Genomic DNA, 114,017 nt, shown 5'->3' with positions numbered 1-114,017 from the left:
GACCATTGCAGGCGCGGAATTCGGATAGGTCTTGCGGTAGTTCTCGTTGCAAGTCACCAGCTTGTCTTCATTGTCATAGAGAGCGAAGGCTTCAGAGATGGTCTCGATGGCGTCTTCCAGGGTCTGCAGCGAGTTTTCGACCATTGCCTCAAGCTTGCGCCGATAGGTGATGTCCCGTCCCATGAGCATGTAGCCGACATGCCTTGACGTTGCATCGAACAGCGGGGTGGTGATGGTTTCGACGTGGAAGATCCGGCCCTGCTTGTTCTTGAACTGCATCACGAATTTCTGCCCATCCCGGTTATGGGCGGCTTCTTCGTGGATCTTGCCAGCTGCGGCGAAGTCTTCGGGGTTTGCATAAAGCGGTTCCCCGGTCTTGCCGATCAACTCGGACAAGGAATAGCCGAACAACTGTTCCGCGGCGCGATTGACGAACAGAATCCGTCTGTCCGGGCGTAAGATGATCACGCATTCGAACATTGCCCCGAAAGTCTTTTCGAGATCCAGGTGAATTCCGCTAATGAGGTTGTCGGTCGACATGCACAGGTTCCGTAAGGACATTGATGGGAGTTTTACGGAAAATGCTAAAGAAAGATATACTGGCAAATGGTTGCTGCCCGAAACGTTAGCTTATCACGGCGTGCAATTCCAATAGATTAGCTCTCTATAGGTCCGAATTTTCTTTCTTATGATACTGTCAATTATAGCGATGCTTGAAATCGCCTTGTTTGCAATGGCTATGCTCCCCGTACAAAATTCGTGTAATTGAAACAGAGTGATTTTTCGCGCCAAAGTGTCAGATGGGAGATGATCTTTTCATGAGCAAGCCGGAGATTTTGATGCCGAAGGCCATGCGGGACGTGGTCCTACGCGGGTTGGAAGACCGGTTCACGGTGCATAAGCCCTATGAGTCCGCCGATCCGCAGGCTGCCATGAACGCGATTGCCGGCAGCGTCCGGGGGCTGGCTGTCAGCGGTCTGAAGGTGGACGGGGCCTTTCTCGACCAGTTTCCCAACCTGGAAATCGTCTCCAGTTTCGGTGTCGGCTACGACAATGTGGATGCGGCGGCCTGTGCCGCTCGCGGCATCATGGTTTCCAACACGCCGGATGTCCTGACTGATGAAGTGGCCGACACGGCGATTGGTCTGCTGATCATGACCGTGCGTGAACTGCCTGCTGCGGAGCGCTGGCTGCGCGAGGGAAAATGGGCGGGCCAGGGCGCCTATCCGCTGACCAGGGCGACCTTGAAGGGGCGGACGCTCGGCATTGTCGGGCTGGGCCGGATCGGCAAGGCCATTGCTGCACGGGCGGAGGCCTTCGGTCTCACGGTTCATTACCATGGCCGCAACAAGCAGCAGGATGTCGCCTATCCCTATCACGCCACCCTGAAAGGCATGGCGGAAGCGGTGGACACGCTCATGCTTGTGGCGCCCGGCGGGGAAGAAACCCGCCATCTGGTCAATGCCGGGATCCTGGCGGCGCTTGGGCCGCAGGGAGTGCTGATCAACATCGGCCGGGGAACGGTCGTGGACGAAGCCGCGCTGATTGACGCTCTTTCCAAGGGCATAATTCATGGCGCGGGTCTCGACGTCTTCGAGAATGAGCCGAATGTGCCGGCTGCCCTGATCGCTCTGCCGAACGCCGTTCTGCTGCCGCATGTGGGCTCCGCGTCCGTTGCGACGCGCGATGCCATGGGTCAGCTCGTGGCCGACAATCTGGTCAGCTGGTTTGAAACCGGCAAGGCCGTCACGCCCGTCGCCGAGACGGCAGGGATCACCCGCCGCTCGTAGGACTTGCCTTTGACGGACTTGCGGCCGGAGCTGGCTGCAAGTCCGGATTTGGAAAATAGCCAGGTCCGATGGTCAGGGGCTTGTCCGGCATGACCCTTGGTGCGATGCCAGTCTTCAGTGCCTTTTCGTGCCGCTCCAGCTCCGCACCGGTCACCGCATCCACCACCTTCAGCCGCGCCATGTAAGAGCGCTCGGGTTCTACCCCTGTCAGGGGCGGCGTCTCAAAAACATAGTTGCGATGGCCCGGAACATAATCCTGGTTCAGCTCCAGCATGCCGTCCGGCGTCTCCAGTTCGGCAACCAGATGCGTTCCGGCCGGAAGGTCCCGGCGCACACCGACCGTGATGCCGGAACGGATGTCAGCAATCCGGTAATTGTAGATGAAGCCGCCGCCGGTAATCTCCGCGTAGCTCGAGGCATTGAGAACGGACGTGTTGTAGGCAAGCACGACACCGATGATAACGAGGCAGTAAAGAGCAGCCGATCCGGCCGCAAACAGGACCCAGCGGGGAACAGAACCGGCCATGCCACTTTCCTCCTGATGCAGGGGTTCATCCTGTCAGGAGGTGCAGGCTCCGGCAAGTCTCTCGTCCTGCCGGAGCCCTTGCAAAGTGCGGTTCAGCCCTGCCTGCGGGTGCTCAGGAATTCGCCCATGCGCGTCAGTGCCCGCTGGATGTTTTCCGTCGAATTGGCATAGCTGAGGCGGATGTAGCCTTCGCCCAGAATGCCAAAGTCCGGACCGCCGATGGTCGCAACGCCGGTTTCCTCCAGCAGAGCCGAGGCGAGGGCCTTTGCCTTCCAGCCTGTGTCCTTGATGTTGGGGAATGCATAAAAGGCGCCGAGGGGCGTGCGGCAGGTAACACCGGGCAGGGCATTCAGACCATCGACAACGACTTTCCGACGCCGGTCGAACTCTGCCACCATGTCGCGGACAGCATCCTGCGGTCCGGTGAGGGCGGCAAGTCCAGCGTACTGGGCTGGCGCATTGACACAGGACCAGCAGTTGACGGCCAGCTTGCGGGCCTTGTCGATCAGGGCGTCCGGCCAGACGGAATAGCCCATGCGCCAGCCGGTCATGGCATAGGTCTTGGACCAGCCATCCAGCAGGATCAGCCGGTCGCGGATGGATTCGAACCCGAGCAGCGAGACGTGTTCCATGCCGTCATAGGTCATCTGGGCGTAGATTTCGTCCGACATGATCGCCACATCGGGGAAGGCCTCGAGGCCCTTCACCAGCTTCTCGATCTCTGCCTTCGGTGTCACGCCGCCGGTCGGGTTAGCCGGTGAGTTCAGGATCAGAAGACGGGTCTTGCTGGTGATCAGCGACAGGGTTTCGTCTGCGGAGAACGCAAATCCGTTCTCTTCGCGGATGGGAACAGGAACCGGTGTTGCCCCGGTGAATTCGATCATCGAGCGATAGATCGGGAAGCCGGGATCCGGGTAGAGGATTTCTGCGCCCGGTTCGCCGAACATCAGGATCGCCATGAACATCGTGACCTTGCCGCCCGGCACGATCAGCACATTGTCCGGATTGGGCGAATGGCCGGTGCGCTTGGCAAGATCCGCGCAGACCGCTTCGCGCAGGGGCAGAATGCCGGTGGCAGGCGTATAGCCGTGATGACCGTCCCGAAGCGCCTTGATAGCGGCTTCTACGATGTGCGGCGGCGTCTGGAAATCCGGCTGGCCGATGCCGAGATTGATGATGTCCCGGCCTTCCGCCGCAAGCTTCGTCGCGCGGGCAAGAACGGCAAAGGCGTTTTCCTCGCCGATCCGGTCAAAGCCGGCAATGGTCTGCAGTGCCATGTTTCCTCCAAAGGCTGACTGTCCCTCATCCGTACCCTTCGCAGAGCGGGTCTGAAAAGGTCTCTTGGCGGCAAAGGTGTTCGTGCGGGCTGGTTCAGCCTGGTCAGGCCGGATGCTTGCCGACAAATAATTGCGCTTTCAGACAAATACGTATTGGGCACTCCCCGGCACGGAAAAGACCGCCTATATTCGCGGGTGACTCGTGCCGGGCCCTGCCTGGCCAAACCAATTTTCTTCAAGGGACTGATCCATGTCTGACACCCAGACCTCCGCCACCAACCAGATCCCGGTTACCGTCCTGACGGGCTATCTTGGCTCGGGCAAGACCACGCTGCTGAACCGCATTCTGAGCGAGAACCACGGTCAGCGTTACGCGGTCATCGTCAACGAGTTCGGCGAAATCGGCATCGACAATGATCTCCTGGTCGAGTCCGACGAGGAAATCTTTGAAATGAACAACGGCTGCATCTGCTGCACCGTGCGTGGTGACCTGATCCGCACGGTTCAGAACCTGATGAAGCGCAAGGGCGCCTTTGACGCCATCATTGTTGAGACCACCGGCGTTGCCGATCCGGCTCCGGTTGCCCAGACCTTCTTCATGGATGACGACGTGCGCGCGGCCTCCAAGCTGGATGCGGTTGTTGCCGTGGTCGATGCGCGGCATGTGCTGCAGCGTCTGGAAGACACGGAAGAGGCTGAAGACCAGATCGCCTTTGCCGACGTCATCCTGCTCAACAAGACCGATCTTGTGACCAAGGAAGAGCTGGACACTGTTCAGGCTCGTATCCGTTCGATCAATCCTTATGCTATCCTGCACCGGACCGAACGCTGCGCCATCGATCTGAAGTCGGTTCTGGACCGCGGCGCCTTCGATCTCGACCGTATCCTGTCGCTTGATCCGCATTTCCTGCAGCATGGCCATCACGAGCACGAATGTGGCCCGGATTGCGATCATGATCACGATCACCACCATCATCATGGCCACGATCACGGTCATGGGCATGATCACGGGCACCATCATGATCACGACCATGGCCATGAATGCGGCCCGGACTGCGATCACGACCATCACCATCACGATGAAAACCCGCATTCGGTGAAGAGCATTTCCCTGAAGGCAGGCGATCTGGATCCGGAACTGTTCTTCCCCTGGATCAATCAGGTCACCCAGGTTCAGGGCCCGAACATCCTGCGCATGAAGGGCATCATCGCCCTCAAGGATGATCCGCAGCGCTATGTCATTCAGGGTGTCCACATGATCGTCGAAGGCGACCACCAGCGGGACTGGGGTGCAGATGAGCCGCGCGAAAGCCGCCTCGTGTTCATCGGCCGCGATCTGAACTGGGATGTGCTGCGTTCCAGCTTCAACGCTTGTGAAGTCCAGTAAGGGGCCGGGCACAGTGACAACTCTCGCACCCGTCGAGGTGGATGGCTTCGTCGTCCGCGCTGGTTTCATTGATGATCAGGCCTACTTTGCCACCGGTGAAGGGGCTGTTGTCCTGGTTGGGTCCGGTCAGCAGGAAGTCCGTCCGCACAAGGGCGGCCTTTTGGCTGCCGAGGAGACGCCGGACCGCAAGGCTCTGCTGACATCCGGCGACGACGGCCGGATCCTCCGCCTAGCTTCGGATGGCTCTTTCGAACTCCTGGCCGAGCGGCCGCGCAAGTGGATCGACATGATCGCCTGCGGCCCCTCGGGCGCCATTGCATTTGCCTCTGGCCGCACCGCCTGGGTGCGTCTGGCGGATGGCAAGGAGAACGAGTTCAATCATGAGCGTGCGGTTGGCGGCATCGCCTTTGCACCCAAGGGTATGAAGCTGGCGGTCGGCCGGTATGATGGCGCCACCATCTGGTGGGCCAATGCGACCGGTAAGCCGCAGGAGCTGCCCTGGAAGGGCGCCCATCTGGGCGTGACCTTCTCGCCCGATGGCAAGTATCTCGTCTCCAGCATGCAGGAGAACGCCATGCATGGCTGGCGCCTGTCCGACATGCAGGACATGCGCATGACCGGCTATCCGACCAAGGTGAAATCCTGGAGCTGGTCCGTGAAGGGCCGGTATCTGGCGACGTCCGGAGCGACGGCTGCGATCGTCTGGCCATTCTTCGGCAAGACCGGGCCGATGGGGCAGACGCCGCTGCAGCTGGGCACCCGGGGCGACAGTCTCGTCACGGCGGTTGCCTGTCATCCCAAGGAAGACGTGGCAGCTGTTGGCTATGCGGATGGCATGGTGCTGATGTGCCGCTTCGAGGACAATGCGGAAGTGCTGCTGCGCCGTCCCGGCAAGGGAGCCGTCAGTTCCCTTTCTTGGGACAATGCGGGCATCCGGCTTGCCTTCGGCACTGAGGAAGGCGAGGCGGGGATCGTGTCGCTGATGTAAGCGGAGGCAGGAGGGAGGAGGCCATGCTGCGGATCATCATGCTCGCCGTCATGCTTGTGACGGGCGGCGCGGCGTCTCAGCTTCCTGAATTCGCCCAGCAATACCGTCAGCGCCTTGGTGGTACCATCGACGCGCTGGCGGAAGTCATGTCCGACTTCAGGACGGATGCAGAGCGTTTCGGGCTCTCTGCCGACGAAGCCCTTCAGCGCATGCGGGGTGGGGAAGATCTCTTCATCCGGCAGCGCGGCGAGACGCTTTCCAAGACCCAGGAGCGGCTTGAAAGATTGCGCCGCCAGCAATTGGCAATGGCCGCAGCCGGTCCCTTTGCCCGCGTCGTCATCTTTGCAGAGAATGTCGATCCCACGCTTGCGGAGGCAACGGCTGCGGATTTCGAACCGGCAGTTCCCGTCACCACCGAAGGTCTCGCCAGTGCTGGTTTTGGCGCTCTGGCAGGCCTCGGTCTGATGCGGCTGCTCAAGGCCGCCAGCCGTCCCTTCAGGCGCATTCGCCTGCGCCGGTCCCAAACGAGAAGCTAACGGAGCCCACATGGATACCATCACATCCTCCGGCGGCATGGTTGTCGCCCCTCACATGGCTGCAGCGCAGGCTGGGGCGGATATTCTGGCGGAGGGCGGTTCCGCCATCGAGGCCATGGTTGCGGCAGCTGCCACCATCGCGGTGGTCTATCCGCATATGAACGCCATCGGCGGGGACGGCTTCTGGCTGATTGCGGAACCGGGCAAGGACCCGAAAGCCCTCATGGCCTGCGGCGGGGCAGGGTCCGGGGCTCCCATCGAGGCTTACAACAGGGCAGGACATGGAACTGTGCCCACCCGCGGTCCGCTGGCGGCTTTGACCGTCGCCGGAACCATCGGCGGCTGGGACAAGGCGCTTGAGGGCGCCCGGTCGATCGGCGCAGGCCGGATGCCCCTGCGCGAGCTTCTGTCCGCTGCCATCCGTCATGCCAAGGAGGGCAGCCCGGTTACCCGCAGCCAGGCGGCACTGACCCTGGAAAAATTCGCGGAGCTGAAGGATCAGCCCGGTTTCGCGCAGGTCTTCCTGATGGATGGCAAGGCTCCTGAGGAGGGAGCCATGCTGCGACAGGAGCGGCTGGCCGACACACTGGACCATCTGGCGTATACCGGTCTCGACGATTTCTATCGCGGTGATGTGGGCGCTGCCATCGCCGAAGATCTGGAACGGATCGGGTCACCGGTCACCAAGACCGATCTGGAGTGCTACGAAGCGCAATACCGGCAGCCGCTGAAGACGCAGCTCTCCTGCGGCACCATTTTTAACACGCCCTTGCCGACGCAGGGGCTCGCCTCTCTGATTATTCTGGGCCTTTACGACCGGCTGACCGTCAATGGCCGGGAAGGCTATGATCTTGTGCATGGGCTGGTGGAAGCGACCAAGCGGGCCTTTATCGTCCGGGACCGGATCGTGACCGACCCGATGCACGCGCCGGAGCCTGTGAGTTCCTTCCTGCTGCCGGAGTGGCTGGATGCGGAAGCCCACCGCATTGACATGAAGCGGGCCTTGCCCTGGCCTCATGTGGCCAAAGACGGTGACACGATCTGGATGGGAGCTGTCGACCGCAAGGGTGTGTCGGTCTCCTTCATCCAGTCGGTCTATTGGGAATTCGGTTCCGGCTGTGTCCTGCCACGCACGGGCATCACCTGGCAGAACCGGGGCGCGAGCTTTTCGCTGCATCCCGAGCATCTCAATGCGCTGGCGCCGGGAAGACTGCCCTTCCATACGCTCAACCCGGCGATGGCGCGGCTGTCGGATGGCCGGACCGTCACCTATGGCACCATGGGCGGCGAAGGTCAGCCGCAGACGCAGGCTGCAATCTTCGCCCGGCATGTCCTGAACCGGATGCCGGTCGGCGAGGCGATCGATGCGCCGCGCTGGCTGCTCGGCCGCACCTGGGGAGACGCGGCAACGGCTCTGCGGCTGGAAAGCCGGTTCGATCCGGACCTCGTCCGTGCCCTGGAGCGGGCCGGGCATGAAGTGGTGCAGATCAGCGAAGGCTACTCCGACACCATGGGTCATGCCGGGATGATCGTCCGCAATCCCTTCGGGGGGCTCGAAGGCGCGCATGATCCGCGTGCGGACGGCGGTGCTGCTGTCGCCTGAACCATGCCGCCCGGCTGAGGACTTGCTTTCCGGGCGGTTTCGGCTTCAATTTGCCTTTCTTTTCAATCCGCGAGCCAAAGGCCTATTGTACCCATGGACGCCATCACCCGCATGCGCTGCTTTATCCAGGTCGTCGATAGCAAGGGCTTTTCCGCTGCCGCGCGGGAAATGGGACGCTCCAAGGCGCTGGTGTCGAAATATATCGGCGAGCTTGAAGACGAGCTTGGCGCAAGGCTGCTGAACCGCACCACCCGGCAGGTCTCGCTGACCGAGGTGGGCGAGGCCTATTACAAGGAAGCTGCCGAGATCCTCCAGCGGATCGATGACCTTCAGGCCTCTGTACAGTCCTCTCATCATGCGATCCGTGGCCGCTTACGGGTGTCCGCGCCGCGCTCCATGGGCGATGGCTGGCTGAACCGGGCGATGATGGAGTTCTTAGTCGACAATCCGGATGTGGTGCTGGATCTGCGTCTGGAAGACAGGTTTGTCGATGTGGTCGATGAAGGCTTCGACGTTGCAATCCGGGTGACGGATCTGGAGGATTCCAGCCTGATCGCCCGCAAGATCGCGCCGTTCCGAACGGTGGTCTGCGCAACCCCTCAGGTGATCGAGAAATATGGCGTTCCGGAAACCCCGGCAGATCTCCAGTCCCGTCCCTGCATCATCGACACGAATTATCGCTTCAAGCAGAACTGGGGTTTCACGGAAAACGGTCAACGCATCACGGTGACGGTCCGCGGACCGGTCGAGGTCAACAGCGCATCGGCGGGGCGCGATGCGGCGCTCTGCAATCTGGGCTTCCTACGCACGCCCTTGATCTTCGTGTCGGAGGATATCCGGAACGGCACATTCGTTCCGATGCTTGAAGGCTATGAACCGGACAACCGGGGGATCTATGCGGTCTACCCGCACCGCCGGCATCTGACCGGCAAGGTGCGGGCGTTCGTAGACCATCTGGTCGCCTGGTTCGCGGAGCGCAAGCGAACCGGAGAAAACTGCCCCGGCTGAGCGCACCCCGCTGATTTTGCCCGTTCTTACCTCTTGCCGAGCCGCTCTTCCGCCATCCGGTCGGCGATCCGTTCCGGTGTGTCGTTTTCCGCATCGGCCCGCTTGAAGATCTCCGTCAGAGTATCTGCGATTGCCAGTGTCTTGGTGCGGACCTTGTCTTCACCTGCGCCCGGGGTTGCCAGGGCAATCGAGATCACGCCGCCAGCGTTGATGGCATAGTCCGGCGCATAGAGGATGCCACGGTCGCGCAAGAGCGTGCCGTCTAGCGGTGTCTGAAGCTGGTTGTTTGCAGCGCCAGCGACGATCTTCGCGGACAATTGCGGGATGGTCCGGCTGTTCAGGATGCCGCCGAGGGCGCAGGGCGCAAAAATGTCCGCCTCGATCCGGTGCGCTTCGCTCGGTTCAACAGCCTGGCAGTCAAATTCGTCCAGAGCCCTGAGCACAGCCGGGGCATGAATGTCCGAGACAATCAGCTTGGCTCCTGCCTCATGCAGCATCTGGCACAGGGCATAACCGACATGGCCGAGGCCGAGCACGGAGACAGTCTTGCCCGAAAGGTCCGGCGAGCCATGGACGTGGGCGGCAGCGGCCTTCAGGCCTGCGAAGACCCCGAGGGCCGTATAGGGCGAGGGATCGCCAAGTCCGGTTGCCATTGTGCCGCGCACATGACGGGTGTGGCGGGCAACGGCCTCCATGTCGTCAGGGGAGACGCCGACGTCTTCGGCCGTGATATAGGTCCCGGACAGACGTTCGACGTGGCGCCCGAAAGCCTCCATCATCTCAGCCGTCTTGTCCTTGCGGGGATCCGCGATGATCACCGCCTTGCCGCCGCCGAGATCCAGGCCGGCGAGAGCGTTTTTGTAGGACATGCCGCGGGACAGGCGCAGGGCGTCAGTCAGGGCCGCGTCAGCTGTCTCGTAGGGCCATACCCGGCAGCCGCCAAGTGCCGGCCCGCAGGTGGTGTCGTGCACGGCGATGATAGCCTTGAGCCCGGTGGCCTTGTCGCGGACAAAGACCACGTCTTCGTGGTCTGCAAATTCGGTATGGTCAAATACCGTGGACGGAGAAATGGTCTTGGATACAGCGTTCATGATCGCCTCGGCGGGTTGATCTTCGTGCCGATAAATATGCGCTTTCTTACGGAAATATTGTGTCTGATTTTCCTGTTATTAGCTGCATCGATACCAGTTTGATCCTCTTTGGATGAAAAGAAGGAAATTCTGTTTCGATGGATTTTTCGCACTGCGAAGCAGATCGGCCTTGATCCCGCCCGCTTCGAAAGGCAAACACAGGCAACGGCCCTCTGACGGGAATGCATGATCTTGCGAAGCCACCTGATTTCCGCCCTTATCCGCCTGCTGGTTCTGAGTATCGCGGTCCTCGGACCTGTGCGCATGGCCCAGTCACATCCGCATGTCTTTGTCGAGGCAACCAGTCATCTCGTCTTTGATGATAAGGGCTATGCGGTCGCCGTTGAGCATGTGTTCCGGTTCGACGATGCCTTTACGGCCTTCGCCATTCAGGGCTTCGACACCAACAATGACGGGGTCTATGACCGGAACGAGCTTTCGGAACTGGCCAAGGTCAATATCGAGAGCATGGGCGAGTTCGGCTATTTCACCTTTGGCGACAACGCCCGGGTGGAGCTGGATTTCAATGCTCCGCTGGAGGACTACTGGCTCGAAGTTGCCGATGTGCTGGTCGCCGACTACTGGGCGATGAAGCCTGAAGACATTCAGGCGATGAAGGACGACGAGATCCGTAACGGCACCAAGATGCCGGAGACGTTCCAGCTTCTCGAGCTGCATTTTACGCTGCCCTTGAAAAGTCCGACCGATGCGACCCGCCCGATCACCCTGGATGTCTATGATCCGACCTACTATGTCGACTTCAGATTCAGCAAGCGGGCAGACGCGGTCGGTATGCGCAATGCCCCGCCGTCCTGCACGTTTGAACGGCGCGATCCGCCCCCCATGGATGATGCAGCCGCCTTCGCACTTGCCCAGATCGGGGCGGACCAGCGGGATATTCCGCCGGAGTTGCAGGATGCGGCGGCCAGCCAGATCAATCAGCTGATTGTCACCTGCGCGAATGCGCCGGAAATGGTGCTTGCCGATGGCAGCAAGTCTGCATCCGGCACCCGCGATCCGGCCCCGATGAGCCCGGATGCAGCCAAGGCCGAGGGGCAGGCCGCCATCGATGCAGCGCTCAACACGTCCGCGCAACAGCCGGGGGATGCTGCCCGGAACACCGAAGAACAGACAGCCTCTGAACAGCCTGCTGCCGGGGCATCCCAGTCCCGCCGTGGTCTGGCAGACCGCTGGTTCGGCACCATTGCCAGCTTCCAGGCCGAGTTCTACCAGAAGCTCATTTCCGCGATGCGGGCTTTCCGCACCAATCCGAATGCGGGCTGGCTGCTGGTCGGTATCTCGTTCCTCTATGGCATCTTCCATGCGGCGGGCCCTGGCCACGGCAAGGCGGTCATCTCGTCCTATCTTCTTGCCAACAACGAAACCCTGAAGAAGGGCATTCTGCTGTCCTTCCTGTCAGCCTTCGCCCAGGCGGTAACAGCGGTGTTGCTGATCGGTGTTGCTGCCATTTCATTGAAGCTGACCTCCATCGCGATCCAGGACACGGCCCGCTGGTTTGAGATCGGGTCCTACGCGCTGGTGATGCTTCTGGGCATGGTCCTGCTCTGGCAGAAGCTGTTCCGCCCGGCCATCATGGGCGGTCACGACCATGGACATGATCATGGGCACAGCCATGCTCCTCATGATCACGGCCACCACGATCACCATCATGGTCATTCCCACTGCCACGGGAGCCATTCTCACCACGATCATTATGCTCATGAAGACCATGTTGTCGGGGCTGACGGCGTTTGTGAAAGCTGCGGGCACTCCCATGCACCGACACCGGACATGCTGAAGGAGCCTTTGTCTCTCGGCCGCATGGTCTCGATCATTCTGGCCGTTGGACTGCGTCCCTGCTCGGGAGCTCTGATTGTACTGGTCTTCGCCTTGTCTCAGAACATGATCTGGGCCGGTGTTGCCTCCACGTTTGCGATGGCGGTCGGAACCGGCATTACCGTCTCCGTGCTGGCGTCGCTGGCCGTTGGCGCTAGGGATCTTGCCACACGCCTGTTCGGCAAGGAGTCTGTCATGGCGGCACGGATCCAGAGGACTTTGGGCATTCTCGGTGCCTTTATCGTCTTCTTCCTCGGCCTGACCCTTCTGGTGGCAACGGCGGGATGGGGTTGATCTGTCTTTTCCGGATGCCTGAATGAAAGATGCCCCCGCGCCGTCAGGCGCGGGGGCATCTTTTTGTGCCGTTCCGGCTGATTACTTCTGCGCTGCCCGATAGGCGCGTGCCGCATCGCCAAAGGCCTTGAACAGCTTGGCGGATGGCGTGTCGCTGCCAACCCAGTATTCAGGATGCCACTGGGTGGCCAGAACATAGCCGCAAGCGCCCTTCACGCTGACTGCCTCGATCGTGCCGTCTTCCGCAGAGGCGTCGACTTCCACGCCGTCGCCGAGTTCGCCCAGAGCCTGGCGGTGCAGGGAATTGACCTTGAACTCCGGCTGATTGATCACCGCTTCAAGCTGGCTGCCCGGTTTGACGGTGACCGGATGGGAGATCTTGAACCGTTCGTCCTGTTCTTCGGTGACTGGTGCGCGGTGATCGTCGCGTCCCTCAATCTCCTGAATTTCGGAGAGCAGGGTGCCGCCCATGGCGACATTCAGTTCCTGCATGCCGCGGCAAATGGCGAAAACGGGGATGCCCCGTTCGATCGCGCGGCGGAGCAGGGGCAGGGAGGTGGCGTCGCGTTCCGGATCGTAAGGGCCATTGGCCTCGGTCGCTTCGCCGCCATAAAGTTCAGGATTGACGTTGCTGCGGGATCCGGTGGCCAGAACGCCGTCCACCCGGTCGAGTACAGCATCGAGATCAATGTCCGCGCCGAAGGAGGGAAGAATGACCGGCAGGGCATCTGCGCCGCTGATCACGGCCTTCAGATAGGTGGAGGGGGCGGCATGCCAGTTGTAGCCGTCTACCGGTTTGACATCGGATGTCACGAGGATCAGGGGCTTGGTCATTTGAGGAGTGATATCCGGGTTTTGAGGCTGGCCGGTCCGGCCGCGCTTGGAGGTCTCAGAGGAAGCAGTCTACACGAGCAGGCCCAGATCCTGAGCGATCTTGTAGAGCTGGGCGGCATTTCTGCTACCCACCTTTTCTCTCAGGTTCAGGCGGTGCGTCTCCACTGTTCGCACACTGATCCCCAGAGATTTGGCGATTTCCTTGTTCGGTTGCCCCTTGGCGATGCCGAGGAGCACTTCGCGCTCCCGGTCTGTCAGCCCATAGGGATCTTCTTTCTGGCCCTGTGGCTTGGATCCGATCAGCGTTGGCCCCACCGCAGAGGAGAAATAATAGCCGCCATTGGCGACGGAGGTAATGGCGGTGATCATCTCGCTTGCGGAAATGTCCTTCAGGATATAGCCGCGTGCGCCGGCCTGCATGACGCCCCGCACATATTCCGGATTGTCATAAATGGAGAGCACCAGGATGCCGGTGGCCGGAAAGCGGCGCTGGATCTCGCGGGCCGCATCCAGACCGTTCATGACCGGCATGGAGACATCCATCAGCACCACGTCGGGCTTCAGCGCCTCGACTTTCTCGACGGCTTCTCGGCCATTGGTGGCTTCTCCGACGACCTGCAGCGTCGTGGTCTTTTCAAGACGGGCGCGGATCCCGTCGCGTACCAGCTCGTGATCGTCGGCAAGAAGAACCCGGATCTTGTCCAGGAGGCGGGTGGCTGAAGGAGATATTTGGCCGGTCATCAGGCTGCCTGGTTGGAGTGGGGCGTGTATTGTTTTTCCAGGGGCATGGTAACCTCGATGCGCGTGCCGCCCTTCGTCATGTTGGACAATTGCAGATAGCCGTTATGGCTTTCCATCCGCTCCCGCATGTTGGGTATGCCGAGGCCCGCGCCTGTTGCCAGCGGCACGGGCAGTCCCCGGCCGTTGTCCTCGATTGTGAGCGTCAGCGTGGTGAGGCCAACGGCCAGGCGGATATCGACCTGATCGGCGGCGGAATGCCGGGCGACATTGGTCATGGCTTCCTGCACAACCCGGTAAAGCGCCGTTTTGGCTCCGTCTGACAGGCGGGAGTGGCTGCGGTCGGCACTGACATTCACCTTGATGCCGGATTGCATCTCGAATTCCTTGCCCAGGCTGACGAGTGCTGCGGCAAGCCCGATGTCGTCCAGAATGCTGGGACGCAGGTCGCGCGAAATGCGGCGCACTTCCGCCAGGGTGCCGTCGAGGATCGTCAGGCACTTGTCTGCCTGAGGCTTTAGAACCGGATGATCCGCAGCTTCGGTCTGGATCATCTCGAGGCCATAGCGGATGGAGACCAGAAGCTGGGAAATGCTGTCATGGAGTTCTGTCGACACGCGTTTGCGCTCCTGCTCCTGAATGTCGACGATACGCTTAGTCAGCTCCTTCAGCTTGCCGTCGGCAAATCGTTGCTCTGAAAACCGTACGCCGATGATCAGGGTGCCCGCGATCATGATCGCCACCAGCGTAATGGCAAAGATAGCGATCACCGTCTGCCGGATAGAGCGCTCGAAGTCCTTGTTCATGCTGGATATTTCGCCGGCTATGTCGTCGGTGTAGAGGCCGGTTCCCATCATCCAGCCCCACTTGTCGAGGAGGATTGCATAGGCCAGTTTTTCCTCCACCTGACCGGCGCTGGGCTTGTGCCAGACATAGCGGTGAAAGCCGCCGCCCTTCTTGGCCTCGCGGATCAGGTTCCGGATTACGTAGTCCCCATTGGGGTCCTGCAGATCCCACCAATTGTTACCCACGAGATAATCGAGCTTGGGGTGGACGATGTTCGTGCCGTCGAGGCTGTAGACGAAGAAATAGCCGTCAACGTCGAAGGTCATGTCGTTGAGGATGCGCTTGACGGCCGCCTGGGCAGCGTCCCGGCCTCCGGGTTCCTTCTCGTAGATCTCCTGGATGGAGGTCAGCGCGAGGCTGATGTAATTGCGGATTTCCGTCCTTTTGGCTTCCAGAACCCGCTGCTCGACGGATTTGGTCTCCGCTTCGATCAACTGCTGTGCCTGGTAGTAGCTTGCGACCCCGATCAGCAACGAAACCGTCACCAGCGGCAGCAGGGTTATCAGCATGAGTTTGGTTTTGAAGGTCACGGAATCGGAAGATCCATCTCGCCAATTACACTTTTTCCGGCCGAGTTCCGCTACGGCTTCAGTATTACTACGCAAACAATGCGCAGAACCACGAATAGCGTAACGCTCCCCCGTTCTCCTAGACATACAGTTAGATCGGTGCAACTGTAAGCACTGATTGAATTTGACATCCGGTATGGGAGGAGAAAGTACATGGATCGTCGTTCATTTATTAAGAAAGCTGGGCTTGGTGCAGGTGGTGCCGTAGCGGCAACCACTTTGGCTGCTCCGGCTATCGCGCAGTCCACTACGGAAATGGTTATCGTCTCGACCTGGCCGCGCGACATGCCGGGTCTGGGCACCTCCGCGCAGCGTCTGGCTGCCCGCATCGGTGAACTCACCGAAGGCCGGATCAACGTTCAGTATTTCGCAGCTGGCGAACGCGTCGGCGCATTCGACTCCTTCGACGAAGTCGCTTCCGGTAACGCTCAGGCCTATATCGGCGCTGACTACTACTGGAAGGGCAAGCACCCGGCTTGGGCCTATTTCACGGCTGTTCCGTTCGGTCTGACCTATGCGGAAATCGATGCCTGGATCAAGTACGGCGGCGGTCAGGAGCTGTGGGACGAGCTGGCTGGCGAATATGGCCTGCAGAACTTCGCAGCCGGCAACACCGGCGTGCAGATGGGCGGCTGGTTCAACAAGGAAATCGAAACCGCTGACGACCTCAAGGGTCTGAAGATGCGTATTCCGGGCCTCGGCGGCGACGTCATGGCAAAGCTGGGTGCATCTCCGGTGTCCCTGCCGGGCGGCCAGATCTATGAAAACCTTGTCTCCGGCGCAGTCGACGCGACCGAGTGGGTTGGCCCGTGGAACGACTATTTCATGAAGTTCTACGAAGCGGCGAAGTACTACTACTATCCGGGCATGCATGAGCCGGGCTCTCAGCTGGCTCTGGGCTGCAACAAGTCCTGGCTGTCCTCGCTGTCCAAGACCGATCAGCAGATCATCAAGGCAGCCTGCATGGAAGAAAACGCCATGCAGATGGCGGAAACCAACAACAACAACGGTGTCTACCTCGAAAAGCTCATCAACGAGCACGGCGTCGTCCTGAAGAAGTTCTCGGACGAAGTCTATGACGCCTTCGGTGAAGCTGCAGAAGCGGTCTTCGAGGAAACCATCCAGCACTCCGACCTGGCTGCCCGTACCCACGAGAGCTTCGTCAAGGCCCGTACGGAAATCGGCCGCTGGATGCTTCTGGCCGACACCGGCTACACGCAGCAGCGTAACCGCGTTCTGGGCATCACTGTCTAAGGCGCGGATGCCTCGTCTTGAAAATGGGGGCGGAAGAAATTCCGTCCCCTACCTTGTCGTATCCAATCTTTCAAAGGACAACCTGCGATGACGTCCGCTCACGGCGTTCCGGCCGGAATGTCCGCCCATGTCAGCAGCCAGACGGGTTCGGTCAAGAATCCGGCACCGGTGCGCATGCTCGGTTGGGCGATTCTGGCGGTGATGGCAGCCTTTCTGCTCAACAATTATCTCAATTACTGGCAAGACCTTCCGGGCATTGCGCCGATCTTCGGCGGAAAGGCAAATAGCGCCATGTCGGCAGTCTGGTCATGGGGTCAGCTCGGGCTTTACGGCCTGATGGTGGTGCTGGCCTGTGTCTATGTCAGCAAGACAGGTTCGGTCACGCTCCGGCAGGATTCCCGGCGGATCAGTGATCTGAATGCCTATCTGATCCGAGCCGCCTTCTGGGCGGTGCTGATTGTCGGTGTGGTCGACACGGTGATTTCCTTCCTTCGTGTGGAAGGGTTGCTGGAAGCCGTGGTCGGCACGGACATGACCGCAGAACTCGGCCGCTCCCAGTTCCGGGGGGCCTATGTGCACATGCCGCTGATCGCGCTGTCCTTCGTGATCGCCGCCTTCACCCGCACCCTTGGCTTCACCTGGCTGGCGCTGCTGGTCGTGGTGTCCGAGTTGCTGATCGTGATCGGCCGCTTCATCTTTTCCTATGAACAGGCCTTCATGGCTGACCTGGTGCGCTTCTGGTATGCCGGGCTGTTCCTGTTTGCCAGTGCCTATACGCTGCTGGAAGAAGGTCACGTTCGCGTGGACATCCTCTATGCCAGCCTCAGCCGCCGCACCAAGGGTTATGTGAACGCCATCGGAAGCCTGTTCCTGGGCGTTGCCCTGTGCTGGGTGGTTCTGATCATCGGCATGGGCAGCAAGCAGAGCATCATCAACAGCCCGATCCTCTCCTATGAGACGACCCAGGCTGGTTTCGGCCTCTATGTCAAATACCTGATGGCTGGTTACCTCGGTGTCTTCGCGGTCACCATGATGGTTCAGTTCGTCAGCTATTTCATGGATGCGGTTGCAGACATCCGGGGCGAACCCGGAGGACGCGACCATGATTCCCATGCCGTCCAATAAGCCGTCAGAGACCGAATGATATGGAACTTCTCTTTCTAATCCTACTCATCGTGCTGATGGCGACTGCGCTGGGGTCCGGGTTTCCCGTGGCCTTCGCGCTGCCGGGTTCCGCCATCATCACCATCGGCATTGCTTCGCTTGCCGGATACCTGTTCACGGGCAGCGTGGATGCGTATTTCTCCATCGGCGGGCCCAGCCAGTGGCTCAGCGCGGGGGTCACGAACTTCCGCGGCATCTACTGGGAGGCGGAGCGAGATACACTGATCGCCATTCCGCTTTTCGTGTTCATGGGCATCATGCTGCAGCGGTCCAAGATCGCTGAAGATCTGCTGGTGACGATGGCGCGTCTGTTCGGTCCGGTTCCGGGCGGTCTCGGCATTTCGGTGGTCTTCGTGGGCGCGCTGCTTGCAGCCACCACCGGCATCGTCGGCGCAACCGTGGTGGCCATGGGCCTCATTTCCCTGCCGGCCATGCTGCGTAACAAATACTCGGTGCCGCTGGCGACCGGGACGATTGCCGCCTCCGGCACGCTGGGGCAGATCATTCCGCCGTCCATCGTTCTGATCATTCTGGCCGACCAGCTCGCCAGTGCGGTCGATCAGGCCGGCACAATCCGCCAGACGCTCTACAAGCAGGCGACTGGTGAAGTCACCATGCCGTCCGACTTCGCTGTCGTGTCGACAAGTGCCGGGGAAATGTTCCTGGGTGCGTTCCTGCCGGGCCTCGTGCTCGTCGGGCTCTATATGCTCTTCATTCTCGGCTTCGCGCTGATCAATCCCAAGGCGGCTCCGGCCGTTCACAACGACACCGGTTTTGACCGGAAGTTTCTTGGCCAGGTCTTCGTGACGCTGGTTCCGCCGCTGGCGCTGATCTTCCTCGTTCTGGGCTCGATCGTTGCCGGTATTGCAACGGTGAACCAGGCAGGTGCCATCGGTGCCATCGGCGCGATGGTCATGGCGGGTTACCGGCTTGGCGGAGAGGGAACGAAGGCGCGCTACACCCCTGCGATCCTCACGATCATCGCCCTTCTCGCCATCGCTCTCGTCGTCAGCTTCATCGGTGCCATCAACATCAAGCGTGTTCAGACCTCGGAAGAAGTTCTGGGCCTCGTGATCGCGCTGATTGCGGTGTCGCTGCTGCTGATTGCCGTGTTCTGGAGCGGCTGGCGTACGCTCAAGTTTGAAGACACGCTCCGGGGCGTGATGCTGGAAACGGCAAAGACCTCGTCGCTCGTCTTCATCATCCTGATTGGTGCGGCCATGCTGACCGCTTCCTTCCGCGCCTTTGGCGGGGAAGAGCTGGTGAAGCACTTCCTGCAAGGTCTGCCGGGCGGGTTCTGGGTTCAGTTCCTGATCGTGATGCTGGTGATCTTCATCCTCGGCTTCTTCCTTGATTTCATCGAAATCGCGGTGGTCGTGGTGCCGATCGTGGCGCCGATCCTGCTCGCTGATCCGGGTGCCAATGTCACGGCTGTCTGGCTTGGGGTGATGATCGGTCTGAATATCCAGACCTCGTTCCTGACCCCGCCCTTCGGCTTCGCCCTGTTCTATCTGCGCGGCGTGGCTCCGGCTGCGGTCAAGACCATCGACATGTACAAGGGTGTCGTGGCCTTCATCAGCCTGCAGCTTCTGGCCCTGTTCATTGCCGGGATCTATCCGCAGCTGGTGAACTATCTGCCGAACCGGTCCAGCCTCCTTTCGGAGAATGCACCGCCGCCAATGAACCCGCGTCTGCAATACTGCATGGAGAACTCGGTTGCCGAGGACTTCAGCGAGAACGGCCAGGGCATCCTGTCCGCGATCAAGACCGCAGAAGGGCTCGACATTTCCTATCTTCCGAAGGATCTGCAAAAGGATCTGACGAAGAGCTTCGAAACCGCAGGTCAGGTCATCCCTCAGATGAGCGAAATTTCTGCGGCCGAGAAGGCGGTAATGGACGCTGCGGATGGATATCGTCCTCTGCACCGGGAGGTCCGGGCGATCGAGCGCGACGCCTTGCGTATCGAGACCCGCATCAAGGAACTGCAGGTCGTTGTCAGCCGCGCCGGTCCGACGGGCATCTACTCGGAAGCCCAGGGCGAACGAGCAAAGGCCCGGATCGAGACCCTGCAGAAACAGCATGACGATCTGATGGCTCAAATTCCCGGTACCTGGAAGGAAGCGAACAAGCAGTTCTCGACCATCCAGAAAGCCGAGAACAAGGCACGCCTGACCTATCGCCGGTCGGCAGACTCGGCCTATCAGCCGCTTGCCGAAGCCATTGCGGTTCTGAAGGGTGCCGACAAGCTGGCAGCTTTCGAGCCGGTGCTGGAAGGTCTGAAGTCCGAGATTGCGACCCTGGAACATACGGCTGCTGTTGACCGGCTTGCGGAAATCCGGACGCAGATCGGCGAGATCGAAGGCACGGATGACATCCGCAAGGGTGTCGGCGATGCCCGCTCTCTGCTGCGCAAGAAGGCCGACGACATTGCCGGTGCCCAGGCGCTGATCGATCAGTCGATCGAAGCGTTGAAGGCGGATCTGGTCTGGCGGAAGAAGGGCGAGACAGAGCTTCTGCCGAAGCTCGAAGCCTATGACGCTACAATCCGCAACAACATCGGTCTGCGTCAGCAGGCAGCTCTCCCGCGCGACATTGCGCTGAGTGTTGCAAGCTGTCTGTCCGGCCACAGGGATGTGTCGCTCAACTTCTGAGCGGAGCGCCAGACACAAAAAATCGACGGGAGGGCGGGAAACCACTCTCCCGTTTTGCATTCAGGAATGAGGGGTCAGCTCCAGTCGACCGAGGCGGTCAGCATGTAGCCGGAGCCATAGATGGTCCGGATCAGGCTTGGAACACCCGGTGCGCTGAGTTTCTTGCGGATGCGGGAAATGCGCACGTCGATCGAGCGGTCCATGCTTTCATCCCGGCCGCCGTGTTCCAGCAGATAGTCCCGCGTCAGCACCCGCCGCGGCGCGCGTAGCAATGCATCCAGAAGCGTGGCCTCTCCGGTGGAAAGATAAGTTTCTTCTCCATCGGGCGAGGTGAGGCTATGGGACGACGGACGGTAGCTCCAGCCTTCGAACCGGGCACAGGCCGTGTCGGTTTTCTCAGGGAGCGTCTCGCCGGCACGGCGCAGGATTGACCGGATCCGGGCAACGACTTCGCGTGGGTCGAAGGGTTTGACCACATAATCATCGGCGCCAAGTTCGAGCCCCATCACCCGGTCGGAAGAATGATTGCGGGCGGACAGGACGATGATCGGCACGGAGGATTGCTTACGGATCTCGTTGATGAGGGTCATGCCCTCCATATCCGGCAGGCCAAGATCGACCAGAACCGCATCCGGCACCCCTTGCGTAAGTGCATCCAGAAGGTCCCGCGCTCTGGAAAACGGCCTGGCCTTGATGGCGAAGGGGCGCATGGCCTCGCTCAGCAGGGCACAGATATCCGGTTCGTCGTCCACCACATAAACCAGATGGTCGCGCGAAATTGTCTTGTCCTGATGGCTGTCCGGTCGGTTCATGCGCTCAATAAATGTCTGAGTGTCTGGGCAAGGGCTTGCGGGCGGATGGGCTTTGACAGAACGGGGAAACCCACCGATTCATCATCCTCCGGTGGCATGCCCCAATCTGCATATCCCGTCATCAGCGCGATGGCGATATCGGGGCGGCTAGCTTTCACGGAGCGGGCGAGGGTGAGGCCATTGATCTGACCGGGCATAACGATGTCACTCAGCATGCAGCGGATATCCGGGAGGGAGCCTGCAAGGTCTTTCGCATCCTCCGCGCTTTCCGCCATAAGCACCGTGTAGCCAATATCGCGAAGCTGCTCGGCAAGAACCGTTGCCACATCCGCATTGTCCTCGACGAGCAGCACGAGTTCGCCTGAGCCATGCGGCTCTGGGTCCATTGACCCGGACGGGTCCTGCAACTCGACCGCGCCGGAAAGGTCAATGGCCGGGAGATAGAGATCGAACCGGGTGCCCTGGCCCGGAGTGGAGGCGACGGATGCAGCTCCTCCGGACTGGGTCACGAAGCCGTAGACCATGGAAAGGCCCAATCCGCTGCCGGTGCCGAAGGTCTTGGTGGTGAAGAAGGGTTCGAAGACCCGAAGCCGTGTTGCCTCGTCCATTCCGGTGCCGGTGTCGCTGACTGACAGGCGGGCATAGGCGCCGGTGGAAAGGCCAAGGTCATCTGCTGCTCTGCCTGCAAGTTCGCAAAGCTCAAGCCGGATCTCCAGGTCACCGCCATCCGGCAGCGCATCTCTCGCGTTGAAGGCAAGGTTGATGAGGGCCGTCTCCAGCTGTGTGGGGTCGATGCGGGCGGCGAGACCTGATGGTCCCGGATCAACCGAAAGCCTGATGGTTGGGGGCAGAGATCCCCGCAGCAGGGTTTCGGCGTTCTGGATCAGTCCCTTGAGGCGGACCGTTTGCGGGTCGATCAGCTTGCCCCGGCTGAAGGCGAGAAGATGCTGGGTCAGATCCGAGCCGCGCTGGGTTGCCTGAAGCATGGGAGCGATCCGGGCTTTCAGTTCTTCCTGAGGAATGTCTCCTGTTGCCCGGCTGAGACTCAGAAGGTTGCCCATCAGGATCGTCAGCAGATTGTTGAAGTCATGGGCAAGGCCGCCGGTCAGCTTGCCGACGGCGTCCATGCGCTGGGATTGCATGAGCGCAGCTTCACTGCGCTTCTGCTCGGTCGCATCCAGCGACAGAACGAACACACCCAGCGTACGGCCGTCCTGGGTCATGTCGGGGATGAGCGTCGAGCGCATGCAGATCGCGGTGCCATCCGGCCGCACCCGGTCATATTCGTAGGAGACGGCATTGCCTTCGAAGGCACGGCTGACATGGGGGCCGATCTCCGCAAACAGCTGTTCTCCGACAACTTCGGGTGCCGGCTTGTTCACAATGGACGCGACAGACTGGCCGAACCATTCCGCATAGCGCCGGTTGGCGAAACGGAACACCGGGCCGGGCGCCATATAGGCAATCAATGCGGGGATGTTGTCGGTCACGAGCCGAAGCCAGTCTTCACTCTGGCGCAGGGCCCGGGTGCGTTCCTCAACGGTCTTTTCCAGTTTCAACTGGCGCTGGCGGTCTTCGGTGACATCGGAATAAGTCGTGACAAAGCCGCCCTGCGGCAGCGGCGTACCCGAGACGGCGATGATCTGGCCATTCGGCCGGATGCGCTCGAAATAATGCGGCTCAAAAAGGCGCGCCCGTTCGACGCGGCGGCTGATCTTGCCCTCAATGTCCCCGGGACCGTACTCGCCGCGCTCTGCATTCACCCTGAGGAACGCCTCCAGATGGGTGCCGCGCCGGGCCAGGTGCTGCGGAAAGTCCAGCATTTCCCAAAGGCCCCGGTTCCAGGCAACAAGGTGCAAGTCCTTGTCGAAGACCGAGAAGCCTTGGTTGACGTGATCCAGCGCAGCCTGAAGCAGGTCGATCTGGGATTGTTCGGGTGATGTGTCCTCCATGTCAGGAGCTTATACCAACCTGAAGAAATAGGGACCTATTTGACCGCGTTTTCGGATTGTCCGGCAAGAAGCGTTTCGCAGGGCGATGCGGTGCATCTTCCAAGGAACGCGACGTAGCCCGGGCGGTTCGAAAACGCGGCCTCCGGTGGCCACTTCCGGCTCCCCGGACGTCGTTACGCTGCTTGCCCGATGCCGGGCATCGGGCGGTGCACCGCGCCTAGCCGGGAACCCGGCTGAGGCCATCAAATAGGTCGGTATTTCTTGAGGTTGGTATTAGGACGGCGTCCGCCTCTTGGCCAGATCCGTCAACTCCTATCCTTTGGTCGAATTTCTGGCCGCGACACAATTCGTAACAATTCAAACATACTGGTGAAACTGCCCAGGCTTAGCGTTTCACCAGTCCCGGGAAAACTTCTCTGGCCGCCAGTTTCAAGAAAAGCCTTGAATGCTTTGGTGGAAGGGGAGTTTCATGAGGACATAAAATTCGACCCCGGAAAACGGGGCGAGCCTAACAGGGATGGAACGCGCTATGGCAAGGCTGCCCGGCGCCGCTGCGAGCGGCGAGGACACCTTTCCGAAGATATTGCTGCGCAACGCGCAGCTCTTCGGAAACCGGACTGCGGTCCGGCAAAAGGACTTTGGCATCTGGCAAAGCTGGACCTGGTCCGAAGTCCGCGATGAAATCAGGGCCCTGTCCCTGGGGTTGAAGGACCTTGGGCTCGAGGAGGGCGACAAGGTCGCCATCGTCGGTTCGAACCGGCCCCGGCTCTACTGGTCCATGGTCGCTGTTCAGGCGATTGGCGGCATCCCTGTTCCCGTCTATGCAGACTCTGTTGCAGAGGAAATGGCCTATGTCCTCGGCCATGCGGAAGTCCGCTTTGCAGTGGTCGAAGATCAGGAGCAGGTCGACAAGCTGCAGTCGATGGGCGAGCAGGTTCCAAGCCTGACAGATATTCTCTACGACGAACCCCGCGGCCTGCGGGACTATGATCACAGCCATCTTCACCCCTTTGAAGCCGTACAAGAGCGGGGGAGCCGGATCCTTTCGAGCCGTCCTGAAGCGTCTGCGGAATGGGAAGCCGGCTTTGCCAAGGGGCAGGGCACAGATATTGCTGTGATGCTCTATACTTCGGGCACCACCGGACGTCCGAAGGGCGTCATGCTGTCCTTTGACAATCTGGTCATTTCCGCCCGCAACGCCAATGTCTTCGACAAGCTGGACGAGACAGAAGAAACGCTGGCTTATCTGCCGCTTGCCTGGATCGGTGACCACGTCTTCTCGCTCGCCCAGGCCTATCTGGCCGGCTATTGCGTGAACTGTCCGGAAAGCATGGACACGGTCGATGTGGACCGTCTGGAAATTGCGCCGACCTACTTCTTTGCCCCGCCACGCGTGTTTGAAAACATGCTCACCGCCATCATGGTCAAGATGGAGGATGCAGGCCGGACCAAGAAGAAGATGTTCGACTTCTTCATGGACGTTGCCCGCCGGGCCGGTGAGAAGATCCTCAACGGCGAAAGCGTACCGGCAAAGGATCGTCTGCTTTACGCACTCGGCGAATTCTTCGTCTATGGGCCGCTCAAGAACCGCATGGGTCTGACCCGTCTCAAGGTTGGCTATACGGCGGGCGAGGCGATCGGTCCCGAGATCTTCCGATTCTACCGGGCACTCGGTCTGAACCTGAAGCAGCTCTATGGCCAGACGGAAGCAAGCGTCTACATCACGCTTCAGCCGGATGGGGAGATCTATGGCGATACGGTCGGCAAGCCAGCTCCGGACGTCGAACTGAAGATCGCCGACAATGGGGAAGTGCTGTACCGTTCTCCGGGCACCTTCGTTCGCTACTACAAGAACGATGAAGCCACCCGCACGACCAAGACCGAAGACGGTTGGGTGTTCACCGGTGATGCCGGGTTCATTGCCGACAACGGCCATCTCAAGATCATCGACCGGGCAAAGGACGTCGGCAAGTTGACCGATGGGTCGCTGTTTGCACCGAAATATATCGAGAACAAGCTCAAGTTCTTCCCGAACATCAAGGAAGCCGTGGCTTTCGGTCATGAGCGGGACAAGGTGGGCGTGTTCATCAACATCGATCTGACCGCTGTCGGGTCCTGGGCCGAACGTAACAACGTCAACTATGCCAGCTATCAGGAACTGGCCGCCCATCCGGAGGTCTACCGGATGATCGAGAGCAATGTGGATGAGGTGAACCGGGATCTTGCCAGCGAGCCGATGATGGCCGGGGCGCAAGTTCAGCGGTTCCTGATCCTTCACAAGGAGCTCGACGCGGATGACGGCGAGCTGACCCGGACCCAGAAGGTCCGCCGCTCGTTCATTGCCGAGCGTTATGCGCCCTTGATCGAAGCCCTTTATGACGGGTCTTCCTCCAAACATGTGCGCACTGAAGTGACCTTCGAGGATGGCCGTGTCGGCGCCATCGAGGCGACGGTCGAAATCCGGAGCATGGCGGCACATGCCCCGACCGGCTCCACGCAGGAGGCTGCCGAATGAACGCTATCGTCAGTAATCTTGCGCAGCCGGTGGGGCAGCCGAAAACCGCAGAGCGGGATCTGCTCCTGCGGGTCGATAACGTCTCCCTGTCTTTCGGTGGTGTGAAGGCCATCACCAATATTTCCTTCGACATCCAGAAGGGAGAAATCCGGGCAATCATCGGTCCGAACGGCGCAGGCAAGACCTCGATGCTGAACGTGATCAATGGCTTCTATCATCCGCAGGAAGGCACCATCACCTGGCGCGGTGAAGTCCGCCGCAAGATGAAGCCCTATGAGGCGGCAAGCCAGGGCATCGCCCGCACGTTCCAGAACGTGGCTTTGTTCAAGGGCATGACCACACTGGACAACATCATGTCCGGCCGGTCGCTCAAGATGCATAGGAACTTCCTGTGGCAGATGGCCTGGTTCGGGCCTGCCCGGCAGGAAGAGATCGAGCATCGCCGCAAGGTCGAGGACATCATCGACTTTCTGGAAATTCAGGCGATCCGCAAGACCCCAGTCGGCAAGTTGCCTTACGGCCTGCAGAAGCGGGTGGAACTGGGCCGGGCGCTGGCCATGGAGCCGGAACTTCTGCTGCTCGACGAGCCGATGGCAGGCATGAACCTTGAAGAAAAAGAGGACATGAGCCGCTTCATTGTCGATGTCAATCAGGAGTTCGGCACCACGATCGCCCTGATCGAGCATGACATGGGCGTTGTGATGGATCTGTCCGACCGGGTGGTCGTGCTGGATTACGGCAAGAAGATCGCCGATGGTCCGCCGGAGGAAGTGCAGGCAAGCCAGGCGGTGATCGACGCCTATCTCGGCGTGAGCCACTGACGGGGGGAATGCAGATGCTCTACGATATTTTCATCGGACCCTTTGTCCAGATGGTCGAAATGCCGGACTTCTTCCTCCAGGTTCTGTGGGAAGGCTTTGTTGCCGGAATTCTTTATGCGCTGATCGCCCTTGGCTTCGTCCTGATCTTCAAGGCGTCAGGTGTCTTCAACTTCGCTCAGGGCATCATGGTGGTGTTCGCGGGCCTGACGCTGGTCGGGTTCTACGAGAGCGGCGTGCCGGCGCTTCTGGCTCTGCTCCTGACCATCGGCGTCATGGGGGCTCTGGCCTATGGTATCGAGCGGTTCGTCATGCGGCCGCTGGTCAACCAGCCGGACATCATCCTGCTCATGGCCACCATCGGCCTGACCTATTTTCTCATCGGCCTTGGCGAGTTTGTCTTCGGCGGGGAACCCAAGCGGATGATCGCAGAAGAACTTGGTCTGCCGACCGGTTCTACCGCCATCGAAATGGGCGAGCGTGGCCTTGTCATCCTGCAGCATATCGACATTGCCGCAGCTGTGATCGCGATCCTGATGGTGACGGCGCTGGGCATCTTTTTCAACAAGACCCGGATCGGCCGCGCCCTTCGCGCGGTGGCCGATGACCATCAGGCAGCTCTGTCCGTGGGCATTTCGCTCAACCAGATCTGGGCCATCGTGTGGTTCGCCGCAGGGCTTGTCGCGCTGGCGACCGGTATCATGTGGGGCGCGCGGTCCGATGTGTCCTTCGCGCTCGAAATCGTCGCCTTCAAGGCACTGCCTGTGCTCATTCTCGGCGGTTTCACCTCCATCCCCGGCGCCATCATCGGCGGCCTGATCATCGGCTTCGGCGAGAAGATCGGCGAGATCTACTGGGGCGGACTTGTCGGCGGCGGCATCGAGTCGTGGCTTGCCTATATCATCGCGCTGATCTTCCTGCTGTTCCGTCCGCAGGGTCTGTTCGGCGAGCGCATCATCGAGCGGGTGTAAGCACATGTTTTATCGCGAAGCCGGCCAATTCAAGACGAGCTATGAAGCCGATCAGGCGCTGTTTCCGATCCGTCAGGACCGGATTGGCCTCGCCGTCATCCTGCTCATCGCCTTTGTGGGCATTCCGCTGACGGCAAATGATTTTGTCCTGACGTCGATCATGATCCCGTTCCTGGTGTTCTCCCTGTCTGCAATTGGCCTGAACATCCTGACCGGTTTCGCCGGTCAGCTGTCTCTGGGGACAGGGGCCTTCATGGGCGTCGGGGCCTATGCGGCCTACAAGCTGACGAGCCTATTCCCGGATGTGAATGTCATCGTCATGGTACTGTGCTCCGGGTTCTTCTCTGCCGCCATCGGCGCGGTGTTCGGCTTGCCGAGCCTGCGGATCAAGGGTCTCTATCTGGCGGTCACCACGCTGGCGGCCCAGTTCTTCCTGGAATGGTGCTTCATCCGCATTCCGTGGCTCTACAACTACAACGCCTCCGGGGCGATCGAGATCCCGAGCCGCGACATGTTCGGCATTCTGGTCACCGGTCCGGAAGCAACGCCACTGACCCGCTATTTCATCGTTCTCGCTATCACCTCTGTCATCGCGCTGCTCATGGCCAATGTGCTGCGCGGCCGGATCGGGCGGTCCTGGATGATGATCCGCGACATGGACATCGCCGCCGAGCTGATGGGCATCCGCCCGCTGCAGACAAAGCTCCTGGCTTTCGCGGTCTCGTCCTTCATCTGCGGCGTGGCCGGAGCAATGATGGTGTTCTTCTGGCTTAGCGCGGCCGAGCCGTCGTCCTATTCGATCAAGCTGTCGTTCCAGATCCTGTTCATGGTGATCCTTGGCGGCCTCGGCAGTCTGTCGGGTGCCTTCATGGGCGCAGCCTTCATCTGGATCCTGCCGGTGGTGCTGAAGTTCGTGCCCGGAATGCTGGGTTTCGATATCGAGGCGGCGACCGTCGAGCACCTGACCTTCATGATCGTCGGGGCTCTGATCATCTTCTTCCTGATCGTCGAGCCGCATGGCTTTGCCCGGCTCTGGCAGATCGGAAAGCAAAAGCTTCGGGTGTGGCCGTTCCCCTATTGAACGGCAACGCTCACGACACGCCATCCGGACAACGGGCCCGTCCGGGGAGGAATGGCGCAACACTGGGTCCGGTGGCTTGGGGCAGAGCTTCAGCCGCAAGGGAGGAATTGGATGACGAACTTGAAGCATCTCGTGCTCGGCACCGCCGCAGCGCTCATCATGGGGGCATCCGGCACCTTCAGCCAGGCCATGGCCGAAGACACCAATTACGTGCCGCTTCTGACCTACCGGACAGGCGCCTATGCCGGCTCGGGCATTCACATTGCAAATGGCATGCATGACTATCTCGCCATGCTCAACGAGCGTGACGGCGGCATTGGCGGCGTCAAGATCGCCATCGAGGAATGCGAGACCGGCTATGACGCGCAGAAGGGCGTCGAGTGCTACGAGTCCACCAAGGGCAAGAACGCACTGGTCTACAACCCCTATTCGACCGGCATCACCCTGCAGCTGATCCCGAAGGCTTCGGTCGACAAGATTCCCATGCTGTCCATGGGCTATGGCCTGTCCGCAGCAGCAGTCGGCAACACCTTCCCCTGGATCTTCAATGTGCCGGATACCTATTGGGACGGTGCGTCTGTCGCCATCAAGTATATCGCCGAACAGGAAGGCGGGCTTGAGAAGCTGAAGGGCAAGAAGATCGGCTACATCTTCCTGGATGCAGGGTATGGCCGTGAGCCGATCCCGCTTCTGGAGCAGCTGTCCACGAAATATGGTTTCGAACTCGTCCAGTACCCGGTTCCGGGCAAGGAAATGCAGAACCAGTCGTCGCAGTGGCTGAACATCCGCCGCGACCGTCCGGACTACATGGTCATGTGGGGCTGGGGCGCGATGACGCCGACGGCCGTGAAGGAAGCGGTCAAGACCCGGTTCCCGATGGACAAGCTGATTGGCGTGTGGTGGTCCGCAGGCGATGAAGACGCTGCGGCCGGCGGCGAAGCTGCCAAGGGCTACAAGGCGATGAATTTCTCCGGCGTCGGCTCGGACTTTGCCGCTCTCGGTGACATCAAGAAGCTGGTGATCGACGCGGGCAAGTCCCAGACCGATCCGAGCAGCTTTGCCTCCACGCTTTACAACCGTGGTGTCCTGAACTCGGTGATCATTGCCGAAGCCATCCGCAATGCACAGGAAAAGACCGGCAAGAAGGTTCTGACCGGCGAAGACATGCGGATCGGTCTGGAATCCCTGGATCTGACGGCTGATCGTCTCGCGGAAATCGGCCTGGCCGACTTCGCGCACCCGATGAAGGTGACCTGCGAGGATCACGCAGGCGGCAATCCGGTCTTCATCCAGGAGTGGGACGGCAAGCAGTGGCAGAAGGCCAGTGACTGGATCGAGCCGATGACCGATGTGGTCCGTCCTCTGCTTGAAGCTGCGGCCAAGGAATATGCGGAAAAGAATGCGCCCTGGCCGGCGCGCACGGAAGCCTGCCCGAACTGACCGGGCGGCCTGACGCAACAGGTTCTTCCGCTTTGCCTCTCAAGGCAGAGCGGAAGAACGGACACTCGCAAGCCGGAGCGCACAGACCATGCAGACCCAGGAAATGACCAGGACCAAGGCCCCTGCCGGAGCAGGCGATGCGATCCTCTCGGTCAACAATATCGAAGTCATCTACGATCACGTGATCCTGGTGCTCAAGGGCGTTTCGCTGACCATTCCACGCGGCGGCATCGTTGCGCTGCTGGGGGCGAACGGAGCTGGAAAGACCACCACGCTGAAAGCCATCTCCAACCTGCTCGGGGCTGAGCGCGGCGAGGTGACCAAGGGCAAGATTGTATTCAAGGGTGACGAAGTTCAGGCCCTGTCGCCGAATGATCTGGTCCGCAAGGGCTGCATTCAGGTGATGGAAGGCCGTCATTGCTTCGGCCACCTGTCCATCGAGGAAAACCTTCTGACCGGCGCTTATACCCGCAAGGACGGGGCTGCCGCGATCAAGGCGGATCTGGAGATGGTCTATAATTATTTCCCGCGGCTCCGGGAGCGGCGGCAGAGCCAGGCGGGCTATACCTCGGGCGGCGAACAGCAGATGTGTGCGATTGGCCGCGCCCTTATGAGCCGGCCGGAAATGATCCTCCTGGACGAACCCTCCATGGGGCTGGCCCCGCAGCTGGTCGAGGAAATCTTTGAAATCGTGAAGCAGCTCAACGAGCGGGAAGGGGTGTCCTTCCTGCTGGCGGAGCAGAACACGAACGTTGCGCTGCGCTATGCCACATACGGCTACATTCTCGAGGCCGGCCGCATCGTTCTGGATGGGGACGCAAAGGCCCTGCGCGACAACGAGGACGTCAAGGAATTCTACCTGGGTGTCGGCGGCGAAGGGCGGAAGTCCTTCCGCAATGTCAAACATTACAAGCGAAGAAAGCGTTGGCTCGCCTGACGGGCAGACCGGAGAAGGACCATGAGCACAGACATGTTTGAGGCGCGCGACCGGAGCGATCCGGCGCAGCGCGAGGCGGATCTCTTTGCCAAATTGCCGGCGGCGATTGCCCATGCGCAAGAGACCGCTCCCGGTTGGGCCAGCCATCTGGCGGGTGTGGACGCTGCGTCCATTACCAGCCGTGAAAAGCTTGCTGCCCTGCCGGTTCTGCGCAAGTCCGATCTGATGCGCCTGCAACAGGAGAACCCGCCGTTCGGTGGGTTCCTTTCCGGTGGCCTGTCCGGTGCCGAGCGCGTCTTCATGTCCCCCGGCCCCATTTTCGAACCGCAGCCTGCAGGCACTGACCCCTGGAATTGTGCCCGCGCGCTGCATGCGGCCGGGTTCCGGCCGGGGGATCTCGTCTTCAATGCCTTTGCCTATCATCTGACGCCGGGCGGGTTCATCATGGACAGCGGTGGCCGGGCGCTGGGTTGCACGGTCTTACCGGCAGGTGTGGGCAATACCGATCTTCAGCTGGAGGCCATCGAAACCCTGAAGCCGGTGGCCTTTACCGGCACGCCGGATCATTTGAAGATCCTGCTCGACAAGGCGCAGGAACTGGGCCGCGATGCTTCCTCCTTCAAGCGGGCATTGGTGTCGGGTGGCGCGTTGTTCCCGTCCTTGCGCAAGGAATATGCGGACAGGGGCGTTGACGTTTCCCAGTGCTATGCGACGGCGGAACTGGGCGTGATTGCCTATGAAAGCCCGGCGCGGGAGGGGATGATCGTCAACGAGGACTATATCGTCGAGATCGTTCGCCCGGGAACCGGAGAGCCGGTCGCGGACGGCGAGGTGGGAGAGCTGGTCGTCACCACCTTCAACCGGACCTATCCGATGATCCGCTTCGGGACCGGCGATCTCTCGGCCGTTCTGCCGGGGCATTCCTCCTGCGGCCGGACCAACCGGCGGATTGGCGGCTGGATGGGCCGCGCGGATCAGCGCACCAAGATCAAGGGCATGTTCGTGGACCCCGCCCAGATTGGTGAACTTGTGAAGATCCATGACGAGGTTCTGAAGGCGCGGCTCACGGTCACCCGCAAGGGTGAAAGCGATGCCATGTCCCTTTCCGTGGAAGTGGCAGGTGGCACATCGTCTCTGCTCGATGCTGTCGGTGCGACCTTGAAGGCTGTCACCGGGCTCAAAGGGGCTGTGCAATTTGCCGATCCCGGATCCCTGCCGAACGATGGCAAGGTGATCAGTGATGAGCGGAATTATGGCTGATATTTGCGATTGGCTGCGACATTCCGCGCATTGGCTTTAAATCGTGGCAGGCTTGATCTAAAAGCTGAGCAACAGCGTAAGGATAAGCCGCACCTCGTTAGTGCGGCTTGTCGTTTCAGCCTTATTGCGCAGCCACGGACATCCTATGATTGATTACGCAGCAACCACCGTCTCCCCTGAGCAGGAACGCGAGTTCCAGAAGCTGGCTTTGCCAGACGGCCATCCCCAGGTGAAATCCGGCAAGGTGGGTGTTCTCCTCGTCAATCTGGGCACGCCAGATGGCACGTCCTTCTGGCCCATGCGCCGTTATCTGCGTGAATTCCTCTCCGACAAGCGCGTGATCGAGTGGTCCCGCCTGTTCTGGTATCCGATCCTCTACGGCATCGTGCTCAACACCCGGCCGAAGAAATCCGGCAAGGCCTATGAGGAGATCTGGAACAAGGAGCTGAATGAATCACCACTGCGCACCATCACCCGCAGCCAGTCTGACAAACTGGCAGAACGTATGGGAAATGGTGGTGGACGCCTGCAAATCGATTGGGCGATGCGTTATGGCAATCCGTCGATCCGCTCCCGGCTGGAAGCGCTGAAGAACGATGGCTGCGACCGCATTCTCGTCTTCCCGCTCTATCCGCAATATTCGGCTGCGACGACAGCGACCGTGAATGACGAGATCTGCCGCGCCATGCTTGAAATGCGCTGGCAGCCCGCAATCCGCACGGTTCCGCCCTATCACGATGACCTGGTCTATGTGACCGCGCTGGCCAAGTCGGTGGAGCGCCATCTTGCTGCTCTCGACTTCGAGCCCGAACTGGTGCTTGCGTCCTATCACGGCATTCCGCAGTCCTATTTCAAGAAGGGCGATCCCTATCATTGCCACTGCATGAAGACGACGCGTCTGATGAGGGACGTGCTGGGCTGGAGCAAGGAAAAGCTGCGCGTGACTTTCCAGTCCCGTTTTGGTCCGGAAGAGTGGCTCCAGCCCTATACGGACAAGACGGTGGAGCAACTGGCCAAGGATGGCGTGAAGCGGATCGCGGTGATGAATCCTGGCTTCGTGGCTGACTGTCTTGAGACCCTAGAGGAGATCGCTGGCGAAGCGGGCGAAATCTTCGAGGAGAATGGCGGCGAGCATTTCACCCACATCCCCTGCCTCAACGACAGCGATCTGGGAATGGACGTCATCGAGCATGTTGTCCGCCGGGAACTGGGCGGCTGGATCTGATCCGGCAGGCGTTCCTTCCCTAGCGTCTTCAAATCCCAGGCTGAATCTGGTGCCATCTTCCCGTATAAGGAAGGTGGCACTGTGCTTTCAGGGCTGTGTCATGGACTTGCCATCGCGCAGACAGTAGGAAGTGTCCTTGGTTTTTGTGCGCCGCCTTTTGGCGCAACGGAGGATTTTCCATGCCAGAAGAGTTTTTTGGGTTCGATATCGTTTTGATTGTCCTCGCATTCCTGGCGATTCTCGTCATTTTTGCGGGCGTGAAGACTGTCCCTCAGGGGTACAATTTCACGATCGAGCGCTTCGGGCGCTACCGGAAGACCCTTTCGCCTGGTCTGAACTTCATCATCCCGTTCATCGACCGTATCGGTCACAAGCTGAACATGATGGAGCAGGTTCTGGATGTTCCTTCCCAGGAAGTGATTACCCAGGACAACGCCACCGTCATGGTGGACGGCATCACCTTCTATCAGGTGCTGGACGCGGCCCGTGCTGCCTATGAAGTGCTCGGCCTGCAGAACGCGATCCTCAATCTGACCATGACCAACATCCGTTCGGTGATGGGCTCCATGGCGCTCGATGAACTGCTGTCTAATCGCGACGAGATCAACACGCGGCTTCTGCATGTTGTGGATGCGGCTGCCGAGCCGTGGGGCGTGAAGGTCACCCGTATCGAGATCAAGGACATCAATCCGCCGAAGGACCTGGTGGATTCCATGGCCCGCCAGATGAAGGCAGAGCGTGACAAGCGCGCCTCCATTCTGGAAGCTGAAGGCAAGCGCCAGTCGGAAATCCTCAAGGCAGAGGGCCAGAAGCAGGCGCTCATTCTGGAAGCGGAAGGCCGCAAGGAATCTGCGTTCCGGGATGCGGAAGCCCGTGAACGTGCGGCCGAGGCGGAAGCCAAGGCGACCCAGCTTGTCAGCGAAGCCATCGCGGGCGGCAATGTTCAGGCCATCAACTATTTCGTTGCGACCAAATACGTCGAAGCCTTCAAGGAACTGGCGAATTCGCGCAATCAGAAGACCCTGATCCTGCCGATGGAAGCCAGTTCCCTGCTGGGCTCGCTGTCCGGTATCGGTGAGATCGCCAAGGAAGCCTTCGGCAATTCCGCGTCTGAAAGCGGATCTGTGACCTCACAGCGCTCCGGCCGGGTGCCGAGCACGGGCCGGCCGGAGAATGATGCATGACGCTGCTGACCAAGGTTCTTGCGGAACTTGGACCGTGGAACTGGTGGATTGCGGGTCTCCTGCTACTCGGCCTGGAGATCCTTGCACCGGGATCCGTGTTCCTGTGGTTTGGTGTGTCGGCCATTCTGGTCGGCACGCTTGCCCTGTTTGTCGGCCTCAGCTGGCAAACGGCAGTGATCATCTTTCTGGTGCTATCCTTCGTCACCCTGTTCGTAGGACGCCGGCTGATGGCCAGGCTTTCTTCCGAGCGGGGCGATCCGGGGCTGAACAAGCGCGGCAGCCGCTACGTGGGACGCACTTTCGTCCTTGCGGACCCGATCGAACAGGGGACGGGCCGTCTTTCGATCGATGACACGGTCTGGCGGATTTCCGGCCCTGATCTTCCTGCCGGATCCCGTGTGCGGGTGGACGCCGTTGATGGTGTCAGACTGGCGGTATCCGCAGCCTGATCGGCTGCGGATCCTTGGCCTCTCAGCGAAGTACCGGCACGGAAAAAGAAATCAGAGCTTGTGCCCTGGCGGAACCGGCGGGGCTTCTGCCTTCAGCAGGATGCCGATGCGCCGGTTGGCGGCGAGATACGGATCGTTCGGGAACATGGGTTCCGTGTCCGACTTGCCGACGACAGCTGCAAACTGATCGTCCGGAACGCCATATTCGTTCAGGATCTGACGGGCGATGTTGGCTCGCTCGGAAGAGAGATCCCAGCCGGTGTAGCTCGGGTCGGTCGTCTGCTGCCCGGCCGTCGTATGGCCGGTGATCTCGATCCTGTTCGGCATGCGGGAAAGGATCGGCGCCATTTTGGCCAGAAGCCGGCGTGTGGTCTCGTAAGGATATTTCGACCCCTCACGGAACATGGACCTGCCATCCTGATCGACGAGCAGAATGTTGAGGCCTTCTTCCGTTTCTTCGAGAATGATGTTGGTCGAAATCTCGGTGATTTCCGGCATCTCCTGCCAAGCCTGACGCAGGGAGGCGGCTGCGGTCGCAAACTGGCGCGGTTTCTCGATATCCGCTTCCATTGTGTCGTAAGTGTTTGCTTCCGCGCCCTGCTTGGTGCGCTGGTCGTGTCGCTCGGCGGCAAAGTCGGAATCCAGTTCCTGGTTCACCTGCGACACATTCTTCATGTATTCGCGGACCGGAATGCCTTCGATCTCGATAATGCCGTTGCGCTTGGAGGTTTCCTTCACGCCGAAGGCCTCGCGCATGGAGCCCGCAACGACCTGAAGCTTCTGCTTGTCCTGAATGGAAAAGGAGATGATCAGAACGAAGAAACACACGAGCAGGGACATGAGGTCGGCGAATGTCACCAGCCATTCCGGGGCGCCGCCGCCACCTTGGGGTTTCTTTCTTGCCACGACCTAGTCCTCCGTTTTCGTACCGGCGTCAGGCCGCTTCTTGCATGCTGGCGCGGATCTTTTCCGGCAGATAGGCAATCAGCATTTCCTTGATCAGGGCAGGGCTCTTGGATTCGCGGATCTGCAGCACGCCGTCGATGATCAGGGTCTGGTTGATCTCTTCCACTTCGAACTTGGCGTCCAGCTTGTCCACCAGGGGCAGACAGACCACGTTGGAGATGAGTGCGCCGTAGAGGGTCGTCAGCAGCGCGACGGCCATGGACGGACCGATGGCGGACGGGTCATCCATGTTCGCAAGCATCTGCACCAGACCGACCAGCGTCCCGATCATGCCGAAGGCAGGGGCGGAATCACCAAGCGCCTTCATGACACGCTTGCCTTCAGACAGGCGGGTCAGCTGCAGGTCACGCTCGCGTTCCATGGATTCGCGGATGAAGTCGAGCTCATAGCCGTCCGCGATATACTGAACGCCCTTTGCAAGGGTCGGATCGGAGACGTCGACATTTTCCAGACCCAGCGGGCCGGACTTGCGGACGATTTCGCCAAGGTGGGTGATTTCGTTGATCAGGTCACGGGGGCTCGGGCCCTTGCCGGCGAGGGCAACCTTGAAGCCCGTGCCGAAAGCGCTGCCCACGTCGGCAAGCTGAAAGCGGATCAGGGTTGCCATGATCCCGCCGCCAAACACGATCAGGATCGAAGGAATGTCGACGAACTGGCCGAAGCTGCCGCCCATGAAAATGGCGGCGGTGACAATACCGAGAGCCCCGACAATACCGACAATAGTCGCCAGATCCATAACGCACACCAAACTTCAGGGCTCGAGACCCGTTGTGACTTTGGCGCCATATTAGGAGCGGCAAGGCTAATCAATTCCTAACCGCGGCCGGCTGAGTTTCATGATTGTCTTACAAGTTGTCGTGAGCCCTGCGAAAATTAGCAGGAGCGGGCTGCCTCAAGCAGCCCCGATCCGCAGCAGATCGTGAAGATGGACGATGCCGACGGGCTGTCCATTCTCGACCACGAAGACCGATGTGATGCCCGAACTGTTGACCAGTTCCAGGATCGCGCCGGACAGCATGCCCGGTTCGATGGTCTTGGGCTTGCGGGTCATGATCTCTTCCGCAGGCTTGTCGAGGAAGTTGGTCGTGATGTGACGGCGCAAGTCACCATCGGTCACGATGCCGGTCAGGTGCCCATTTTCATCCGTGATGCCGAGGGTGCCGAACCCTTTCTGGGTCATAAGCACGATGGCGTCGCGCATGAGCGTGCCGACCGGTGCCAGCGGCACGGTCTCACCGCGATGCATGATGTCGCGGGCGGTTTTCAGGCTTGCGCCCAGGCTGCCACCTGGATGGAAAATGCGGAAGTCCTGTGCGGTGAAGCCGCGGCCTTCCAGCAGCGCGATCGCCAGGCTGTCACCAATGGCCATCTGCAGTAGGGCGGAGGTCGTCGGAGCAAGGCCATGCGGGCAGGCTTCGGTTACGTCCGGCATATGAAGGACGATATCTGCAGCCGAGCCCAGAGCACTGTTCTCCCGCGACGTGATGGCGATCAGCGGAACCTTGAAGCGGCGGGTATAGGCCACGATGCTGGCAAGTTCGCGTGTCTCGCCGGACCAGGACAGGGCAATCACCGCATCATTGCGGGTGATCATGCCGAGATCGCCGTGGCTGGCTTCGGCGGCATGAACGAAGAAGGCTGGTGTGCCGGTCGAGGCGAGGGTTGCAGCCAGCTTGGTGCCGATGTGTCCGCTCTTGCCGATGCCCGAGACGATGACCCGGCCGGGCAGGGAGGCGATCAGCTCTGCCGCAGCCTTGAAAGGTCCGGAAAGTCCGTTGCTCAGCGCGGCGTTCAAGGCGCGCAGGCCCTCGATCTCGGTTTCCAGGGTCCGCAGGGCAGAGGCCAGATACTGGGGATCCGGACGGCTCTGAAGGCCTTCGGCTTGATCGGCTTTGGTGAGTGGCATTCTCGTGTCCTGTCGTTCTTCTTTGCCCAGCCAGTCCGTGTCTACGCCAGCGGTGAAGGGGCTGCAAGAGAGGATCCTGAGCCATCGGCGGGCTGGCGGCATTCAATCGATTAAGCAGTTCTTCCGCTGCGACGCATTCTGCGACTTGGAAACAAACAATTAACCATGTCGGGGCAGTGTGGTGACCATCATGCCGGGAATCTGGAATCGCCATCTTGACGTTTAACCGCGCCATCCTTTTGGGCCTTAGCCTTGTTGTTTCTTCTCTTTCGGGAGCGGAAGCGCAGACGGCTGGCCAGGGCCTGCGTGGAACTTCGGATGTGCAGGGCAGTTCGGATCTGACGAATGAGCCCGCCTCGGCTCAGGATGCTGCGGCTCCGACGTCACCTGCCTATACCAATGTTCATGCCTTGCGGCTGTCCGGAAACAGTGCGGCCGTGGAGACAGGATCGACAGGACTTGGCGCAACAGGGCGGACTGTGCCGGTGCGCCCCTTTGCCGACCGGGTCGAAGCGGTGCGGCGGCTGCAGCCAACTGGCATTTCCCGCGCGGATGATGGGGTTTTTGCTGGCGACACGACCTTCGATCAGGCCGAAGGCTTCCGGGTCGGGACTTTCACGATCCTGCCGGAGCTGACAGTGACAGGCGGCGCGACCGACAACGCTTCCGGAACGGTGGGCGGCAAATCTGCCGGCTTCTACCGCTTTGCGCCCTCTGTGTCCGCGCGCTCGAACTGGTCGCGCCATCAGCTCGATCTGAGTCTGCGCGGCAGTTACTCGGGCTATCCGGACGATGCAACGGATGCGGACAAGAGCCTCAACACCTCCGCTGCCCTGAGGGTGGATGTCTCCGAAGGCACCACCTTGAACGGTCAGGTTGGCTATAATCTGTCACAGGAAGATTCCGGGACTGCAGAAACGGCTTCCGGTTCGGACAATGTTCATCAGTACAATGCGTCCCTGAGCGGCACTCGTGACGCTGGTATCCTGTCGGTAACCCTGCGCGGTGCATTGGATCGCAGCACCTACGACAGCACCTCCGGATCAGTGTCCCAGGATGGCCGGAACAATACGGTTTATTCGGCGAGCCTGCGGCTCGATGGCAATACCGGCGCGGTTCTGGCGCCCTTTGCGGAAAGCTCGTTGCTTTTGCGCCGCTACGACACAACCTGTTCGGATGCGCTCTGCGAAAAGCGGGATGCCAATGGATATCAGCTTCGCGGCGGTGTGACAGTGGATGCAGGACCGAAACTGCGCGGTGAAATCGGCGCGGGCTGGCGTCTGGAGCGTCTTGACGACAACCGTCTCAAGGATCTGGCCGGCCTTATTGCCGATGGGTCCATTGTCTGGTCGCCGACCCGCCTGACCACTGTTACCGCGGGTCTCGGCACGCAGTTCGCCTCGACCGACATCGATGGGGCCTCCGGGTCGATCATCTATTCGGGAGATCTCCGGATCGCGCACAGCTTCTCCGACAGGATCGCTGGCGAGCTGGGGGCAGGCTACAGCTACCGCACCTACGAAGGCGTTTCGATCGACGAGACGACCATTACAGGCAGGGCATCAGCCACCTACGCCCTGACCCGCAATGTCGCGCTTCTGACGACCTACAGCTACCGGTCCTTCGACAGTTCCACGCCTGGAGCTGACTATGACGAGAACCGGATCGAGGCCGGAATTCGCATCCGGCACTGAGACAAACGCGGCAGGCGGACAATCCGCAGCAAGGCCGTGAGAAAAAGCCCATACGTCCTGCCATGGTTTTGCCTGGCAGAAGAGTTAGAGTACGAGAGACGAGAGGTTTTGCCCAAATGAGCAGCTTCGGACACGCCCCAAAATCGCACCGCGGCCCCCGGAATGGCGCGCAGCGCGCCTCTGCGGTCAAGCGCATGACCGTGCGCTGGCTGGCAGGCCCGGTTGCCGCGGCAAGCCTCGTCCTTTCTGCCGGACAGGCACTGGCAGATCCCGGCTTCGACCGTTTCGTCAACGGGTTCTGGCCCACCGCAAAAGCGGCAGGCATCTCCTCTTCGACCTACAAGCATGTCTTCCGGAACATGGAACCGGATCCTGACACGCTGAAATTCATGGACCGGCAGTCCGAGTTCGTGAAGCCGGTCTGGGACTACCTGGACAGCGCCGTTTCCGAATCCCGCATCACCCGCGGCAAGGAAATGATGAAGCAGTATTCCCGCGAACTGGCCGTCATCGAGGAGCGCTATGGCGTGGACCGGGAAGCGGTTCTGGCCATCTGGGGCATGGAAACCAACTACGGCAGCTTCATGGGCAAGCACAACGTGATCCGTGCGCTGGCCACGCTTGTCTATGCCGCGCCGCGCCGCACCGATTTCTGGCGCAGTGAACTGATCAAGGCGCTAGGCATCGTTCAGGCAGGTCATGTCCGCTTCGAGGATATGGAAGGCTCCTGGGCGGGCGCCATGGGCCACACCCAGTTCATGCCGTCCAGCTGGCAGGCCTATGCTGCCGACTATGATGGCGATGGCCGCCGGGATATCTGGACCTCCGTGCCCGATGCGCTGGCCTCGACAGCCCGTTATCTGAAAGAACATGGCTGGCAGACCGGCAAGACCTGGGGCTATGAGGTACGCTTGCCGCAGGGCTTCAATTTCAATCTGGCTGACGAGAAGACGACGCTTTCTCTGAGGGATTGGGACCATCAGGGCGTCAAGCGGGTCAATGGCAGGTCGTTCCCGCGCCCCGAAGACGATGCGATCCTGGTCATGCCGGCGGGCGCCAAGGGCCCAGCCTTCCTGATGCTGCGCAATTTCTTTGTGATCAAGCGCTACAACAACGCCACGGCCTATGCCCTCGGCGTCGGGCATCTGGCGGATAGAATCAACGGCGGCAGCGAGCTGGCAGGCGATTGGGCACGGGAATATCTGCCCTTGAACCGGGATGAAACCGCCGAACTGCAGCACGAGCTGAACCAACGTGGCTATCACGTGGGAACGGCAGACGGGATCATCGGCCCGGCCACCCGTGCGGCGATCAGAGCCTATCAGAAATCCCGCGGCATCATTCCGGATGGCTATGCGTCGGTTGTTTTGCTGGCCCGGATCAAGATGGACGGCTAGAATTGCCGTCAGACAGATCTGACGGAACGGATGGCCCGTGCTGACATTCTTGCGGAAATTGGTGACGCCGGTACTTCGGCATGCCCCGTCCCGGGGCAAGTTCTGGATTGTGCCAGGCGTGGTTTCCGGTGCGCTGTGCCTGGGCCTTTGGGGCTTTGCAGGCTCAGTTGTTCCGGAAGCTGCTGCGCAAAGCAGCGGCGGGGCGGTCATCCGGCCGGCTCCGGGCAACTCCACCGGCTTCCGTCCGCTTTTCCGCCTGTTCGGCTTCGGGGAAGAAAAGCGCCCCGCCAGAACCCGGACACGGCCACCGCAAACTGCCTCCCGGCCGAGAGCTGCCAATGTCGCGCCCGCGTTTCAGGCGAAACCAAAAGATCCTGATGCGGGTGTGATCCTGGTCGCCGGTGACGAAATGGCCAAGGGCGTTGCCGAAGGCCTCCGCTTCACCCTTGCGGACAAGTCCATGGTCCGCGTGGACACACTGATCCATGACAAGACCGGTTTGGCTGGCCCTGATGCTCCTGACTGGGAAGCCGAGATCATCGGCCGGGTCCAGGGCGAAGACGTCAAGGCAGTGGTTCTGATGATGGGCCGCAGTGATCTGGCTGTACCGTTCGCAGGTGAGCCACCGGTCGAATTTGCGACTTCCGAATGGGAGGCGGCTTATTCCGCCAAGGTCTCCGGGATCGTCTCCTCCATCCGTCAGGAGCGCAAGCAGCTTGTCTGGGTCGGTTTGCCGCCGACCGGCAGTCCGCTGACTAACACGGATTTCATCCTCCTGAACAGCCTGTTCCAAGGGGGAGCAGAACAGAACCGCGGCAAGTACGTGGATGTGTGGGACATTTTTCTCACCGAGACCGGCGAGTATGATTCCTTCGGTCCCGATGTGGACGGCAAGCGTGCACGGCTGCGCGATGCGGACAAGGTCGGGTTCACCTGGGATGGATACAGGAAGGTCGCTTTCTTCGTCGAGCGCGAACTCTCGCGCTTGCTTGGCGGTTACGGCGGCATGGCCTTCGAAGGGGTCGAGGATGACCCGAATTTCATCGTATTGACCGGCCGCACGACCGCGCCGGAAGATGAGCTTCTGGGTGGCGGCGAGGGCAGTGGGCCTGCAGCCTACGAAGGCGTTGCTGTTGATACCGCGCGCCGGTTCTTCATTGACGGCGAAACCCGCAAGGGGCCGGCCGGGCGGGCGGACAGCAATGTCTGGACGGCACCGGACGGAACCTGAGGCTACCTAATCCGGTTTTAACTCCCGCAAATAAAAAGGGCTCCGGTGCGAAACACCGGAGCCCTTTCTCGTTTCTGGCCTTTTGATCAGCGCGGCAGGTTGCTCGAGCCCATCAGGAATTCATCGACCGAACGGGCAGCCTGGCGGCCTTCACGGATTGCCCAGACGACAAGGGACTGGCCCTTGCGAACGTCGCCAGCGGCAAAGACGTTCGGCAGGCTGGTCTTGTAGTCTTCGGTGTTGGCCTTGACGTTGGTCCGGCCATCGAGCTCCAGTTTGTCGCCAGCCGCCGCGATGAACGTGTCCAGACGCGGGCCGGAGAAGCCGATGGCAGCCATCACCAGATCTGCGCGGAGAATGAACTCGGTGCCTTCGATCGGGCGGCGCTTTTCGTCCACGCGGGCGCACTTCACGCCGGTCACATGGCCATCTTCGCCAACCAGAGCCAGGGTTGCAGCCGAGAATTCGCGCTCGGCGCCTTCTGCCTGCGAGGAAGAGGTGCGGAACTTCGTCGGCCAATAGGGCCAGATGCTCAGCTTGTCTTCCTTCAGTGGCGGGATCGGGCGGATGTCGAGCTGCGTCACCGACAGAGCGCCCTGACGGAACGCGGTGCCGACGCAGTCAGACGCCGTGTCGCCGCCGCCGATGACGACGACGTGCTTGCCGGCTGCCCAGATCGGGCCGACCAGGCTGTCCGGGCCGATTTCCGGCTCACCGCCAACGCGGCGGTTCTGCTGGACCAGATAGTCCATCGCCCAATGGCAACCTTCCAGCTCCATGCCGCCGACACCCGGGTCACGCGGACGCTCGGAGCCTGCGCACAGGATCACGGCATCATGACGCTCGGACAGTTCCTCGAGGCTGACGGTCACGCCGACGTTGACGCCATAGTGGAACGTCACGCCTTCGGCTTCCATCTGTGCCACGCGGCGGTCGATGTACTTCTTTTCCATCTTGAAGTCGGGGATGCCATAGCGCAGCAGGCCGCCTGCCTTCGGCTCACGCTCATAAACGTGAACCGTGTGGCCGGCGCGTGCCAGCTGCTGTGCTGCGGCCATGCCAGCAGGGCCGGAACCGACGATGGCGACAGCCTTGCCGGTCTTGGTGGCGGAGGGTTCCGGAACAATCCAGCCCTCGTTCCAGCCCTTGTCGGCAATGGCCTGCTCGACAGTCTTGATGTTGACCGGCACGTCTTCCAGGTTCAGCGTGCAGGCTTCCTCGCACGGGGCGGGGCAGACGCGGCCGGTGAATTCCGGGAAGTTGTTGGTCGAATGCAGGTTGCGCAGGGCCAGGTCCCAGTCACCCTGGTAGACCAGGTCATTCCAGTCCGGGATCTGGTTGTTGACCGGGCAGCCGGTCGGGCCATGGCAGAAGGGAATGCCGCAGTCCATGCAGCGGGCTGCCTGGCGCTCGACTTCTGTTTCTGCCAGCGGCAGCGTGAATTCCCTGAAGTGGCGGATACGATCAGAGGCAGGCTGATACTTCTGTTCCTGCCGGTCGATCTCCAAAAATCCGGTTACCTTTCCCAAGGCGACCTCCCTCACAAATCTCGTTTCATGGTTCCGGCTGCGACCGGGCGCAAATGGCGCCCGAGAGCCGTGCGGTGTTTCCAGAGCCAGGCTTATTCGGCAGCGGCCATGCCGAGGCGCTTCTCTTCCATCTCACGAAGAGCACGGCGGTATTCGACCGGCATGATCTTCACGAATTTCGGACGATAGGTTGCCCAGTCGTCGAGAATGGCCTGTGCCCGGGTCGATCCGGTGTACTGGACATGCTTGGTCAGAAGCTGACGCAGGCGCTCGTCGTCATGGCGGGTCATGTCACCCGTCACGTCCACGCGGCCCTTGTGCTCAATGTCGCCACCATGGTGATGCAGCTTTTCGAGCAGGTCGTCTTCTTCCTCAACCGGTTCCAGTTCCACCATTGCGAGGTTGCAACGGGTGCCGAAGGTACCTTCCATGTCGAGCACATAGGCGATGCCGCCGGACATGCCTGCCGCGAAGTTGCGGCCGGTCTGACCGATGACGACGACCACGCCGCCCGTCATGTATTCGCAGCCATGGTCGCCCACGCCTTCGACAACTGCAAGGGCGCCGGAGTTACGCACCGCGAAACGCTCGCCTGCAACACCGCGCAGGTAGCACTCGCCGGTGGTTGCCCCATAAAGCACCGTGTTGCCGGCGATGATGGAGTCTTCCGGCACGATCCGGGTGTTTTCCGGCGGACGGACGATGATACGGCCACCCGAAAGGCCCTTGCCGACATAGTCGTTGGCATCGCCGGAGAGTTCCAGCGTGACGCCCTTTGCGAGGAAGGCGCCGAAGGCCTGACCTGCGGTCCCTTTCAGCTGGATTTTCAGCGTGTTGTCCGGCATGCCCTTGGCGCCGTAACGCTTGGCCACTTCACCCGACAGCATGGCACCTGCAGACCGGTCGACCGAGCAAATGGTCTCGTCGACAATCGTCGTCTCCTTGGAGTCCAGCGCCGGCTTGGAGGCTGCGATCAGGCGGCGGTCCAGAATGTCGGCAATCGGATGGTCCTGACGCTCGGTCCAGCGGATCTGTTCCGGCTTGGCTTCCGGCTGGAAGAAGATGCGGCTGAAGTCGAGCCCCTGTGCCTTCCAGTGGTTGAGCGCCTGTTCCTTGTCGAGAATGTCGGAGCGGCCGATCATGTCGTCCAGCTTCTCGAAGCCGAGGGCAGCCATCAGTTCGCGCACTTCTTCTGCAACGAAGAAGAAGTAGTTGATGACGTGCTCAGGCGTGCCCTTGAAGCGCTTGCGCAGCACCGGATCCTGGGTCGCGATACCGACCGGGCAGGTGTTCAGGTGGCACTTGCGCATCATCAGACAGCCGGCTGCGATCAGCGGAGCTGTCGCGAAACCGAATTCGTCCGCGCCCAGGAGTGCGCCGACCACCACGTCGCGGCCGGTCCGCAGACCGCCGTCAACCTGAAGGGCAACGCGGGAGCGCAGGCCGTTGAGCACCAGGGTCTGCTGGGTTTCGGCAAGGCCGATTTCCCAGGGTGAGCCGGCATGCTTGATCGAGGTCAGCGGGGAGGCCCCGGTGCCGCCGTCATAGCCAGACACGGTAATGTGGTCTGCGCGTGCCTTGGCAACGCCAGCTGCAACCGTACCGACGCCGACTTCCGACACAAGCTTGACCGAGATGTCCGCTTCCGGATTGACGTTTTTCAGATCGTAGATGAGCTGAGCCAGATCTTCGATCGAGTAGATGTCATGGTGCGGCGGCGGGGAGATGAGGCCCACGCCCGGAGTGGAGTGACGCACCTTGGCGATGACCGCGTCCACCTTGTGACCCGGAAGCTGGCCGCCTTCACCGGGCTTTGCGCCCTGAGCGACCTTGATCTGGATCATGTCGGAGTTGACGAGATATTCGGTGGTCACACCGAAGCGGCCGGACGCCACCTGCTTGATGGCAGAGCGCTGCGGGTTGGCAGATCCGTCCGGCAGCGGGTTGAAGCGCTCCGGCTCCTCGCCACCTTCACCGGTGTTGGACTTGCCGCCAATGGCGTTCATGGCGATCGCCAGCGTGGAGTGAGCCTCGCGGGAGATGGAGCCAAAGGACATGGCGCCGGTCACGAAGCGCTTCACGATGTTCTCTGCCGATTCAACCTTGGCAAGGTCCACCGGGGTGCGGCCGATTTCATCGGCGCCCTTGATGCGGAACATGCCGCGGATCGCAAAGCGTCCGGTTTCCTCGTTCACGATCTTCGAGAATTCGCGGTACTTTTCCGGCAGCTTGGAGCGGACTGCATGCTGCAGCACAGCGATGGAGTCCGGCGTCCACATGTGGCTCTCGCCGCGGATACGGTATGCGTATTCACCACCGACCTGCAGCGAGCGGCGCAGGATGGCGACATCCTGGAACGCTTCCGCATGGCGGATGACCGTTTCTTCCGCAACTTCGTTCAGGCCGATGCCTTCGATCGAGGTTGCCGTGCCGAAGAAGTACTTTTCGACAAGCGCGCTGGACAGGCCGACGGCGTCGAAAATCTGCGCACCGCAATAGGACTGGTAGGTCGAGATGCCCATCTTGGACATGACCTTGAGGATGCCCTTGTCGATGGACTTGATATAGCGGCGGACCACTTCGCTGGCATCGACTTCCTCGGGGAAGTCCAGCTCTGCATGCATGGACAGCAGCGTTTCGAAGGCCAGGTACGGGTTGATGGCTTCTGCGCCATAACCGGCCAGAACGCAGAAGTGATGAACTTCGCGGGCTTCACCGGTTTCGACCACCAGACCCACGGAAGTGCGCAGGCCCTTGCGGATCAGGTGATGGTGCACGGCTGCGGTCGCCAGCAGGGCCGGGATCGCGATCCGCGACCGGCTGATCAGGCGGTCGGACAGGATGATGATGTTGTAGCCATTGACCACGGCCTTCTCGGCGCGCTGGCACAGTTCTTCGAGGGCGTCTTCCATCCCTTCCGCGCCACGCTGGGCGGAATAGGTGATGTCGAGGGTCTTGGCGGAGAACTGGTTGTCACCGATGTCGCCAATGGCGCGGATCTTCTCCAGGTCCTCGTTGGTCAGGATCGGCTGACGCACTTCGAGGCGCTTGGAGGTCGACAGGCCTTTGAGATCGAACAGGTTCGGGCGCGGGCCGATGAAGGACACCAGGCTCATGACCAGTTCTTCGCGGATCGGATCGATCGGCGGGTTGGTCACCTGTGCGAAGTTCTGCTTGAAATAGGTGTAAAGCAGCTTGGACTTGTCTGACAGGGCCGAAATCGGCGTGTCCGTGCCCATGGAGCCAATGGCTTCCTGCCCGACGGTTGCCATCGGCAGCATGAGAAGCTTGATGTCTTCCTGGGTGTAGCCAAAGGCCTGCTGGCGGTCGAGCAGGCTTTCACCGGCAACCGGTGCCCGTTCGCGCACGCCCGGCATGTCTTCCAGAACGATCTGGGAGCGGTGCAGCCAGTCCTTGTAGGGGTTCGCAGTGGACAGTTCGCGCTTGATTTCCTCATCGGAAATGATGCGGCCCTGTTCCAGGTCGATAAGCAGCATCTTGCCCGGCTGCAGGCGCCACTTGCGCACGATCCGCTCTTCGGGAACCGGCAGAACGCCAACTTCCGAGGACATGATGACGAAGTCTTCGTCGGTCACGATGTAGCGGGCCGGACGCAGGCCGTTGCGGTCCAGCGTCGCGCCGATCTGGCGGCCATCGGTGAAGGCAACGGCTGCCGGTCCGTCCCACGGTTCCATGATTGCGGCATGGTATTCGTAGAAGGAGCGGCGATTGTCGTCCATCAGCGGGTTGCCGGCCCAGGCTTCCGGGATCAGCATCATCGCGGCATGGGCCAGCGAATAGCCGCCCATCACCAGGAATTCGAGCGCGTTGTCGAAGCAGGCGGTGTCGGACTGGCCTTCGTAGGAGATCGGCCACAGCTTGGTGATGTCATCGCCGAACAGCGGCGAGGAGACCGACGCCTGACGGGCTGCCATCCAGTTGACGTTGCCGCGCAGCGTGTTGATTTCGCCGTTGTGGGCAACCATGCGGTACGGATGCGACAGGTCCCAGGACGGGAAGGTGTTGGTCGAGAAGCGCTGGTGCACGAGAGCAAGCGCAGAGGTGAACCGCTCGTCCTGCAGGTCCTTATAATAGGCGCCCAGCTGGAACGCGAGGAACATGCCCTTGTAGACGATGGTGCGGCTCGACATGGAGACCGGATAGAAGCCGCTTTTGACGGCATTGGTTTCCGCACGCACTGCGTTGGAGACAACCTTGCGCAGCACGAACAGGCGGCGTTCGAAGGTGGTCTGGTCTTCGCAGTTGTTGCAGGCAATGAAGACCTGGCGGGAAACCGGTTCCGTGGCAGCGATATCCGGTGCCTTGGACAGGGACGAGTTGTCGACCGGAACGTCGCGCCAGCCGATGACGGACTGACCCTGCTCGGCAATGACGCGTTCCACGATGGCTTCGCACTTGGCGCGCAGGTCAGCGTCCTGCGGCATGAACAGGAAACCAACGCCATACTTGCCCGGCTCCGGCAGGGTGATGCCCTGTGCCGACAGTTCGGTCTTGAAGAAGTCGTGCGGGATCTGCACCAGCATGCCGGCGCCGTCGCCCATCAGCGGGTCAGCGCCAACTGCGCCGCGGTGGGTCAGGTTCTCAAGGACCTGCAGGCCGTCAGCGACGACGCGGTGCGACTTGATACCCTTCATGTGGGCGACAAAGCCCACGCCACAGGCATCGTGTTCGCGCGCAGGATTGTAGAGCCCTTTCGCGGCAGCCAGCTCCAGACGGTCGGTCAGGGTGGTTTTGGTCGCGGTTTTATCCGCGCCCGTTGCCCCTGCCTCGATGACTGTGCTGGTTGTCAGCTCTTCCTTGATCATTTGCGCCCTCACGATAACTCGGTCCAAGCCGTGGTCCAAAGCGCCGGATCCCGTTCGTGTCGCATCCTGTCCGGACACAACCCGTGCGACGACCCCGGCATTCAGCCCCGGCTCTGTCGAAATACTTAACGGTTCCCCATTGTATAGGCGATCCGTTACGTTGCCGCATCGGCTTTCAGCCTGCGCGGTAGGATCCGGATGTGATCCGTTTCCTGTCTTCAGCCTCGGCTCCACCTCCTCTTGGCGGTCTCCGGCCGGCTTGTTGGCAACCTGCGTCCGTCCTGCTCTGGCACGGAAGTTTGGCACACGATAAATGGGACAGTGATCCTGTCCTATTCCAAGCGGCGCGAACATGCCAGATTTCTAACCGCCCGGCAAGTGCGTTATTTGCAGGGTGAGTTATAATTGTTTCGTCTTGCAAGCGCCAATCGATCAGAAAGAATAAGTTTCCAGCTCAAACGAGAAAGAAAATTACTTCAAACGATTTGAGTGCGAGATTCCGCTCGCGGAACTGTCACGTCCGTTTGATTTCCCATTGATCCGGCTGGCAATCATATTTTTCCCGAAGCGGGCCGAAACGGGAATATGCCTTCCCCGGTTTTACTGGCCTGCGGAGTGAGGAGACGACCTTATGAAGACCAGAAGCATGACCGCCGCGATTGTTGCCGGAGCTGTTGCATCCGCCGTAACAAGCCTCTCTGTCGCGACCCCTGCAAACGCTCAGGCCAAGGAGAAATGCTATGGCGTTTCGTTGAAGGGCAAGAACGACTGCAAGGCCGGTGCGGGCACAACCTGTGCCGGGACCTCGACGGTTGACTATCAGGGCAATGCCTGGACCCTGGTGCCCGCCGGAACCTGTGTGACCATGGAACTGCCTGATGGCCGCAAGGGATCGCTGACGGAACTCGACCGCGATCTGCCCAAGGCCTGATTGAAGGGCTGAATCATTCCCTTGTACCTGACGCGGGTGACGTTCATCCGGTCAGGTGCATTGATGAGGAATATTGTTCCTGCCCTGAGGAGGCGGCGATGAGTTTCAGTTCATCCATGCAGCGGCGCCGGCCGTCCGGGATTGGGGCACGAACGGGCGTGGGCCTGAAAGGCGAGCACGTGGCGGAGATCCTGGAGACCCGCCCGGACATCGGCTTTTTCGAGGTTCATGCCGAAAACTACATGGGTGCGGGGGGCGTCCCCCATCGCCAGCTGGAAGCGATCCGGTGTGAGTATCCGGTGTCCCTTCATGGGGTGGGCCTCTCCATCGGTGCGATCGGGGTTCTCGACGAAGCGCATCTTGCCCGGCTGAAGTCCCTGAATGAGCGCTACGAACCCGGCTTGTTTTCCGAACATCTCGCCTGGTCGACCCATGACACCACCTATTTCAATGACCTGCTGCCGGTTCCTTATGATGAGGAAACGCTGGCGCGGGTGTGCGATCACATTGACCGGGTTCAGGACGTAATAGGAAGGCGGATGCTTCTGGAGAACCCCTCGACCTACGTTGCCTTCTGGCAAAGCACGATGAGTGAAACGGATTTTCTGAAGGAGATCGTGCGCCGGACGGGCTGCGGTCTGTTGCTGGATGTGAATAACGTCCATGTTTCCTGCACCAATCAGCAGGTGTCTGCACGGGACTATCTGGCCGCATTTCCGGTCGAGGCTGTCGGTGAAATTCATCTGGGCGGTCACGCACCGGATCTGGATGATGAGGGCAGGCCCTTGCTGATTGATGCCCATGACAGGTCGGTTGATGATGCGGTCTGGTTGCTCTTTGAAGAGGCCTTATTGCTTTGCGGTCCGCAGCCGACCCTGATCGAATGGGATAATGACGTGCCTGCCTGGCCGGTGTTGCTGAGCGAGGCAGAGGCAGCAGACCAGATTGTGCAGCGGGCAGAATTGCGCGGGGAGCAGCGCCGTGCGGTTTGATCCCCCTGGTTCCGCTGTGGCCGCGCTTGAGGCTTTCGCACCAGCCTTGCTTGAGGGTGAGAGGGATCTTCCGGACGGGATCATAGGGCCGGATGGCAAACCGTCTCCCCGGCGCTTCAATGTCTACCGCAATAATGTGGTGGTCAGTCTGGTTGAGGCGGTGATGGACAGCTATCCGGCGGTGCTGAAGTTGTTGGGGGAGGACTATTTCAAGGCTGTGGCGCGGTTGTTCGTCATCAACAATCCCCCGAAGTCTCCTGTTCTCATCTGGTATGGCGCGGCGTTCGCGGAGTTCCTTGAAAGCTTTCCGCCCCTGGCAGCCTATGGCTATCTGCCTGATGTGGCCCGTCTGGAATGGGCCTGGCTGGAGGCCTATCACGCGGCAGATGCAGCGCCCTTGCAGCCCCAGACCCTCGCTTCTGTACCGGGTGATCTTCTCGCAGGCCTTAAGATTGCCCCACATCCGTCCTGCCGGTGGCTCCAGTCTCCCTGGCCGGTCGTCTCGCTTCTTGCTGTGAACCGGTTCGAGAGTGGGGAGGTGGTGGACCTGGCTGAGGCGCAGGAAGTTCTGGTGACCCGGCCGGATCTTGATGTTGAAGTCCGGCTGATGCGGCCGGGCTGTGCCTGCCTGCTGGAGGCGTTGTCTGCCGGCTGTTCCCTTTCTGAGGCGGGCGAACGGGCTGCGCAAAGCGTTCAGGAAGATGTGTTTCAGTTTGACATGTGCCTGTCGGACTTGCTGGCCGCGGGTGCTCTGGCAGCGTTCGATCCTGAGGAGGCCGCGGCTGGGTTTTTAAGTGGGGGAAGTAATGGGATTCCTGATTGATCTGATCGTGCGCCTGCATGGCGCCGTTTTCGGCTTTGCCGACCGCATGACGCGGGGCTGGTTTCTGGAGCTTGCGGCTCGGTTTGTCTTTGCCAGCGTGCTGCTGGTCTATTTCTTCAATTCTGCGCTGACCAAGGTCGGTCCCGGACTTTTCGGCTTTCTGCGGCCCAGCGACGGCGCCTACGCCCAGATCCTGCCGACCCTGATGGAGCAGCTGAGCTATGACACCAGCAGGATCGCATTCTTTCCCTATGGCCTTATCGTGCTCCTGGGCACATGGGCAGAGTTTGTCCTGCCCGTGCTTGTCGTGCTTGGCCTTTTCACTAGGGTCGCGAGCTTTGGCATGATTGGTTTCATCATCGTCATGACTTTCGTGGACATCACCGGCCATGGCGTTGATGCTGAGACGATCGGGCGGATGTTCGACGGCAATCCCAGCAGTCTGATTGCGGATCAGCGGCTGATGTGGATCATGATCCTGCTTGTTCCCGCCCTGAAGGGGGCGGGCAAGATCTCGCTGGATGCGATGCTGGTGCGTTCGCGGACCACCCGCGAGCGCTACACCTGATCTTCGACCGCCTTGCCGGTGAGGCTGGGAGGCGATATTCGTCAGGACATGAATTTTGCAAGCGACAACTGGGCTGGGGCCGCGCCATCGGTGATGGCAGCTCTGGCTCGCCATTCCACGGGATCCGCTCCTGCTTACGGCAATGATGCCGTCACGCAGGGTGTGATCCAGCAGTTCCGCGACCTTTTCGAAACCGATGTTGCCGTTTTTTTCACGGGCACCGGCACGGCAGCCAATGCGCTGGCGCTGACAGCCTATGCAAAGCCGGGCGGGATCGTTTTCTGCCATCCGGAAGCCCACATTCAGGTGGATGAGTGCGGGGCAGCCGAGTTCATGACCGGCGGCAGCAAGCTTGTTTCGGTTGGCGGGCAGGTCAATGGCAAGATCACCGCAGAAGGTTTGACCGATGCTCTGGCGGCGTTGCCGGAAGGCTCCGTGATGCACGGGCAGGCGGCAGCAGTCTCCATCACACAGGCAAGTGAACACGGTACCGTCTATAGCCTCGACGAGATCCGGGCCATCAAGGCGGTGGCTCAAAGCCGCAACCTGCCTCTTCACATGGACGGCGCCCGCTTTGCCAATGCCCTTGTCTCGCTGGATGTGTCCCCTGCGGAGATGACGTGGAAAGCCGGGGTGGACGTCTTGTCCTTTGGCGGCACGAAGAATGGCTGCTGGTGTGCAGAGGCCGTGGTCTTCTTCAATCCGGAGGCGGCGCGGTCGTTTGAATATCTGAGGAAGCGGGCCGGGCACGAGTTCTCCAAGGCCCGTTTCGTCTCCGCCCAGCTGGAAGGCTATTTCGAAAACGGCAACTGGCTGCAGACTGCCAGACACGCAAATGCCATGGCGTCCAAGCTGTCGGCGGGCATTGCCGCAGCCGGAGGGCGGATGGCCTGGCCGACGCAGGCCAACGAGGTCTTCGCGATCATTCGAAAAGCTCAGGCTGACGTTTTGCGCAAGAGTGGTGCGGTGTTCCACCCCTGGCCGGAACATGCAATTCCGCAGGATCTCAAGCCGTCGGAAGAAGAACTCTGCATCCGGCTGGTTGCAAGTTTCGCGACCGAAGGCTCGGAAATCGAGCGGTTCCTGTCGCTGCTCTGATCAACCGAATTGCCAGAGCCTGGAATAGAAAAAAGCGCCCGGTCCTGCCGGGCGCAAGTTTTTTCGGGGGGAGGAAAAAGGGGATCGAAGGCTTAGTGAGCCTTGGTCTCGATCTGCTTGGGGCTGCCGTTGCCAATCTCGATCTTGCGCGGCTTCATGGTCTCGGGGAGTTCCCGCACGAGATCAATGTGAAGCAGGCCATTTTCGAGAAGAGCGCCTTCCACGCGGACATATTCAGCGATCTGGAAGCGGCGCTCGAAGGCGCGGGAGGCGATGCCGCGATACAGCACTTCGCGGTTCTGCTCATCGTCCTGCTTGTCGCCCTTGATCGTCAGAACGTGTTCCTTGGCCTCGACGGAGAGGTCGGCATCGGAGAAACCCGCCACCGCCATGGTGATGCGGTAGGTGTTCTCGCCTGTGCGCTCGATGTTGTAGGGCGGATAGCTCGGAGTGTCGGCATTGGCCGTGTCGAGCATGTTGAAGAGCCGGTCAAATCCAACTGTGGAACGGTAGAGCGGCGAAAAATCAAAATGACGCATGTGTTCTGTCCTCATATGAGCAACGGATATGGTCTGCTGTTTTTTCCCCCAGTCAGTGGCGGGAAGACAGCGGTTCTGCAGACCCGTATTGGCGCCTGCTCTTCTGAGATGGTGAGTGGTTCTCCGGTTTCAAGAGGTCCGGAACACGGTGAAATGTGCGCCGGGTTTTCAATCTGAACGCCAGATGAACGAAGCCTTCCGGTTCGGTTCAAGTGGCCGCTGGCATTGTCTCCTCAAGGTCAGACGGACTGGCCGCACCCAAACCGAGGAGACTTCGATATGTTCATCATTCGCAAGGCACGTGAAACCGGACTGGCCGCAGCTATGACCCTGGCCGTCGTGACTATGACCATCGGCGGCACCATGACGGGCGCTTCCGCAGCACAGCCGTTGAAGCCGGCGGTGAAGATGGAAACCCAGACCCGCGATGACCTGGTGCAGAAGGTTGATGACCGTGGACGCGGCCGGGACTGGCGCGGCGATGATCGCCGTGACTGGCGTGGCGATGACCGTCGCGGCCGTCATGGTGACGCTGGCCGCCACCACCATCGTGGCCGTATGGATGCGGGCGAGATCCGCCGCAGCCTGCGCCACCAGGGTTACCGCCATGTGCGCATTCTGGGCGAACGCGGCCGGGTCTTCATTGCCAGCGCAACCGGCTGGCGCGGAATGCCCATGCGCCTTGTCGTCGACAGCCGTTCCGGTTCGGTGATCAGCCGTGAACCGATCGGCCGTGGCCATCACTGGGACTACCGCTGGTAACCAATTGACCAGTCATTTTCCGAAACGGCGTCCGGACTTGCCTCCGGGCGCCGTTCCGTTTCCGGTTGAGCCTGCGCTGCCGGAGCTGTAAGCAGAATGTATCCATTCTCGCAAAGGTTTCCGCCGCATGACCCTGGTCGATATTCCTGAAAATCCGGTTCCGGGCGGAGCGGTGAGCGGCTTTGTTGAAACACCGGACGGGGTCAGGATCCGCTATGCCCGCTGGGCCCATGCGGAAGGCGCACGGCGGCGCGGCACGGTGACGATCCTTCAGGGGCGCGCCGAATTCATCGAGAAGTATTTCGAGGTGGTGCAGGATCTGCGCAAGCGGGGGTTTGCCGTGATTGCCTTCGACTGGCGGGGGCAGGGAGGCTCCGGCCGGTTGCTCAAGTCTCCTGTCAGGGGACATGTTCGCCGGTTTTCCGACTATTTTGCCGATCTCCACACGGTGTTGAAGCAGGTGTCCCTGGCCGAATATCCCGGACCGCATTTCGCTCTGGCCCATTCGACCGGAGCGGCGATTCTGCTGGCCGATACGGCGCGTCTTCGCACCATGATTGACCGGGCCGTGCTGACGGCGCCCTTGACCGGCTTGCTGGATTGGGGGCGGCGGGAGAGCTGGGCATTCCGGACGGCGTGCCTGCTCAAATACTCCGGCTTTGGACGGATGTTCATTCCCGGCGGCAATGCCCGGCTCTACGAGCAGTTCGAGGATAATGTCCAGACCAGTGACCGGCGCCGCTACCAGCGGGCGCTTGCCGTTCTCGACAAGGAGCCCGCTCTTGGTATCGGCTCGCCGACCGTGGGCTGGCTGCATGCGGCGGGCCGCTGCCTTTTGTCGTTCCGGCAGCGCCGCTTCGGCCCGTCCGTTTCCCTGCCCGTGCTGGTGATCGCAGCAGGGGCTGACCGCATTGTGTCGACGCCTGCCGCAGAAGATCTCGTGTCGCGGACCAAGGCTGCCGGCTATCTGGAAATTCCGGGCGCTCAGCATGAATTGATGATGGAGGCCGATCCCATCCGGAACCAGTTCTGGGCGGCCTTTGATGCGTTCATCCCCGGCCGGGAATTCGACAGCCTTTAAGTCTCAGCGGGAACGCAGGCTCAGGCGCTGATGCTGGCAAGCTTCTTCAGAACGATGTCGTGCAGACGCGGATCACCGCTGGCGACGATCTGGCCGCCATTGGCAGGAGAGCCGCCGGTCCAGGTTGTCATGACGCCGCCTGCGCCTTCCACGATCGGGGCCAGGGCAACCACGTCATAAGGCTGCAAGCCCGATTCCACCACCAGATCAGCCTGGCCTGCCGCGACCATGCAATAGCCGTAGCAATCCGTTCCATAGCGGGCGAGGCGGGTTTCGCGCTCCACCGCATCATAGGCCTCGCGTTCGGCACCCTTGAAAAGGAAAGGCGTGGTGGTGAACATCACGGCCTCCGCCAGAGAGGCGCAAGGGCGGGTCTGAAGCGTCTTCGTTCCAAGCGGGCCCTGATACCAGGCGGTCTTGCAATCGCCGGCATAGAACTCGCCGACATAGGGCTGCGCCATCATGCCAAGGGACGGTTTGCCGTTGGTCGTCAGGCCAATCAATGTTCCCCAGGTTGGCAGACCCGTGATGAAGGCGCGTGTGCCGTCAATCGGGTCCAGAACCCAGACGTGCTCGGCATCCAGGTTCTCCGAGCCGTGTTCCTCGCCCAGAATGCCGTGCTCGGGGTATTCCGCGTTGATCAGCTTGCGCATGGCGGTTTCGCCGGCGCGGTCTGCGATCGTCACCGGATCAAAGCCGCCTTCCAGCTTGTTCTCGACACTGAAGGAGGACCGGAAATGCGGCATGATGGCCGCTCGTGCTTCTCCTGCCAACCGCTCAAGAAAGCCTGCAAAGACATGCTGCTGATGCATGGGAGAATTGCTCATTCTGAAGGCCTTGGATTGCCGGCAAACCCGGTCGGAAAAGGGAACTCGTTGTTGTCTAAGGATTTCATGGATTTGGTCAATCGCCCTGAACGGCAAACGGGACAGAAACGGCCGGTTTGCCTCATTTTTGCGCATGATGTGCACATAAGCAGGGCTTGACCTTTGTGCGCTGCGGTGCGAACTTTATTGCAGCGCGAAACGATCTTTCCGAGTAGCGCCGCCCTCCTTGGGCGTTTCCTCCCTAGACTCGGGCCGCATTACGCGGCCCCTTTTTTTATGTGCCGCGGATTTCTGCGGTATTTCGAGGGATTTCGTCCTGGGTCCGGCTCACTCGGCGGCAATGGGATCCGCTGCAAAACTGCTGTCAGGCATGGATGTGAGTTCGCGGGCGAAGGCCTCAAGATTGGCCTTCAGTTCCAGAAGGCCTGCATGGGGCCGCTGGGTGCTCTCGTCCATGTAGAGGCCCCGGTTCATTTCCACCTGCAGGGCATGCAGACCACGGGTTGGCCGGCCGTAATGCTCGGTGATGAAACCACCCGCGTAAGGTTTGTTGCGGTTCACCGTGTAGCCCATGCCGATCAGGATCGAGGCGGCATAGCTGGTCAGTTCCTGGGAGCAGCTCGTGCCATACCGGTCACCGAGAATGAAGTCCGGCCGGATGTCCGTTGACTGGCAGCGGATGGTCGAGGGCATGGAGTGGCAATCAATCAGGATTGCGTAGCCGAAGGTGACGTGAGTCTGGGCCAGCATCCGGCGCAGGGTCGTATGATACGGCTTGTAGATCTCCTCGATCCGGTACATCGCCTCGCTGACAGGAAGCCGGTGCTTGTAGATCTCGTGAGATTCGCTCACCACCCTTGCAACTGTTCCAAGACCTCCGGCAACCCGGATGGAACGGACATTGGCATAGGGCGGCAGCCGGTCCTCGAACATCTTCGGGTCCAGCTCGTAAGGTTCCCGGTTCACATCGAGATAGGCGCGGGGAAAATGGGCCCGCAGCATCGGTGCGCCAAGCGGTACCACATGAGAGAACAGGTGATCCACGAAAGCATCTTCGGAGCGGCGGATGGCCTGTCCGTCGAGACGGGATGATTCGAGAAAGCTTTGCGGATACTGGCAGCCGGAATGGGGCGAATTGAACACGTAAGGCAGACGCTGCTCGGCAGGCGCGAGCACCTCAAACGGAGGGTGTCCATTGAAATCGGTCCGGTGCGCTGCAAACGGGTCGCGCTGGTCGCTGGTCTCCAAGTGGGGCCTCTTGTGTCGATCAAATGCCATGGTGCCAAGGAATCAACAGTCAGTCCACAGAAACCGGCAAAGCATCCTCTGACCGTGGTTTCACTCTATCTTTACCGGGGATTCGGACTATAACCGGCGAGAGGCAGCCTCGAGGCGCTGCCTGGGTCTTTTCAATCTAGTGTGGTTGCTACCTATGCCGCGTATCCTGCTTGCGGAAGACGACAATGACATGCGCCGTTTCCTGGCCAAGGCGCTTGAAAACGCCGGTCATGATGTCGTGTCTTTCGATAATGGCAAAAGTGCTTATGAACGTCTTCGCGAAGAGCCGTTCTCCCTTCTCCTCACCGACATCGTGATGCCGGAAATGGACGGGATCGAGCTGGCCCGCCGGGCGACTCAACTCGATCCTGATCTGAAGGTCATGTTCATCACCGGCTTTGCCGCTGTTGCGCTCAATCCCGAGTCCGATGCGCCGAAAGATGCGAAAGTGCTGTCCAAGCCTTTCCACCTGCGCGATCTCGTTCAGGAAGTGGACAAGATGCTCGCCGCTTGAGGCGGGCACATATCCACTGGTCCGGTGCGTACCTGTGGAATTGTTTGACGGTTCTGTAAAAAAGGGTGTTGCGTCGGTGAAAGAACCCCGTTATATCGCTCCCCACCACGGCGCTGCGGCGCGGTGATACCGAGAAATTCGGGCGTGTAGCTCAGCGGGAGAGCACTTCGTTGACATCGAAGGGGTCACAGGTTCAATCCCTGTCACGCCCACCATTCTTGCGCTAACCGGCAGTTCTGGTCAGATTGGCGCGGGTAGAACCCGGAGACAAGGATCTGCGCAATAGCTTGCTGTTGCAGCGGTTTCCCGGGGAAGCCACTCAATCGCGGGCGCCTTTGGCGCTCGTTTCATGTTTACGGGTAACAAGGCCCTTCCGGGGGACATAGTCATGAAGATCAAGAACTCGCTCAAAGCGCTTATGACCCGCCACCGTGAGAACCGCATGGTTCGCCGTAAGGGTCGCGTGTACATCATCAACAAGAAGAACCCGCGCTTCAAGGCTCGTCAGGGCTAAGCAGGGGAAGGGCTTTTGCTCTTCAACTCTTGATGAAAATCCGATTACGGATTGACCGCTGCAACCGGCAAGGCATACTTGCCGGTATGCGGCTTTTTTCGTTTCTCCTCCTCGTCTTCGCCTTGCCGGCTGGTGTCTTTGCCCAGCCTGTGCCTGATCTCGGCCCGGAATCGGAAGTTCCATCGATCGAGGATCTCGATCCGATGCTGCAGCATCCCGAGGACCTGCCTGCAGAGCCTGAAGGCGAGCAGGGCAAGGCTGATGCGCAGAAGAAAGATGGCCGGGAGCCCGGCATCAACGATCTTTATGCAGAGCTGGCCGAGGCCAAGGACGACAGCGCAGCGGCCCGCATTGCCCGCCGCATCCAGATCAACTGGCTCGAATCGGGGAGCGACACCGTCGATCTTCTGATGGCCCGCTCGGCCCAGGCGCTCAAGGCAGGGGACTACGGACTGACCCTTGATCTGCTGGATGTGGTTGTTTCGCTCGCGCCCGGTTATGCCGAAGGCTGGAACCGCCGGGCGACCGTCTACTATCTTCAGGAAGACTTCGGCCGCTCACTTGTCGATATTGAGCGGACGCTGGCCATCGAACCCCGCCATTGGGGGGCTCTGTCCGGTCTCGGCATGATCCAGCGCCGGCTTGGCGAAAAGGATCGTGCCCTGGCGACCTTCCGCCAGATCCTCAAGATCCATCCGGCCCTTTCCAATGCCCGCGAAGCAGTCGAAGCTCTGGAAAAGGGCTCCGAAGGCGAGCCCATCTGATCGGATCTCCCGGCTTGAACGTATGCGGTCTTGCGCGGGGAAATGCCCCGCAAGGCATTGCGTCCGGAAGCATCAGCCTTTGGACATCCCGTTAAACCAGGTCAGAGCGGGCGAAAGCGCGCTTCCTGCATCAGGGCCAGATCATGATCTATCTTGTTGGCGTTCTCGTTGTCATCCTGTCCCTGCTGACGGCCTACACGGAGTTCCGGGTCCGCAGCATTGAGGCGGAGCTGCCTGCGGATGGCCAGTTCGTGATGGCTGATGGGGTGCCGATCCATCTCCACCGGCTGCAGCCCGATGTCGAGCTCGCTGAAAAGCCCTCGCTGGTGTTCATTCATGGTGCCAGCGGCAATGCCTATGATCAGCTTGGTGCGTTTCGCGCAGAGCTTGAAGGCCGCTATGACCTGATCTTTGTCGACCGTCCCGGTCTCGGTCATTCAGGACGCACCAGTGATGCTCAGTCTGCCCCTTCGGAGCAAGCCCGGCTAATCGGGGAGGTTCTGGACGCGCTCGGCATCGGCAAGGCCGTTGTCGTTGGCCATTCGCTTGGAGCCTCTGTGACGGCCGCTCTGGCGCTTGAGCGGCCTGATCTGGTCGAGGGGCTGGTGTTTCTTGCGCCAGCCACCCATCCGTGGCCAGGCGGCGTGAACTGGTACTACAACGTGGCAACGCTTCCGGTGATCGGGCGTATCTTCTGTGCATCCTTGACGCTGCCGATTGCGGAGCGTGTTGCCCCCAAGGCGATTCTCGGCGTCTTCGCGCCGGAAGAGGCGCCTGCGGACTATGACGGCATGATCCGGCTTCCGCTCCTGTTCCGGCCTGACAGTTTCCGTGCGAATGCGCAGGACGTTGCCGGTCTGAAGGAACATGTGACCCGGCTGTCTCAAAGATATGGCGAGATTGATGTGCCCGCCGTCGTGATCACCGGCGACAAGGACACTGTTGTCTGGCCGAGCATCCACAGTCAGGGGCTGGTCAGGGATTTGCCTCAGGCGCGCCTGGTGACCCTTCCAGGTGCCGGTCACATGCCACATCATACCCGCACGCAAGACGTGGTCCGGGAAATCGACGGGCTGATGGAGCTGGTTCTCGCCCGGAAGACGGCCCTGTCCCGGTCAATGGCAGCCGCAGAGGACACAGAAACTCTCGCGGGCAAATAAAAACGGCGGCCAATGGCCGCCGTCGTCACATGGGGATCGCTGGAAACCGGTCAGGCCGGGCCGTTCATGCCCAGAGCCTGGAGGTAGAGATCCAGGATTGCTTCTTCTTCCTCGCGCTCATGCGGCTGCTTCTTGCGCAGCGACACGACCTTGCGGAGGATCTTGACGTCAAAACCGTTGCCCTTGGCTTCGGCATAGACGTCCTTGATGTCATCGGAGATGACCTTCTTTTCTTCTTCCAAGCGCTCGATGCGCTCGATAAAGGCCCGAAGCTGATCGCCTGCCACCGCATTTGAATCGACTGTCATGGGTGCTTCTCCTTCTCGCTTATATCTTCATTCAAAATGATGCTGGAAGGTCCGGCTCCGGCCGCGGGGCGAAGCACCCGGTTGGCGCCAGACGTGGGGCACTGCCGTGCCAGAGTTGCCCGGTCAGGTCAAGCGGATTGACCCTTCCGGCGGTCAATGATCGGGCTTGTTCACCTCGAAGGCCGCCTTCTGCTCCGCAGTGGCTTCGGACTGGTATTTTTCCTTCCACTCCGCATAGGGCATGCCATAGATCAGTTCGCGGGCGCTTTCCTTGTCCAGGTCGATGCCGCGGGCATCCGCGGCTTCCTTGAACCAGTTGGAAAGACAGTTGCGGCAAAAGCCGGCCAGGTTCATCAGGTCGATGTTCTGAACATCCGTGCGGCCCTGAAGGTGGGACACCAGGCGCCGGAAAGCGGCGGCCTCGAGTTCGGTTTTCGTCTTCTCGTCCATTGCGGGCTCCTTGGGCGTTCAGCGGGTGGTGTCGCAGCGGGATGACCCCTTGCGGATTTCGCGGAGGTCTTTCTGCTGTGGAAGCTTGGTGAGGATCGGCAGCAGACGGTCGGTCCATTCCGCAACACCAGCTTCATCCGCAATCAGATCCTGCCGGATCTCGATCAAGGCATGGGCCAGTCCACGGCAGGTTCCATGCTGGTACATCGTGTCGTTTTTAAGAGCGCCGTCATAGGGCTCGTTATCTCCCACGACGATGCCCTCCTGGGCAGCCAGGCCATTGATGACCGGGTGCACCGCACGGCCGTCCGTGTCCCAGAGAATGCCTGCATGCCAGGGGCGCGGGACACCTCTCCAGACCGGCGTGTAGCTGTGCATGGAAATGATGACCGGGGGCGGGGCCAGTTCCAGCATCTGGTCCAGCGTGTCGGAGATCAGCCGGTGGTAGGGCCGGTGGTAGGTCTCGATCCGCCTTTGCCGTTCTTCGGTGGTGATGCCGGCATTTCCGGGAACGACGGCACCATCGCTGAGGCGCATGACGATCGTCGGGTCGTCTTCCCCGCGATTGGGGTCGATCAAGAGCCTGGAATAGGTCGTCATCAATGCCGGCGCGTTCAAGCGCTCGGCCAGCGCGAGCGTCAGGGGCCGGGCGCCGATGTCATAGCCGATGTGCCGTTGGAACTGTTCCGCAGGAAGACCCAGGTCGCCATAGGCAGAGGGCACTGCATTGGAGGCGTGATCGCACAGGAAGAGAATGCCGCAGGAAAGATCCCCGGTGAAGGTTTCCGTCGGTCCGAAGTCAGCCGGAGCCGAGGGTGAAGCTTGGGTCATGGTTGGTTTCTTGAAGGTCTGCAAGGGGTCGCTCGAAGCGAAAATCAGAAGTGACGGGGTCTCCGTCCCGCGCTAGATTTAGCCCAACCTGCCTGCCGAACCAAGCCTTCCGGACCTGAAACCAAATGACTTCTGACACGCCGGGCGCGAACGCTGCCACCGGCTCCAATCAAATGGCAATTGCCTTTGCCGCCCTGCTGACCGGTGCGATTGCCATGGGCATTTCGCCGGTCTTCGTCCGGCTTGCAGACGTTGGTTCCTTTGCCAGCGCCTTTTGGCGCGTCGCGGCTGCCTTGCCGCTGCTGTGGGTCTGGGCGCGGATGGAGCAGCCGGGAAAGGGCACCCTCTCCGGCTGGTCCTGGCCGGTGGTCATTTCGGGGGTGCTGTTTGCGGGCGACCTGTTCTTCTGGCATTTGGCGATCTTGAACACGACCATTGCCAATGCGACCTTTCTGGCAACGCTTGCCCCGGTCTGGGTGCTGCTCGGTTCCAGCATGATCCTGCGCGAGAAGGTGACGAAGCCCATGTGGTTGGGGCTGCTGGCCTGTCTTCTTGGGGCTGCCGGGCTCGTCGGGGCCAGTCTCGGGCTGGATCCTGATCGCCTTGTGGGCGATGCCTATGGTCTGGCAACATCCGTTTTCTTTGGAGCCTATATTCTGGCGACCCGCTATGTCCGCCGGTCTCTCGGGCCGGGTGGGCTGATGTTCCGCTCCTCTCTGGTCACATCCGCCATTCTGGCGGTTGTGGCGCTGGCTCTGGAACCAACCCTTCTGCCGCATAGCCTGAAGGGCGCAGTTGCGCTTGCTGTGATTGCTCTTGTCTCCCATGCGGGCGGTCAGGGGCTTCTTGCCTTCTCCCTCGGGCGTCTGACTGCCGGCTTTTCTGCTCTGGTGATCTTTCTCGAGGCCGTGACGGCGGCAGCTGTCGCCTGGGCAGTTCTGGGCGAGCAACTGGCCGCCATGCAGTTTTTAGGCGGCGCTTTGATCCTGGCTGGGGTCTGGTTTGCACGGCCCCGGCGGGAGCGCTCCTGAGCTGAATGACCCGGTGAATAGATCGCCGGTTCACAAGATGTTTAACCGGGAAAGCTCCCGAATCAGGCGGACGTAAAACCACGCCGTGTTCCCGGACTGAGCCTTGAAACTCTCTCGTGTGTTCTGGTTGTGGGGTGCGGTGGAAAAGAGAGGGGCGGGAATTCAATGGGAGATTGTTTTCCGGCTCTTCACATGACGTGGCGGCTCCAGCCATGTTCCCGCCGCATTTCTGGTGCGAAACGGCTCCGCAAGTTGCAAAGGGACGGGTCCGGATCAAAGATTTCGGACGCAAGCCATACTAAAGGCTAGGGCGCAGAGGTCATCGCCGTTGACATCCCTTGCACGTGCTAGCAAAAAGCTAATGGAAACCATAAGAAAGCGCGAGACGAACAGCTGCTCATGAGACAGGTCGGGGAACGATGCCAAGCCGGGCTCCCATCCGGACGGAGTTCTGTTGCCAGGGCAGCGTTGCTGCTGGGCTTGTCGCTGCTGTTTTATCCAATCTTCTCGGACACGGCCAAAGCTGACTTGCGCCTTTGCAACAAGACCGAAAGCAAGGTTGGCGTTGCCATTGGGTACAAGGACAAGACGGACTGGATCACCGAGGGCTGGTGGAACCTGGAGTCAAACTCCTGTGAAACGCTGGTCCCCGGCGCGTTGGTGTCACGGTACTATTACATATATGCCATTGATTACGACCAGTCTGGCGAATGGGGCGGCCGAGCCTTCATGTGCACGCGTGAGAAGGAATTTACGATCCGTGGCATTGAAGACTGTGTTGCGCGTGGTTTCGAGCGAACCGGATTTTTTGAAATCGACACGGGCGAACAGAGTAGCTGGACGGTCCAGCTCACCGAGCCCGTGCAAGAGGGAACAGGTGGGCAATGAGGCGTAACCGGCGGGTCAAAATTCTAGCAACTCTCGGACCCTCCTCTTCGGAGCAGGACATTATCGAGAAGCTGTATCGTGCTGGTGCGGATGTGTTCCGTATCAACATGAGCCACACGGACCATGATCGCCTCAAGATGCTCGTTCAGCGCATCCGGTCTGTCGAGGAGATCGTGGGCCGTCCGATCGGCATTCTCGCCGATCTGCAGGGTCCGAAGCTGCGCCTTGGCACGTTCAAGGACGGTCCGGTCATGCTGGAGAACGGTGCAAGATTCACCCTGGACTCCGACAAGGCCGAAGGCGACGTTTCCCGCGTTCACTTGCCGCATCCGGAAATCCTCAAGGCTCTTGAGCCGGGCCACCGTCTTCTGCTCGATGACGGCAAGGTTCAGCTGAAGGTCGTCGAGTGCACCGATACGTCCGCTGTCACGGAAGTGATCGTCGGCGGCAAGATGTCGAACCGCAAGGGCGTCAGCGTTCCGGACTCCGAAATCGCCACCAGTGCGATGACCGAGAAGGACCACAAGGATCTGGTTGCCGCGCTTGAGCAGGAAGTTGACTGGGTTGCCCTGTCCTTCGTTCAGCGCCCGGATGACATTGCTGAAGTCCGCAAGATCGTTCGCGGCCGTGCAGGCGTTCTGGCCAAGATCGAAAAGCCGCAGGCCATTGGCCGTCTGGCCGAGATCATCGAACTTTCCGACGCGATCATGGTTGCCCGTGGTGACCTTGGTGTGGAAATGCCGCTGGAACAGGTCCCTGGCCTGCAGAAGCAGATCACCCGCGCCTGCCGCCGCGCTGGCAAGCCGGTGGTGATCGCGACCCAGATGCTGGAATCCATGATCACGGCTCCGGTTCCGACCCGCGCTGAAGTGTCCGACGTGGCGACTGCCGTGTTCGAAGGGGCTGATGCGGTCATGCTCTCGGCTGAATCGGCTGCCGGCGACTATCCTATGGAAGCCGTGTCCACCATGGACAAGATCGCGATCCAGGTTGAGCAGGATCCGAACTACCAGAACATCATCCACGCGCAGCGGACAGAGCCGGAAGCAACCGGCGCCGACGCGATTTCTGCTGCTGCCCGTCAGATTGCCGAAACGCTGAAGCTGGCCGCTGTCGTCTGCTACACCACGTCCGGTGCGACCGGTCTGCGTGCAGCCCGTGAGCGTCCGAATTCTCCGCTGATCGTTCTGTCGCCTGTGGTCAACACGGCACGCCGTCTGGCCCTGGCCTGGGGCCTGCACTGTGTGGTCAGCGTTGATGCAGCGAGCGAAGATGACATGGTTGATCGTGCTTGCTCGATCTCCTTCACCGAAGGCTTTGCAAAGCCGGGCCAGCGCGTGATCGTGACGGCCGGTGTTCCGTTCGGAACTCCGGGCTCCACTAACATGCTCCGGATCGCTTTCGTTGGCTCCGACGGCAAGGGCAGCATCTAAGCCCTCAATCGGTTTAGATGTGACAGATGATCAAAGGCCGCCTGAGAAGGCGGCCTTTTTGTTTGCATATCCCCCTTGAGAAGGCCATTCAGCCACGACCCAATACGGTTTGGCAGGACAGGATCTGGAACCAGATCAAGAAAAAAGGCCGCCCCTGTGAGGCGGCCTTTTCATTGCCGGGTGTCCGGCTCTATCGGGTGTCTGTGCCTTAGCGGGCGAAGGTGACCGGCAGCACGATGACGGCAGGACCATCAAAGCGGTCGGTGCGCAGGGCCCCATAGGGGAACTTGCCGAAACCGCCTGCCACGAAGCGGTTGCCCGGCTCGAGGAAGGTGCCCAGCACGCGCTGGCGTGGATGGCTCAGGGACGCAAGGGTCACGTTGCGCATGGTGCCGTCGCTGGAGAGCAGCATTGGCGCTGACTTGTCAGGCAGGCCTGCAAAGCCGGACAGCGGGTCCTTGATCTGGTTGGTCGGGATCCGGCCAGAAACCGAGCGGGCGACTTCCTTGCCTGGCTTGTGGGCCTTGGCGGTGGCTGCCGGCTTCTTTGCACTCGCCGCAACCGCAGCCGGGGTCAAAGTTGCCGAGGCATAGGCCAGAGTTTCCGGTGCAAGGCCATTGTTGGTCCGGCCGACAGTCGGCTTGCCGGTGGCGGCCAGAATTGCAGCGACCGGGTCATTGGCCGGTGCGCTGGCCGGAACCGGAATATTGCCGGAGACAGTCGCCTGGGCGGCAGCACGCTGGGTTGCTGCAAGCAGCTGGCCACTTGGCTTTTGACCGGGCACAGCATCAGCAACGTTGAACCGTGTGCCGGACGCGGCCTCCTGAGCCGGAGTGGTTGCCGGGCCGCTGTTTTCCATGCGGACGCGTTGAGCATCAAGCGTGTTGGGGGCGAAGGCAACTTGAACCGGAGCCGGACGGGCAAGCGCAGGCTTGGCAGAAGGAAGAACGCTGGCAATCGCAATGGCAGCAGGCACTTCCGTCGGTGCGACAGGAGCTTCCGGAGACGGGGCAGCCTCAGGCTCGGACTTTTCCTTCAGGACAGGAACCGGAGGGGCAACGATGGCCGGAGCTGCTGCCGTGGCAGGCGAGGAACGGTCGCCGGAGTTGCGGACGCCGGGAACTGCACCGGGAGGCACAACACTGTCGCCGGAGCGCACAGCTGCCACGCGGGCGTTTTCCTGAGCCGGAGTGTTCTTGCCGGAGCCGAAGAGGGACGCCAGGAAGCTCGGCTGATCTTCGGTTTCCTCATCCTCTCCACCCACATCGGCGCCTGGCCGGATTACGCTGCCGGAGTTGCTGAGGCTCTGACCGCGGGTGCTATTGCGTGCGGGAGCCGGAGAATCAGAGGCGCTGGCCAGAAGCGTGCCGGAAGAGCGGCCACCAGCCTTGTGGCGGCCGGCCTTTTCATCGGACAGCGCCAGCTGATAGCCGGAAAGCGGCTTGCCGTCGGTCGGAACGTGCAGGGTGCGGCCGTCCGGGAAGACCTTGGCCAGCTGGCTGCGGGTCATGCGCGGCCAGTGACGGACGCTGCCGGTGTCCATGTGCACGAAAGGAGAGCCGGAGGTCGGATAGTAGCCGACACCGCCGACCTGCTTGCGCAGACCTGTTGCACGAAGGGTTGCCAGGTTCACACCCGGAATGAAGAAGTCCATGGCCTTGCCGCGCATGTGCTGGCTGTTCTTCGCTACACCGCTGGAGCGGGAGCGCAGCATGCCGTTGGTGGCCGGGGACCGGTAACTGGAAACAACATGGATCGGGCTCTTGGCTCCGACCTGTTGATAGACTTCCCAGACGAGATCCAGAAGTTCAGGATCAATCGTGGTCATCTCGTTCCGCCGCCAGTCGCGCAGGAAGCGGTTCGCGTCACGCAGACCTGAGGGAATGTATTTGCCGTTCTTTTTGAACGTGATGTCCACCCGCTCTTTTGTGTGAGCGTTGAAGAGGTGGAGCGTTCTCGTTTCTGCACGGGCCGCCGTGGAAAGGGTAAAGGCAATCGCCAGCAGGAGGCACACAAATGCCCCTGCACGCTGCAATCCCCTTACGGCGTCATATCCAAACAAACGTTTACGCAAATTACCGTCTCGCCGTTCTTGATGGCTCTTGGCCCGTCGGTGCTCCCCAGCAGGAGACATCAATAGCCCGCCCCGGTTAAGAACCTTTTACCCTGTTTCTAATTCAGCCAAAAACGTGGCGAAAATGCAACGGCCCTGCAGAAAACATTGAATCATGATGAAAAACAAAAAGCGGACCACATTGGGTCCGCAATTCTGTGGTGGCGCCGCAAGGCGGAATGAGGCTGTTTTTCGCAGAAATGCTTGAGAAATCAGGCTGCTGCGTCTTTGCCGATATGCTCTTCCAGGCCGTATTCCTTGAGCTTGCGATAGAGAGTCGAGCGGCCGATACCGAGACGTTTTGCCACTTCTGTCATGCGTCCGGAGTAGTGATTGATGGCAGCCCGGATAATTTCTTCCTCGACATCCACAAGTTTTCGGATGTGTCCGTCGTTGTCCAGGTTGCGCATGAAGCCAAAAGGCGCGGACAGCTCGAAGCCGCTTGGGACTGCGGTCTGCGGCTGCGGGGCCGCCTGACGCCGGACCGGCTCCTGTTGTTCCTGGGGGGCGGGCCGGTGAGCGGCAGCTGAGGTTTCCACCGGACGGCTGTCATAGGACCGTGATGGGGTGGCGGACGGCGTATCCACTGCCGAGGCCACTTGCGGGAAGTCGTCCACGGTCAGGCTCGGGCCGTCACACAGGACGACGGCGCGGAAGACAGTGTTTTCAAGCTGACGGATGTTGCCAGGCCAATGATAGGCCTGCAGCAATGCCATGGCATCTGGCGAAACGCCTGATACCTGCGGCTTGCCTTCCTCGGCCGCAAAACGGGCCAGGAAATGGCGGGTGAGGCTCGGGATGTCCTCCAGCCGGTCGCGCAAGGGCGGGATCCAGATCGGGAAGACGTTCAGCCGGTAATAGAGGTCCTCGCGGAAGACGCCTTCCTTCACCTGATCGATCAGGCGCCGGTTGGTGGCCGAGATCAGGCGGAAATCCACCTTGACCGGTCGGCGTGCGCCGATCGGGTCGATCTCGCCCTCCTGCAATGCGCGCAGCAGCTTGACCTGAACGTCGGAGGGCAGCTCCCCCACTTCATCCAGGAACAGCGTGCCGCCATGGGCTTCCTGGAACTTGCCGACATGCTTGTCCACCGCACCAGTGAAGGCGCCCTTCTCGTGGCCGAAGAGGATGGATTCGACGAGGTTCTCGGGGATTGCACCGCAGTTCACGGTGACGAGCGGTTTGGACCGGCGTTCGCTGGAGCCCTGAATGGCGCTGGCGATCATCTCCTTGCCGACGCCGCTTTCCCCCTCGATCAGAATCGGAATGTTCGACGAGGCAGCGCGTTTGCCCAGGTTGATGACCCGCTCCATGGCAGGAGAGTGGGTAATGATATCGGCAAAGGTCAGCGTCCCGGAGGCCTGCTTGCGGAAGCGGGTGATCTCATCGGCAAGTGCCGAGGTCTTCAGGAGGTTGCGGATCGAGACATTGAGGCGCTCTGGCCCCACAGGCTTGACCACAAAGTCCTGGGCGCCCGCATTCATGGCCGAGACGACGGCGTCAATTCCGCCGTGCGCGGTCTGGACGATGACCGGGGTTCCGACCTTCTGTGCGCGCATCTGGGTCAGGGCGCCGATGCCATCCAGCTCAGGCATAACCATGTCGAGAATGATGAGATCGATGTCCGCGCCTTCCGGGCCGGTCATGATCTTGACCGCCTCGGCGCCGTTTTCCGCCAGTTTTGCCCTGTAGCCGAACTTGGTCACGGCTTCCTGCAACAGTCGGCGCTGGATCGGATCGTCGTCGACTATCAGAATTTTGCCGCTGGTGGATTCCATGATCTTGCTTTCCGGGAGGTTCTCGATTGTGTCAATTCGGACCATCCTGGTTGTAGACCGGTAAACAAATCGTCCAAGCCGGGTAAAAAAATACGCCTTGTTCTGATTGCGGTGAACAGCTTCCGCAGCCTATTGATTGGAATTATGCCGGATTCTCCGAACTAGAATACCGGTGAGCAATTGTTTGACCCAGATCCGGAGGGATTGAGATGCTTCAGGAACCTTTCTTGCGCTCAGCAGCCGCAGGCTCCAGCGCAAAGGCGCTGGGAGCCTTGCCTGAGTGGGACCTCACGGACCTCTATCCGGCCATGGACTCACCGCAAGTCACCAGTGATCTGAAGGAGGGGCTGGAACGGGCTCGGACCTTCGAGACATCCTACAAGGGACGTCTGGCGGATATGGCCGCAGAAAATGTGTCTGCACTAGTGACGGCCATCCGCGCCTATGAGGCGCTGGAAGACTTGCTGGGCAAGGTGATTTCCTTCGCCGGTCTCGTCTATGCGGGCAATACGACCGATCCCAAGGCGCAGAAATTCTATGGCGATGTGCAGGAGCAGATCACGGCGATCAGCTCGCACCTTCTGTTTTTCACCCTTGAGCTCAACCGGATCAGCGACGAGGTGATGGATGCGGCGCTCCAGGACACAGGGCTGTCCTATTACACGCCCTGGATTGCTGATCTGCGCAAGGAGAAACCCTTCCAGCTGGAAGACCGGGTCGAGCAGCTCTTTCATGAGAAGTCTGTCACGGGCCGCGGCGCCTGGAACCGTCTTTTCGATGAGACCATGGCTTCCCTGACCTTCGAAGTCGAAGGCCAGGAACTGCCCATCGAGCCGACCTTGAACTTCCTGCAGGACGCCGATCCGGCAAAGCGCGAGGCTGCCGCCAAGGCTCTGACCAAGACGTTTTCGGAAAACCTGCGGACCTTCACGCTGATCACCAACACGCTGGCCAAGGACAAGGAAATTTCCGACCGCTGGCGCAAGTTCACTGATATCGCAGACAGCCGTCACCTGGCCAACCGGGTCGAGCGTGAGGTGGTGGATGCGATGGTGTCTGCTGTGCGGGAAGCCTATCCGCGTCTGTCCCACCGCTATTATGCCATGAAGGCGAAATGGCTCGGCGTGGACCAGCTGAACTCCTGGGACCGCAATGCGCCGCTGCCCAAGACCGACAACCGGGTGATTTCATGGGAAGAGGCCCGCAAGACCGTGCTGGATGCCTATGGCCGGTTCTCGCCGGATATGGCGGAAATTGCGGGCCGGTTCTTCGAACGCAACTGGATTGATGCGCCAGCCCGTGCGGGCAAGGCGCCCGGCGCCTTTGCCCATCCGACGGTGCCAAGCGCGCACCCTTATGTGCTGGTCAACTATCAGGGCAAGACCCGGGACGTGATGACCCTTGCCCATGAACTGGGTCATGGGGTTCACCAGGTTCTGGCTGGTCACAATGGGCCCCTGATGGCGCCGACGCCCCTGACCCTGGCAGAGACCGCCAGCGTCTTTGGCGAGATGCTGACTTTCCAGTCTCTTCTGGAGCAGGCGTCAACGCCGGAAGCCCGCAAGATCATGCTCGCCAGCAAGGCAGAGGACATGATCAACACGGTCGTGCGCCAGATCGCTTTCTACACGTTTGAGCGCAAGCTCCACACGGAGCGGCGCAATGGTGAGCTGACCTCGGACCGGATCGGCGAACTCTGGCTGGAAGTCCAGAGCGAAAGCCTCGGGCCGGCGATCAAGATCAATCCGGGCTATGAGACCTTCTGGACCTATATCCCGCACTTCATCCATTCGCCGTTCTACGTCTATGCCTATGCGTTCGGCGATTGTCTGGTGAACTCGCTTTATGCGGTCTACCAGGACGCGGAAACCGGCTTCCAGGAGAAGTATTTCGATCTCCTGAAGGCGGGTGGCACCAAACATCATTCCGAGCTTCTTGCGCCGTTCGGACTGGATGCCAGCGATCCGGCCTTCTGGAAGAAGGGCCTGTCGGTGATTGAAGGCATCATTGACGAGTTGGAAGCCATGGACGACTGATTTCCAGCCATTCATGACCAGAGAAAAACCCCGCGCAGCCTTCGCCGCGCGGGGTTTTTTGTCTCTTATGTGCTGAAGGCTTCACGGCCGGTTTGCGCCCCGGTGGGCCCAGCCGGTCATCCGCAGTTCGATCCAGGCCATCAGCGCATACATGACAATGCCGAGCACCGCGAGGGCGACTAGGCCGGCCCAGACGAGAGGCACGTTGAACTGGGACTGGGCCGCAAGCATCATGTGGCCGATGCCGGAATTGGCTGCGACAGTTTCCGAGATCACCGATCCGACGAAGGCCAGGGTGATCGCGATTTTCAGCGAGCCGAAGAAATAGGGCATCGACCGGGGAATGCCGACCTTCAGCATGATGTCGAGTTTCTTGGCGCCGAGTGCTCGCAGCACGTCTTCCATCTCCGGTTCGATGGTCGCAAGGCCGGTAGCCACGTTCACGACGATCGGGAAGAAGGCGATCAGGAATGCGGTGATCACGGCCGGGATGGTGCCAATGCCGAACCAGATCACGAGAATGGGAACTACCGCTACCTTCGGAACGGAGTTGAAGCCGATCATCAGCGGATAGAGCCCGGCATAGACGGCCCGGCTCCAGCCGATGGCGAGCCCAAGCAGCAGTCCGCCGACCACGGCCAGCCCGAAACCAAGCAGCGTTGTAAAGAGAGTCTGGAGCGAGTTCTTCCAGATCGGGTGCCAGTACTGAATGAGCGAGGCGAAAATGTCTGTCGGGGCCGGCAGGATATAGACCGGCAGCTTGAGAGCTGCGACGGCTGCCTGCCAGATGACGAAGAGCCCGATGGTCCAGAGCCACGGGGCTGCCTTGATCCACTTGTCATTCATGCGGCCGCCCTCGCTTCTGCAATGTAGCCACGCAGTTCGTGGACGATGTCGTTGAAATCCGCCTCATAGGTCAGGTCGATCGGACGGGGGCGGGGGAAGGTGATCTGCTTCTCCAGGATCACCCGTCCCGGACGGGCGCTCATGACGAAGACCCGGTCGGCGAGATACACGGCTTCGCGCAGGTCGTGGGTGACGAGGATGGTGGTGAAGCCTTTCTCCGCATGAAGATCGCGCATCACCTGCCACAGTTCCTCGCGGGTGAAGGCGTCGAGCGCACCGAAGGGCTCGTCCAGCATCAAGAGGGCGGGGTCGTGGATCAGGGCACGGCAGAGGTTTGCGCGCTGCTGCATGCCGCCGGATAGCTGCCAGGGAAACTTCTCGCCAAAGCCCTTCAGCCCAACCAGGGACAGGAGATCCTCGGCCTTTTGCAGATAAGCAGCCCGTTCCTTCGACAGTTTGCGACGGTGAGGCTGGACGATTTCCAGCGGCAGCATGACGTTTTGTAGTGTGGTGCGCCAGGGCAGCATGGATGGGTTCTGAAACGCCATGCCGGCGATGGAGACAGGCCCATTCACTTCCTTGCCGGCAACTTCGACCGTGCCGGACTGAGGCCGCATCAGGCCCGTAGCTAGCTTCATGAGGGTAGACTTGCCACAGCCGGACGGGCCCACGACCGCGGCGAATTCGCCCTTGCGGATCGTCATGTCCAGCCCGTCGAGGGCAAGTGTTCCGTCAGGGCCGCCGCCATAGGTCAGGCGGATGTTGCGCAGGTCAACGAATCCGGACACGAGAAATTTCCTGTTGTTCCTGGAAGGAACCCTCCCGGCGCAGGATCGATGTGCTCTCGGGCGAAAGCGGTCGGCCCTGGCCGGGAAGGCAATTGTGGAAAGGTTACTTGACCATCCGCTCTTCTGCCGGCGGCAGGTAGCTCGGATCGAAGACCTTTTCCGCTGCAGGCGGGGTATCGCTGACACCCATGGAGATCTTCAGGTAGTCCATCGACTTGGTGAGCTTGGCCATGTCCACGCCGCCAAAGCCGTTGGCCTTTACCGCCGGGGTGGCGATGGAGTCGTTGACGGCCATCTGAAGCCGCTCCACTTCCACCGGTTCGCTCAGGACTTCGTTGCGCTTGATCACATAAGGGATGGCCGCAGCGGGATCCGCGATGGCATCGAGATAGCCCTTTACGAGCGCCTTCACGAAGCCCTTTACCGCATCCGGATTGGCAGCCGCGAAGTCCGTGTTGACCATGACCACGTTGCCGTAGAGATCGAGGCCGTTTTCGGTCATCAGGATGACGGAGAGGTCATCTTCCGGAACGCCCTGGGCCTTGAGGTTCAGAACGGAGGAGAAGGAGAAGCCAAAGATGCCGTCCACCTGGCCTTGAGCCAGCATCGGTTCACGAACCGGGAAGCCGACGTTTTCAATGGTGATGCTGGAGGTGTCGATGCCGGCGACCTCCGCAAAGGCCGGCCACTGGCCGAAGGCTGCATCCGGCGGCGGGGCGCCGAGCTTCTTGCCTGCGAGGGATTTCGGATCCTCGGTGATGCCGAGGCTCTTGCGGCCGATCACGGCGAGCGGCGGGCGCTCATAGGCCATCATCACGGCCTTCACCTTCAGGTCGGGCTCTTCATCCATCAGCTTGATCAGGGCGTTGATGTCGCCAAAGCCCATCTGATAGGTGCCGGTGGCAACACGCGGAATGGACTCACGCGAGCCAGCTCCGGAATCGATCGTGACGTCCAGGCCTTCGTCCTTGAAATAGCCCTTGTCGAGCGCGATGAAGAAGGGGGCCGCCGGGCCCTCGAATTTCCAATCGAGCGTGAACTTGATTTCGGTGTCGGCGAAGGCCGATGTGGCTGAAATCGCCAGGCCGACGGCCATTCCGATCAGATGACGCATGCTGTTCCCCTCTGGTTTATCCAGGTTGTGACAGCGAGAGTGTTGGGATTGTGCATAGGTTACAAGCACAATATTTGCTGACTATTTTTTCAGCATTTTTCTGCCCATTCCCTCATCATGCCGGGAAAATCCAGACAAAACAGGACCCTTTCAATCAGGCTGGTCAGACCAGACCACTGGTGAAGAAAAATTCGGCTCGCAATGGGGGAAAGACTTGGCCAGAATTGAGGCAGTCTCCGGTGTCCTCGTGGGTGTCTTTTTAGGGCGTCTGTGCGTAGAAACCCTGCCTTTTCAGGGGCTTTTCTGGTCCCAGAAATTTCTGAGGCTGGCTCTGAGGGCGGGGGGGCAGGAGGCATTAGCCTCGAGTTTTCAGCGCGGAGCAGTCATGGCTTTTCTTCACACTCCCTATGATGGTTCGAAGCAGCCGTTTTCCGTCGGTCTGGAGCCGGTTGGGGAGACGGAGTGGCTTGAGACGGATAAAGCTTTTTGGCCTCAGTTGGCCCGCAAGCAGGAGCTTCTGGCGTCCTCCAGGGAGACGGTTTTCCGGGCAAGGGAGGATACCGGAGAAGCGCAGAGGGAAGTGCTGGATCTGGTTCTTGCAAACCTCAGGAACCGGCCTGATGTCTATCCCGGCTGGAGCGGCGGACGTCCTGTTCTGCGTGATCGCGATGGAAAGACGGTTTTTGCAGGAAGTCCGGACGAGCCAGCACTGGTAACTGCGTCCCGGTTCATCCAGGAAGACCTGGTGCTGATGCGCAAGAGTGAAGCGGGCTATTTTCTGGCTGCCGCCTGTCTGTGTTTTCCTTCTTCCTGGTCTCTCGCAGACAAGTTCGGTCAGTCCATGCATGGCATCCATGAGCACGTGCCGGACTTCAATGCGGGCCGGATGGGGCAAGTGGTTGCCCGGATCTTCCAGAACCTTCAGACAGGTCAGCTACTTGCTCGCTATAATTGGTCGATCTACGACACGCCGGAACTGCATCACCCCAAGCCCAAGAGCCTGTCGCCACAGATCCTTGACGGCAGCCTTGCGTCTCTCGGGGCGCTCTTCATCCGGGTGGAGCGGCAGACCCTGCGCCGGTTGCCGGGTTCCGGCGACATCCTCTTCACGATCAAGATCCATCATGACCCGATTTTCCAGCTACAGCGTGATCCAAGAGGGGCTGCGCTTGCGGGCAGCCTCAGAGAGCAGTTGCTGGGCCTTTCTGCCGATCAGCTCAGCTACAAGGGGCTGACGCCGTTCCGGGACGCTCTTGCAGGCGCCCTGTCCCGAATGGCGGAGACCGGATCAGAAGCGATAGCCTGACGGGTTGGAAGGGAAGAACCGGCATGGCCTGGGCCGCGTATAGCACCTAGCTGGCGGCAGGGCGGCGAACACCCTACATTCCGCTGCAGGCAGCCTTCCGGCTGCGACCTTTAGGGCGGCGAGATCAGGGACCCCATGCATGGCGCGTGACAAGGACAGGGAAAGCAACCGGCTGACGGCCCGGGTTGGACGCTATGCGAGAGTGGGCACCAATGTCGGCGGTATCGCCGCCAAGATGGCCGGTGCCAGGATCTTCGGGCTGGAGCTTGATAGTGGCAAGAATGCCGGTGAACTGGCGGCAGCGCTTGGCGGGCTGAAAGGCCCCCTGATGAAAGTGGCGCAGCTCCTGTCGACCATTCCAGATGTTCTGCCCCCGGAATATGCCGAGGAGCTCTCCAAACTTCAGTCCAACGCGCCGCCGATGGGTTGGGCCTTCGTGAAACGGCGGATGCGGGCCGAGCTTGGCGCGGATTGGCAAGGACGGTTCGGCGCCTTCGACAAGGATCCGTCTGCGGCGGCCTCTCTGGGGCAGGTTCACCGAGCCGCCAGTCTGGAAGGCACGTCTCTTGCCTGCAAGCTGCAATATCCGGACATGGCTTCTGCGGTTGAAGCGGACTTGCAGCAGCTTCAGATCCTGCTGTCCCTTCATCGCCGGATGCAAAGCGCGCTGGACACGCGCGAGATCGGCAAGGAGATCAGTGCAAGGGTCCGGGAGGAGCTGGATTACAAGCGGGAAGCTGCCCATATGGCGCTCTACCGGCGGTTTCTGGAGCCCTCGCCTCAGGTGCGGGTGCCGCAGGTGGTGGAGGCGCTTTCAACCGGCCGCCTTTTGACGATGACCTGGCTCGAGGGCGCGCCACTCCTGTCCTACAAGGGCCATGATCAGGCGGACCGGAACCGGATTGCCAGCGCCATGTTCCATGCCTGGTGGCATCCTTTCAGCCACATCGGCGTCATTCACGGCGATCCGCATCTGGGCAATTACACCGTCTTTGAAGAGGAGGGCCGGCCGGCCGGGATCAACCTTCTCGACTATGGCTGTATCCGGATCTTCCCGGAAAGCTTCGTTGCAGGCGTGGTCGATCTTTACCGCGGACTTCTGGAAGGCGATGGCGAGCGGGTGGTCCATGCCTATGAGACCTGGGGGTTCAAGGGGCTGACACGAGAGCTGATTGATGTTCTCAACATCTGGGCGCGGTTCATTTACGGGCCGTTGCTGGATGACCGGACACGGACGATCGCAGATGGGGTGAAGCCATCCGACTATGGCCGCCGGGAAGCTTTCACTGTGCACAAGGCCCTGAAGGAGCTTGGGCCAGTGACCGTACCCCAGGAATTTGTCTTCATGGACAGGGCGGCCATTGGTCTTGGAGGCGTGTTCCTGCATTTGCAGGCCGAGCTGAATTTCTTCCGTCTTTTCAACGAGCAGATCGAAGGGTTCTCTGCGCAAGCCGTGGCCATGCGCCAGAAGGAAGCGTTACAGGTCGCGGGTTTGCAGGCAGCTTAGAACGTGCCGAAACGGCTTTGCGGCATTTTTCACGGCCAGAGCGGAGAGAATTGCCCTCGCAATGATTGCCGAACGTCACCGGTTTATTGTAAAGACCGTGGCTGAAGTTTGTTTCGAACCGGGGGATAGCATGTCCAACGATACCGCATCTGCAATGGACTACAACGCCCATGAGCAGACCTACGAAGGTTTCATCAATTTCTCGAAGGTCGGCACCGTTGCTGTCCTCAACATCGTTCTCTGCCTGATCCTGTTCGCTTTCGGCGGTACGGCTGCGACGGTCTTCGGCTGGCTCATGCTGATTGCAAACCTCATTGCAACGGCAGTCGGTCTCGCCCTTGGCGAAAAGGGCTGGATTGCTCCGAGCGCGGTTTTCGTGCTCAGCGGCCTTCTGGCCATCCTGACTGTTTGATCGGATTGAGCGCGCGGCCCTGACCGCAGCGCTTTCTGAAACGGTCCATGAGGCTCCAGATGCGATTGCCGCGTCTGGAGCCTTTGTTTTTGCGCGTTGCATTTGAGACTTGAGCAGGCGATACGCATGGCCATGGAAGACAACGGCCCCATTCCCTTCACCTACATGCCACCGGAAGGCCCCTTGCAGGTTCTGCACGCCGACAAGGACATTCTTGTCGTGGTCAAGCCTTGCGGCCTGCTGAGCGTCACCGGACGGGGAGAAGGGCGCGAAGATGCGCTGGCGACCCGCGCGCCGCAGCTCTTCAAGGGCGCGCGCATCGTGCACCGGCTGGATCTCGATACCTCAGGCGTGATGGTGCTCGCGCAGACGGCAGAAGCCCACCGGCATCTCGGTCTTCAGTTCGAGCGGCGCCACACGGACAAGACCTACATCGCCCGTGTCTGGGGCCACGTTGCCGAGGATGAGGGCGAAGTTGATCTGCCGCTGGTGGTTGACTGGCCGAATCGTCCCAAGCAGATGATCTGCCATGAAACCGGCCGCCGGGCGCTGACCAACTGGGAAGTGATTGCGCGGGAAGAAAAGACGACCCTGATGCGTCTGAAGCCGGTCACCGGGCGCTCGCATCAGCTCCGTGTGCACATGCTCAGTCTTGGTCATCCGATCATCGGGGATCCGCTTTATGCGGAAGGGGAGGCCTTGGCGGCCTCGCCGCGCCTTCAGCTGCACGCCCATGACCTGACCATCCACCATCCGTCAGGCGGCGAACGCCTGACGTTTGTTGCGGAATGCCCGTTCTGAGCCTTGCCCTTGGCGTGAGAGATTAACGCTTGCCGCGGTCGATGCGGGAAAGCCCTTCACGCGCCAGATCGTTCGAACGGTCCAGGGTCAAGGCCTTGCTGTAATTGCGCCGGGCGTCATTGGTCTTGTTGTTCATTTCAAGCGCAACGCCACGGTTTGCCCAGGCAACAGACGAGTTCTTGTCCAGGTTGATCGCGACCGTCAGATCGTCGAGCGCAGCATTCGGATCATTGACTGCCAGATAGGAAATGCCGCGAGCGGTGTAAGGCTCGTTTGCATTCGGGTTCAGGCCGATGGCGATGGAGAAGTCTTCGATCGCCAGCTGGTGCTGGCCCTGCGCCTGATAGATCAGGCCTCTGTTGAAGAAGGCTCTGGCGTCACCGCTGTTCTCGGCAATCGCCGCATTGAAGTCCTGCAGGGCCTGAGGAAACTGGCCCAGTTCGCGATAGGCATTGCCCCGGCCAACCAGAGCAATGTCGTAGTTGGACTTGAGGTTCAGCGCGCGGCTGTAGTCCTGGATTGCGGCCTGAATGTTGTTCTGGCGGCGGCGGACAAGAGCACGGTTGGCGTAGGCCTGATAGGAATTGGGATCAAGCTGAAGGGCCGTGCCGAAATCCTGGATGGCAAGATCGAGCTTGCCGGCCTGGCCATAGGCAATGCCGCGCGTGTTGTAGGCAGAGGCATCCCGGGGATTGGCCTCCACAACGGCCGTCAGGGAGGAGATGTTGGCTGCCGAACCGACGGCGCTGTCGAACGGGGTGTCTTCATAGTTGGAGGACTGACAGGCGGTCAGGAACGCCAGTCCGAGAATCGCGGGAGCGATTCTACGTGCGGATGAAAGCCACTTGTCGAGGATACGCGTACGGTTCTGATGCATTAGCCTGCCTGATGTTCTTTCGGTGTCTCGTCCAGAATAGACCAACCTGACGGAGAGGTCAGCCATTGACCGGCCTGTTCAGCATCCGGATTCAGATACCTTAAAACACAAAAAGCCGACCGTGGTTACGGCCGGCGTTTATGCGTCTCCAAAGGGAGAAGAGCTCGGCGCTCGCGGATTAGCGGCGGCCAGAGCGGCCCAGCACGAGGCCTTCACGCTGTGCGCGCTTGCGAGCGAGCTTGCGTGCGCGGCGGACGGCTTCAGCCTTCTCGCGAGCCTTCTTGACAGACGGCTTTTCGAAGTGGCCGCGAAGCTTCATTTCGCGGAACACGCCTTCACGCTGCAATTTTTTCTTGAGCGCCTTGAGCGCCTGATCGACGTTGTTGTCGCGAACCAGAACCTGCACGCGTCTTAATCCTGTTCTGTGACGGACCGCGGCAAGCGCGACCGTATCTCTGCCTGAATGGAAATGAACCGCGCCTCAAAACCGTCTGGCTTTTCTCTGCATTCTTCCGCGGAAAACTCCGGAGAGAAGAGATCATCAGATCATGCCGCCGCTGATGCGTCGCTCACTTTGGCGGGGGTCTTACCAGAAGGCCCGCTCCTTGTCCACAATGAAACGCCCGGATTTCCGCATCTTGTGAGTGCCTGGGCTGGTGCGGCTGCACAAGGGAAAGTGAGTCAGGGTAGCAAAACATGTCTGGACACACCTACCGAGTGGAAATAGGTCTGGTTACCCATCAGATGTCCCTCCCTTTTCATGAAGGATTTTCCCGTGCCAGTTCCGGCCGTTTCCGAGACATTTGCCGAGCGGACCGCACGGGTCTGGCGCAGTGACATCAGGCCGACGCTGTCGCTTGGATTACCGTTGGCCGGGGCGCAGCTCGCGCAGATCGCCATCAACGCGACCGATGTGCTGATGATTGGCCGTCTGGGCGCGGAAAAGCTGGCGGCGTCCGTTCTTGCCTTCAATCTGTACATGCTGATGTGGTTCTTCGGCATGGGAATCATCCAGGCTGTGATTCCCCTTGCTGCCCAGGCCCGTGGTCGGCGTGACCTGCGCCAATTGCGCCGTGTCGTCCGCATGGGCCTGTGGGTGGCGTTTCTCTATTGCGTTCCGGCCCTGGTGGTCCTGCATTTTGCCGAGGAGGTTCTGGTCTTCCTCGGGCAGGATCCGGCACTCGCCGAGCTTGCCGGCGGGTACATGGACTGGCTGAAGTGGACCATCGTGCCCGGGCTGGTGATGTTTGCCTTGCGGGCTTTCCTGACGGTGATGGAAAAGTCTCAGGTCGTGCTGTTTGCGACGATCACGGGAGCGCTGGCCAATGCGGTTTTCGATTATCTTCTGATCTTCGGCGAGTTCGGCTTCCCGAAGCTGGAACTGGTCGGCGCGGGGATTGCGTCTGTCGGAAGCTCGATGGCGACCCTGCTGTTTCTTTTCGTCTACACAATCAGGCATTCTCACCTGCGGCGCTATTCGTTGTTTGGCCGGTTGTGGCGGCCGGACTGGCAGGTGCTTGTCCAGATCCTGAAACTGGGCTTGCCGATTGCGGTGACGATCGTGGCGGAGGGCGGCCTGTTCACGGCATCCTCCATCCTGATCGGCTGGCTCGGAACCCTGCCGCTGGCAGCCCACGGGATCGCGCTGCAGATTGCGTCCATCACCTTCATGGTGCCACTGGGGATCAGTCAGGCGGCCTTGACCCGTGTCGGGTTGGCGGCGGGTCGTCAGGATCTTGGCGGGGTCGGCCGGGCCGGGTGGTCGGCTCTGGCCGTCGCGGAACTCTTCATGCTCCTCTGCGCCATCACCTTCTGGGTGATTCCGGAGACGCTGATTTCCTTCTATCTGGATTTCTCCAATCCCCAGTCCCAGGAAGTTCTCAGCCTGGCTGTGACGTTCCTCGCGGTTGCGGCAATCTTCCAGATTGCTGACGGGGCACAGGCAATCGGCACAAATATTCTGCGCGGTCTGGGCGATACCACGCTGCCGCTGATCTATGCGCTCGGGGGCTACTGGATCATCGGCATCGGATTGTCGCTGGGCCTTGGCTTTGGCGCGGGCTGGGGCGGGGCAGGGGTCTGGAGCGGCCTTGCTGGCGGTCTGGCCACCGTCGGCGCCTTGACCCTCGTCCGGTTCTACCGCCGTGAAGAACTGGGCCTGATCAAGGCGGCACCTGCCGAGAGATAAAGACGCAGCTCTGTATTGAAAGCAGCAAGGCCCCGCCCTCTCCCCGATCGCCGAATTGGCAGATGAGGAGAGGGCGAGGTCTTGTCGTGTTTGGCTGTCGTCGAGCGCGCTCGATCAGGCGGTGCGGGGCGTGATCCGGTTGACGTGGCCCATCTTGCGGCCAGCGCGGGCCTCTGCCTTGCCATAAAGATGCAGGCGGGCGTTGGCCTCCGTCAGGATCTGCGGCCAGCTGTGGCAATCGTCGCCAATGAGATTTTCCATCACCACGTCGGAATGACGGTCAGCCGATCCAAGCGTCCAGCCAGCAACAGCCCGGATGTGCTGCTCGAACTGGGATGTCAGGCAAGCGTCATCCGTCCAATGGCCGGAATTGTGGACCCGCGGCGCAATTTCGTTGACCAGGAGGGTCTCGGCATCACCGGTTCCGCTCAGGAACATTTCAACGCCCATGACGCCAACATATTCCAGAGAAGAAGCAATCCGGATCGCCATGTCCCGCGCCTTTGCAGCTGTCTCGGCGGAGACATTCGCGGGCACGGTCGAGGTCTTCAGGATGTGATGCTCGTGGTGGTTCTCGGCAATGTCATAGGCGCTGCACACGCCATCGATGCCGCGGGCAACGATCACGGAGACTTCCCGGTCGAACGGAATCAGACGTTCCAGCACCGCCGGCACGCGGCCGATCTTGTCATAGGCACCGCGCGCGTTGGATGCGGTGCGGATCATGACCTGACCCTTGCCGTCATATCCAAAGCGGCGGGTCTTCAGGACGCCGGTGCCGCCGAACAGGGTCAGGGCCGCCGCAAGATCCTCATCGCTGTCGATGGTGGCGTAGTCAGCAAGTGCAACGCCGCTGGCCCGCAGGAATTCCTTTTCATGGAACCGGTCCTGGGAAACTTCAAGAGCACGCACGCCGGGGCGGACGGGCAGGCGGGAAGCCAGATGCATGGCCGTTGCGCCCGGAACGTTCTCGAATTCGTAAGTGACAACCGCACAGGAGGACGCAAAGGCATCCAGGGCCGAGACGTCGTCATAGGGGGCAACCGTATAGGCGCAAGAGACGTCGAAGGCGGGGCTGTCCGGATCCGGGCAGAAAATGTGGGTCTTCAGGCCAAGGCTGGCGGCGGCAAGAGCGAGCATGCGGCCAAGCTGTCCGCCTCCCAGAATGCCAACCGTGTCTCCGGGTTGCAGGCGGGCGTCGTCGGTCATGGCCACGGTGTTCTTGCTCCAAGTCAGCGTTATGTGTGCGTTCAGGCCGGATCGTTGACCGGGCGTTCTGTAACGGCTGCAGTGCGGCCGGCGCGGAAGGCTTCAAGGGCCTTGTCGATATCAGGATTCATCAAGGCCAGAACGGCAGCGGCAAGCAGGGCCGCGTTGGTTGCGCCCGCCTTGCCGATCGCAAGTGTTCCGACCGGAATGCCACCCGGCATCTGAACGATGGAAAGAAGGCTATCTTGACCGGAAAGGGCCCGGCTTTCAACCGGCACGCCGAAAACCGGCAAGGTGGTGAGGGCTGCGACCATGCCAGGAAGGTGCGCGGCACCGCCTGCGCCAGCGATGATCACCTTGAAACCTTCGGACTTCGCGGACTTGGCAAAGTCATACATCCGGTCCGGGGTGCGGTGAGCGGAGACGATGCGGGCGTCATAGGCAATGCCCAGTTCATCCAGCACATCGGCAGCATGCTTCATCGTCGGCCAATCGGACTGGCTTCCCATGATGATTGCGACGTCGGCTTTTGCCACGATTTATCCCCCCGGTTTCCACAGGCCTTCAGAAAGGCGCGGAGTATATGCATGCACCGATGCCTTGCAAGGGGCTTGTGAGACGTTGCGGAACGGCGGTCTCAGGCGATGATGTCCGGGTGGAGCTGATCTTCAAGCGCGCTGATCCGGTCCTTGATCAGCAGCTTCTTCTTCTTGAGGCGCTGCAATTGCAGGGCATCCGCGCTGCCTGAAGAGCTCAGGGCCTGAACGGCGGCGTCAAGATCACGGTGTTCCTGCCGCAACTGGGCCAGTTCCATCCTCAGGGGCGTATCATCCGTAGGTGCCATAAACTGTTCCCGAAACCGCATTGCCTGCTGGCTGTTCATAGCAAAAACGGAACTTGCAGTCATGGTGCCTAATTCATGCTGCAGGCCAATTTGCACTGATGGAATAAAGGGATGACACAGACCCGGTTCAGACGCAAATCCTCTCCGGCAAAAGCTTGAGAGAATTGGTTCCGTAAACGGCTGATGCCGAACGGTGAGAAGGGTAGATTACAGCGAATATGTAGGAAGGTTTTTAGGCTTTTATAAGGGTATTTTTTGCTTTTTATGTGAGGCAGCAAATAAATCCGCCCCTGCTCATTTCAGCAATCGACAAGCCGTTTTTTGGGTGGCAACATCACCCTGTTTGAGCCAACAGACAGGAGGACATCCATGTCAATGCAGTCGCATCTCGCAGAACTCGAACGCCGCCATGCGGCCTTGGAACGCAAGATCGAAGACGCGTTACTCCATCCGAGTACGGACTCCCTGGAACTGGCAGAAATGAAACGCCGCAAGCTCATGCTCAAAGACGAAATCAAGCGGCTACAGACCGAAACCACTCTTCACTGATTGAAGAAACTTCCGGCAGGTGCGAGGGCAAATGCCCTCCCAGCCCGCCCCTGATAAACGCCGTGTCCGGGAGGGCACGGCGTTTTCGTTTGTGGGGGCTTCCAGATTCCGCCGGGCAATCGCCCCTGTCTCAGAGCGCTTTCGCCTGATCCCTGAGGGCGAATTTCTGGATTTTTCCGGTAGAGGTCTTGGGCAGCTCGCAAAAGACGATGGTCTTTGGCGTCTTGAAGCTCGCAAGATGCTCGCGGCAGAAGGCCATGAGCGTGGTTTGATCAAGGTTCGACCCGGCCTTCAGTTCCACGAAAGCGCAGGGTGTTTCGCCCCATTTCTCGTCCGGCCGGGCGACAACGGCAGCCGCCTGGACTTCCGGATGCTTGTAGAGCACTTCCTCCACCTCGATGGACGAGATGTTCTCACCGCCTGATATGATGATGTCCTTGGACCGGTCCTTGAGCTGGACATAGCCGTCAGGGTGCAGGACGCCCAGGTCACCGGAATGGAACCAGCCGCCGGCGAAGGCCTCGGCGGTGGCTTCCTCGTTTTTCAGGTAGCCCTTCATCACAACGTTGCCGCGGAACATGACTTCGCCCATGGTCACACCATCCGCCGGCACCGGGTCCATCGTCTGGGGATCAAGGACGGTCAGGCCTTCAAGCGCCACGTAGCGCACGCCCTGCCTGGCCTTCTTGGCAGCCTGATCTGCGAGCGGGAGTGCATCCCATTCCTGTTTCCACTCGTTGACGACGGCGGGACCATAGACCTCGGTCAGCCCGTAAAGGTGCGTGACATTGAAGCCAGCGCCCTTCATGGCAGCCAGAACGCTTTCCGGCGGGGGCGCTGCCGCAGTGAAGAACTCGACGGACCGGTCGAGCTCGCGTTTGTCCTGAGGGGCCGTGTTGAGCAGGGTAGACATGATGATCGGGGCGCCGCACAGATGGGTGACGCCTTCATCGGCGATCAGGTCCCACATGGCCTTGGGGCGGACCCATCTCAGGCAGACATGGGTTCCGGCGACCACCGAGATCGACCAGGGGAAGCACCAGCCGTTGCAGTGGAACATCGGCAGGGTCCACAGATAGACCGGGTGCTTGGCCATGGAGGCTGTCAGGATGTTGGCCTGGGCCAGCAGATAGGCGCCGCGGTGATGATAGACGACGCCCTTGGGATTTCCGGTCGTGCCGGAGGTGTAGTTGAGAGCGATGGCATCCCATTCATCGGCGGGCAGTGCCCAGTCGAAGCCTGCATCGCCGCTCTGGACGAAATCCTCATAGTCGGTTGCCCCGAGACGGGCTCCATCCTGCGGATATTCGGGATCCGAATAGTCGATGACTACAGGCGCGACCTTGGCCAAGCCAAGAGCTTCCTTCATCACCGGCGAGAACTCGCGGTCGGTGATCAGAACCTTGGTTTCGGCATGGTCGAGCTGGAAGGCAATGACAGCGGCATCAAGGCGGGTGTTGAGGGAATGCAACACAGCGCCGGTCATGGGCACACCGTAATGGGCCTCGAGCATGGGTGGCACATTCGACAGCATGACCGTCACGGTGTCGTTCTTGCCGATACCAAGCCGGGACAGGGCCGAGGCAAGCTGGCGGCTGCGGGCATAGAACTCGCGGTAGCTGGTGCGCTGGCGGCCGTGCACGATGGCGATATGGTCCGGGAAGACATCTGCGGCCCTTGCCAGAAAGCTCAAGGGGCTGAGGGGCGCATAATTTGCGGCCGTTTTCTCAAGGCCGATTGTGAATGGATTGGGGCCTTCGCTGGTGATGCCCATGTCCGTTTCCTCCCGTTCGTGAACGGCGCCATGAAACCCGCAATCGGATCTTTCTGCAACGCGTCATTAGGCTAGGTATCGATCAGAAATGCCGGTGAAGAGATGCAGGCGTGGGATCGTCTCGACCCCGGCCGCCCATCCTCACAGGATGGCGTTTGCGCCATCCCAGATCAGCTTGAAACCCACGATAAGCATGACCGTGTAGATGATGCCGTAGAAGGCCTCCTGCTTCACCACCTTGACCAGCTTCACCCCGGCAATCGTCGCGATCGGAGCCAGAGGCAAAAGCACCAAAGAGGTTTCCAGGTTCGTTGCGTCAAACTGGCCGAGCAGGAAATAGGGCACCAGTTTCACCGCATTGACGACGCTGAAGAAGATCACGGCAGTGCCTGCGAAAAGCGTCGGCGCGAGCCGGAGCGGGACCATATAGAGCTGGAACGGAGGGCCGCCTGTATGGCTGACAAAGCTGGTGAAACCGGCAATCAGCCCCCAGAACGTGCCCTTGGTCACATTGTGTTCGCTGGCGGCAATCGTGCGGTGGCGCTTGACGAGATAGTCGCCGACAAAGAGCAGGGACAGGCAGCCGACAAGCAGCCGGACGAAGGCTTCGTTCACAAAGGCTGCGGTGGCCCAGCCCACGCCAATTCCGGCGATGGCGGCAGGCAGCAGGATTATCAGGCTGCGCTTGTCCGCATGTCCCTTGTAGGCAAGCAGGCCGACGATATCCATCACCACAAGAATGGGCAGCATGATGCCCGCCGCCTGAACCGGTGAGATCACCAGTGCCATCAGGGGCACGGCCAGCATGGCGAAGGAACCGCCGAAGCCGCCTTTGGACAGGCCTGCAAGCAGCACCGCTGGGATCGCGGCTGCATAGAACAAGGGATCGGCAATGGGATGCATGAAACTCGCACCGGATAGGTGGCGGAAAGGACCCGCACTCAACCACGCGATGGGGGCTACGTAAAGACCCTTCCCCTGCGAATGTCTTATGAGCCGGGTCTTGCAAGGAAAGCTTCGCTTGCCGCAATCTGCTGCCTGACGAAGGTGGCTGCGGAGGAGGTGGCTGCCGCAGGAGGAGCAACGCCTATGTCGAGCCGGTATGCGGAGACCTACAAGTCCTGGCAGGATGATCCTTTCGGGTTCTGGAAAGCGGCAGCTGCGAAAATTGACTGGATCAGCACGTCAGATCAGGTGTTCGACCCGGCAGATGGCCCCTATGGGCGCTGGTTTCCGGATTGGGAGTGCAACACCTGCTACAATTGTCTGGACCGCCATGTGGAACGCGGCCGGACCGGCCAGCCTGCGCTGATCTATGACAGCCCGATCACCGGCAAGAAGGCGGTCTATTCCTACAGGAAGCTACTGGACAAGGTCGTCGCCCTTTCGGCGGTGCTGCAGGATCAGGGGATCGGCAAGGGCGACCGGGTCATCATCTACATGCCGATGGTGCCCGAGGCCGTCATGGCAATGCTGGCCTGCGCCCGGATCGGTGCGATCCACTCGGTCGTCTTTGGCGGCTTTGCTGCTCATGAGCTTGCCACCCGCATCAATGATGCGACACCGAAGGCCATCATCGCTGCGTCCTGCGGCATCGAGCCGGGACGTGTAATTGCCTACAAGCCGCTGATAGATGCAGCCATCGAGCAGGCCGAACACAAGCCCGAGTGCTGCCTGGTGTTCCAGCGCGAGCAGTCCGAAGCGAGCCTGATCGAGGGACGGGATCATGACGCCGGAGCACTGATGGCGGCGGCGGAAGCCGAAGGCCGGGAGGTTCCTTGCGTTCCAGTCAAGGCGACTGATCCGCTCTACATTCTCTACACATCCGGGACGACGGGCCAGCCGAAGGGCGTGGTGCGAGATACCGGCGGCCATATGGTGGCGCTCGCCTGGTCGATGGCAAATCTCTACGACATTCAGCCGGGCGAAGTGTTCTGGGCAGCGTCGGACGTGGGGTGGGTCGTCGGTCACTCCTACATCGTCTACGCGCCGCTGCTGCATGGCTGCACGACGGTGGTGTTCGAAGGCAAGCCGGTGGGAACGCCCGATGCAGGTGTGTTCTGGCGGGTGATTGCGGAACATTCGGTTGTGTCGCTGTTCACTGCGCCGACGGCCTTCCGCGCGATCCGCAAGGAGGATCCGGAGGGCAAGCTGATCTCGAAATATGACCTGTCCCAGTTCCGGGCCCTGTTCCTTGCTGGTGAGCGGGCCGATCCCGATACGGTGCAATGGGCAGCAGACCAGTTGCGGGTGCCGATCGTCGACCATTGGTGGCAGACCGAGAGTGGCTGGTGCATGGTCGGCAATCCGCTCGGGCTGGGCAAGCTGCCGATCAAGCCGGGCTCGCCGACCGTTCCCATGCCGGGCTATGACGTGCAGATTCTGGATGACGCGGGGCACCCGCTGCCTCAGGGCACCCTCGGCAATATCGTCGTGAAACTGCCGCTTCCGCCGGGATGTCTGCCGACCTTGTGGAACGCGGAAAAGCGCTTCTTCGATGCCTATCTGAATGATTTCCCGGGCTATTACAAAACCTCGGATGCCGGGATCATCGACGCAGACGGCTATCTGTCGATCATGTCGCGCACGGATGATATCATCAATGTGGCCGGGCACCGCCTGTCGACGGGCGCGATGGAAGAGGTCCTGGCGACCCATAAGGACGTGGCTGAATGTGCTGTGATCGGCATTTCCGATCAGCTCAAGGGGCAACTGCCCTGCGGCTTCGTCGTCCTCAAGTCCGGCGTGAACCGGCCGCATGAGGAAATCGAGAAGGAACTGGTCGGACTGGTGCGCAACCAGATCGGCCCTGTTGCTGCCTTCAAGATCGCAATTACCGTGGACCGCTTGCCCAAGACCCGGTCAGGCAAGATCCTGCGGGGCACCATGCGCCAGATTGCCGACCACGAAAGCTACAAGATGCCTGCGACCATCGATGATCCGGCAATTCTGGATGAAATCACCCAGGCGCTGGAGCTGCATGGCATTTTAAACCGGGTCTGAAGGGTCAGGAAAACGGCGTCGACACGCAGGAAGGAAGCTCCTATGGTCAGGGCCGCCGCTTCGGCGGCCCCGTTTTGACAGGCCAAGAGGTTTTCCGTGACCCTGAAGAACAAGGTTGCCATCGTAACCGGATCCGCGCGCGGCATCGGCTTTGCCATCGCGAAGCGCTTCGTGATGGAAGGTGCGAAGGTTATCATTTCCGACGTGGATGATGACGCCGGACAGGCAGCGCAGGAAGAACTCGCTGCTCTGGGTGAGGCAACCTATATCCATTGCAACGTGGCTGAACGCCTCGATGTGCGGAACCTGATCGCCGAGACCCTGAACGCCTATGGCGATATCGACATTCTGGTCAATAACGCCGGGATCGTCGCGGGCGGAGATTTCCTCGATCTGGACATCGATGATTTCGACCGGGTTCTGAATGTGAACCTGAAGGGCACTTTCCTGTGCTCGCAGGCTGTTGCACGCCATCTGGTCGAGAAGATTGAGAACGGCGGTGAGCCGGGAACGATCATCAACCTGTCCTCGATCAACTCGGTTCTCGCGATCCCGGGTCAGCTTCCCTATTGCGTTTCCAAGGGTGGGGTTGCCCAGCTGACGAAGACCGCAGCCGTTGCCTTGGCTCCCTATGGCATTCGCGTCAATGCGATTGGCCCCGGCTCGATCATGACCGACATGCTGGCCTCCGTGAACAGCGATCCGGCTGCGCGCAACCGTGTGCTGTCCCGCACGCCCATGGGCCGCGTTGGTGAAGCCTCCGAGATTGCCGGAATTGCCGTGTTCCTGGCCTCTTCGGATGCAAGCTATGTTACCGGCCAGACCATCTTTGCCGATGGCGGCCGGCTGCCGCTGAACTACACGGTTGATGTGCCGGAGGCCTGAGCTTCCGGGCAAGCCCAACTGAAATGAAAAACCCCGGCGTCCTTCAAGGCGCCGGGGTTTTTGTTTCGGGGGTCGAATGTAGCGCTCTGGCCTTATGCCGGTGCGACGGCCTTTTCTGCTTCCGCATGGGCTGTGTCGAACTGCAGCCGGGCGAGCTTGGCATAAAGGCCGTTTGCCGCCACGAGATCCCGGTGAGTGCCGGTTTCCACGATCTGGCCGGCATCCATCACGATGATGCGGTCTGCCTTCAGTACAGTTGCCAGCCGATGGGCAATGACCAAGGTCGTCCTGCCCTGCATCAGCCGGTCGAGAGCGCCTTGCACCAGGTGCTCGCTTTCTGCGTCGAGGGCGCTGGTGGCTTCATCCAGCAACAGGACTGGCGCATCACGCAGGATTGCCCGGGCAATGGTCAGACGCTGTTTCTGGCCGCCGGAGAGGGTCACACCCCGCTCGCCGACCATGGTGTCATAGCCCTCGGGCAGGGCCATGATGAAGTCATGGGCCGAAGCTGCCTTGGCGGCCGATTCGATTTCCTGGCGGGACGCGCCAACGCGGCCGAAACCGATATTCTCTGCAATGGTCTCTGCAAAGATCGCAGCGTCCTGAGGCACGAGCGCGATATTGTGGCGCAGGTCCTGCGGATCGAGGTCCTTCAGGTTGATGCCGTTAAAGGTCACCGCACCGTCAACCGGATCATAGAAGCGGGTCAGAAGGTGGAACAGGGTCGACTTGCCGGCGCCGGAGGGGCCGACCAGGGCCACCGTTTCACCCGGCTTGATGGTCAGGCTGACATTCTTCAGAACCGGACGGTCTGCTGCCCCTTGATAGGAGAAGCTGGCGGACTGGAACTCGATGGGTGCGTTGTGGGCACCGGGCAGGGGCCTGGGCTGCGCGGGAGCGTCAATCTCAGGCGTGATCTCCAGAAGCTCTGCCAGCCGCTCTGCGGCCCCGGCTGCCGAGGACAACTCTCCCCAGATTTCCGAAAGCGTTGCCAGAGAGCCTGCTGCCAGGATCGAATAGAGCAGGAACTGGCTGAGCTCCCCACCCGTCATCGTGCCGGCAAGCACGCTGTTGGCGCCGATCCAGAGAACGGCAACAATGCTTGCGCCGATGATGAAGATCGCGAAGCCCGTCAGAAAGGCGCGGGCGAGGGTGGCGGTGCGGGCCGCATGGAACGCCGTGTTGGCGGCGGCTGCAAACCGGGCCGATGCGGTTTCTTCCTGAGTGAAGGCCTGCAGGATGCGGACAGAGGACAGCATCTCGCCAGCGTAGGCGGCGCTGTCGGCAAGGGTGTCCTGCGCGGCGCGGGAGCGCTTGCGAACCTTGCGGCCGAAGCCGACGAGCGGCACCAGAATGACCGGGATCGCCGCCAGAACTATGACCGACAGATGCGGGCTCGTGATCACCATCATGACCGAGGAGCCAATGCACATCACCAGATTGCGCATGGCCTGGGAGGCGCTGGCCCCGAAGGCGGACTTGATCTGGGTGGTGTCTGCGGTCAGGCGGGACAGGATCTCGCCGGAGCGGGACTTGTCGTAGAAGGAGGCGCTGAGCCGGGTGAGATGGGAAAAGACATCGGCGCGCAGGTCGGCGACCACCCGCTCACCAATCCACATCACCAGGAAGTAGCGGATGGCGCTTGCGGCGGCCAGGGCTGCGACGACGCCCAGAAGCATGCCGAAATAGGAATTGATCAGCCCCGGATTGTCACCGGAGAACCCCTGATCGATCATCCGGCGTACAGCTGTCGGCAGGATCAGGGTGAACACGGCCGCTGCAACCAGCGCAGTCAGGGCCATGAAAGTCATGGTGCGATAGCGCTTCAGGTAGGGCAGGAGCCGGGCGAGCGGCTTCAGGCTTTTGCGGGTTTGGGTGTTGTCCGGCGTTTGGCGGCGAGCCACTGTATCGTTCCACATTCTTCTGTTTGTAGGACCGCAGATAGACTTGAGGGATCGGGCGCGAAAAACCAAGGACTAAAATGCCGCGGGGGATTCACATTGGCCCCTTGTTTCGCGCCGCTTCATGGGGTATAGCCCCTCCACATGTTTCTGGGGCTGCGTCCGGATTTGGATCGGCGGCCCTTTGTTTCGTTTGCACCTGACTGTCGTCTCGCGAGGAGCGGACCGGGAGAGTGCAGGAAAGGACCGGCCATGAAAACGGATATTCATCCCGATTACCACACCATCAAGGTTGTCATGACCGATGGTACCGAATTCTTCACCCGCTCCACGTATGGCGCGGAAGGCGACACGCTTGCTCTGGACATCGATCCGAAGTCCCATCCGGCATGGACCGGTGGCGACCGTCAGATCATGGACCGTGGCGGCCGTGTATCCCGCTTCAAGAACAAGTTCGCTGGCTTCCTGGGTTCCTAATCGGTCTCAGCCGTTCCGGCCTTGTTTCAAAGACCCAGCTTCGGCTGGGTCTTTTCGTTTGTGCTGTTTTGAGACTGCTGCAGGTCCGCCGTCCCGGTATGGAGGACTGGCGCAAATTGGCACAGGCGGAACTTGATGGCCGGGATGTGGAAATCGCTGACAACAAAAAAGGGCCGCCCTGTTGGAGCGGCCCTTTTTGGGATCGGGAAACGGTTGGGCTCAGCCCATGCGGCCGAAAGCTGCCTGAAGCTGGCCGAGCTGTAGAGCGACCGGATTGTCATCAGATTCGATGACCGGCGTGGAACGGTACAGCATCTCGTCCAGATGCACGACGCGTTCCTGAAGGCGGATGGAGCGGTTGATAAGCTCGCGAAGGCTTTCCGGCAGATCGTTCCAGGCGGTGCTTTCAACGGCGCTGCTGAGGCGGTCAAGGCGAACCTTGTTCTTCTCGCTGCTGGCCTGGTCCTTGGACATTTCACCTTCATTCACAGCGCGCTGGAGCAGAAGCCAGGAGGCAAGCTGCATCAGGCGGGTGGTCAGGCGCATGGACTCGGTGGCGTAGGCAAGGGAGGCCGGGCGGTCGAGCGCCTTGGACTCAGTGCGGCCATCGCCATCAAGATAGAGAGCGGTCTCTTCCACGAGGGACATGCCTTCCTGGAACAGGCTCTGGAAATTGTCGGAACTGGCCAGACGGAGGGCAAATGCGACCGGCTCTGCGCGTTCGTCCATTTGAGTGGGCTTGTCAGTCATCGATCCGATACGCCTTTTAGCTTCTGTTTCATCATGCCGGGCCGGTCCCTCGGACAATCGGGCACTTGACGAGACTTATGTCCGTTGAGTGTTTCATGCCGGGACGCTGCGGCGCCTGTGCAACGAAATTTGCAAGCCGCGTGCCAGTTCTTGGCGATCAGCCATCCGTCCATGTCCAACAAGATACAGGGACGGTTCTTGAAAAAAAAGAGCCGCAACGGGTGCGGCTCAGAGTCATTAACAGGGAGGCGTCAAACAGAGTGGACAGGAGCCACTCAAGATCCAGATGACTGGATAAATATGGTTATCGCGTAGAAAGCTTAATGATCAGTAAAATTTATGAAAATTGTACTGAATCTGTTTCGTATAGGGACGTAATGTATTCGCTAATGCTTGTATTGACATAATTAACTAGGGGATTTTCCGAAGAATGCATTGGCTGCATCCCGTATTTTGCTTTTTTGGGACAAGGTCTCCTCTGTCCGCAAAATTTCCTGCTTGAGCGTCTCGATCCGCTCCGCGAGCTCTTCCTCGGAAAACCGGCTAAGGTCTTCGCCGACAGTGACGGCAGATCCACCGCTCTTTTTTCTGGGGGTTTCTTCTTCGAACATCGGTTCCTCCAGTTTCGCTCGGGGTTTGCGCCGTCAGGAAACGAGAACTGATTCTCATTTGCCTGACTGCCGCGATTGTCTCATCTGACCAGCAGCACTAGATCTGTGTGATCTGCAAATGGAGATCAAGGCCATGACGAGCTTGCCCGAGAAGATGAATGTTGTTGCGATCACGGCGCCGGGCGGGCCGGATGTGCTGGGCGTAGAGCAGCGTCATGTTCCAGTGCCTCTTGGCGAAGAGATCCTGATCCGGGTGGAAGCGGCCGGCGTCAACCGTCCGGACGTGCTTCAGCGCATGGGAGCCTATCCGCCGCCCAAGGGCGCGTCTGACCTGCCAGGGCTGGAAGTCAGCGGCACGGTGGTAGACCGGGGCGTGAACGCCAGGACCTTCGAGATCGGCGAGAAGGTCTGTGCTCTCGTCGCGGGCGGGGGCTATGCGGAATATTGCAAGGTTCACGAGGGACATGTCCTTCCGGTGCCCTCAGGCCTTTCCATGGTCGAGGCGGCAGCGCTTCCCGAAACGTTCTTTACGGTCTGGAGCAATGTGTTCGACCGGGTCGGGCTCAAGGCTGGCGAGCGGTTCCTGGTTCATGGCGGCACGTCCGGAATTGGCACAACGGCAATCCAACTCGCCAAGGCCTTCGGTGCGGAAGTGTTCACGACCGTCGGATCCGAAGACAAGCTGGAGGCCGTGAAGGCGCTGGGCGCAGATCACGCCGTGAATTACAACAAGACCGATTTCGTCGAGCACTTCCTGGAAGTGACCGGCAAGGAGGGCATTCACGTCATTCTGGACATGGTCGGTGGTGACTATGTGGAGAAGAACTGGAAGGTGGCGGCTGTCGAAGGCCGTATCTGTCAGATCGCGACGCTGAACGGCACGGCGGAGGAAGTGAACTTCTCCCGTCTGATGATGAAACGTCTGACCCACACCGGCTCGACCCTGCGGCCGCGGGACGATGCCTTCAAATCGGCGATCGCACGGTCCCTGAAAGAAAAGGTCTGGCCGTTGATCGAGGCCGGGAGAATCAAGCCTGTCATGGACTCAACCTTTCCGCTGGAGCAGGCCGCCGAGGCGCACAGGCGCATGGAAAGCTCCGGTCATATCGGCAAAATCGTGCTGACGGTCGGGTCTCCTTCCTCAGCCGGGTTTCAATCGCATTTGTGACTCAGGGTCTTCTGCGAATTCCGGGGGCGCATGAGCGTGAGCAATTGCGTTCGCCCTCGGATAAATGTATAAGATCTCCTATCCCCCATCATTTTTGAATGGATCTTTGCTTTTTCGCCTTGCCGGGCGAGGGAGCTGACAGGAGGAATTTGACCGATGGCGAACACGCCGCTGATGCCGAAGGCAACTGCCGTCTGGCTTGTCGACAATACCGCTTTGAGCTTCACGCAGATTGCAAGCTTCTGCAAACTGCATCCGCTCGAAGTGAAGGCGATTGCTGATGGTGAAGCCGCTCAGGGCATCAAGGGTCTTGACCCCATCCTGACCGGCCAGCTTTCCCGCGAAGAACTCGAAAGAGCACAGAACGACCCGAACTATCAGCTCAAGCTGCATACTTCGAAGGTCGTCGTGCCGGAATCCAAGCGCAAGGGCCCGCGTTACACGCCGGTGTCCCGCCGCCAGGACCGTCCGAACGCGATTCTCTGGCTGGTGCGCAACCATCCGGAACTGAAGGACACCCAGATTATCCGTCTCGTCGGCACCACCAAGCCGACCATCGCGGCCATCCGTGAGCGGACCCACTGGAACTCGTCCAACCTGACGCCGTCCGATCCGGTAACCCTGGGCCTGTGCAGCCAGCTCGAGCTGGACATCGAAGTGGAAAAGGCCGCCAAGAACGCGCCGATCCGTCCGGAAACCGACTACGAGACCCTGATGCCGGTGGACGAAACCACCAGCGAAGACGCCATCGCAGCGGCCTTCACCATGGACACCAGCCGTCCGGTGAAGGAAGAGGAAGAAGAATTCGATGCGGACGCCGTTTTCGCAAAGCTGAATTCCCTGAAGTCCTCATCCCGTGATGAAGACGAAGACGACGCCTGATCGTCTGCCGGGTATCAGACCCTGAATGAACAAAGCCCCGGCCTTCCAATGGAAAGTCCGGGGCTTTTCTTTTGTGGTGGATCTCAAAGGATCAGCGTTCGGTCAGCTTAAGTTCGATCCGGCGGTTGCGGGCGAGGATCTCGGGTGTGTCGCCCTCTTCCAGAGGCTGGAACTCGCCAAAGCCTGCCGCAACAAGCCGCTTCGGGTCGACACCCTTGGAAATGAGGTAGCGGACCACGGAAATTGCGCGGGCCGCGGAAAGCTCCCAGTTGTTGCGCAGGCGGCCGGCGCCGGAAAGGGGGCGGGCATCCGTGTGGCCATCCACCCGCAGGACCCAGTTGATCTCGTCCGGAATTTCCTTGCTCAGCTCCAGGATCGCCTGGGCCAGCTTGTCCAGTTCCTTCTGCCCTTCCGGATTGACCTCCTCCGAACCGGAAGAGAACAGCACTTCGGACTGGAAGACGAAACGATCACCAACAACACTGATGTCGGAGCGCTGGGACAGGATCTCGCGCAGGCGGCCGAAGAAGTCGGAGCGGTACCGGGACAGTTCCTGCACCCGCTGAACGAGGGCAGCGTTGAGGCGGCGGCCAAGACTCGCAATCTTGGTCTGGCTCTCGCTTTCCTTCGCTTCGGCAGCTTCCAGAGCAGCATTTGCGGCGGCGATCTGGCGGCGGAGGGCTGCGATCTGCTGGTTCAGGAGCTCGACCTGTGCAAGGGCGCGCTGGGAGACCTGTTTTTCCTCATCCAGAACAGTTTCAAGCTGCGCGACCCGGCCACCGGCTGCTTCTGCCGCGCCGCTGTTGCTGTCCAGCAGGCCTTGCAGCCGGTTCCGCTCATCGGTGGCAGAGCTCAGGCTTGCCTGCAGGCCCTGGATGGTTTCTTCCAGATTGCTGCTGTTGGCCCGCTCCATGGACAGAAGCTCTGTCAGTTCGCTGATCTGAGCATTCAGCCGGTTCAGAACCGTGTCGCGGCCGGACAGCTGCTGGCTCAGGAAGAACTGGGCCAGCATGAAGATGGACAGCAGGAAGATGATGACCAGCAGCAGGGTCGCCATCGCGTCCACGAAGCCTGGCCAGTAGTCGGTGCCTTGCTGTCGGCGTCTGGATCGCCAGCTCGACATGGGCTTACCCCTTGGCCCGGTCGAAGGCCGCAGAAATCGATGCCAGAAGGGTCTCGACCCGCTTCTGCTGCTCTCCCTGCTGCTCCGCCCAGTCGCGCATCATCTGCTGCTCAGAGCGCACATGTTTGACGAGACCCTGAATGCCCTCGGCAAGGTTGGACATGGCCTGGGCTGCATTCTTGCTGGAACCGTCTTCCAGGGTCTTTTGCAGCTGGGCGAGAGAGGCCTGGATCTGTTCCGTGTTGGAGGAGGGTACAGACATGATCGGGCCGTCCTCCGGCTCGATGTCAGTGACCGTCGAGAGCCAGTCTTCCAGTTCATTGTAGAATCGGTTCTGCGCCTGCCCGGCCTGAAGATCGAGGAAGCCGAGTACGAGCGAGCCGGTCAGACCGAAGAGCGAGGACGAGAAAGCGGTGCCCATGCCGGAAAGCGGGGCTTCAAGACCGGCCTTGAGGTCCTCGAAGATCACGCCGGCATCGCCCGAACCCACATTCAGCGACTGGATCGTCTGGCCGACGGCGGTGATGGTCTGGAGTAGTCCCCAGAAGGTGCCCAGAAGGCCGAGAAACACCAGGAGGCCGGTCAGATAGCGGGAAATCTCGCGTGATTCCTCAAGACGCATGCCGATGGAATCGAGGATCGAGCGGGCCGTCATCGGTGTCAGCGCCATCTCGCCGACCTTGTTGCCCAGCAGTGTCGCCATGGGCGCCAGAAGAATGGGCGAGCGGGTGTCGAGGCCCGGATCACCGATCCGGAAACTGTTGACCCAGGAGATTTCGGGAAAGAGCCGGATAACCCTGCCGAAAAGCAGGAGAACACCGAGGCCGGCGACGAAGATGATCAGGCCATTGAGGCCCGGGTTGCTCATGAAAGCGACCGAGATCTGCCGGTAAAGGATGAAGGCGATGAAGGAAACGATCACCAGAAAGATGATCATGAAGGAGAGGTATGCCTTCGGACTGGACAGACTGTAGGGGTCGTAATCGCGTGCCATGAGTCGCCATCTATCGCCTGTTGAACGTACTGAATTGATAGCGTGATTTCCCGAGGCATGGAAACCGTTAATGAGGGTTTTACCAATTCCTCTTGCGCTGTGGCCTATCGGGTACGGCCAATGGGGCGATTGAATGACCGCCACGGAAAAAGAAAAGGGCGGGTGTTGCCACCCGCCCTTTTGAAACACTTGCCTGTCAGGCTCTGCTTATTCAGCGGCCTTCTTGATCAGGCGCAGCATGTGCTTGTGAGCGAACTCGTTGCCGGCAACAACGTCGCCGGAGGTGAGCATGCTTTCCTTGCCTTCAGCGTCGGAAACATATCCGCCCGCTTCCTTGACCATCAGGATGCCTGCGGCCAGATCCCAGGAATTCAGATTGTGTTCCCAGTAGCCATCGAGGCGGCCAGCAGCGGTCCAGGCCAGATCCAGGGAGGCGGCGCCGCAGCGGCGGATGCCTGCAACTTCCGGCATGAAGTAACGCAGTTCCTTCAGCGCACGGCCATGGTCGCCCTTGCCGATCATCGGCAGGCCGGTGCCGATCACCATGTCGGGCAACTCGGAGCGGCCGGCAACGCGCAGGCGGCGGTCGTTGACGAAGGCGCCACGGCCACGCTCTGCGGTGTAGAGCTCATCCATGACCGGGTTGTAGATCACACCGGCGACGACCTGTCCTGCGCGCTCCAGAGCGATGGAGATCGCGAAGATCGGAATGCCGTGCAGGAAGTTGGTGGTGCCGTCGAGCGGATCGATGTGCCAGCGGTGCTGACCATCGGTGCCTTCGACTTCGCCGCTTTCTTCCATGACCAGACCGAAGGTCGGACGGGCACGGGTCAGCTCGGTGCGCACAATTTCCTCGGCCCGGCGGTCAGCGGCAGAGACGAAATCTCCCGGTCCCTTGCGTGAGACCTGAAGGTTTTCGACTTCACCGAAGTCGCGGACGAGGCTGCGGCCAGCCTTGGTGGCTGCCTGAACCATGACGTTTAGGAGGGCTGTGCGGGCCATTTGCTGATTGCCGATGTTTCTTGGACGCAGGCGGGCCGGGCCCGCCGCGTCAGGTCAGGGATAAGATGGATCAGTCCGCGCGGCGGACGTATTCCACAGTGCCGGTGTCGACGATGATCTTTTCGCCAGCCGTGATGAACGGCGGAACAAGAACGCGGACGCCGTTTTCCAGGATCGCGGGCTTGTAGGACGAAGACTGGGTCTGGCCCTTCACCACTGCGTCTGCTTCGGTGATCTGAAGCGTGACGAACTGCGGCAGGCTGATGCCGATCGGGCGTTCTTCGTGCAGTTCCACAGTCACCATCATGCCATCCTGCAGGAAGGCTGCGCGGTCGCCAACGAAATCCATGGCCAGCTCGAGCTGCTCATAGGTTTCGGTGTCCATGAATACGAGCTGGTCTTCCTGGGTGTAGAGGTACTGGAAGTCCTTCTGCTCCAGGCGGACGCGCTCGACCTTGTCTTCCGAGCGGAAACGCTCGTTGAGCTTACGGCCATCGAGGAGGTTCTTGAGTTCGACCTGCGCAAACGCGCCGCCCTTGCCCGGCTTCACGTGCTGGGTCTTTACGACCGCCCACAGCGTGTCCTGGTGCTGAAGAACGTTACCTGGCTTGATTTCGTTACCGTTGATTTTCATGGAACGACCGATTGCATTGACTGAGAAATGGGGACCGGGCGCGCGGAACTGTCAGTCTAGACGGCACGAAAACCCAGCGTTGGCCTGTCCTACACAAATGCGGGACGGTTTCAAGGAAAAAAGCTGATTGAAGTTAGCGGATCAGGGGGAACCCTTGCTCTCGTCAATGGTCGGCGCCATCAGGGTCGGGGCAAATTCCTGAGCCTTCTTGCGGGCTTCGGCCTGGGTCGCCTCATCCAGGCTGCCGACGAAGCCATCCAACTCCAGATCGGAGACGCCCATGGTCCGGGCAACCAGGTGCCAGGCGGCGGCCGAAACTGGATCAAGGTCGCGGCCACGGCCATAGGCGTAGACGCGGGCCAGCCGGTTCATCGCAACGGGATTGCCGGCAGAGGCCGCGCGTTCGAACCAGTCGGCTGCTTCCTTCTCGTCCGGCTCCACGCCTTTGCCCTGGAAGCGCAGGATACCGTAATAAACCTGCGCGGAGGGATTGCCCCGGCGGGCGGAACGACCCATCCAGTAGGCGCCCTGGCGTTCGTCCGTGATGCCGCCATAGCCTTCGATGAAGGAGAGCGCCAGCGTGTACTGTGCTTCCTCGTCGTTCAGCTCTGCTGCCTGCTTCAGAAGCTCGCGGGCCTTTTCCTCGTTATAGGGACGGCCTTCGCCTTCCTGATAGAGGATGGCAAGGTTGTAGATCGCCGAAGGAATGTTTGCCTTGGAGGCAATTTCGAAGAGGTCTGCGGCCTTCTTCTTGTCCTGGGGCACGCCCGTGCCCAGAAGATAGAGTTGACCGAGCTGCATGGCAGCGGCGGTGTCCCCACCGGTGACGGCGAGCTGGTACCACTCGGCAGCCTTGGTCTTGTCTTCCTGAATGCCCATGCCGGTTTCATGCATGACACCCATCAGCGTCTGGGCATTATGGTCACCGTTCTCTGCAAGGGGCGTCGCAAAGGCGAGAGCAGTTAGGTACCAGCCGCGCTGGAAGATGCCATAAGCGAAATCGGCATTCGCCGTCTGGCCTTCTGCGAGAGGGGGCAGGGGGCTGTCGATGGGGCTTTTCAGCTCCATCGGGAAGATGCCCTGGTCTGCATCCGCTGCGGCTGTGCCGTCCGCCGGCGTGCCGGTCGCCGCATCACCTTCTGCCGGCGCGTCCTTGGCGTCCGGAGCAGCTGCGGCATCTGACTTTGCCGCATCAGATTTGGCGGCCGCCGCAGGCTGCGCGGTGTCCTGCTTTACCGGCGCCTTGTCCTGGGCAGCCAATTCATAGGCGCCTCCCAGAAGGGCGGTCACAAGCAGGGCAGAGGCTGCGGCGGTCCGAAGCTGCATGGTGTCAATCCACATCCGCGAATGGGTGATTTTCCAGGATGGCGTTGGCAGCAGCAACGGCTGCGGACGGGCCTTCGCCATGGGTCCAGACCGCGTCCTTCAGGGCGACGAAATCGGCGCCGGTCGCTGCCGTGGCATCAATGGAGGCAATCGTGTTGCCAGCAAGCGCAACGCATGGCGTTTCGAAGAGCTCTGCCCACCACTGGGCCCGGTCGATGGTCTTGGGATGGGCTTCTTCGCGCTCATCCAGGTCCAGCTTGCCAAAGAAGAGATAGTCCACGCCGGTTTCGGCGATTTCCATGTCTTCATGCTTCAGCTTGGTGCCACCAGCACCGACGATGCGCTCCGGCTGGAGGCTTTCGACGGCAAGCTTGATGTCCTCAAGAGACGTCTCGACATGGGCGCCATCCGATCCGGTGCGGCCAGCAACCTGGGTGTCGCCATAGATCAGGGCAGCGGCAGCGCCATCCTGAATGATCGGAACCAGCAGCTCGGCGGTGTCCTGCAGAGCCTTGCTGCTCGCCTGAGGCATGTAGATCAGAACGCAAGCGACATCGCCGCCCGAAAGCGCATCCTTGAGCTTGGGGGCGAAGTCGGCAGGTTCGAAAACCGGCGGGGTCACGAGAAAGAGGCGAGGACGATTCACGAAGCGGTTCCGGTGTAAGAAGTGACGGCAGAATGCTTCTATTGTCCCTAAAGACGGCGAAAGAGGGACGCAAGGCCCCTCTTTGCTGAAAGCTTATCGATAGTGAGCGTGTTGCCGGACGAGGTCCAGCATTTTTCTCAGGCGATCTTGGGATCGAGGCTGCCGTCCTTGTAGCGGGCTGCCATTTCAGCCAGCGTGATGACGCGCGTGATCTTCGAGGCCTGGCCTGCGGTGTTGAACTCTTCCAGACGGGCGACGCAGAGCTTTTCCATCGCGTCGCGGGCCGGCTTCAGGTACTTGCGCGGATCGAATTCGCCCGGGTTCTCGGACAGGATCTTGCGGATCTGACCGGTCATTGCCATGCGGTTGTCCGTGTCGATGTTGATCTTGCGGACGCCGTTCTTGATGCCGCGCTGGATTTCCTCGACCGGCACGCCCCAAGTCTGGGGCATCTTGCCGCCGTACTGGTTGATGATGTCCTGCAGATCCTGCGGAACGGAGGAAGAGCCATGCATCACCAGGTGGGTTTCCGGCAGGCGGCGGTGGATTTCCTCGATCACATGCATCGCCAGGATGTCGCCATCCGGCTTGCGGGTGAACTTGTAGGCGCCGTGGGACGTGCCCATGGCGATCGCCAGCGCGTCGACCTTGGTCTCCTTGACGAACTTCACGGCTTCTTCCGGGTTGGTGAGGAGCTGGTCATGGCTCAGCACGCCTTCGGCGCCGTGACCATCTTCCTTGTCGCCCATGCCGGTTTCCAGCGAGCCAAGAACGCCCAGTTCGCCTTCAACGGAAATCCCGCCGAGGTGAGCCATTTCGGTCACGGTTCTGGTTACGCCGGTGTTGTAGTCCCAGTCTGCCGGGGTCTTGCCGTCGGCCTTCAGGGAGCCGTCCATCATCACCGAGGTGAAGCCGGACTGAATGGCGGTCATGCAGGTTGCCGGCTCGTTGCCGTGATCCAGATGCACGCAGACCGGGATATGCGGGTAGATTTCGCAGACTGCGTCCATCATGTGCTTCAGCATCACGTCATGGGCGTAAGAGCGAGCGCCGCGGGATGCCTGGATGATGACCGGCGAGTCCGTGCGGTCCGCTGCGGCCATGATGGCCAGAGCCTGTTCCATGTTGTTGATGTTGAACGCGGGAACACCGTAGTCGTGTTCAGCGGCATGGTCCAGTAGCTGACGAAGCGTGATACGTGCCATTCAAAACTCCCGGGTTGGTCGAACGCTTCCAAGCCGGAGAAGATCCGGAATTTCCGCGCTGCGTCAAATTTGGGAGTGTACTTAGCAAATACCTGCGGTTTGAAAAGGGACCCGCAAGGACCTAAATCGTTTGAAATACAAATAGTTCGATGTTTTTTTTATTGTCTTTAATTTGGACGGTAAAATAATTTTTGCAAGCAATATGTGCCCCTGCCCGGACACATTTTCCGGGCAGGGGCCGATTGTCAAGCTTCCAGAGCCTTCACGCCCGGCAGCTCCTTGCCTTCCAGCCATTCGAGGAAAGCACCGCCTGCGGTGGAGACATAGGAAAAGTCGTCCGCTGCACCTGCGTGGTTGAGAGCGGCAACCGTGTCGCCACCACCGGCAACAGAATTCAGCTTGCCGGCCTTGGTGCGGGCCGCGGCATGCTGGGCTGCGGCAACGGTGGCCTTGTCGAAGGGCGCGATCTCGAAGGCGCCGAGCGGGCCGTTCCAGACCAGCGTGTTGGCGGCGTCGATCTTCTCGGCGACCTTGGCGATGGAGGCAGCGCCAACGTCGAGCATCATGGCATCGGCCGGGATGGCGTCGAGGGCGACGGTCTCATTCGCGGCGCCTGCCTTGAACTCACGGGCCACCACGGCATCTGCCGGAAGCACGATCTCGCAGCCAGCCTTGTCGGCGGCAACCATGATCTTGCGGGCTGTGTCTGCCAGGTCATGCTCGCAGAGCGACTTGCCGACATTGACGCCCTGTGCGGCGAGGAAGGTGTTGGCCATGCCGCCACCGATCACCAGCATGTCGACCTTGCTGACCAGGTTTTCCAGAAGGTCGATCTTGGAGGAGACCTTCGCGCCGCCGACGACGGCAAGAACCGGGCGCTTGGGTTCGCCAAGGGCAGAGCTCAGGGCTTCCAGTTCGGCCTGCATGGTGCGGCCGGCATAGGACGGCAGCAGGCGGGCAATGCCTTCGGTCGAGCCATGGGCGCGGTGTGCGGCGGAGAAGGCATCATTGACATAGAAGTCGCCGTTGGCGGCAAGAGCCTTGGCGAAGTCCGGGTCGTTCTTTTCCTCACCCTTGTAGAAGCGGGTGTTTTCCAGAAGCAGCACGTCGCCGTTGGAGGCTTCGGCAATGGCTTCCTCGACCGAGGCGCCGATGCAGTCATCAACGAAGTCGACCGGAGCAAGCAGCAGATCCGCAAGCGGCTGTGCCACCGGTTCCAGGGACATGTCGGCAACGCGCTCGCCCTTCGGGCGGCCGAAGTGCGCCAGGAGAATGACCTTGGCACCCTTTTCGGAGAGTTCCTGGATGGTCGGCAACACGCGTTCGATGCGCGTTGTGTCCGTTACCTTGCCACCGTCCATCGGAACGTTGAGGTCGACGCGCACAAGCGCGCGCTTGCCAGCGATATCGTTGAGATCGTCGAGAGTCTTGAAGGCCATGTGAGTGATATCCGTCAAATGTCAGCGCGTGGAACTGGTGGTTGCGGCAATGCCGATTCCGAACAGGGTCAGCAATACACCAAAGGAGCGTTCGATCCAGAGCTTGGCACGGAAGAATGTGTCCCGGACTTTCGCCTGTGTGAAGAAGAGTGTGACTAGCACGAACCAGAGGAACACACCGGAGGCCATGATGGCGCCGTAGCCGATCTGAACCGGGAGGGACGTTCCCGGAGCCGTGACCTGCACGAAAACGCTCAAGGCAAACATGGTGGCCTTGGGGTTGGTGGCGTTGGTGAGGAAGCCCCAGCGCAGTGCCTTGAGGGGCGGCATTGCGGTTGCCGGATCGGCTGCGGGCATGTCCCGGCTTGCGCCCCGGTACATGGTTATGCCCAGGAAGATCAGATAGGCAGCGCCGATCAGCTTGATGGTGTTGAACAGCAGGATCGACTGGGAGACCACCAGACCGATACCGGCGATGGCATAGGCGGAGTGAACCACGAGAGCCAGACCGATGCCGAGTGCTGTCATGAAACCTGCGGTCCGGCCACCGACGAGAGCATTGCGGATGACCACTGCGAGGTCCGCGCCCGGCACGATTGCGACAATGATCGTCAGGGAAAGAACCGTGAAGAGTTCGACCAATTTGGATGTCCTGGGACGTAAGAGATAAAAAAGGGCGGATACGGTCAAGCCGCATCCGCCCTCAATTCTAGTCCGGATGACGTGTCATCCGCATGGCGTCACTCAGATCAGCTTTGCCATGGCGACGGCGGTGTCGGACATACGGTTGGAGAAGCCCCATTCGTTGTCGTACCAGGTCAGAATGGAGACCATCGTGCCGTCCATGACCTTGGTCTGGTCCAGAGCAACGGTCGAGGAATGCGGATCGTGGTTGAAGTCGATCGAGACATTCGGTGCGTTGGTGTAGCCCAGAACATTCTTCAGACGGCCGTCAGCAGCTGCAACAAGTGCCTTGTTGATCTGTTCTGCGGTGACTTCCTTCGAAGAGATGAACTTGAAGTCGACCAGGGAGACGTTCGGGGTCGGGACGCGAACCGAAATGCCGTCGAGCTTGCCAGCCAGGGACGGGATCACCAGGCCGATTGCCTTTGCAGCACCGGTCGAGGTCGGGATCTGGCTCATGGCAGCAGCGCGGCCGCGGTAGAGATCCTTGTGCATGGTGTCCAGGGTCGGCTGGTCGCCGGTGTAGGAGTGGATCGTCGTCATCATGCCGCGCTCGATGCCGAATTCGGCATGCAGAACGTCAACCACCGGTGCCAGGCAGTTGGTGGTGCAGGATGCGTTGGAGACGACGAGATCGTCCTTGGTCAGAACGCCATGGTTGACGCCATAGACGATGGTCTTGTCAGCGCCGGTTGCCGGTGCAGAAACCAGAACGCGCTTTGCGCCAGCTTCCAGGTGCAGAGCAGCCTTTTCACGAGCGGTGAAGATGCCGGTGCATTCCATCGCAACGTCGACACCCAGTTCGCCCCACGGCAGGTCCTTCGGGTCACGGATGGCAGTGACCTTGATCGGGTTGCCGCCAGCGATGGAGATGGTGTCGCCGTTGACGGTCACTTCAGCCGGGAATCGGCCGTGGACGGAGTCAAAGCGCAGCAGGTGGGCGTTGGTTTCGACCGGGCCCAGGTCATTGATGGCAACGACTTCGATGTCGGTCCGGCCGGACTCGACGATGGCACGAAGAACGTTCCGGCCGATGCGGCCAAAACCGTTGATTGCTACCTTGGTCACCATATTCCACTCCATGGTTCACAGCGCATGCTTGGCTGCGCCGGTATCATTGGCCACGGCGGCGTGGCCTATTGGACGGCGCCCGCACGGCACCGTCCCGGTTGGCCGCACGCTTCATGTCGCGAACGGCCTGATCTTGAGTGAGGCTCAGGCCTTGAGCTTGGCCTGAGCTGCCGCAACGACGGCATCGGCGGTGATGCCGAAGTGCTCGTAGAGCTTCTTGTACGGGCCGCTGGCTCCAAAGCCGTGCATGCCGACGAACAGGCCATTGTTGCCGATGAAGCGGTCCCAGCCCATGCGGATGCCGGCTTCGACAGCGACCTTGACCGGGCTGTTGCCGATGACGGCGGCCTGGTAGTCCTCGGACTGGGTCTCGAAGAGTTCAAAGCACGGAACCGAGATCACGCGGGCGGCGATGCCGGCTTCCTGCAGCTTGCCGTGAGCTTCAACGGCCAGTTCCACTTCCGAACCGGATGCGAAGATGGAGACGGCTGCGTCTTCTTCGCTGTCGATCAGGACATAGGCGCCGCGGGCACACAGGTTGTCTTCTTCGTAGGTCGTGCGCAGGGCCGGCAGGTCCTGACGGGTCAGGGCCAGAACGGACGGTGCATCCTTGGTTTCCAGAGCCAGCTGCCAGCACTCGAGCGTCTCGGTGATGTCTGCCGGACGGAAGAACATCAGATCCGGGATCGCGCGCAGGGCAGCGTAATGCTCGACCGGCTGGTGGGTCGGGCCATCTTCGCCAAGGCCGATGGAGTCATGCGTCATCACATGGATCACGCGCTGCTTCATCAGAGCGGCAAGACGGATGGACGGACGGCAATAGTCGGAGAAGATCAGGAAGCCGCCGGAATAGGGCACCAGGCCGCCATGCAGCGCCATGCCGTTCATGGCTGCGGCCATGCCGTGCTCACGAATGCCCCAATGGATGTAGCGGCCGGAGAAATCGTCCGGGGTGACCGAAGCGGTCTGCTTGGTCTTGGTGTTGTTCGAACCGGTCAGGTCGGCAGAGCCGCCAATGGTTTCCGGAATGACTTCGTTCAGGACACCCAGGACGGCCTCGGAAGCCTTGCGGGTTGCCATCTTCGGCTTGGTTTCGGCAAGCTGCTTCTTGTATTCCTGCACGGCAGCTTCGAAACCGGCCGGAAGATCACCACGGTTACGGCGTTCGAATTCGGCGCGGGTGTCAGCGTCCTTTGCGGAGAAGCGCTTCTGCCAGTCCTTGTGAGCCTGTGCAGAGCGAAGGCCTGCGATGCGCCATGCATCGAGGATCTCGCTCGGGATCTCGAAGGCTTCGTGCGGCCAGTTCAAAGCGGTGCGGGTCGCAGCTGCTTCTTCAGCGCCCAGCGGCGAGCCGTGAACGCCATTGGTGCCGGCCTTCTTCGGGGAGCCGAAGCCGATGGTGGTCTTGGCTGCAATCAGGGTCGGGCGGTCGCTGGCCTGGGCCTGGCGGATCGCGCTTGCGATGGCTGCCGGGTCATGACCGTCGATGGAAATGGTGTTCCAGTTGGACGCGGCGAAGCGGGCAACCTGATCGGTGGAATCGGTGATGTCGACGCGGCCGTCGATGGAAATGCCGTTATCGTCCCAGATCACGATCAGCTTGTTCAGCTTCAGATGGCCTGCGAGGGACAGGGCTTCCTGGCTGATGCCTTCCATGAGGCAGCCGTCACCGGCAAGCACATAGGTGAAGTGGTCGACGATGTCGGACCCGAAGCGGCTTTCCTGCAGCTTTTCGGCGATGGCCATGCCAACGGCGTTGCCAAGGCCCTGACCGAGCGGACCGGTGGTCGTCTCGATGCCGGCGCCATGGCCGAATTCCGGGTGACCGGCAGTGCGTGCGCCGATCTGGCGGAAGTTCTTCAGCTCATCGAGGCTGAAGTCTTCGTAGCCCAGCAGGTACAGCACGCTGTAGAGCAGCATGGAGCCGTGGCCTGCGGACAGAACGAAGCGGTCCCGGTCGCACCAGTGGGGCGCCGTCGGGTCGAACTTCAGAAATTCGGTGAAGAGCACGGTCGCGATGTCGGCTGCGCCCATCGGCAGGCCGGGGTGGCCAGACTTTGCTTTTTCCACGGCATCAATGGCAAGGAAGCGGATCGCATTTGCCATGCGCTGGTGTTTTTCAAGATCGGCCATATGTGTCCCGTAACTTGTTTCGGCGTCGTGCCGGATAATATCCAATTTGCCATCCCGGTTCGAAAACCGGGGAAAGGCGGAGGGGCGCGCCTGATTTGGTGCATACCAAACACTCAGCCTGAAAGGCGCCCGACAAATATCAGGAACATTGCGCGAGTCAATCAATCCGCGCCAGCTTACGAGCTATTGATGGCTCCTGAAAAGGACTGAGGATTCTGGCCCTGTTCCCATTGACGTATTCATCAGCCCTTGCCTAATCTCGGAGCTGCGGCAGATTTCCGGGCAGAATGACGGTATGTGGCCATTATCTTGCCCGGAATTGTTCGCACTCTGGTTGAACGGATTCCGGTGGCTCTTGCGGTTTGCTGCGGCCATTTGGAACGGGTTCTGTGGCTGAATTGCTCCAAACAGGGCCTTCACCGGACCTCCGGGCTGGACGACGGGGTGTCTTTGCTAGATATGCAGGGTCAGATTTGCCGCATGGCACAATGGAAACTGCAGGGTGCCAAGGCGCCATAGCTTGGAGAAACGACAGGGAATGGCTGAACAGGGACCACGTTCCGGGGTGACCATTGAAGCTGCCCTGCAGCGTCTGGCGAAAGCGCTTGGAACGCTCGAAACCTCTGTTCAGCGCCGGATCGAATCTGACCGGTCCCTGAATTCCCTGCAGGACGATCTCCAGCGGCTCGGCGAAGACCGGTCCCAGCTTGCCAACAGTCTCGACAAGTCCGAGACCCGAGCCCAAAGGCTGGAAGATGCCAATCGCGATGTGTCCCGCCGCCTTGTGTCGGCAATGGAGACCATCCGCAGCGTTCTTGATGCCCAGGGAGGATAAGGCCGAGTGGCTCAGATCAATGTGATCATCAACGGCCGGTCTTTCCGGATGGCGTGCGACGATGGCGAAGAGGACCGGTTGATCGGTCTTGCCAAGCGTTTTGACGGCTGGATCGATGACCTCCGGGGTGCATTCGGCGAAATTGGCGACCAGCGCCTGACTGTGATGGCAGGCATCATGGCAACGGACCAGCTTGTCGAACTGGAAAAGAAGATCGCTGCGCTGGAAGCGGATCTGTCGCAGGCCAAGGAAGCTCAGGCGACAGCGGTAAAGACCCTGAACACTCACGAGAGCGATGTGGCTGGGGCAATCGACAAGGCCGCGGCCAAGATCGAATCACTGGCGGAAGGTCTGACCCGCAGCTTGCGGTTAGAATAGGCATTGCTTTAGCAGCTGGCCTCAGCCGTTGCGGGTGAGGAAGCAGAACCGTTCAAGCCGCGAGATCAGGGCTTTCTGGTTGTTGACCCCGCATTTGCCCATGGCCGATTTCAACTGCTTGCGTACCGTGTCGGTCGCAAGTCCGCTTTCCGCAGCATAGTCGGCAAGTCCCATCCCTCTGGCGACGGCCGATATTGCTTTCGTTTCGGCGGCTGTGATCGAGAACAGCTGAGCGAAGCGCGAGGCTTCTTCCTGTGTGATGATCATTTCGGCCGAGAGCGGGGTGATGACCAGCATCACGGATGGTCCGGAAAGCGTGGCGAAGTGGGCCAGTGCGGGGACGGATGAAATGACGCGCACGCTGTACTGGTCGAGCGTCAGCGGATCGCTTGCCAGAAAGGCGCCGGTGGTTGAGCCTTGCGTCTGGCTCAACGTTTCGAAGGTGTCCTGGAAGTCGGCCTCCGATTTCTTGTCGGTAAAAGTCAGCTGCTTGCAGCGGCTTGCCATAAGGCCGGCGCGCAAATGCTCTTCGGCAATGCCGTTGGCAAAAAGCACCTCGCGCTTCTTGTTGAGAATGACCACGGCCCGGCCAGTGTTTGACCAAAGGTCTCCCAGCAATCCACGCTGGATCTGCAGCTCGCCGTTGGCGGTGTAAAGCCGCACGGCCTGGCGAAGACTTGGCAGAAGCCCTTGCAGGCGCTGAAGCTGGGGCTGGGTGAAGGGGTTCGCATCGTTCAGGGGCGCGATGCCGATGCCCATGAAGGTTTCCGGAGCCGACAGATTACACAGCGCCAGATTGCGCATGCCGTTCTGGGCCAGAATTTCATTATAGACGATATCGGTTCTTTGCTCTTCGGGACTCAAGACGTCCGGTTCCAAGAGGATCTTGCCGATCGTGGCATTGGCGACCCTGGGGATGCGCCGGTCCATGACGAAATAGTCGCTGAGGTAGGTTGCATAGGCATCGTCGTTGCCGCGTTCGAAATGGTCGATGACCGGCCGGTTTCCGATGGTGTCGAGGACGATGAGATTGACTGCGGAGCCGCCAACGAAATCGGAAAGCCGGATCAGGGCATCGCGCCATAGATCCGGGGCCAGTGCGGCGTCGAAGAAAAGATCTGTAAGGGTCTCAAGGCTTTCGCTGCGGTCAATCATGGAGTGGGACCCTTGAGGCTACGTTTATCTACGGATGACCTTCAGGAAGAAGTGACATGACATACCCCATTTGGGGGATGCGGAAGCATAGGTAGTTGTGTCAGAGAAGAGGCGGCTACTGCAAGCCTGTTTTTTAGGTCTTTTGGAAGTGAATTTTTAGACAACTGATCCATTTACTCGGATCATCTACCGCAACCCGGCGGAAACGACCTTGGGACCGGCAATCTGCCGGTCCCATTTTTATTTTCGATACTGGCAGTTTTCCCGAGGGGCCAACTCTCCCATACTGTCCTCTGGCAAAGTGACTGGCGCGGCGCTATATGATGGGTCGGCTGCGCGACACGTCAGGAACCATATCCCCGGGGCCTTACGCATTCCTTTGGGAGCTGTCCCCGCTTCGGACCGTGGTCTGTTGCAAACGGCGCCCACCTACATAGTAGGTTTCCCGGGATTGCGAATTCCAACGGTCGTGCGGCTTTTCGTTTTCGGTCAGACAGAGAGCCCAAATATCCGTCATGTCCGGCACTGCTCCGTCTCCCTTCGCCGAGGCAAAAGAACGACTGCGGCGCCAGGCCCTGACCCGGCGGGCGGCGTTGACGGGTGTGGACCGGGTAGAGGCCTCCCTTCAACTGGCGGATTTCGCAACGGATCTTGAGCTGGAGCCTGGCCTTGCTGTTGCGGGTTTCTGGCCTATCCGGGACGAGATCGATCCGCGGCCCCTTTTGACAAAGCTCAGGGACATGGGGCATCCACTCTGTCTTCCCGCGGTCGCCCACCCCACGTTGATTTTCAGAAGTTTCGGCCGGGATACGGAATTCGTGCCCGGCGGTTTCGGAACGATGGCGCCTGGACCGGACTCAGCCGAGTTGCGTCCCGAGGTGCTCCTGATGCCCCTGGCCGCCTTCGACAGCCGTGGCAACCGCATCGGATATGGCAAGGGACATTACGATCGTGCCATCGCAGCCCTTGAAAAAGATGGTCCGGTCGTGTGTATCGGTCTGGCTTTCGACGTCCAGGAGGTTGGCGAGGTGCCTGCCGAAGCCCATGATCGGCGGCTGGATGCCTTGTTGACCCCTACCGGCCTGCGCCGGTTCTAACTCCCGAGAGGCTTTATGAAGCTCTTGTTCCTTGGCGACCTGGTCGGACGCACCGGCCGGACTGCGGTGATTGATCAGCTGCCTGCCATCGTTGAAACGCAGCAGCTGGATTTCGTTGTCGTCAATGGGGAGAACTCTGCTTCTGGCTTCGGCATCACCGAGGCCATTCTGCAGGACGTTCTGGATGCGGGCGCGGATGTGGTGACCACCGGCAACCACGTCTGGGATCAACGCGATACGCTTGTCTATATCGAGCGTCAGGACCGCCTGCTGCGCCCCCTGAACTATCCGGCCGGAACGCCTGGTCGCGGCGCACATCTTTACACTGCCCGGAACGGCGCCCAGGTGATGGTCGCCAATGTCATGGGGCGCGTCTACATGGATGCCATGGATGACCCTTTCGCGCGGATCGAGCGTGTCGTCGACGATTGCCCGCTTGGGCAGGTTGCAGATGCCATCATCATCGACATGCATGCGGAAGCCACCAGCGAGAAGCAGGCCATGGGGCACTTTCTCGACGGGCGCGTGAGCCTGGTGGTGGGGACGCATACCCATGTGCCTACCGCTGACCACCAGATCCTTCCGGGCGGCACGGCCTACATGTCCGATGCGGGCATGTGCGGTGACTACGACAGTGTGCTGGGCATGGAAAAGGATGAGCCGGTGAACCGGTTCCAGCGCAAGATCCCGGGCAACCGTTTCACGCCTGCTTCCGGTGAAGCCACGATCAGCGGCGTTGCCGTTGAAACCGATGACCGGACCGGGCTTGCCTTGCGTGTTGCGCCGGTGCGCATCGGCGGGCGGCTGGAGCCGGTGCTGCCGTCTTTCTGGCAGAGCTGACCTCCTCATTGAGGTGCGGGGAAGCTTGTGGGAGGCCGCCAGAGGCCCCCGCTGGATTTTCTGCGCGGCTTTGCCTATAAGCGACGCAACTTTTCAAAAAGACATCCGCACGAGCCGAGAAGAGCCATGGCAGGACATTCACAGTTTAAGAACATCATGCACCGCAAGGGTCGGCAGGACGCGATCCGGTCGAAGATCTTTTCCAAGCTGTCGAAGGAAATCACCGTCGCAGCAAAGGTCGGTGGACCGGATATCGACGGCAACCCGCGCCTGCGCCTGGCCGTGCAGAACGCCCGTGCCCAGTCCATGCCGAAGGACAACATTCAGCGTGCGATCAACAAGTCCCAGTCCGGTGACGACGACAACTACGAAGAAATCCGCTACGAGGGCTACGGCCCGGCTGGCGTTGCCATCGTTGTCGAAGCACTGACCGACAACCGCAACCGTTCCGCTTCCAACATCCGCTCCTACTTCACTAAGTGCGGCGGGTCCCTGGGCGAAACCAACTCGGTTGCCTTCATGTTCGACCGGGTTGGCGAGATCACCTACAAGCCGGAAATCGGCGATGCAGATGCGGTTCTGGAAGCTGCGATCGAAGCTGGTGCCGATGACGTGCAGACCGATGAAAACGGTCACACCATCTACACCGCTTTTGAAGATCTGAACGACGTTTCCAAGGGTCTGGAAGCAGCCTTTGGGGAAGCCGAATCCGTCAAGATCATCTGGAAGCCGCAGAACCTGACGCCGGTTGATAACGAGAAGGCTCAGACGGTCATCAAGCTGCTCGACATGCTCGAAGAAGACGATGACGTCCAGAACGTCTATGCCAACTGCGACATCGATGCGGAAGCTCTGGCTTGAGGCTGGTCTGCTGACGCAAGGCTGAGTTAAGACAACCCCGGTTTTACCGGGGTTGTTTGTTTTTGCAGAGGGGAATGGCGTTGGAAAGCCGGATTTTCGAACTCACGCAGCTGGATGCCAAGACCTTGCCGGAACGGGCTCTGAAGCTGGCTGAAGAGGCGGGAGAAGTTGCCCAGGCCGTTCTGTCGGCAACCGGTGCATCCGGCTCCGCCTACAAGGGGCTGAACCTTGCGGATGTGCGCGAAGAAGCAGCAGATACCGCAATCGTTGCGCTCAGCATTCTGGCGCAGACCTGTGAAGACGAAGCCATGTTCAAGGCAGAGCTGAACCGCTTGCTTTCGGAAAAATGCGGCAAGTGGGAAGCGGTTCTCAAGCGGCAGGCGTAATACCAACCTCAACGTCCGAAGAGCGGGTCCAGAAGCGGCATTGAGGACAGGGCAGCCAGCGCAATCAGCGAATAGGCAATCAGCCGGTAGAGCTTCGGGTCAGCCTTGCCGAAGCCCGTCGAGCCTGCAAACAGTCCAAGCGCGTAGAGCGGTGTGCCGGCAATTGCCAGGTGCAGCACCGGCAAAGTGAAGAAGTCCTTGAGCCAATAGGCAAAGACCGTTCCGACGCTGGCCAGGGCGAAGAAGACGATCAGGTTGGCGCGTACGACTGCCGGTTCCTTCGAACTGGACAGCCAGAAGGCGACCACCGGCGGACCGGCGACCTGGCTGACCCCGCCAAGCACTCCGGCAACCATCCCGACGCCGAAAGACACCGGTGCGCTGGGCCGGTTGCGGTAGCGCCAGCCGGAGACCAGCAGCAGAAGAACTGCTGTGACGATACCGAAAATGATCCACCGCAGCAGCAGGGTGTCCATGCTGGCGAGAAGCCAGGTTCCGGCATGGACGAACAGGACCGAGGCAATGACGGCCGGAATGATTGTGGACCAGTCGCAGATCCGCAGGGCCTTCAGCACCAGCGGCAAGGCGATGACGAAGTCGAGGATCAGGAAGCTTGCGGCAGCGGTCGGCGGGAAGATCAGGCTGGTGGCCACCGGCATGTAGATCATGCCCGCTCCAAACCCCGCGAAACCCCGCACACAACCGGCAACAAGCAGCACGCAGCAAAGGAGCAGGAGAACTCCCGAATCAAAGGACGAGAAGATGTCGAGCATGGTGGCCGCGTGGGGTGAGGTGGGAAAAACAGCGTCTAATCACTGCGTAAGGGCGGCTTCTGCTGGCGTCAACTCGCAAGTTTTGTTACCGGTTTGTTCTATGACGCATCCGATTCGAGTTCTCGGCATTGATCCGGGGTTACGGCGCACGGGCTGGGGCATGATCGAAGTGATCGGCAACCGGCTGATCTTCATTGCCT

General features: G+C 60.5%; 104 protein-coding genes, 1 tRNA gene and 1 other RNA gene (2 of these 106 only partly in view). 58 read left to right on the top strand and 48 right to left on the bottom strand.

Annotation, left to right across the window (positions count from 1 at the left end; all coding sequences use genetic code 11):
- On the bottom strand, positions 1 to 540 hold the start of the coding sequence (locus tag BUA94_RS13485) for a diguanylate cyclase (protein WP_073013670.1). It extends 1,647 nt beyond the left edge of the window; the window shows 540 of its 2,187 coding nt (coding positions 1-540); the start codon lies at positions 538 to 540; its stop codon lies off the left edge, out of view.
- A gap of 278 nt (positions 541 to 818) precedes the next feature.
- Between BUA94_RS13485 and BUA94_RS13480 the strand changes: the two genes are divergently transcribed.
- Positions 819 to 1,790: a 2-hydroxyacid dehydrogenase gene (locus tag BUA94_RS13480; protein ID WP_073013900.1), complete on the top strand. Its 972-nt coding sequence runs from the start codon at positions 819 to 821 to the stop codon at positions 1,788 to 1,790.
- On the opposite strand, the gene BUA94_RS13475 is transcribed toward BUA94_RS13480, so the two are convergent.
- Positions 1,774 to 2,316, bottom strand: a complete 543-nt coding sequence (locus tag BUA94_RS13475; protein WP_073013669.1) for a hypothetical protein — start codon at positions 2,314 to 2,316, stop codon at positions 1,774 to 1,776. The genes BUA94_RS13480 and BUA94_RS13475 overlap by 17 nt on opposite strands.
- A 92-nt stretch (positions 2,317 to 2,408) precedes the next feature.
- Positions 2,409 to 3,593: a pyridoxal phosphate-dependent aminotransferase gene (locus tag BUA94_RS13470; RefSeq protein WP_073013899.1), complete on the bottom strand. Its 1,185-nt coding sequence runs from the start codon at positions 3,591 to 3,593 to the stop codon at positions 2,409 to 2,411.
- Between the two features lie 250 nt (positions 3,594 to 3,843).
- Here BUA94_RS13470 and BUA94_RS13465 point away from each other — a divergent pair, with 250 nt between their 5' ends.
- The 5 genes from BUA94_RS13465 to BUA94_RS13445 all read left to right on the top strand — a co-directional run bounded on the left by BUA94_RS13465 (position 3,844) and on the right by BUA94_RS13445 (position 9,115).
- Entirely contained in the window at positions 3,844 to 4,980 is a 1,137-nt protein-coding gene (locus tag BUA94_RS13465) for a CobW family GTP-binding protein (RefSeq protein ID WP_073013668.1), read from the top strand.
- 13 nt (positions 4,981 to 4,993) lie between these two features.
- A complete protein-coding gene (locus BUA94_RS13460) occupies positions 4,994 to 5,968 on the top strand; it encodes a WD40 repeat domain-containing protein (RefSeq protein ID WP_073013667.1) in 975 nt (324 codons plus the stop codon).
- 23 nt (positions 5,969 to 5,991) lie between these two features.
- Complete coding sequence (locus BUA94_RS13455) at positions 5,992 to 6,504, top strand: DUF2937 family protein (protein ID WP_073013666.1); 513 nt, start codon at positions 5,992 to 5,994, stop codon at positions 6,502 to 6,504.
- 10 nt (positions 6,505 to 6,514) lie between these two features.
- The gene (locus BUA94_RS13450) at positions 6,515 to 8,107 is read left to right on the top strand and encodes a gamma-glutamyltransferase family protein (RefSeq protein ID WP_073013665.1); all 1,593 of its coding nucleotides are present in this window, start codon (positions 6,515 to 6,517) and stop codon (positions 8,105 to 8,107) included.
- A gap of 93 nt (positions 8,108 to 8,200) precedes the next feature.
- Positions 8,201 to 9,115, top strand: a complete 915-nt coding sequence (locus BUA94_RS13445; RefSeq protein ID WP_073013664.1) for a LysR family transcriptional regulator — start codon at positions 8,201 to 8,203, stop codon at positions 9,113 to 9,115.
- Positions 9,116 to 9,141: 26 nt separating this feature from the next.
- Here BUA94_RS13445 and BUA94_RS13440 read toward each other — a convergent pair whose 3' ends face one another.
- On the bottom strand, positions 9,142 to 10,206 hold the full coding sequence (locus BUA94_RS13440; protein ID WP_073013663.1) for a Glu/Leu/Phe/Val family dehydrogenase: 1,065 nt from the start codon (positions 10,204 to 10,206) through the stop codon (positions 9,142 to 9,144).
- A gap of 225 nt (positions 10,207 to 10,431) precedes the next feature.
- Here BUA94_RS13440 and BUA94_RS13435 point away from each other — a divergent pair, with 225 nt between their 5' ends.
- Positions 10,432 to 12,375 (top strand): HoxN/HupN/NixA family nickel/cobalt transporter, encoded by a 1,944-nt coding sequence (locus BUA94_RS13435; protein WP_073013662.1) that lies wholly within the window; start codon positions 10,432 to 10,434, stop codon positions 12,373 to 12,375.
- An 81-nt stretch (positions 12,376 to 12,456) separates the two neighbouring features.
- Here BUA94_RS13435 and BUA94_RS13430 read toward each other — a convergent pair whose 3' ends face one another.
- From BUA94_RS13430 to BUA94_RS13420, 3 genes are all read right to left on the bottom strand, one after another.
- The gene (locus BUA94_RS13430) at positions 12,457 to 13,209 is read right to left on the bottom strand and encodes a gamma-glutamyl-gamma-aminobutyrate hydrolase family protein (protein WP_073013661.1); all 753 of its coding nucleotides are present in this window, start codon (positions 13,207 to 13,209) and stop codon (positions 12,457 to 12,459) included.
- Between the two features lie 69 nt (positions 13,210 to 13,278).
- A complete protein-coding gene (locus BUA94_RS13425; RefSeq protein ID WP_073013660.1) occupies positions 13,279 to 13,950 on the bottom strand; it encodes a response regulator in 672 nt (223 codons plus the stop codon).
- Positions 13,950 to 15,323, bottom strand: coding sequence for a cache domain-containing protein (locus BUA94_RS13420; protein WP_084081990.1), 1,374 nt, complete (start codon positions 15,321 to 15,323; stop codon positions 13,950 to 13,952). Before BUA94_RS13420 ends, BUA94_RS13425 begins: the two co-directional genes overlap by 1 nt.
- Positions 15,324 to 15,515: 192 nt before the next feature.
- Between BUA94_RS13420 and BUA94_RS13415 the strand changes: the two genes are divergently transcribed.
- From BUA94_RS13415 to BUA94_RS13405, 3 genes are all read left to right on the top strand, one after another.
- Entirely contained in the window at positions 15,516 to 16,616 is a 1,101-nt protein-coding gene (locus BUA94_RS13415; protein WP_073013658.1) for a TRAP transporter substrate-binding protein, read from the top strand.
- A gap of 87 nt (positions 16,617 to 16,703) precedes the next feature.
- Positions 16,704 to 17,741, top strand: coding sequence for a TRAP transporter small permease subunit (locus BUA94_RS13410; protein WP_084081989.1), 1,038 nt, complete (start codon positions 16,704 to 16,706; stop codon positions 17,739 to 17,741).
- Positions 17,742 to 17,761: 20 nt separating this feature from the next.
- On the top strand, positions 17,762 to 20,431 hold the full coding sequence (locus BUA94_RS13405) for a TRAP transporter large permease (RefSeq protein ID WP_073013657.1): 2,670 nt from the start codon (positions 17,762 to 17,764) through the stop codon (positions 20,429 to 20,431).
- 74 nt (positions 20,432 to 20,505) lie between these two features.
- Here the strand turns inward: BUA94_RS13405 and BUA94_RS13400 are convergent, their stop codons facing one another.
- Both BUA94_RS13400 and BUA94_RS13395 read right to left on the bottom strand, forming a co-directional pair.
- Complete coding sequence (locus BUA94_RS13400) at positions 20,506 to 21,243, bottom strand: response regulator transcription factor (protein ID WP_073013656.1); 738 nt, start codon at positions 21,241 to 21,243, stop codon at positions 20,506 to 20,508.
- Positions 21,240 to 23,195 carry a PAS-domain containing protein gene (locus BUA94_RS13395; RefSeq protein ID WP_073013655.1) on the bottom strand — a complete coding sequence of 652 codons (1,956 nt, stop codon included), beginning with the start codon at positions 23,193 to 23,195 and terminating at the stop codon, positions 21,240 to 21,242. The genes BUA94_RS13400 and BUA94_RS13395 overlap by 4 nt, the downstream gene beginning before the upstream one ends.
- A 529-nt stretch (positions 23,196 to 23,724) precedes the next feature.
- On the opposite strand from BUA94_RS13395, the gene BUA94_RS13390 reads away from it, so the two are divergent.
- The 10 genes from BUA94_RS13390 (at position 23,725) to BUA94_RS13345 (ending at position 35,075) form a co-directional block, all read left to right on the top strand.
- Entirely contained in the window at positions 23,725 to 25,710 is a 1,986-nt protein-coding gene (locus BUA94_RS13390) for an AMP-dependent synthetase/ligase (protein ID WP_073013654.1), read from the top strand.
- Complete coding sequence (locus BUA94_RS13385; protein WP_073013653.1) at positions 25,707 to 26,531, top strand: ABC transporter ATP-binding protein; 825 nt, start codon at positions 25,707 to 25,709, stop codon at positions 26,529 to 26,531. The genes BUA94_RS13390 and BUA94_RS13385 overlap by 4 nt, the downstream gene beginning before the upstream one ends.
- Positions 26,532 to 26,545: 14 nt before the next feature.
- Positions 26,546 to 27,499, top strand: a complete 954-nt coding sequence (locus BUA94_RS13380) for a branched-chain amino acid ABC transporter permease (protein ID WP_073013897.1) — start codon at positions 26,546 to 26,548, stop codon at positions 27,497 to 27,499.
- 4 nt (positions 27,500 to 27,503) lie between these two features.
- Complete coding sequence (locus BUA94_RS13375; RefSeq protein ID WP_073013652.1) at positions 27,504 to 28,580, top strand: branched-chain amino acid ABC transporter permease; 1,077 nt, start codon at positions 27,504 to 27,506, stop codon at positions 28,578 to 28,580.
- 111 nt (positions 28,581 to 28,691) lie between these two features.
- A complete protein-coding gene (locus BUA94_RS13370) occupies positions 28,692 to 30,020 on the top strand; it encodes an ABC transporter substrate-binding protein (RefSeq protein WP_073013651.1) in 1,329 nt (442 codons plus the stop codon).
- Positions 30,021 to 30,108: 88 nt separating this feature from the next.
- Complete coding sequence (locus BUA94_RS13365; RefSeq protein WP_073013650.1) at positions 30,109 to 30,957, top strand: ABC transporter ATP-binding protein; 849 nt, start codon at positions 30,109 to 30,111, stop codon at positions 30,955 to 30,957.
- A 21-nt stretch (positions 30,958 to 30,978) separates the two neighbouring features.
- Positions 30,979 to 32,217 (top strand): phenylacetate--CoA ligase family protein, encoded by a 1,239-nt coding sequence (locus tag BUA94_RS13360; RefSeq protein ID WP_073013649.1) that lies wholly within the window; start codon positions 30,979 to 30,981, stop codon positions 32,215 to 32,217.
- Positions 32,218 to 32,362: 145 nt separating this feature from the next.
- Positions 32,363 to 33,442, top strand: coding sequence for a ferrochelatase (gene hemH / locus BUA94_RS13355; protein WP_084081988.1), 1,080 nt, complete (start codon positions 32,363 to 32,365; stop codon positions 33,440 to 33,442).
- 179 nt (positions 33,443 to 33,621) lie between these two features.
- Positions 33,622 to 34,626 carry an SPFH domain-containing protein gene (locus BUA94_RS13350; protein ID WP_073013648.1) on the top strand — a complete coding sequence of 335 codons (1,005 nt, stop codon included), beginning with the start codon at positions 33,622 to 33,624 and terminating at the stop codon, positions 34,624 to 34,626.
- The gene (locus BUA94_RS13345) at positions 34,623 to 35,075 is read left to right on the top strand and encodes an NfeD family protein (protein WP_073013647.1); all 453 of its coding nucleotides are present in this window, start codon (positions 34,623 to 34,625) and stop codon (positions 35,073 to 35,075) included. Before BUA94_RS13350 ends, BUA94_RS13345 begins: the two co-directional genes overlap by 4 nt.
- A gap of 51 nt (positions 35,076 to 35,126) precedes the next feature.
- Here the strand turns inward: BUA94_RS13345 and BUA94_RS13340 are convergent, their stop codons facing one another.
- From BUA94_RS13340 to BUA94_RS13330, 3 genes are all read right to left on the bottom strand, one after another.
- On the bottom strand, positions 35,127 to 35,981 hold the full coding sequence (locus tag BUA94_RS13340; RefSeq protein ID WP_073013646.1) for an OmpA/MotB family protein: 855 nt from the start codon (positions 35,979 to 35,981) through the stop codon (positions 35,127 to 35,129).
- Between the two features lie 28 nt (positions 35,982 to 36,009).
- Positions 36,010 to 36,777 carry a motility protein A gene (locus BUA94_RS13335; RefSeq protein WP_073013645.1) on the bottom strand — a complete coding sequence of 256 codons (768 nt, stop codon included), beginning with the start codon at positions 36,775 to 36,777 and terminating at the stop codon, positions 36,010 to 36,012.
- Positions 36,778 to 36,933: 156 nt separating this feature from the next.
- Positions 36,934 to 37,947 (bottom strand): KpsF/GutQ family sugar-phosphate isomerase, encoded by a 1,014-nt coding sequence (locus tag BUA94_RS13330; RefSeq protein ID WP_073013644.1) that lies wholly within the window; start codon positions 37,945 to 37,947, stop codon positions 36,934 to 36,936.
- Positions 37,948 to 38,162: 215 nt separating this feature from the next.
- Here BUA94_RS13330 and BUA94_RS13325 point away from each other — a divergent pair, with 215 nt between their 5' ends.
- From BUA94_RS13325 to BUA94_RS13315, 3 genes are all read left to right on the top strand, one after another.
- Entirely contained in the window at positions 38,163 to 39,641 is a 1,479-nt protein-coding gene (locus BUA94_RS13325; protein ID WP_208980064.1) for an outer membrane beta-barrel protein, read from the top strand.
- A 116-nt stretch (positions 39,642 to 39,757) separates the two neighbouring features.
- On the top strand, positions 39,758 to 41,038 hold the full coding sequence (locus tag BUA94_RS13320) for a lytic murein transglycosylase (protein WP_084081987.1): 1,281 nt from the start codon (positions 39,758 to 39,760) through the stop codon (positions 41,036 to 41,038).
- 61 nt (positions 41,039 to 41,099) lie between these two features.
- On the top strand, positions 41,100 to 42,269 hold the full coding sequence (locus BUA94_RS13315) for an SGNH/GDSL hydrolase family protein (protein ID WP_084082028.1): 1,170 nt from the start codon (positions 41,100 to 41,102) through the stop codon (positions 42,267 to 42,269).
- A gap of 86 nt (positions 42,270 to 42,355) precedes the next feature.
- Here the strand turns inward: BUA94_RS13315 and BUA94_RS13310 are convergent, their stop codons facing one another.
- Both BUA94_RS13310 and gltB read right to left on the bottom strand, forming a co-directional pair.
- Positions 42,356 to 43,798: a glutamate synthase subunit beta gene (locus tag BUA94_RS13310; protein ID WP_073013643.1), complete on the bottom strand. Its 1,443-nt coding sequence runs from the start codon at positions 43,796 to 43,798 to the stop codon at positions 42,356 to 42,358.
- A 92-nt stretch (positions 43,799 to 43,890) separates the two neighbouring features.
- A complete protein-coding gene (gltB, locus tag BUA94_RS13305; protein WP_073013642.1) occupies positions 43,891 to 48,624 on the bottom strand; it encodes a glutamate synthase large subunit in 4,734 nt (1,577 codons plus the stop codon).
- Between the two features lie 631 nt (positions 48,625 to 49,255).
- Here gltB and BUA94_RS13300 point away from each other — a divergent pair.
- The 5 genes from BUA94_RS13300 to BUA94_RS13280 all read left to right on the top strand — a co-directional run bounded on the left by BUA94_RS13300 (position 49,256) and on the right by BUA94_RS13280 (position 53,036).
- Positions 49,256 to 49,555, top strand: a complete 300-nt coding sequence (locus tag BUA94_RS13300) for a BufA1 family periplasmic bufferin-type metallophore (protein WP_073013641.1) — start codon at positions 49,256 to 49,258, stop codon at positions 49,553 to 49,555.
- 98 nt (positions 49,556 to 49,653) lie between these two features.
- Positions 49,654 to 50,547: an MNIO family bufferin maturase gene (gene bufB / locus BUA94_RS13295; RefSeq protein WP_408011936.1), complete on the top strand. Its 894-nt coding sequence runs from the start codon at positions 49,654 to 49,656 to the stop codon at positions 50,545 to 50,547.
- Positions 50,537 to 51,370, top strand: a complete 834-nt coding sequence (locus BUA94_RS13290) for an HvfC/BufC N-terminal domain-containing protein (protein WP_208980063.1) — start codon at positions 50,537 to 50,539, stop codon at positions 51,368 to 51,370. Before bufB ends, BUA94_RS13290 begins: the two co-directional genes overlap by 11 nt.
- Entirely contained in the window at positions 51,354 to 51,938 is a 585-nt protein-coding gene (locus BUA94_RS13285; RefSeq protein ID WP_175558036.1) for a DoxX family membrane protein, read from the top strand. Before BUA94_RS13290 ends, BUA94_RS13285 begins: the two co-directional genes overlap by 17 nt.
- 48 nt (positions 51,939 to 51,986) lie before the next feature.
- Positions 51,987 to 53,036: a threonine aldolase family protein gene (locus BUA94_RS13280; protein WP_073013639.1), complete on the top strand. Its 1,050-nt coding sequence runs from the start codon at positions 51,987 to 51,989 to the stop codon at positions 53,034 to 53,036.
- Positions 53,037 to 53,128: 92 nt separating this feature from the next.
- Here the strand turns inward: BUA94_RS13280 and BUA94_RS13275 are convergent, their stop codons facing one another.
- Positions 53,129 to 53,575: an Hsp20 family protein gene (locus BUA94_RS13275; RefSeq protein ID WP_073013638.1), complete on the bottom strand. Its 447-nt coding sequence runs from the start codon at positions 53,573 to 53,575 to the stop codon at positions 53,129 to 53,131.
- A 279-nt stretch (positions 53,576 to 53,854) separates the two neighbouring features.
- On the opposite strand from BUA94_RS13275, the gene BUA94_RS13270 reads away from it, so the two are divergent.
- Positions 53,855 to 54,337 (top strand): hypothetical protein, encoded by a 483-nt coding sequence (locus BUA94_RS13270; protein ID WP_073013637.1) that lies wholly within the window; start codon positions 53,855 to 53,857, stop codon positions 54,335 to 54,337.
- Between the two features lie 127 nt (positions 54,338 to 54,464).
- Positions 54,465 to 55,418 (top strand): alpha/beta fold hydrolase, encoded by a 954-nt coding sequence (locus tag BUA94_RS13265; protein WP_073013636.1) that lies wholly within the window; start codon positions 54,465 to 54,467, stop codon positions 55,416 to 55,418.
- A 20-nt stretch (positions 55,419 to 55,438) separates the two neighbouring features.
- Here BUA94_RS13265 and hisN read toward each other — a convergent pair whose 3' ends face one another.
- Both hisN and BUA94_RS13255 read right to left on the bottom strand, forming a co-directional pair.
- Positions 55,439 to 56,245, bottom strand: coding sequence for a histidinol-phosphatase (hisN, locus tag BUA94_RS13260; protein WP_235860558.1), 807 nt, complete (start codon positions 56,243 to 56,245; stop codon positions 55,439 to 55,441).
- A 327-nt stretch (positions 56,246 to 56,572) separates the two neighbouring features.
- Positions 56,573 to 57,493, bottom strand: coding sequence for an N-formylglutamate amidohydrolase (locus BUA94_RS13255; RefSeq protein WP_408011934.1), 921 nt, complete (start codon positions 57,491 to 57,493; stop codon positions 56,573 to 56,575).
- 184 nt (positions 57,494 to 57,677) lie between these two features.
- Between BUA94_RS13255 and cpdR the strand changes: the two genes are divergently transcribed.
- The 5 genes from cpdR (at position 57,678) to BUA94_RS13230 (ending at position 60,475) form a co-directional block, all read left to right on the top strand.
- Positions 57,678 to 58,037: a cell cycle two-component system response regulator CpdR gene (gene cpdR / locus BUA94_RS13250; protein ID WP_073013634.1), complete on the top strand. Its 360-nt coding sequence runs from the start codon at positions 57,678 to 57,680 to the stop codon at positions 58,035 to 58,037.
- A gap of 140 nt (positions 58,038 to 58,177) precedes the next feature.
- Positions 58,178 to 58,252, top strand: a tRNA-Val gene (locus BUA94_RS13245).
- A gap of 173 nt (positions 58,253 to 58,425) precedes the next feature.
- Positions 58,426 to 58,551, top strand: coding sequence for a type B 50S ribosomal protein L36 (ykgO, locus tag BUA94_RS13240; RefSeq protein WP_008196524.1), 126 nt, complete (start codon positions 58,426 to 58,428; stop codon positions 58,549 to 58,551).
- A gap of 86 nt (positions 58,552 to 58,637) precedes the next feature.
- Entirely contained in the window at positions 58,638 to 59,315 is a 678-nt protein-coding gene (locus tag BUA94_RS13235) for a tetratricopeptide repeat protein (protein ID WP_073013633.1), read from the top strand.
- A gap of 143 nt (positions 59,316 to 59,458) precedes the next feature.
- Positions 59,459 to 60,475 carry an alpha/beta fold hydrolase gene (locus tag BUA94_RS13230; RefSeq protein WP_073013632.1) on the top strand — a complete coding sequence of 339 codons (1,017 nt, stop codon included), beginning with the start codon at positions 59,459 to 59,461 and terminating at the stop codon, positions 60,473 to 60,475.
- A gap of 50 nt (positions 60,476 to 60,525) precedes the next feature.
- Here the strand turns inward: BUA94_RS13230 and BUA94_RS13225 are convergent, their stop codons facing one another.
- The 3 genes from BUA94_RS13225 to BUA94_RS13215 all read right to left on the bottom strand — a co-directional run bounded on the left by BUA94_RS13225 (position 60,526) and on the right by BUA94_RS13215 (position 62,064).
- Complete coding sequence (locus BUA94_RS13225; protein WP_073013631.1) at positions 60,526 to 60,783, bottom strand: DUF2312 domain-containing protein; 258 nt, start codon at positions 60,781 to 60,783, stop codon at positions 60,526 to 60,528.
- Between the two features lie 153 nt (positions 60,784 to 60,936).
- The gene (locus BUA94_RS13220; protein WP_073013630.1) at positions 60,937 to 61,233 is read right to left on the bottom strand and encodes a DUF1244 domain-containing protein; all 297 of its coding nucleotides are present in this window, start codon (positions 61,231 to 61,233) and stop codon (positions 60,937 to 60,939) included.
- 18 nt (positions 61,234 to 61,251) lie between these two features.
- Complete coding sequence (locus BUA94_RS13215; RefSeq protein ID WP_073013629.1) at positions 61,252 to 62,064, bottom strand: N-formylglutamate amidohydrolase; 813 nt, start codon at positions 62,062 to 62,064, stop codon at positions 61,252 to 61,254.
- 125 nt (positions 62,065 to 62,189) lie between these two features.
- Between BUA94_RS13215 and BUA94_RS13210 the strand changes: the two genes are divergently transcribed.
- The 3 genes from BUA94_RS13210 to pyk all read left to right on the top strand — a co-directional run bounded on the left by BUA94_RS13210 (position 62,190) and on the right by pyk (position 65,416).
- Positions 62,190 to 63,095: a DMT family transporter gene (locus tag BUA94_RS13210; protein WP_073013628.1), complete on the top strand. Its 906-nt coding sequence runs from the start codon at positions 62,190 to 62,192 to the stop codon at positions 63,093 to 63,095.
- A 399-nt stretch (positions 63,096 to 63,494) separates the two neighbouring features.
- The gene (locus BUA94_RS13205; protein ID WP_073013627.1) at positions 63,495 to 63,983 is read left to right on the top strand and encodes a DUF1036 domain-containing protein; all 489 of its coding nucleotides are present in this window, start codon (positions 63,495 to 63,497) and stop codon (positions 63,981 to 63,983) included.
- Entirely contained in the window at positions 63,980 to 65,416 is a 1,437-nt protein-coding gene (pyk, locus tag BUA94_RS13200; protein WP_073013626.1) for a pyruvate kinase, read from the top strand. The genes BUA94_RS13205 and pyk overlap by 4 nt, the downstream gene beginning before the upstream one ends.
- 208 nt (positions 65,417 to 65,624) lie before the next feature.
- Here pyk and BUA94_RS13195 read toward each other — a convergent pair whose 3' ends face one another.
- Entirely contained in the window at positions 65,625 to 67,421 is a 1,797-nt protein-coding gene (locus tag BUA94_RS13195) for a peptidoglycan L,D-endopeptidase MepK (protein WP_408011945.1), read from the bottom strand.
- 320 nt (positions 67,422 to 67,741) lie between these two features.
- A complete protein-coding gene (locus BUA94_RS13190) occupies positions 67,742 to 69,307 on the bottom strand; it encodes a sigma-54-dependent transcriptional regulator (RefSeq protein WP_073013889.1) in 1,566 nt (521 codons plus the stop codon).
- A gap of 209 nt (positions 69,308 to 69,516) precedes the next feature.
- On the opposite strand from BUA94_RS13190, the gene BUA94_RS13185 reads away from it, so the two are divergent.
- On the top strand, positions 69,517 to 71,343 hold the full coding sequence (locus BUA94_RS13185) for a M3 family oligoendopeptidase (RefSeq protein ID WP_073013624.1): 1,827 nt from the start codon (positions 69,517 to 69,519) through the stop codon (positions 71,341 to 71,343).
- 81 nt (positions 71,344 to 71,424) lie between these two features.
- Here the strand turns inward: BUA94_RS13185 and BUA94_RS13180 are convergent, their stop codons facing one another.
- The 3 genes from BUA94_RS13180 to BUA94_RS13170 all read right to left on the bottom strand — a co-directional run bounded on the left by BUA94_RS13180 (position 71,425) and on the right by BUA94_RS13170 (position 74,091).
- Positions 71,425 to 72,189 (bottom strand): ABC transporter permease, encoded by a 765-nt coding sequence (locus BUA94_RS13180; protein ID WP_073013623.1) that lies wholly within the window; start codon positions 72,187 to 72,189, stop codon positions 71,425 to 71,427.
- Entirely contained in the window at positions 72,186 to 72,977 is a 792-nt protein-coding gene (locus BUA94_RS13175; protein ID WP_073013622.1) for an ABC transporter ATP-binding protein, read from the bottom strand. Before BUA94_RS13175 ends, BUA94_RS13180 begins: the two co-directional genes overlap by 4 nt.
- 103 nt (positions 72,978 to 73,080) lie before the next feature.
- Entirely contained in the window at positions 73,081 to 74,091 is a 1,011-nt protein-coding gene (locus tag BUA94_RS13170; RefSeq protein ID WP_073013621.1) for an ABC transporter substrate-binding protein, read from the bottom strand.
- Positions 74,092 to 74,476: 385 nt separating this feature from the next.
- Between BUA94_RS13170 and BUA94_RS13165 the strand changes: the two genes are divergently transcribed.
- The 4 genes from BUA94_RS13165 to BUA94_RS13150 all read left to right on the top strand — a co-directional run bounded on the left by BUA94_RS13165 (position 74,477) and on the right by BUA94_RS13150 (position 78,117).
- Positions 74,477 to 75,397 carry a heme-dependent oxidative N-demethylase family protein gene (locus BUA94_RS13165; protein WP_073013620.1) on the top strand — a complete coding sequence of 307 codons (921 nt, stop codon included), beginning with the start codon at positions 74,477 to 74,479 and terminating at the stop codon, positions 75,395 to 75,397.
- A gap of 139 nt (positions 75,398 to 75,536) precedes the next feature.
- A complete protein-coding gene (locus tag BUA94_RS13160) occupies positions 75,537 to 76,904 on the top strand; it encodes an ABC1 kinase family protein (protein WP_073013619.1) in 1,368 nt (455 codons plus the stop codon).
- Positions 76,905 to 77,034: 130 nt separating this feature from the next.
- Positions 77,035 to 77,316 carry an aa3-type cytochrome c oxidase subunit IV gene (locus BUA94_RS13155; protein ID WP_084082027.1) on the top strand — a complete coding sequence of 94 codons (282 nt, stop codon included), beginning with the start codon at positions 77,035 to 77,037 and terminating at the stop codon, positions 77,314 to 77,316.
- Between the two features lie 132 nt (positions 77,317 to 77,448).
- Positions 77,449 to 78,117, top strand: a complete 669-nt coding sequence (locus BUA94_RS13150; RefSeq protein WP_084082026.1) for a pseudouridine synthase — start codon at positions 77,449 to 77,451, stop codon at positions 78,115 to 78,117.
- A gap of 22 nt (positions 78,118 to 78,139) precedes the next feature.
- Here BUA94_RS13150 and BUA94_RS13145 read toward each other — a convergent pair whose 3' ends face one another.
- Both BUA94_RS13145 and rpsU read right to left on the bottom strand, forming a co-directional pair.
- Entirely contained in the window at positions 78,140 to 78,994 is an 855-nt protein-coding gene (locus tag BUA94_RS13145; protein WP_073013618.1) for a tetratricopeptide repeat protein, read from the bottom strand.
- A 178-nt stretch (positions 78,995 to 79,172) separates the two neighbouring features.
- Positions 79,173 to 79,400, bottom strand: a complete 228-nt coding sequence (rpsU, locus tag BUA94_RS13140; RefSeq protein ID WP_073013617.1) for a 30S ribosomal protein S21 — start codon at positions 79,398 to 79,400, stop codon at positions 79,173 to 79,175.
- Between the two features lie 369 nt (positions 79,401 to 79,769).
- On the opposite strand from rpsU, the gene BUA94_RS13135 reads away from it, so the two are divergent.
- The gene (locus BUA94_RS13135) at positions 79,770 to 81,182 is read left to right on the top strand and encodes an MATE family efflux transporter (protein ID WP_208980062.1); all 1,413 of its coding nucleotides are present in this window, start codon (positions 79,770 to 79,772) and stop codon (positions 81,180 to 81,182) included.
- 114 nt (positions 81,183 to 81,296) lie between these two features.
- Here BUA94_RS13135 and BUA94_RS13130 read toward each other — a convergent pair whose 3' ends face one another.
- The 3 genes from BUA94_RS13130 to BUA94_RS13120 form a co-directional block, all read right to left on the bottom strand.
- Positions 81,297 to 82,391, bottom strand: a complete 1,095-nt coding sequence (locus tag BUA94_RS13130) for a 5-(carboxyamino)imidazole ribonucleotide synthase (RefSeq protein ID WP_073013615.1) — start codon at positions 82,389 to 82,391, stop codon at positions 81,297 to 81,299.
- 41 nt (positions 82,392 to 82,432) lie between these two features.
- Positions 82,433 to 82,900: a 5-(carboxyamino)imidazole ribonucleotide mutase gene (gene purE / locus BUA94_RS13125; protein WP_073013886.1), complete on the bottom strand. Its 468-nt coding sequence runs from the start codon at positions 82,898 to 82,900 to the stop codon at positions 82,433 to 82,435.
- A gap of 128 nt (positions 82,901 to 83,028) precedes the next feature.
- A complete protein-coding gene (locus BUA94_RS13120) occupies positions 83,029 to 83,235 on the bottom strand; it encodes a YdcH family protein (protein ID WP_073013885.1) in 207 nt (68 codons plus the stop codon).
- A 369-nt stretch (positions 83,236 to 83,604) separates the two neighbouring features.
- On the opposite strand from BUA94_RS13120, the gene BUA94_RS13115 reads away from it, so the two are divergent.
- The gene (locus BUA94_RS13115; RefSeq protein WP_073013614.1) at positions 83,605 to 83,784 is read left to right on the top strand and encodes a YdcH family protein; all 180 of its coding nucleotides are present in this window, start codon (positions 83,605 to 83,607) and stop codon (positions 83,782 to 83,784) included.
- A gap of 130 nt (positions 83,785 to 83,914) precedes the next feature.
- Here the strand turns inward: BUA94_RS13115 and BUA94_RS13110 are convergent, their stop codons facing one another.
- Together BUA94_RS13110 and BUA94_RS13105 are read right to left on the bottom strand one after the other, a co-directional pair.
- Positions 83,915 to 85,558, bottom strand: a complete 1,644-nt coding sequence (locus tag BUA94_RS13110; protein ID WP_073013613.1) for an acyl-CoA synthetase — start codon at positions 85,556 to 85,558, stop codon at positions 83,915 to 83,917.
- Positions 85,559 to 85,699: 141 nt separating this feature from the next.
- Positions 85,700 to 86,461 carry a sulfite exporter TauE/SafE family protein gene (locus tag BUA94_RS13105; RefSeq protein ID WP_073013612.1) on the bottom strand — a complete coding sequence of 254 codons (762 nt, stop codon included), beginning with the start codon at positions 86,459 to 86,461 and terminating at the stop codon, positions 85,700 to 85,702.
- Positions 86,462 to 86,647: 186 nt separating this feature from the next.
- Here BUA94_RS13105 and BUA94_RS13100 point away from each other — a divergent pair, with 186 nt between their 5' ends.
- The gene (locus BUA94_RS13100; RefSeq protein ID WP_073013884.1) at positions 86,648 to 88,561 is read left to right on the top strand and encodes a propionyl-CoA synthetase; all 1,914 of its coding nucleotides are present in this window, start codon (positions 86,648 to 86,650) and stop codon (positions 88,559 to 88,561) included.
- A 96-nt stretch (positions 88,562 to 88,657) separates the two neighbouring features.
- A complete protein-coding gene (locus BUA94_RS13095; RefSeq protein ID WP_073013611.1) occupies positions 88,658 to 89,446 on the top strand; it encodes an SDR family NAD(P)-dependent oxidoreductase in 789 nt (262 codons plus the stop codon).
- Positions 89,447 to 89,538: 92 nt separating this feature from the next.
- On the opposite strand, the gene BUA94_RS13090 is transcribed toward BUA94_RS13095, so the two are convergent.
- Positions 89,539 to 91,350, bottom strand: a complete 1,812-nt coding sequence (locus BUA94_RS13090) for an ABC transporter transmembrane domain-containing protein (protein WP_408011933.1) — start codon at positions 91,348 to 91,350, stop codon at positions 89,539 to 89,541.
- A gap of 249 nt (positions 91,351 to 91,599) precedes the next feature.
- On the opposite strand from BUA94_RS13090, the gene rpmE reads away from it, so the two are divergent.
- Positions 91,600 to 91,824, top strand: a complete 225-nt coding sequence (gene rpmE, locus BUA94_RS13085) for a 50S ribosomal protein L31 (RefSeq protein ID WP_073013609.1) — start codon at positions 91,600 to 91,602, stop codon at positions 91,822 to 91,824.
- Positions 91,825 to 92,043: 219 nt separating this feature from the next.
- On the opposite strand, the gene rcdA is transcribed toward rpmE, so the two are convergent.
- Both rcdA and BUA94_RS13075 read right to left on the bottom strand, forming a co-directional pair.
- Entirely contained in the window at positions 92,044 to 92,574 is a 531-nt protein-coding gene (rcdA, locus tag BUA94_RS13080) for a protease adaptor protein RcdA (protein WP_139251108.1), read from the bottom strand.
- A gap of 407 nt (positions 92,575 to 92,981) precedes the next feature.
- Positions 92,982 to 93,185: a DUF1192 domain-containing protein gene (locus BUA94_RS13075; protein WP_073013607.1), complete on the bottom strand. Its 204-nt coding sequence runs from the start codon at positions 93,183 to 93,185 to the stop codon at positions 92,982 to 92,984.
- 133 nt (positions 93,186 to 93,318) lie between these two features.
- Here BUA94_RS13075 and BUA94_RS13070 point away from each other — a divergent pair, with 133 nt between their 5' ends.
- Both BUA94_RS13070 and BUA94_RS13065 read left to right on the top strand, forming a co-directional pair.
- A complete protein-coding gene (locus BUA94_RS13070) occupies positions 93,319 to 94,353 on the top strand; it encodes an NAD(P)H-quinone oxidoreductase (protein WP_073013883.1) in 1,035 nt (344 codons plus the stop codon).
- A gap of 156 nt (positions 94,354 to 94,509) precedes the next feature.
- A complete protein-coding gene (locus tag BUA94_RS13065; RefSeq protein ID WP_073013606.1) occupies positions 94,510 to 95,235 on the top strand; it encodes a DUF1013 domain-containing protein in 726 nt (241 codons plus the stop codon).
- A gap of 91 nt (positions 95,236 to 95,326) precedes the next feature.
- Here the strand turns inward: BUA94_RS13065 and BUA94_RS13060 are convergent, their stop codons facing one another.
- The 11 genes from BUA94_RS13060 to tkt form a co-directional block, all read right to left on the bottom strand.
- A complete protein-coding gene (locus BUA94_RS13060) occupies positions 95,327 to 96,358 on the bottom strand; it encodes a peptidoglycan -binding protein (RefSeq protein WP_073013605.1) in 1,032 nt (343 codons plus the stop codon).
- Between the two features lie 4 nt (positions 96,359 to 96,362).
- Positions 96,363 to 97,352: a flagellar motor protein MotA gene (locus tag BUA94_RS13055; RefSeq protein ID WP_073013604.1), complete on the bottom strand. Its 990-nt coding sequence runs from the start codon at positions 97,350 to 97,352 to the stop codon at positions 96,363 to 96,365.
- A 207-nt stretch (positions 97,353 to 97,559) separates the two neighbouring features.
- Complete coding sequence (locus BUA94_RS13050; protein WP_073013603.1) at positions 97,560 to 98,354, bottom strand: inositol monophosphatase family protein; 795 nt, start codon at positions 98,352 to 98,354, stop codon at positions 97,560 to 97,562.
- Positions 98,355 to 98,424: 70 nt separating this feature from the next.
- On the bottom strand, positions 98,425 to 98,988 hold the full coding sequence (gene efp / locus BUA94_RS13045; RefSeq protein ID WP_073013602.1) for an elongation factor P: 564 nt from the start codon (positions 98,986 to 98,988) through the stop codon (positions 98,425 to 98,427).
- Positions 98,989 to 99,129: 141 nt separating this feature from the next.
- Positions 99,130 to 100,314 carry a tetratricopeptide repeat protein gene (locus BUA94_RS13040; RefSeq protein ID WP_084082025.1) on the bottom strand — a complete coding sequence of 395 codons (1,185 nt, stop codon included), beginning with the start codon at positions 100,312 to 100,314 and terminating at the stop codon, positions 99,130 to 99,132.
- A gap of 4 nt (positions 100,315 to 100,318) precedes the next feature.
- Positions 100,319 to 100,960 carry a thiamine phosphate synthase gene (locus BUA94_RS13035; RefSeq protein WP_073013600.1) on the bottom strand — a complete coding sequence of 214 codons (642 nt, stop codon included), beginning with the start codon at positions 100,958 to 100,960 and terminating at the stop codon, positions 100,319 to 100,321.
- Between the two features lie 137 nt (positions 100,961 to 101,097).
- Positions 101,098 to 102,165, bottom strand: coding sequence for a class II fructose-bisphosphate aldolase (gene fba, locus BUA94_RS13030; protein ID WP_073013599.1), 1,068 nt, complete (start codon positions 102,163 to 102,165; stop codon positions 101,098 to 101,100).
- Between the two features lie 245 nt (positions 102,166 to 102,410).
- A complete protein-coding gene (locus BUA94_RS13025; RefSeq protein WP_073013598.1) occupies positions 102,411 to 103,604 on the bottom strand; it encodes a phosphoglycerate kinase in 1,194 nt (397 codons plus the stop codon).
- 21 nt (positions 103,605 to 103,625) lie between these two features.
- Positions 103,626 to 104,246, bottom strand: coding sequence for a LysE family transporter (locus BUA94_RS13020; RefSeq protein WP_073013597.1), 621 nt, complete (start codon positions 104,244 to 104,246; stop codon positions 103,626 to 103,628).
- A gap of 102 nt (positions 104,247 to 104,348) precedes the next feature.
- Complete coding sequence (gene gap, locus BUA94_RS13015) at positions 104,349 to 105,359, bottom strand: type I glyceraldehyde-3-phosphate dehydrogenase (RefSeq protein WP_073013596.1); 1,011 nt, start codon at positions 105,357 to 105,359, stop codon at positions 104,349 to 104,351.
- Positions 105,360 to 105,503: 144 nt separating this feature from the next.
- Positions 105,504 to 107,492: a transketolase gene (gene tkt / locus BUA94_RS13010; protein ID WP_073013595.1), complete on the bottom strand. Its 1,989-nt coding sequence runs from the start codon at positions 107,490 to 107,492 to the stop codon at positions 105,504 to 105,506.
- A 538-nt stretch (positions 107,493 to 108,030) separates the two neighbouring features.
- Between tkt and BUA94_RS13005 the strand changes: the two genes are divergently transcribed.
- Together BUA94_RS13005 and BUA94_RS13000 are read left to right on the top strand one after the other, a co-directional pair.
- Entirely contained in the window at positions 108,031 to 108,327 is a 297-nt protein-coding gene (locus BUA94_RS13005) for a DUF4164 domain-containing protein (RefSeq protein ID WP_073013594.1), read from the top strand.
- A 6-nt stretch (positions 108,328 to 108,333) separates the two neighbouring features.
- A complete protein-coding gene (locus tag BUA94_RS13000; protein ID WP_073013593.1) occupies positions 108,334 to 108,705 on the top strand; it encodes a cell division protein ZapA in 372 nt (123 codons plus the stop codon).
- A gap of 21 nt (positions 108,706 to 108,726) precedes the next feature.
- On the opposite strand, the gene BUA94_RS12995 is transcribed toward BUA94_RS13000, so the two are convergent.
- Positions 108,727 to 109,860, bottom strand: coding sequence for a helix-turn-helix transcriptional regulator (locus tag BUA94_RS12995; protein ID WP_073013592.1), 1,134 nt, complete (start codon positions 109,858 to 109,860; stop codon positions 108,727 to 108,729).
- A gap of 326 nt (positions 109,861 to 110,186) precedes the next feature.
- On the opposite strand from BUA94_RS12995, the gene ssrS reads away from it, so the two are divergent.
- The 5 genes from ssrS (at position 110,187) to BUA94_RS12970 (ending at position 113,044) form a co-directional block, all read left to right on the top strand.
- Positions 110,187 to 110,342, top strand: a non-coding RNA gene (gene ssrS, locus BUA94_RS12990) — 6S RNA.
- 33 nt (positions 110,343 to 110,375) lie between these two features.
- Entirely contained in the window at positions 110,376 to 110,957 is a 582-nt protein-coding gene (locus BUA94_RS12985) for a 5-formyltetrahydrofolate cyclo-ligase (RefSeq protein WP_073013591.1), read from the top strand.
- Positions 110,958 to 110,972: 15 nt separating this feature from the next.
- Entirely contained in the window at positions 110,973 to 111,797 is an 825-nt protein-coding gene (locus tag BUA94_RS12980; protein WP_073013590.1) for a TIGR00282 family metallophosphoesterase, read from the top strand.
- 126 nt (positions 111,798 to 111,923) lie between these two features.
- Entirely contained in the window at positions 111,924 to 112,658 is a 735-nt protein-coding gene (locus BUA94_RS12975) for a YebC/PmpR family DNA-binding transcriptional regulator (RefSeq protein ID WP_073013589.1), read from the top strand.
- A gap of 74 nt (positions 112,659 to 112,732) precedes the next feature.
- A complete protein-coding gene (locus tag BUA94_RS12970) occupies positions 112,733 to 113,044 on the top strand; it encodes a MazG-like family protein (protein ID WP_073013588.1) in 312 nt (103 codons plus the stop codon).
- 8 nt (positions 113,045 to 113,052) lie between these two features.
- Here the strand turns inward: BUA94_RS12970 and BUA94_RS12965 are convergent, their stop codons facing one another.
- Positions 113,053 to 113,817 (bottom strand): sulfite exporter TauE/SafE family protein, encoded by a 765-nt coding sequence (locus tag BUA94_RS12965; protein WP_073013587.1) that lies wholly within the window; start codon positions 113,815 to 113,817, stop codon positions 113,053 to 113,055.
- Positions 113,818 to 113,917: 100 nt separating this feature from the next.
- Between BUA94_RS12965 and ruvC the strand changes: the two genes are divergently transcribed.
- Positions 113,918 to 114,017 carry the 5' portion of a crossover junction endodeoxyribonuclease RuvC gene (ruvC, locus tag BUA94_RS12960; RefSeq protein WP_073013586.1) on the top strand. Its footprint extends 416 nt past the window's final position, so only the first 100 of its 516 coding nucleotides appear in the window; the start codon lies at positions 113,918 to 113,920; its stop codon lies beyond the right edge, outside the window.

This window comes from Roseibium suaedae (assembly GCF_900142725.1).
Lineage (GTDB): Bacteria > Pseudomonadota > Alphaproteobacteria > Rhizobiales > Stappiaceae > Roseibium > Roseibium suaedae.
Note: the sequence above shows the minus strand (reverse complement) of the source record. Positions and strands in the feature narration are given on the sequence as shown.

Coding starts and splice junctions, on each gene's coding strand:
- BUA94_RS13480 (WP_073013900.1), top strand. CDS start 819: ATGAGCAAGCCGGAGATTTTGATGCCGAAGGCCATGCGGGACGTGGTC.
- BUA94_RS13475 (WP_073013669.1), bottom strand. CDS start 2,316: ATGGCCGGTTCTGTTCCCCGCTGGGTCCTGTTTGCGGCCGGATCGGCT.
- BUA94_RS13470 (WP_073013899.1), bottom strand. CDS start 3,593: ATGGCACTGCAGACCATTGCCGGCTTTGACCGGATCGGCGAGGAAAAC.
- BUA94_RS13465 (WP_073013668.1), top strand. CDS start 3,844: ATGTCTGACACCCAGACCTCCGCCACCAACCAGATCCCGGTTACCGTC.
- BUA94_RS13455 (WP_073013666.1), top strand. CDS start 5,992: ATGCTGCGGATCATCATGCTCGCCGTCATGCTTGTGACGGGCGGCGCG.
- BUA94_RS13450 (WP_073013665.1), top strand. CDS start 6,515: ATGGATACCATCACATCCTCCGGCGGCATGGTTGTCGCCCCTCACATG.
- BUA94_RS13445 (WP_073013664.1), top strand. CDS start 8,201: ATGGACGCCATCACCCGCATGCGCTGCTTTATCCAGGTCGTCGATAGC.
- BUA94_RS13440 (WP_073013663.1), bottom strand. CDS start 10,206: ATGAACGCTGTATCCAAGACCATTTCTCCGTCCACGGTATTTGACCAT.
- BUA94_RS13435 (WP_073013662.1), top strand. CDS start 10,432: ATGATCTTGCGAAGCCACCTGATTTCCGCCCTTATCCGCCTGCTGGTT.
- BUA94_RS13430 (WP_073013661.1), bottom strand. CDS start 13,209: ATGACCAAGCCCCTGATCCTCGTGACATCCGATGTCAAACCGGTAGAC.
- BUA94_RS13425 (WP_073013660.1), bottom strand. CDS start 13,950: ATGACCGGCCAAATATCTCCTTCAGCCACCCGCCTCCTGGACAAGATC.
- BUA94_RS13415 (WP_073013658.1), top strand. CDS start 15,516: ATGGATCGTCGTTCATTTATTAAGAAAGCTGGGCTTGGTGCAGGTGGT.
- BUA94_RS13410 (WP_084081989.1), top strand. CDS start 16,704: ATGACGTCCGCTCACGGCGTTCCGGCCGGAATGTCCGCCCATGTCAGC.
- BUA94_RS13405 (WP_073013657.1), top strand. CDS start 17,762: ATGGAACTTCTCTTTCTAATCCTACTCATCGTGCTGATGGCGACTGCG.
- BUA94_RS13400 (WP_073013656.1), bottom strand. CDS start 21,243: ATGAACCGACCGGACAGCCATCAGGACAAGACAATTTCGCGCGACCAT.
- BUA94_RS13395 (WP_073013655.1), bottom strand. CDS start 23,195: ATGGAGGACACATCACCCGAACAATCCCAGATCGACCTGCTTCAGGCT.
- BUA94_RS13390 (WP_073013654.1), top strand. CDS start 23,725: ATGGCAAGGCTGCCCGGCGCCGCTGCGAGCGGCGAGGACACCTTTCCG.
- BUA94_RS13385 (WP_073013653.1), top strand. CDS start 25,707: ATGAACGCTATCGTCAGTAATCTTGCGCAGCCGGTGGGGCAGCCGAAA.
- BUA94_RS13380 (WP_073013897.1), top strand. CDS start 26,546: ATGCTCTACGATATTTTCATCGGACCCTTTGTCCAGATGGTCGAAATG.
- BUA94_RS13375 (WP_073013652.1), top strand. CDS start 27,504: ATGTTTTATCGCGAAGCCGGCCAATTCAAGACGAGCTATGAAGCCGAT.
- BUA94_RS13370 (WP_073013651.1), top strand. CDS start 28,692: ATGACGAACTTGAAGCATCTCGTGCTCGGCACCGCCGCAGCGCTCATC.
- BUA94_RS13365 (WP_073013650.1), top strand. CDS start 30,109: ATGCAGACCCAGGAAATGACCAGGACCAAGGCCCCTGCCGGAGCAGGC.
- BUA94_RS13360 (WP_073013649.1), top strand. CDS start 30,979: ATGAGCACAGACATGTTTGAGGCGCGCGACCGGAGCGATCCGGCGCAG.
- hemH (WP_084081988.1), top strand. CDS start 32,363: ATGATTGATTACGCAGCAACCACCGTCTCCCCTGAGCAGGAACGCGAG.
- BUA94_RS13350 (WP_073013648.1), top strand. CDS start 33,622: ATGCCAGAAGAGTTTTTTGGGTTCGATATCGTTTTGATTGTCCTCGCA.
- BUA94_RS13345 (WP_073013647.1), top strand. CDS start 34,623: ATGACGCTGCTGACCAAGGTTCTTGCGGAACTTGGACCGTGGAACTGG.
- BUA94_RS13335 (WP_073013645.1), bottom strand. CDS start 36,777: ATGGATCTGGCGACTATTGTCGGTATTGTCGGGGCTCTCGGTATTGTC.
- BUA94_RS13330 (WP_073013644.1), bottom strand. CDS start 37,947: ATGCCACTCACCAAAGCCGATCAAGCCGAAGGCCTTCAGAGCCGTCCG.
- BUA94_RS13320 (WP_084081987.1), top strand. CDS start 39,758: ATGAGCAGCTTCGGACACGCCCCAAAATCGCACCGCGGCCCCCGGAAT.
- gltB (WP_073013642.1), bottom strand. CDS start 48,624: ATGATCAAGGAAGAGCTGACAACCAGCACAGTCATCGAGGCAGGGGCA.
- BUA94_RS13300 (WP_073013641.1), top strand. CDS start 49,256: ATGAAGACCAGAAGCATGACCGCCGCGATTGTTGCCGGAGCTGTTGCA.
- bufB (WP_408011936.1), top strand. CDS start 49,654: ATGAGTTTCAGTTCATCCATGCAGCGGCGCCGGCCGTCCGGGATTGGG.
- BUA94_RS13285 (WP_175558036.1), top strand. CDS start 51,354: ATGGGATTCCTGATTGATCTGATCGTGCGCCTGCATGGCGCCGTTTTC.
- BUA94_RS13280 (WP_073013639.1), top strand. CDS start 51,987: ATGAATTTTGCAAGCGACAACTGGGCTGGGGCCGCGCCATCGGTGATG.
- BUA94_RS13275 (WP_073013638.1), bottom strand. CDS start 53,575: ATGCGTCATTTTGATTTTTCGCCGCTCTACCGTTCCACAGTTGGATTT.
- BUA94_RS13270 (WP_073013637.1), top strand. CDS start 53,855: ATGTTCATCATTCGCAAGGCACGTGAAACCGGACTGGCCGCAGCTATG.
- BUA94_RS13265 (WP_073013636.1), top strand. CDS start 54,465: ATGACCCTGGTCGATATTCCTGAAAATCCGGTTCCGGGCGGAGCGGTG.
- hisN (WP_235860558.1), bottom strand. CDS start 56,245: ATGAGCAATTCTCCCATGCATCAGCAGCATGTCTTTGCAGGCTTTCTT.
- cpdR (WP_073013634.1), top strand. CDS start 57,678: ATGCCGCGTATCCTGCTTGCGGAAGACGACAATGACATGCGCCGTTTC.
- ykgO (WP_008196524.1), top strand. CDS start 58,426: ATGAAGATCAAGAACTCGCTCAAAGCGCTTATGACCCGCCACCGTGAG.
- BUA94_RS13235 (WP_073013633.1), top strand. CDS start 58,638: ATGCGGCTTTTTTCGTTTCTCCTCCTCGTCTTCGCCTTGCCGGCTGGT.
- BUA94_RS13230 (WP_073013632.1), top strand. CDS start 59,459: ATGATCTATCTTGTTGGCGTTCTCGTTGTCATCCTGTCCCTGCTGACG.
- BUA94_RS13225 (WP_073013631.1), bottom strand. CDS start 60,783: ATGACAGTCGATTCAAATGCGGTGGCAGGCGATCAGCTTCGGGCCTTT.
- BUA94_RS13220 (WP_073013630.1), bottom strand. CDS start 61,233: ATGGACGAGAAGACGAAAACCGAACTCGAGGCCGCCGCTTTCCGGCGC.
- BUA94_RS13215 (WP_073013629.1), bottom strand. CDS start 62,064: ATGACCCAAGCTTCACCCTCGGCTCCGGCTGACTTCGGACCGACGGAA.
- BUA94_RS13210 (WP_073013628.1), top strand. CDS start 62,190: ATGACTTCTGACACGCCGGGCGCGAACGCTGCCACCGGCTCCAATCAA.
- BUA94_RS13205 (WP_073013627.1), top strand. CDS start 63,495: ATGAGACAGGTCGGGGAACGATGCCAAGCCGGGCTCCCATCCGGACGG.
- pyk (WP_073013626.1), top strand. CDS start 63,980: ATGAGGCGTAACCGGCGGGTCAAAATTCTAGCAACTCTCGGACCCTCC.
- BUA94_RS13190 (WP_073013889.1), bottom strand. CDS start 69,307: ATGGAATCCACCAGCGGCAAAATTCTGATAGTCGACGACGATCCGATC.
- BUA94_RS13185 (WP_073013624.1), top strand. CDS start 69,517: ATGCTTCAGGAACCTTTCTTGCGCTCAGCAGCCGCAGGCTCCAGCGCA.
- BUA94_RS13180 (WP_073013623.1), bottom strand. CDS start 72,189: ATGAATGACAAGTGGATCAAGGCAGCCCCGTGGCTCTGGACCATCGGG.
- BUA94_RS13170 (WP_073013621.1), bottom strand. CDS start 74,091: ATGCGTCATCTGATCGGAATGGCCGTCGGCCTGGCGATTTCAGCCACA.
- BUA94_RS13165 (WP_073013620.1), top strand. CDS start 74,477: ATGGCTTTTCTTCACACTCCCTATGATGGTTCGAAGCAGCCGTTTTCC.
- BUA94_RS13160 (WP_073013619.1), top strand. CDS start 75,537: ATGGCGCGTGACAAGGACAGGGAAAGCAACCGGCTGACGGCCCGGGTT.
- BUA94_RS13155 (WP_084082027.1), top strand. CDS start 77,035: ATGTCCAACGATACCGCATCTGCAATGGACTACAACGCCCATGAGCAG.
- BUA94_RS13150 (WP_084082026.1), top strand. CDS start 77,449: ATGGAAGACAACGGCCCCATTCCCTTCACCTACATGCCACCGGAAGGC.
- BUA94_RS13145 (WP_073013618.1), bottom strand. CDS start 78,994: ATGCATCAGAACCGTACGCGTATCCTCGACAAGTGGCTTTCATCCGCA.
- BUA94_RS13130 (WP_073013615.1), bottom strand. CDS start 82,391: ATGACCGACGACGCCCGCCTGCAACCCGGAGACACGGTTGGCATTCTG.
- purE (WP_073013886.1), bottom strand. CDS start 82,900: ATGGGAAGCCAGTCCGATTGGCCGACGATGAAGCATGCTGCCGATGTG.
- BUA94_RS13120 (WP_073013885.1), bottom strand. CDS start 83,235: ATGGCACCTACGGATGATACGCCCCTGAGGATGGAACTGGCCCAGTTG.
- BUA94_RS13115 (WP_073013614.1), top strand. CDS start 83,605: ATGTCAATGCAGTCGCATCTCGCAGAACTCGAACGCCGCCATGCGGCC.
- BUA94_RS13110 (WP_073013613.1), bottom strand. CDS start 85,558: ATGGGCATCACCAGCGAAGGCCCCAATCCATTCACAATCGGCCTTGAG.
- BUA94_RS13105 (WP_073013612.1), bottom strand. CDS start 86,461: ATGCATCCCATTGCCGATCCCTTGTTCTATGCAGCCGCGATCCCAGCG.
- BUA94_RS13100 (WP_073013884.1), top strand. CDS start 86,648: ATGTCGAGCCGGTATGCGGAGACCTACAAGTCCTGGCAGGATGATCCT.
- rpmE (WP_073013609.1), top strand. CDS start 91,600: ATGAAAACGGATATTCATCCCGATTACCACACCATCAAGGTTGTCATG.
- rcdA (WP_139251108.1), bottom strand. CDS start 92,574: ATGACTGACAAGCCCACTCAAATGGACGAACGCGCAGAGCCGGTCGCA.
- BUA94_RS13075 (WP_073013607.1), bottom strand. CDS start 93,185: ATGTTCGAAGAAGAAACCCCCAGAAAAAAGAGCGGTGGATCTGCCGTC.
- BUA94_RS13070 (WP_073013883.1), top strand. CDS start 93,319: ATGACGAGCTTGCCCGAGAAGATGAATGTTGTTGCGATCACGGCGCCG.
- BUA94_RS13065 (WP_073013606.1), top strand. CDS start 94,510: ATGGCGAACACGCCGCTGATGCCGAAGGCAACTGCCGTCTGGCTTGTC.
- BUA94_RS13060 (WP_073013605.1), bottom strand. CDS start 96,358: ATGTCGAGCTGGCGATCCAGACGCCGACAGCAAGGCACCGACTACTGG.
- BUA94_RS13055 (WP_073013604.1), bottom strand. CDS start 97,352: ATGGCACGCGATTACGACCCCTACAGTCTGTCCAGTCCGAAGGCATAC.
- BUA94_RS13050 (WP_073013603.1), bottom strand. CDS start 98,354: ATGGCCCGCACAGCCCTCCTAAACGTCATGGTTCAGGCAGCCACCAAG.
- efp (WP_073013602.1), bottom strand. CDS start 98,988: ATGAAAATCAACGGTAACGAAATCAAGCCAGGTAACGTTCTTCAGCAC.
- BUA94_RS13040 (WP_084082025.1), bottom strand. CDS start 100,314: ATGCAGCTTCGGACCGCCGCAGCCTCTGCCCTGCTTGTGACCGCCCTT.
- fba (WP_073013599.1), bottom strand. CDS start 102,165: ATGGCACGTATCACGCTTCGTCAGCTACTGGACCATGCCGCTGAACAC.
- BUA94_RS13025 (WP_073013598.1), bottom strand. CDS start 103,604: ATGGCCTTCAAGACTCTCGACGATCTCAACGATATCGCTGGCAAGCGC.
- gap (WP_073013596.1), bottom strand. CDS start 105,359: ATGGTGACCAAGGTAGCAATCAACGGTTTTGGCCGCATCGGCCGGAAC.
- tkt (WP_073013595.1), bottom strand. CDS start 107,492: ATGGCCGATCTTGAAAAACACCAGCGCATGGCAAATGCGATCCGCTTC.
- BUA94_RS13005 (WP_073013594.1), top strand. CDS start 108,031: ATGGCTGAACAGGGACCACGTTCCGGGGTGACCATTGAAGCTGCCCTG.
- BUA94_RS12995 (WP_073013592.1), bottom strand. CDS start 109,860: ATGATTGACCGCAGCGAAAGCCTTGAGACCCTTACAGATCTTTTCTTC.
- BUA94_RS12985 (WP_073013591.1), top strand. CDS start 110,376: ATGTCCGGCACTGCTCCGTCTCCCTTCGCCGAGGCAAAAGAACGACTG.
- BUA94_RS12980 (WP_073013590.1), top strand. CDS start 110,973: ATGAAGCTCTTGTTCCTTGGCGACCTGGTCGGACGCACCGGCCGGACT.
- BUA94_RS12975 (WP_073013589.1), top strand. CDS start 111,924: ATGGCAGGACATTCACAGTTTAAGAACATCATGCACCGCAAGGGTCGG.
- BUA94_RS12970 (WP_073013588.1), top strand. CDS start 112,733: ATGGCGTTGGAAAGCCGGATTTTCGAACTCACGCAGCTGGATGCCAAG.
- BUA94_RS12965 (WP_073013587.1), bottom strand. CDS start 113,817: ATGCTCGACATCTTCTCGTCCTTTGATTCGGGAGTTCTCCTGCTCCTT.